Here is a 111,063-nt window from a genome sequence, read left to right as displayed (position 1 = left end):
CGGCATGGCGCTTCAGTCCTGCCCTGGGCGGGCATTGGCAGGCTGTACGTGGCCCATCCAGTAGCGCTCGACGTTGCCCAGGTGCTGGTTGAGCACGTCCAGCGCCTTGCCCGTGTCTCCCTGCGCGATGGCGTTGCGCAGCGCCGTGTGCTGGGTGATGGACCGCTTGGCATTGCCGGGCTCGCTGAAATACTGCTCGCGCCGCGCCCGTGACGCCAGCCAGAAGGAGTTGGCTGCGCGCTGTATCAGCCGGTTGCCGCTGGCGGCACACAGCGCCATGTGGAATTGGGCGTCCTGCTCGCTGAGCGATTGCCCGGCGGCATGGCGCGCCCGCGATGCGGTGAGGATCAGGTCCAGGTGGTCCATGTCCTGCTCCGTGCGGCGCTGGCAGGCCAGGGTGACGGCCTGGATTTCGAGCATGGAGCGGAACTGGTTGAGATCGAGTACGTCGGCGGCCGACACCGGCATGCCCAGGTCCGACTCCAGCACCACCATGTCGAGCGAGGCTTCTGTGGCGATGTCCTTGAGGTAGATGCCCGATTGGGGGCGCCGCTCGAGCACGCGCATCGCCTCCAGCGTAGCCAATGCCTCGCGAAGGATGCCGCGGCTGACCTGGAAGCGCTCGGCCAGTTCACGCTCCGAAGGAATACGTTCGCCCGGCTGGTAGCCGCGTTCGCGGATGAACGGAAGGATGCGGGCGAGGACTTGCTGGGTTTCCATGGATCGGCGTTAATTTGGTCTAACCAATTTGGTTGAACCAATTTTGAGGCCGAGATATGCTTTTCTGACTACGGGTTATCCCGGCCACGTTGCGTGCAGTGCTGATCGAGGTAGATGGGGTGGCGCCCGGCGCAGCGGAGCGATTCCCTGGAGGGCACTTGGCCTGGAAATTCGCCCGATGGACGAGGGTGCTTCAGGCGCAGGCGACCTGGTTGCGCCCCGTGCGCTTGGCTTCGTAGAGCGCGCGGTCTGCCATGTCCACCAGCATGGCGCTGTAGGCATTGAATGCTCCGTCGCTTGCGCAGGCCATGCCGATGCTGACGGTCACGCCCACGGGGCCGGTCCGCTCGTTGCCATGCACGAGGTCCTGCACCGTCTGCCGGATGGACTCGGCCAGTTCCCGCGCACCCTGGGCGTCTGTGCCGGGCAGCAGCACGGCGAACTCTTCGCCGCCGTAGCGTGCCACCAGGCTGCCCGTGCGCTGCACCCGCTGCGCCAGCACGCTGCCGACACGCTTGAGCACCTCGTCGCCGAACGGATGCCCGTGCGTGTCATTGAGGTGCTTGAAGTGGTCCACATCCATCATGAGCAGCGCCAGCGTCGTGCCCGCGCGTTGCGCGCGGCGCCATTCCGCCTCGAGCACCTCGTCGAACCGGCGCCGGTTGGCCAGCCCGGTCAGCGCATCCGTCACGGCCAGCGACTCCAGGCGCGAGGTCAGCAGCCGAAGCTCTTCCTGCTGCCGCCGCGATTCCGTCACATCCATGTGCGAGAAGAAGCTGCAGCCGTTGGCCTGGGTGCCGCGCAGCTCGACAATGCGCACCCAGCGGTCGTGCGGCAACGCCAGCTCGTAGGGGGCGCCGGAAAAGCGCTGCCGCTCCTTCAATGCCGCGAGGCCGGCGGTGTAGCGTGCCGTCGGCTCTTCGCCGAGCCATGCACCCGCATAGATGTCGCCGAAGTGGCGCCGTGCCAGGTCCGCGATGCCGGACAAGCCGTAGAGGACGAGGAAAGCGTGGTTGGCCCAAATGGCCAGGTCGTGCTCATCGACCATCAACACGCCGTCCGCCAGGCTCTCCAGCGCCGTCGCCGCGTCAGGAGAGATGGATGCCGGCAAAGGCGCCACCTGGGGATTGAGCCGGTCCTGCATGCCCGTGAGCAAGGGCTGTGTCTTGCGCCACAAGCGCACGCGGCCGTGGCCTCCGAGCGGCAGGGACGCCACCCGTACCCGGTAGCCATGGTGATCGAACTCGTAGGAGCGCTGCTGGCTGCGGTGCCGCAGAACGCCGTCATCGATGTAGCGCTCCATCGACGGCAGTTCCTCCTCGCTCAGCCTTTGCCGGTAGAACCGCCGCAGGTTCTCCCGGTAGTGCTCGCCAGGGTAGACGTGCCCCGCGTGTTCGGGGAAGAACTGCAGGAAGGTATCGTTCCAGAGGAGCGTCCGGTCTTCTTCGTCGAAGACGCACAGGGCGACTTCGAGTTGGTCGAGCGCCGTAGCCAGAGTGCGCAAAGCGGCTTCGTCGGATGTGTTCACGGCGGAGTTCCACGGGATTGAGCGCTGTCTTCCGAAGCAAGGAGCGCGAGCGATGGGCACTGGTTGGATTTCGGTGAGCTATTGTGCGCTACGGCGCATCCACATCAGATCCGCTTCATCTTCATGTCTTAGGCTTGCCACATGCGCATCCTCCTGATCGAAGACGACCCTTCCCTGGGCAGTTCCCTGCAGTCATGGCTGCAGATGGATGGCTACGCGGTGGACTGGCTGCAGCGTGGCGACCAGGCGGCCACTGCGCTGGCCACCCATGCATACCAATGCGTGCTGCTGGACAGGGGACTCCCTGGCCTTGACGGCGATGCCGTGCTCAAAGCCCTGCGCGGCGCCGGTGCGTCCCAGGCGCAGTTGCCGGTGATCGTGATCACGGCGCGCGATACGTTGGCCGACCGCGTGCAGGGCCTGGACTTGGGTGCGGACGACTACCTGGTCAAGCCTTTCGACCTGGAGGAGTTGTCGGCCCGGGTGCGTGCGGCCCTGCGGAGGGGCGCGGCGCAGCAGGCACCGCAATTGCGCCATGGTGCGGTAGCCCTCGATCCGGCAGCCAAAAGGGTAACGCTGGACGGGGCTCCCGTCACGCTGACCGCGCGCGAATTTGCCGTTCTGCAGGCCTTGATGCGCCATCCCACCCACATCCTGAGCCGCGCACAACTGGAAGAAGCCTTGTACGGCTGGGGCGAGGAGGTAGAAAGCAACGCCATCGAGGTGCACGTCTACAACCTGCGCAAGAAGCTGGGCAACCGCTTCATCGTGACGGTGCGCAACCAAGGCTACGGATTGGCGCCCGCATGAAGTTCTTGCGATGGCTGCCGGAGGGCCTTCGGCCAAGCACTCAGCGCAGCGCACCGCCGGGCAGCAGCTGGTCGTTGCGGCGGCGCCTGTTGCTGGCGGTGATGGGTACCAGCATCGGCCTGTGGCTGGTCAGCCTGGCCATCGTTGTCAGTGTGGCCTGGTCTGCCACTGGAGACGTTCTCGACGATGCATTGGAAGAAGGCTCGCGCCTCGTGCTGCAGCTGGCGCGCCAGGGCGAAGGGGCCGCAGGCGCATCCCGGGAGCCGCGGATGGAACATGGCGAGGTGTTGAAGCTGCGCATGTACTACCAGCTCGTGGCACCCGATGGCAGCGTGCTGCTGCGCGGGGAAGACACTCCCGAGAAGGCATTCGTGCCCCATGCCCGGCACAAGGAAAAAACCTCGGTCTGGGTCGAGGGAGAACTCTGGCGCGTGTACGTGCGTCCCGGTCCGCGCGGCATCACCGCCCAGGTGGCGCAGCCGATGGAGGAACGTCTGGAGATGCTGGAAGACATGGCCGAAGACTTGGCCTGGCCCGCGCTGACGCTGCTGGCGTTGCTGGGCTTGCTGAGCTGGGCATTGATCCGGCGTCTGTTGCGGCCGCTGGAGGACGCGGCGATGCGCATCGATGCCAAGTCACCGCACGATCTGGCGCCTGTGCAGGCACACAATCCGCCGCGCGAGCTGCAGCCTATTCTGGATGCGCTGAATGCGCTGCTGGCGCGCCTGGCTACGGCGCTGGATGGCGAGCGGCGTTTCACGGCAGACGCTGCGCACGAGCTGCGCACGCCGCTGGCCGCATTGCGCATGCGTGTGCAGCTCATCGAGCGCGAGTTGAAGCTGCCCACGACCCATCTGCAGCAGCTGCGAGCCGATCTGGACCGCTGCACGGCACTGGTGGAAAGCCTGCTGGCACTGGCCCGCCTGGAGCCTCAGGCCGAGGGCCTGGTGCGTGAAGCCGTGGACCTGAATGCCTTGCTCGATGGCTTGAGTCTGCCGCCGAACGTCCGGGTGGAACGGTCCCTGGCCGTACCCCGCCTGCGGGCAGCGCCCGCCTTGCTGAACAGTGCGCTGCGCAACCTGATCGACAACGCCGCGCGCTATGGCCGCGTAGGGGGCCGGGTGCGTGTCGAAACCATGCAGTTGCCGCACGGCGGTATACGCCTGGCCGTGCGCGACGACGGCATGGGTGTGCCGTCCGAGCAGCGGGCGCGCCTGGGCGAGCGGTTCTTCCGGGTGCTGGGCACCGGCCAGACTGGCAACGGCCTGGGCCTGTCCATCGTGGCGCGCATCGCGGCGCTGCATGGAGCGACTCTGCATTTCGAAGAAGGGCTGGAGGGGCGGGGACTCGGCGCGGTGCTCGACTTCCCCGCGGACTGAAAGCACATCAGATTGCCTTCAGGTTCGCGCTTTCCAATGGTGTTGTTCCGCAACCGGCGGAGCTTCTTGCAACCACGGAAAAAAGGAGTTGAACCATGCGCTACATCGCTTCCACACTGGCGGCTGCCGCCGCAATGGCCCTGGGCGCTACCGTCGCCATTGCCCAGCCCTCGGGCTACACGGGTCCCAGCAACGCCCCCAAGGCCGTCGCTCCAGGCACTTACACAGGCCCCAGCAACGTGCCGCTGATGACGGTCAAGCAACTGCTCGACACGGGCCGGGACGACCAGGTCGCCCGCCTGCAGGGGCGCATCGTATCGTTCGAGGGTGATGAACGCTACATCTTCGAAGATGCCACCGGCCGTATCACCGTGGAGATCGACAACGAGGACTTCCCGCCAGGGCAGACCGTAAGCGCCGAGCAGCGCGTGGAACTCGTGGGTGAACTCGACAAGGGCCTGCGCAAGACCGAGTTCGAGGTGGACCGCGTTACTCTGCTGCCCTGAGCCCGTGGCGGCCACGAATCGGCTGGCCGTCCATTTCGAGGAGGAACCTGATGAGCACCGAAGAAATCCGCGCTATCCTTACCGTTTGCCTGCTGGCCTCGTATGCGGATGGCGCCAAGCATGACCGCGAGCGCGAGCAGATCCGCCAGGTGGCGCAAGGCCTGGCGCAGGACCAGCAGGTCAACTTGCCAAGCTTGTACCAGGACGTGCTGGTGCGCCGCGTCCAGCTGGCCGACGTGCTTTCGCAACTGGCCAGCGCAGAGGCACGCCTGCTAGCCTATGAAATGGCCGTGTGCGTATGCGAGGCCGACGGCCAAGTCAGCGCGCAGGAGCAGGCCTTTCTTGTCCAGCTGAGCGAAGCCCTGGGGCAAGAGCCTACGGCGTTTGCTGCCCAGGCCGAGGCATTGGCCAGCGCTCCCTTGCAGACTGCCGCCGCAGCCACGCCGGAGATGGAGCAGGCAGGCCTGCCTGCTCCGCATCCTGCTGCCGTCGATGCGCTGCCTGGCACCACGGCACAGCGCCGCACCGGTACGTTGCCTGCCGCCGACATGGACCGCAAGATCCTCCATGCGGCGATTCTCAACGGTGCCATCGAATTGCTGCCTGAGAACCTGTCCACGCTGGCCATCATTCCGCTGCAGATGCGGATGGTTTACCAAATCGGCCAGAGCTACGGCTACGAGCTGGACCGCGGCCACATCAAGGACCTGTTGGCGGCCCTGGGCGTAGGGCTGACCTCCCAGTACCTGGAAGAGGCCGGGCGCAAACTGCTCGGCGGCCTGCTGGGCAAGGCGGGCAAGGGTCTGTTGGGTGGACTGGGGCGCCAGGCCGTAAGCAGTGGCATGAGCTTCGCTGCCACCTACGCGCTGGGCCATGTAGCCAACCAGTATTACGCGGGTGGACGCACGCTGGGCACGCAAATGCTGCGTGATGCCTACGAGCACGTCATGGCCGATGGTCGTCAGCTGCAGGTGCAATACCTGCCGCAAATGCAGGAGATGGCGCGGGGGTTGAATACCGCGAAGATCATGCAGATGGTGCGGGGCGGTTGATTCGGTCCCGGTCGAAACAGGGCGAATCCTCCGTTTGAATAGCAATCGCCCCGTCCGGCTTTGTGCCGGACGGGGCGATTTTTCTTCAGGAAACGATCTGTCAGAACCTGTCGAGTTTGCGTCCAAAGCGAAGTTTGCGTATTGGCGTTTCTCCTCGTCGGATGTGCTCCGAAGTGCCCAGCCCTGCATGGCATGATTTGTGTCAAGCATCTCAAGAATGCGAGTGGCGAAACAATGACCAGGGAGCGACATGAACCGTTTCAAGATTTCCACTCGCCTCGTGTGGCTCATCGGCGCCTTGTCCATATTGATGATGGCCATCGGTGGTTTCGGCATCTACGGCATGCGGCAGGCCAATGCCGGGTTCAAGTCGATCTACGAAGACCGCATGCTCGCGCTGGGCGAATTGCTGGAGGTGCAGCGGCAATTGCTGCGTAACCGTGGCGCGGTCTCGCGGGCCATCGCGCTCAATGATCCCGAGGAAACCCGCAAGGCGGCCCAGCAAATCAGCGACAACGCGGCCGTTCTCGACAAGTCCTGGACTGCGTTCATGGCAACCGAGCATTCCCAGGAAGAGGTGCGCTATGCCGAGGACTTCGAGCGCCGGCGCGATCAATTCCGCGCAGGATTCCTGATGCCGGCCCAGACCGCCCTGCGCCAAGGAGACCTTGACACCGCGCTGGCAATGCTGCGCGAAAAGGACGAGGCCCTCTATGCCCCGTTGCGGGAGGACATCGTCAAGCTGACCGATTTCCAGGTCGAGAACGGCAAGGCCGAATACATGCACTCCCAGGCCAGTTCCAACATGATCCAGACCCTGGCGATCGGCCTGATCGTGCTGGGCGTGGCCTTCGGTGCGCTGTTCGGGCTGGCTCTGATCCGGGGCATCACCACCTCGCTGCGGCAAGCCGTGGAAACCGCCGACGCCGCAGCCGAAGGCGACCTGTCGCATGCGATCGACGTGCACGGCCAGGACGAGGTGGCGAGGCTGCTGGAGTCGCTCGCCAAGATGCAGGACGGCCTGCGCAAGGTGGTGCGCTCGGTGCACAGCAGTTCCGAGAGCGTGGCTTCCGCCAGCGCCCAGATCGCACAGGGCAACCAGGACCTTTCCTCGCGCACTGAAAGCCAGGCAAGCGCCCTGGAGGAAACCGCTGCCTCCATGGAGCAACTCAACGCCACGGTCCGCCAGAATGCCGACAACGCACAGCAGGCCAACCAGCTCGCGCAGAGTGCCTCGACCATCGCCGAGCGTGGCGGCGAGGTCGTCTCGCAGGTCGTGGGCACGATCAACGACATCAGCGCATCGAGCAAGAAGATCGCCGACATCATCGGCGTGATCGACTCCATTGCCTTCCAGACCAACATCCTCGCGCTGAATGCCGCTGTCGAGGCTGCGCGTGCGGGCGAGCAGGGGCGTGGCTTCGCTGTGGTGGCATCCGAAGTGCGCATCCTGGCCGGGCGCTCGGCCGAGGCTGCCAAGGAGATCAAGACCCTGATCCTCGACAGCGTCGGTCGTGTGGAACAGGGCAGCGCGCTGGCCGCCCAAGCGGGCGAGACCATGGACGAGGTCGTCGGCTCCATTCGCCGCGTCACCGACATCATGGGCGAGATCAGTGCCGCCAGCCATGAGCAAAGCTCCGGCGTGGCCCAGGTAGGCGAGGCGGTGACTCAGATGGACCAGGCCACCCAGCAAAACGCAGCGCTGGTCGAGGAGATGTCTGCAGCAGCATCCAGCTTGCGCAGCCAGGCGCAGGAACTGGTGCGGACTGTCGGCGTCTTCAAGCTGGATACCGCGCTGCGCGCGTCGCCGCCCGCCTTGCCTCGTCAGGATGCGGTAGTTGGCGCGCTACCGGCCTGAACATGAGAGGGCTGGGGTACGCCTCGGCTGTTCGGTTTGCTACAGGGACGTGGCCCTTTGATGTGGTATCGGTGAGATGATTTGAATACTTGAACTTCTCATCCGGTTGTGATGAGGGTTTCTACATGATTGGTTATCTCGGTGCAGCTAAGTTACTAGATGAATTCAGCCATTTTTTTCTCGTCAGGGAGCCCAGTTTAAAAGCATCGTATTAAAGTGGCTGGTTTCATGCTGCCGCTTTGTAAAATACGGGTCGAGTATGAGATGCATTTCGTAGCGGGACATGTTTATGCGTCAGGCGGATCCACACACAGAATTCTGACGACTATGCGCCGTCACACCCAGCGGCAGGATCTTCCGAATTCTCAACTTCTGGCCAAGCGCGTCTTGGCCACAAGAGCATCTGGATACCAGTGCGAGGACGTTGAACCAACTTGCCCACGAAACCTGGGAACACCTGCCGTTATGTTTGACGCATGTATTGCATCGAACAGTTGAATCCGCGGCGATGATATTGCTGTTTCAATGCCGAGGATCAACGATTTATGCTCGCAACGAGAATGAGTGGTCGATGGGCGAAGGGGTGCTCCGAGCTCAGGGTTAAGGGTTTGCTGAAGCGGCTGCTGAATTGCTGGGAACCGGCCAATTCACTGCATCAACCCCATTGAGCTTTGGCTTGGCGAAAAAAAAGCCTTGGAATAAATTGACTCCCGCTGCACGAAGCCAGCTCCATTCATTGAAAGATCCCACTCCTTCGGCTACTATTGAAATACCTAATGAAGAACAGCACTCCACGATTGCCTTGACAATGGCTTGACGGGGGCCATCAGTATGGATGTTTGTCACAATCTGGCGGTCAATCTTTAACTTCTCCGGCTGAAATTTGGCCAACATCGCCAGTCCTGCGTAGCCCGCGCCAAAGTCGTCAATTGCTACGCTAATGCCAGCGCTGCGCAGTTTTTTTAAAGCAGCGTAAAAATCGTTGAAATGAGAGATCGCTTCCTCTTCTGTTATTTCAATGATTAATTGCTGAGGCTTTAGTCCTTGCTCTTTAATTTGCTCCACCAGCCAATCCACAGAATATTCGTTATTTGTCAGTGATGCTGGTAAAAGATTGATGGACAGGTTTGTGTGGCCCACGCCTATGGCTGCAGCGAGTTCAAAGGCATGTCGCTTAGTCTTGAGATCGTAGATGTGAAGATGATCTGGCCGTAACGTATTGAATAGCTCCTGAGGCGTTCCGCCGCTGGGGCTGCGTACTAATGCCTCCAAGGAGGAGATCAGACCTGTGGAAGTATCAACAATAGGCTGAAGGGCGAATTGGCAAAATTTGGATGAATAGATTTCAGGCCCCGCCTGGGCAAAGGGCGTTGGCCGCAATTCAAATGTCCATTCCGCTTGATCGTACGCTTCGGTGGCATGATCGAGCCATCGGCCAGAGGCAAAAGCTACCATCAGCTTAAAGGCGCGGGTCTACTGCAGGAAGGTCTGCGTCTCGAACAAGACGAGTGATCATTGCCTCGGCTGTCTCATCGCTCTGAGATTGGACCTTTAACAACTGCATGCCCCAATGTGGGAATTTACGGGCAGGGGCATAGTCGTCAAGTAGTTTGATGATGTGATGATGCCGTGAGTCTTCGAGTATCCTAAGAAAAAGAGTTTGTACTGCTTCCTCCGGCCCTTCCAGGTATTGAAAAAAATAGATCCCGTCAAAGAGAAGCATGCCGGTGATAGACATCGACTCGTTGCGTACTCGGGCGTTTTTCTCGAGTGCGATCAATTGTTCCGAAGAAAGGAAAATGCGGCTCCGGCTTCGGTAGACTAGTGCCGAGACCGCTTCCGCTGTGTGTGCATTTGTCATATGCACTCTAGCTTAATTTAGAAAGGGTTGTGCGTCAGGTGGAGCAGCATTCGACACAATGCTCATCAGGTTTTTACGCTCCGTTTAGGGTTGTGAATTCAACCAGTCGATGCAACACAATGATTGCACTTGGCACAAGAAGCACTGCATGAAGCAACACCCTTGGATCTACTACACCGAAGGCGATGGTGTCGGGATCCTTGGAGCAGGGGCGATACTCTGCGCCAGCTCGACAAGCTGTTCGATCGGCCACATACCTCCATTCAGAACATCCTGGCAGCAACCGGAGGAGTCCGTCTGCCGGCTCGCCATCGATCTGATTAGCACTGCCCCTCGCTGAACGCGAGGAGACCACGCAGGCTTCGGCTGCGAGCGAGTCTGGCCTGATCGGTTTAGTCGAGCCAGTTTTTCCTGAGAAGACGGTGGATTGCACGAACTCTGGTCCGTTGTCCGAACCTCAGGTCGGCCACGATCTGCTTGAGCTTGCAGTTTTCTTCTTCGAGCTGGCGCAGCCGGCGCCACTCCGAGGGGCCCACACCCGCGTACTTCTTGCGCCGCACCTCTTCGACACGGGTGTCCAACTCCGCCTGCTTCAACGCAAGGCGATCTGAGCCTTAGTGACCTTGCTTCTTCACGACATGCTCCTGGCCCGATGCGGGCCTTCATCATGCCGGTCGTTCTGTTACTGAACGGTTCGAAATCATGGGACAGGGTCAATCTCACCTGCGCCGATCCTGCCAGCTGTCCACCAACCGGGTCCATGCCGCCATGCGATCGCCAGCCGACGTGCCAGCCGTTCCGGAGTTGCTGGCCACCAGTTGGTCGATCGCTGCCTCTTGATCCTGGCTGAACTCTTGCGGGAACATCGGTACGACGGTGACGATGCAGTCCCCGGTTTTTGCCTCGTTCGCCCACGGCAGGCCGGCGTTTTTGATGCGGTAGTTCAGGTGGCCTCGCCGCAGCTTCATCTGTTGCAGCCCGCGGGGCGTTGGAACCTCGATCCAGCGATTGGCCATCCATGCAAAACCATCGACGGGCAGCTCGCACTTCAAGGTCCCATCGGCTTCAGCCGTGAAGAACTCGTGCGGCTGCAGCTCTATGCGTACGCGCAGCCCCAGCTTGTACTGGCGTTGACTGCCTTGCACCAGGGCTGTGACATCGAGCAGGTCGCCAGCACGTGCGCCAGGCACGACCTGCACCCGGCAGCGGTACTTGCTCGCCGGTGCCTGACCGCTAGCCGCGCAGGCAGTACAGCTTTGGCGCGTCTTCCCCTGCCCCTGGCAGGCTGCGCATTCGACCGTGGGCGAGACCCAGGCGAACCAGAGATTCGGCCGGATGTGGCCGGTGCCACTGCATTCGCTGCACTCGGTAGCCTGCAGTTGCAGGCCGCCGCCGTTGCACTCGGCGCAGTCTTCGACCACCTCGCCCCGAACTTCCCTGACGCAACCGGTCACCACCTCCTCGAGCGTGAGGCTGATGGTGTGCTCGACGGTGGATTCCGCACCGGGGGCAGGATCCTCGGCTTCAGGCTCCGGTTCGTCCCGGGCGTTGCGGATCATTTCCAGTGCCCGATTGATACGCTGAATCTTTCGCAGGGCATGCGGGCTGTTGTTGCGATCCGGGTGCCAGCGTGCAGACAGGCGGCGCCACGCGACCTTCACTTCGGCATCGCTGGAGCCCGGTGCCAGGCCAAGTTCGTGGTAAGGGTCGTCAAGGTCCATGAGCTCAATGGCGCAAGCTATGTTGCAGTGCAGCATGGTAGCAGGCGCAGCTTGCCGACCAGATTCTCGGGCTGGGCGCGCTGGTCTGGTTTTCCTCTGCGCACCGGCATGCCCGCTCCCGGAGATGTCTGCTTTCGGGGCTCTTCTGTTGAAGTGCCCGGCGCTGGCAGAGAAATCGACCTCCTAGACTGCCCCGGATCGAAGTTCTCACGTGAAGGAAGAGGTAAGGCCCCCGAAAACATGGCTCAAGGCAGAGGTAGGGAATTTTTCGGCAGAATAGGTCGCAAGCGGTCGCAGAAGCTTGCCATGGCCGCTGCCGCTCCAGGCATGGAGGCATCGCCTAGATTGGCTAGAAGGTCGACAGCATCCACGGCGAAGTCACATCGCAACACGCCCCCAGGCATCGCCTCGGTCCCTACGTTCGCTGCCTGGAGATAGCGATTGCGTCTGGACCAGCCGTGGAGCGCAGCGACAATGCACCATGGAACAAGAGACCCGCATCAGGCTGCTCACCGGTGGTCTTTGGCCTTCAAGGACGGCGCTGGGGGCCAAGCGATCTTGCGATCGTTGCCAGAGAATTGCTGTGCGAAACCACTGATGGCCAAGCCCCTGACCCCGATCCTTCGCACGCTTCCCAACGGCGTCCGGCTACTAGTTATCTCCATGCCACACGTGCAGAGCGCGAGCGTGGGCGTGTTCCTGCGCGTCGGCTCCCGTGACGAGACGCCTGCGACCAACGGCATCAGCCATGTTCTGGAGCACATGGCCTTCAAGGGCACCACCTCACGCTCTCTGCAGACCATCAACCTGGATGCTGAGCGGCTGGGCGCGGAGGTCAATGCCTATACCGGCAAGGACATCACCGGCTACTTTATGACCGGCCTGGGACAGCATGCGACGCAGTTGCTCGCCATGACGGCCGACATCGTGCTCCACAGCACCTTTCCCGAAATCGAACTGCAGCGCGAGCTGGGGGTGATCCGCCAGGAGGCCATCGAGTACGACGAGGACCCGGAGGACAGTTCCAGCGATCTGCTGGACCGCGCTCTCTGGGGCGCCGATCCCATGGGCATGCCCGTGATCGGCACGGTCGAGAACATCGAGGGATTCACCCGCGACGATCTGGTTCGCCATGTGCAGCAGCACTACGTGGCGGGCAAGACCGTCGTGGCAGCCGCCGGCCAGTTCGATGTAGATGCCTGGATGGCGCTCGCGGAGGACCTCTTTGGGGCAATGCCTGCATCGGAAGACCTCTTAGGGGTACATCCACCGGTGCCCGCAGCGCATATTGGTCAAGCCGTGGCCCGGCGCTTCACGCAGGTGTCGCAGGTATTCCTCCACATCGCCTATCCGCTGACGCCTGCGGGGCCAGACGGTATGTCGCCGCAACGCTGGCGTTTGGCTGCTGCGCTCGCGGCCAACCTGTTCGGCGGCGGGATGTCCTCGCCTCTGGTCGATACGGTTCGCGAGCAACTCGGTCTGGCATACACGGCAGATGCCACGCTCGACAGCGGAGACGCTTGGCTGAACTTCGTGGTGCATGCCGTGACCACCCCGGACAAGGTCCAGGCGCTGGTTCAGGTCACGGGTGAACTGCTGCATGCCCAGGCCGCCATCATCGACCCGGTCCACCTGGAGCGGGCGAAGAACCAGCTAACCGTCTCCCGCGTGCGCGCCAGTGAACGACCCTTTGCCACGATGGAGCGCGCCGTCGAGGAGCTTTTTGCCAGCGGCACCGTGACGCCGCTGGCCGAGGTGATCGCCCTGATCCACGACATTCGTTCGGAAGAAGTTCAGGGCGTCTTTGCGCGAATGCTAGCCCATCTGCCTGCGCTGTCGATCACGGGCAAGGGCGTCAGCGCCCCATCTGCGCGGAAGCTGGCGGCCTCGCTGGCAGCCACCGTGAGAGCGCTGGACTGCTGAGGGACGCATTTCAGGCCCGGCGACACCTGAGCCTGTCGCCTCCCGTAAGCCCTCTCCTTTGTTCACAGCCCCTTGCGCCTCACTGTTCCTCGCTGCTGCTGCGCCTTCTTCTTCGCTTGCGGCCTTGCCAGAGCCTTCTGTTTCAGGAGGCTCGGATCCCGCGTCGCACCGGCTGGATCGCTGAAGGAGCGCTTGTTGCCGCAGGGGCTTTGGTTTGTTCAAAGCGGCCAGCATCCTTGCAAAAAACCAGTGCCAGTGGCTACATGATGGCTACATCAGATGAAAAAGAAAAACCCCGCGATCTTTTGGATAACGGGGTTTCTTTTGCTGACTTGGTGCCGGAGACATGAATCGAACACGCGACCTTCTCATTACGAATGAGCTGCTCTACCGACTGAGCTACACCGGCGAAGACTTAAATTATATACCGGAATGATAGCTGGTCACGCGCTCGACCTCGTTTTTCGAGCCCAGGATTACGCTCACGCGCTCGTGCAGCTGGGTGGGCTGGATGTCGAGGATGCGCTGTTTGCCGTTGGTGGCGGCGCCGCCGGCTTGCTCGACCAGCCAGCCCATGGGGTTGGCCTCGTACATCAGGCGCAGCTTGCCGGGCTTGTTCGGCTCGCGCTTGTCCCAGGGGTACATGAAGATGCCGCCGCGCATGAGGATGCGGTGCACGTCGGCCACCATGCTGGCGATCCAGCGCATGTTGAAGTCCTTGCCGCGCGGGCCCTCCTTGCCGGCCAGGCACTCCTGGATGTAGCGCTTGACCGGCTCGTCCCAGTGGCGCATGTTGCTCATGTTGATCGCGAATTCCTTGGTGTCCTCCGGAATGCGGATGTTCTCGCGCGTGAGCACGAAGGAGCCTTGCTCGCGGTCGAGCGTGAACATGGCCACGCCGTCGCCCACGGTGAGCACCAGCGTGGTTTGCGGGCCGTAGATGCAGTAGCCGGCCGCCACCTGCTGGTGGCCGGGCTGCAGGAAGTCGGCCTCGGCCACGGGTTCGGCGGTGTTGGGGTCGTCGTGGTGCTTGCGCAGCACCGAGAAGATGGTGCCGATGGAGACGTTGACGTCGATGTTGGACGAGCCGTCCAGCGGGTCGAACATGAGCAGGTATTCGCCCTGGGGGAAGCGGTTGGGCACGACGTAGATGCCGTCCATTTCCTCCGAGGCCATCGCGGCCAGGTGGCCGCCCCATTCGTTGGCTTCGATCAGCACCTCGTTGGCGATGATGTCGAGCTTCTTCTGCACCTCGCCCTGCACGTTCTCGGTGCCGGCCGTGCCCATCACTTCGCCCAGGTCACCCTTGTTCACGGCCAGGGCGATGCGCTTGCAGGCGCGCGCCACCACTTCGAGCAGCAGGCGCAGCTGCGGCGGGATGCGGCCGTCGACGCGCTGCTGTTCGACGAGGTAGCGGGTGAGGCTGATGCGTTCGGTCATGTCAAAAGGCTCCTTCAATCGGCGAGGGCGCGGGTGACGACCTCGCGCACGTCGTTGGATAGGTCGGGCTTGGCGGCCACGCGGGCGATGGCCTCGCGCGCTGCCGTGCGGTAGGGCTCGGCGAGCTTGCTCCAGCGGTCGAGCGCACGCGCCAGGCGCGACGCGACTTGCGGGTTCAGGCTGTCGAGCTCCAGCACGCGGTCAGCCCAGAACACGTAGCCTGCCGCGTCGGCGCGGTGGAAGCCGCCGGGGTTGGCGCTGCAATAGCTGAAGATCACGCTGCGCGCGCGGTTGGGGTTCTTCAGGTTGAAGTCGGGATGCTTCATGAGCTGGCGCACGGCGGGCAGCACGTCGCCGCCGTGGTCGGGGCGGCTGGCCTGCAGGGCGAACCACTTGTCGATGACCAGCGCGTCGTCCTTGAAGATCTGGTGGAAGCGCGCGAGCGCGGGCGCCGCGAGTTCGTGGCCGCTGGTGACGAGGGCCGAGAGCGCGTTGAAGCGGTCGGTCATGTTGCCCGCATCCTTGAAGCGCTGGTAGGTCTTGCCGGGCCACACGGCGTCGCCGCTTTCGCGCGCGGCCAGGCAGAGCATGGCGAGTGCGCTGCCCGCGAGCGCGCGGCGGCCGCTGCTCACGGCGTCGGGGCGGTAGGCGCCGCAGTCCTGGTGCGTTTCCCAGGCCCATTCCCAGTCGCCGCGCAGCGCGGTGGCGAGCTCCATGCGCAGCGCCTCGCGCACGGCATGGATGCGCTGGGGATCGACCATGTCGAGTTGCTCGGCGATGTAGCTTTCCGAGGGCAGGGTGAGCACCAGGTCCTTGAACGCCGCGTCGAGCTGCGGGTGGCGCAGCACGTCGCGCATGGCCTGCACGAACGCGGGTTGCAATAGATTTTGGCCGCCAGCGCTTGTCTGGTATGCGCTGGAAGCTATTGCATTAATAGCAATGCGCAGCATCAGACGCTGGCTGGCCTCCCAGCGGTTGAAGGCATCGGTGTCGTGCGCGAGCAGAGTGAGCAACTGCTCATCGGTGTAGTCGTACTCCAGGGTGACGGGCGCGCTGAAGCCGCGCAGCAGCGAGGGCACGGGCTGGCTGGGTACGTTGACGAAGGTGAGCGTCATGCTTGGCTCGGTCAGCACCACGGTGCGGTCTGCGGCGCCCGCGGCCGCTTCGCCCTGCAGTTGCAGGGGCAGGGCGGCGCCGTCGGCACCGAGCAGGCCCAGCGCCACGGGGATGACGAAGGGCTGCTTCTCCGGCTGGCCCGGCGTGGCGGGGCAGCTTTGCGAGAGGGTGAGCGAGTAGGTCTGCGCGGCGGCGTCGTAGCGACCCTCGGCCTTCACGCGCGGCGTGCCGGCCTGGCTGTACCAGCGCTTGAACTGGTCGAGGCGCTGCGCCAACTCGCTGCCGGGGTTCGCATCGGCGATGGCCTGCGCGAAGTCGTCGCAGGTGACGGCATGGCCGTCATGGCGCTCGAAGTAGAGCTTCATGCCCTTGGCGAAACCGTCGCGGCCCACGAGGTTGTGCTGCATGCGCACGACTTCCGAGCCCTTTTCGTAGATGGTGACGGTATAGAAGTTGTTGATCTCGACGTAGCTGTCGGGCCGCACGGGGTGGGCCATGGGGCCGGCGTCTTCGGGGAACTGCACGGTGCGCAGCACGCGCACGTCCTCGATGCGCTTTACGGCGCGCGCCGAGGGGCTGCCCGCCATGTCCTGGCTGAACTCCTGGTCGCGGAAGACGGTGAGGCCTTCCTTGAGCGAGAGCTGGAACCAGTCGCGGCAGGTGACACGATTGCCCGTCCAGTTATGGAAGTACTCGTGGCCGACCACGCTCTCGATGTTGGCGAAGTCCACGTCGGTGGCGGTCGCCTGGCTGGCCAGCACGTACTTGGTGTTGAAGACGTTCAGGCCCTTGTTCTCCATCGCGCCCATGTTGAAGTCGCTGGTGGCGACGATCATGAAGCGGTCGAGGTCCAGGCTCAGGCCGAAGCGCGCCTCGTCCCAGGCGATGCTCGCCATGAGCGAGTTCATCGCGTGCTCGGTCTTTTCCAGGTCGCCGGGGCGCACATAGACCTGCAGCAGATGGTCGCGGCCTGCGCGGCTTCGGATCTGCTGCTCGCGCGCGACCAGCTTGCCCGCCACCAGCGCGAACAGGTAGCTGGGCTTCTTGTGCGGGTCGTGCCACTTGGCGAAGTGGCGGCCGTCTTCCAGGTCGCCGCTCTCGACGAGGTTGCCGTTGGAGAGCAGCACAGGATACGCCGCCTTGTCGGCGCGCAGGGTGACGGTATAGCTCGCCATCACGTCGGGCCGGTCGAGGAAGTAGGTGATGCGGCGGAAGCCCTCGGCCTCGCACTGGGTGAAGAAGGTGTCTCCGCTCACGTACAGGCCCGAGAGCTGCGTGTTCTTGGCGGGGGCGCAGGTGGTGAAGATCTCCAGAGCGAAGGGTTCTTCGCCTTCGGGCAGGTTCTCCAGCACGAGCTGGTTGCCCTCCATCTTGAACGAGGTGCCGGCGCCGTCGACCAGCACGCGGGCCAGGTTCAGCTCCTCGCCGTGCAGGCGCAGCGGCTGGGGCGCCACGGCCGGATTGCGGCGCAGGCGCATCCTGTTCAGCACGCGGGTCTTGGCCGGGTCCAGGTCGAACGCGAGATCCACCGTGTCGATCCAGAACGCGGGCGGCGCGTAGTCCAGACGGTGGATGGCGGTGGCTTGTCCTTCTTTCATCATGATTCCTTCGGGCGCTTACACGCCCTGCTTGAGCGAGGCTTCGATGAACACGTCCAGGTCGCCGTCCAGCACCTTCTGCGTGGCGGAGACTTCGACGTTGGTGCGCAGGTCCTTGATGCGGCTGTTGTCCAGCACGTAGCTGCGGATCTGGTGGCCCCAGCCCACGTCGGTCTTGGTGTCTTCGAGCTTTTGCTGCTCTTCCATGCGCTTTTGCATCTCGTGCTCGTAGAGCTTGGAGCGCAGGCGCTGCCAGGCCACGTCGCGGTTGCTGTGCTGGCTGCGGCCATCCTGGCATTGCACCACGATGCCCGTGGGAATGTGCGTCAGGCGCACGGCCGAATCGGTCTTGTTGATGTGCTGGCCGCCCGCGCCGCTGGCGCGGTAGGTGTCGGTGCGAACGTCGGAGGGGTTGATGTCGATCTGGATCGAGTCGTCGATCTCGGGATAGACGAACAGCGACGCGAACGAGGTGTGGCGCCCGCCCGAGGAGTCGAACGGGCTCTTGCGCACCAGGCGGTGCACGCCGGTCTCGGTGCGCAGCAGGCCGTAGGCGTATTCGCCCTCGATGTGGATCGTGGCGCTCTTGATGCCGGCCACGTCGCCGGGCGTCTCTTCGTCCACGGTGGCTTTGAAGCCCTTGCGCTCGGCGTACTTGAGGTACTGGCGCAGCAGCATGCCGGCCCAGTCGCAGGCCTCGGTGCCGCCGGCGCCGGCCTGGATGTCGACGTAGCAGTTCAGCGGATCGGCCTCCTTGCTGAACATGCGGCGGAACTCCAGCTCCTCGATGAGCGGGCGCAGCTTGTCGGTCTCGGCCTCGATGGTGACCAGGCCTGCCTCGTCGCCTTCCTCCTTGCTCATCTCGTAGAGCTCGGCGTTGTCGGCCAGTTCGGCGGTGAGCTTCTCCAGCGTGAGCACCACGCCGTCCAGAAGCTTCTTTTCCTTGCCCAGCTCCTGCGCCTTCTTGGGGTCGTTCCAGACGTTCGGGTCTTCCAGAGAGGCGTTTACCGTGCGCAGGCGTTCGTACTTGGCATCGTAGTCAAAGATACCTCCGTAACTCTTGCGTCCGGGTGGACAGGTCTTCGAGGGTGGTGCCGATGAGGTTGATGTGTTCTGCGTCCATGGTTGCGGTGTCCTGTGTGTCTTGTTGGGGAGTAACCCGCGATTTTCTCATGGGACGCGCATTGCGCCGCCCGGCCTCACCCCGCCCGCAGCAGGCCTTGCCGTTCGATGAAGTCCACCACCGCATCCAGGCCGTGCTGCGTCTTCAGGTTGGTCATCACGAAAGGCTTGAGCCCCTTGGGCGTGGTGCGCATGCGCGTGGTGTCGGCGTGCATCACCTCCAGGCTGGCACCCACGTGTGGCGCCAGGTCGGTCTTGTTGATGACGAACAGGTCGCTCTTGGTGATGCCGGGGCCGCCCTTGCGCGGGATCTTCTCGCCCGCAGCCACGTCGATCACGTAGATCGTGAGGTCGGAGAGCTCCGGGCTGAACGTGGCTGCGAGGTTGTCGCCGCCCGATTCGATGAAGACGATGTCGGCATCGGGGAACTGGGCCAGCATGCGGTCGATGGCCTCCAGGTTGATGGAGGCATCTTCGCGGATCGCCGTGTGCGGGCAGCCGCCCGTCTCCACGCCCAGGATGCGCTCGGGCGGCAGCGCGCCGCTGATGGTGAGCAGGCGCTGGTCTTCCTTGGTGTAGATGTCGTTGGTGATGGCGACCAGGTCCCATCGGTCGCGCATCGCCTTGCAGAGCATCTCCAGGATGGTGGTCTTGCCCGAGCCGACGGGCCCGCCGATGCCCACGCGCAGCGGGGGCAGCTTCTTGGTGCGGTGGGGGATGTGGTGCAGTGCGGTGGTCATGATCTGAAGAGGCGTGAGTATTGGTGTTCATGCCGGGCCGAGAGGATGGCCAGCATGGGCGAAAAGGCTTGCCGTGCGGCGTCCGGCAGGGCCAGGGCGTGCTCCACGGCGGCGGGGATCTCCTGGCTCAGCCGTGCCAGGATGCGCTGGCCGCTGCTCTGGCCCAGCGGCACGGCCTTGATGGCGGCCTGCACCATGTTCTCGGCCCAGCCGAAGGCGTAGGCCAGCAGGGCACCCTGCGGCGCGGCGCCGGTGCAATGTGCGGCGTAGGAAAAGGCGATGGGGTAGGCCGCATCGTGCGCGGCCAGCCAGGCGATGGTGTCTTGCCGCCTGGCATCGCCCGCATGGCGGTTGCGCAGCCAGTCGACGAGCGAGCGGCCCATCTGCTCGGCCTGCAGGCGCAGCTCGCTGCTTTCGCGCGTGGTGCGCACCCAGGCGTTGAGGGCTGCGATGCGCTCCAGGTCATGCGCGGCCCAGGCATGCAGGGCCTGCGCGATGGCGGCCATGTCGCCGCGCGTCTGGGCGAGCTGCAATTGCTGCACCAGCCAGTCGCCCGCTTCCTGCTCCGTCGCGGCCAGCCCGGCATGGACGGCCGCCTCCAGCCCTTCGGAGTAGGAAAAGCCGCCGATGGGCAGCGCGGGCGAGGCCAGCCACATCAGCTGCAGCAGGCTGCCGGGCGAGAGGGGCTCAGTGGTCATGCGCGTGGCCGTGACCATGGCTGTGGCCATGTCCGTGATGGCTGTGGCCGTCGTTGGTCACATGCCCTCCGTAGGCGCCGCCCTCGGGTTCGAAGGGCAAGTCGGCTGCCTCCACCATCATGTGCATGGCACGCAGCATGTCGGCCAGCACGTGGTCGGGCTCGATCTTCAGGTGGTCGGGCTGCAGCTCGATGGGCACGTGGCGGTTGCCCAGGTGGTAGGCGGCGCGCATCAGGTCGAATGGCGAGCCGTGCTGCGCGCATGCCGTGATGCGCAGCACTTTCTGCTTTGCCGCAAGCACGCGGATCAGGCTGCCGTCCTCGGCAACCAGCACGTCGCCGCCGCGCACGGCCTGGCCGCGTGGCAGGAAGATGGCGAGCTGGCGGCCCTGGCTGTCTGTCGCGGAAAAGCGGCTTTTCTGGCGCACGTCCCAGTCGAGTTCCACGGTGGCGGCGCGCTTGAGGAGGGCGGGAGAAAGGCCCTGGCCCTGGGCCAGGAGTTTGTTGGCGGTGAGCATGGCGTGGTTCGTGCTTGGATGATCGGCCTATGGTGACTGAAAAATCTTCTTCATGGCTGCCCTGCGGAGCGGCCTGGGTGGCCGTCTATGGCACCTTGCGCGCGGGCGGCGTCAACGACATCGCGCGCCTGCGGCCCGGCATCGCGCTCGTGGGCAGCACGGTGCTGACGGGCACGCTGCACGACCTGGGCTGGTATCCGGGCCTGTGCCTTGCCGGCATGCAGCCGGTGCAGGCCGAGGTGTATGCGCTCGACCCCGCGCTGGAGCAGCAGCTCGACCGCATCGAAGGGCTGTGGCCCGAGGACGTGGGCGAATACGCCAAGCGGCTGCTGACCCTGCCCGTTGCGCTGACGCAGGGCGGCACGCAGGAGATGCCGGTGCTGGTCTATGAGGCCCTGCCGCCTGCCGTGCGCGGTGCGCCGGTGATCGCGGCGAGCGACTGGCTGGCGTGGTTCGCGCAGACGGGTCGGAGTGCGCCAGGCGGGACATTTCAGCTCAGGAGCCATATGTAGCCTTGTGATATCAAAAACAATAGCTGCTCGCGCTTGGTGCATAAGCGCTGGAGTCCGATTTCATTCATGAACCGGAAAGGCCAGCAGGTATTCGTAGCTGAGGCTCGTCGTGCGTGCATCGCCCGCCACGGGTGCGCGGCGGATCGCCAGCAACTGGTTGATGCCCGCCACCGGCGTCACTGTGGCCATGCCGTCGGCTGCGGTCGTGACGGGCGCGCCTTTCTCGCCGAGTGAGATGCGGATGCCCTCGGCCGGCTTGCCGTCCAGCAGCGCCTGCACGCGCAACGGCTGGCCCGCATGCGGCGTCTGGTGGGCGAGCGGCACGATTTCGAACGGCTGGCCCAGCGGCTTCTGTGCGAACGCGCCCCAGGTGATGATGGTCTTGTGGTACTTGATCGCATGCACGCCGCTAGTGGCGCCGGGGTTCTCGTTCATGGGCTTCTCGACCATGGGGCCGCTGCTCACGCTACTGAAGTAGCCGTTGTCGAAATGCACGGCCAGCATCGCGGCCTGGCGCTCGGGCCGCACGCGCACGCCGCCTTCGCGCGGCTCGATCTTCACGGGGATGCTGCGCCCGCGCTGGTCGAAGGCCTGCACGCTCTTGAGCTTTTCGGGACGGAAGGTTTCGAGCACGCCTTCGTGCCCGCCGAACTGCACGACGTAGCCGCCGCCCGCATCGGGCTCCAGCCAGACGTTGTGGGCCTGCGCGGGCAAGGACAGGGCGGCAGCGCATGCAAGCGCGAGGATGAGCGAGAAGAAACGCATGGTGAAGATTCCTGTGGGTCAGAACTGCGCCTGCACGCCGATACGGAACGTGCGCGGCACGCCGGGGGCAAAGACCTGGGTGCCGCCGCCCATGACGGACGATGAGGAGGCATACACCTTGTCCTTGAGGTTGGCGACGGTGGCGTAAAGCCGATAGCCGGTGCCGGGCACGGTGTAGTTCACGCCCGCGTCCCAGATGGCATAGCCGCCGTAGTTCACGCTGTTGTCGGCGTTGACCGCATAGCGACCCACGCGGCGCCAGGTGAGCGAGCCTTCCCAGCCCGCCACGGGGCGCCATGTGGCGCTGACCGTGGTGGTGGTGCGCGGCACGCCGGCCACCTGCTTGCCGAGCATGGAGGGGTCAGCGTTCTGCGTGACGCGCGAATGCGCGCTGCCCCAGGCCAGCGACAGGTCGAGCTGGCGCGTGGCGGCCCAGAGGGCGCAGGCCTCCACGCCCGTGCGGCGCGTGGAGCCGTAGTTCTCGTAGATGCCGGGCGCCACGGCGCGGATTTCACCGGACGACAGCAGCTGGTACGCGGCCACGTCCAGCGTCAGGCCCGCGATGGGCTGGATCTGCGCGCCGACTTCGGTCTGTCGAAAGACGTTGGGGTTGAGCGAGCGCGCGCCCAGCGCATATTTGGCGAATTCGTCGGGCAGCGCGAAGCCTTCCGACCAACTCGCGCGCGCCAGAACGCGGGGCAGCAGCTGCGAGCGCACTCCTATCTTGGGGCTGGCGTGTGACATGCGCGCCAGCGGGCCGCAGTCGGCGTCGCCAGTCTCGGGGCCCAGGGGGCGGCAGTTGCCGGTGAAGCGATCCCAGCGCAGGCCGAAGGAGGGCTGGAACAGCGGGTGGATGGGCGCATCCACCTCGGTGAAGGCCGACAGGCTGTTGAGCCGCGCGCGCCGGTCGAGCCCTGGCGGTGCGGTGCGCACGCGGTTGTCCTCGCCGTCATAGAACTGGTAGTCCGTGGCTTCGCGGAAGGTTTCTATGCCCGCCACCCAGTTAATCGGCGTGAACGCCGTGGCGTGGCGGCCATTGAGGCTGGTGCCCGCGCCGTAGACCGTGCGGTCATACGTTTCCTCGCGCTGGCGCCAGGCGGTGGGGCTCACGGGGCGGCTGAACCAGCGCGTGAAGTCCTGCCGCGTGGTGTAGGCGAAGGTGAGCCATTTGAGTTCCGGCGCGATGGCGTACTGCACGTCGGCGCGCAGCGTTGCGAAGTGCTTTTTCGATCCGTCCAGCATGGCCTGTGGCTCCTTGCCGTAGGGGTCGGTGGCAAAGCGCGCCGCCGTCACGTAGCCGGGCGAATCGCCGTCGCCCTGGTGCAGGCGGCCCGAGAGCGCGATCTCCAGCGCGGGCGTGACGGTCTTGCTCCAGCGCGCGGCCAGCGTGGTGCGCTCCACGCTCGATTGGGTGCGGAAGCCATCGGAGCGGTAGTGCTGCGCGGCGAGATTGAGCGTCTGCCCCTCACCGGGCTTGAGGCCCAGCGCGGCCTGCGCATCCAGCGTGCTGTGCGATGCGATGCTCGCATCCACTTCCTTGTACTCGCCGCCCTTGCGCGTCTCGATCGCCAGCAGCCCCGCGCGGTTGAAGTTGCCATACAGAGCGGATACCGGCCCCTTGTAGGCGGTGAAGCGCTCGATCTCCAGCGGCACGATGACGTTCAGATCGACGTAACCGTCGGCATGCGACATGGCCTCGTTGAGCGGAATGCCGTCCAGCACCACGCCCACGTCCCCGCCATGCCCGCCGCCGCCAAAGCCCCGCATCACGATGGCGTTGCCCACGCCCGAGAGCTGGTAGTCCTGCACGTTCATGCCGGGCACCTGGCGCAGCAGATCCTCGGGGCGGGTGGCGTGGGCGTTCTGGATGTCCTGCGTTTCCAGCGTGGTGGTGGAGTACGCGGCCGCGCCGCCGCGCGCGGATTCGCCCTTGACCTCTACCGTATCCAGCACGTGCGTCTGGGCCTGGGCGGTCTGTGTGAGGCCCAGCAGGCAGGCGGCGGCGATGGGGTGCAGTGAGCGGCGAAGAGGCAAGCGCATGAATGGTCGTGGGGCGGAAAAGGCGTATGAAGAATCAAGCAAACTTCATACCCAACCCGCCGATGACCCGCAGCCGAATCCCGGTACGCTTGCGGCCATGCAACGCCTGAGCATTTCCATCGACGACGATCTGGCCGCGGACTTCGAATCCCTGATCCAGTCCCGCAGCTACAGCAACCGGTCGGAGGCTTTCCGCGACCTTGTGCGCCGCGAACTGCGCCAGGAGCGCCTGACCGCGCGGCCGGATGCGCCTTGCGTTGCCTCATTGAGCTACCTGTACGACCACCACGACCGCACGACCACGCTGCGGCTGCTCGATATTCAGCACGACCACCATGTGCTGACGCTGGCTTCCACGCACGTGCATCTGGAGCACGATCTCTGCCTGGAAACGCTGATCCTGCGTGGGCCTGCCAGCGCGGTGAGCGACCTGGCCAACGCCATCCTGGCCGAGCGGGGCGTGAAGGACGGGCAACTGCATCTGATGGTCTGATGCGCCGGGCTGCGTTTATGGGTTAATATAACGAACGTTATAACTACCGTTGCGAGCTTTCCCATGTCCGCACTCAAACTCACCCAGATCGGCAACTCCGTGGGCGTGATCCTGCCCAAGGAGGTGTTGGCACGGCTCAAGCTCGCCAAGGGCGACACGGTGTTCTTGACCGATGCGGCCAACGGTGGGGTGACGCTCACGCCCTATGACCCGTCGCTGGAAGACCAGCTCGCGCTGGGGCGCGAGTTCATGCGCGAATACCGCGACACCTTTCACCAATTGGCCAAATGAGCGAGTGGCGCTGGATCAGCCGCGAAGCCCTGTTTCTGCTGCATGACGAAAGCTTGGCCGAGCATGGCGGCGCGCCGGGGTTGCGGGACGAGGGGCTGCTGGACTCGGCGCTGGCGCGGCCTCAGCACCTGGTGGCCTACGGCTCGCCCGATCTGGCCGACCTGGCCGCTGCCTATGGCGTGGGGCTGGCGAAGAACCATGCCTTCGTCGATGGAAACAAGCGCGCGGCCTTTCTGGCGGTGGGCTTGTTCTTGCTGCTCAACGGCCAGCGGCTGAGCGCTACGCAGGTCGAAGCCACGCTCACCATGCTGGACGTGGCGGCGGGCCAGTTGAAGGAATCCGCCTTCGCGCAATGGCTGCGCGAGCACATGCGGCCGCGCTGAATTCAAAACAGAAAGTACCGTTGCGCCATCGGCAGGCTGGTCGCCGCCTCGCACACCAGCAGCTCGCCGTCCGCACGCACCGTATAGGTCTGCGCATCGACCTCCATGTGCGGCGCTAGGCCGTTGTGCACCATGTGGCCCTTCTTCACGCCGCGCATGTTCTTCGCCGCCGCAAGGCGCTTGGACAGACCGTAACGCTGGCCCACCTCCCCATCCAGCGCTGCCTGCGAAACAAAGGTGAGCGAGCTGCGCGCATTGTTGCCGCCGAACGCACCGAACATGGGCCGGTAGTGCACGGGCTGGGGCGTGGGGATGCTGGCGTTGGGGTCGCCCATCGCGGCCATCGCAATGCTGCCGCCCTTGAGGATGCAGGCGGACTTGACGCCGAAGAACGCGGGTTTCCATATCACGATGTCGGCCCACTTGCCCGCTTCCAGGCTGCCGACCTCGTGGCTGATGCCGTGGGCGATGGCGGGGTTGATCGTGTACTTGGCGACGTAGCGCCTGGCGCGGAAGTTGTCGTTGCGCGCCGAATCCTCGGGCAGCGTGCCGCGCTGCGCCTTCATCTTGTGCGCCGTCTGCCAGGTGCGGATGATGACCTCGCCCACGCGGCCCATGGCCTGGCTGTCGCTGCTCATCATGCTGATGGCGCCCATGTCGTGCAGGATGTCCTCAGCGGCGATGGTTTCCTTGCGGATGCGGCTCTCGGCGAAGGCCAGATCCTCGGCGATGGCCGGGTCGAGGTGGTGGCAGACCATGAGCATGTCCACGTGCTCGTCCAGCGTGTTGCGCGTGAAGGGCATGGTGGGGTTGGTGGAGGAGGGCAGGAAGTGGGTCTCGCCCACCACCTTCAGGATGTCGGGCGCATGCCCGCCGCCCGCGCCCTCGGTGTGGAAGGCGCAGAGCGTGCGGCCCTTGGTCGCTGCGATGGTGTCTTCCACGAAGCCCGATTCGTTGAGCGTGTCGGAATGGATCGCCACCTGCACGTCCTCCAGCTCCGCCACGTCCAGGCAGTTGCTGATCGCGCTGGGCGTGGTGCCCCAGTCCTCGTGCAGCTTCAGCCCGATCACGCCCGCGTGGATCTGCTCGTGCAGCGCGCCGGGCAGGCTGGCGTTGCCCTTGCCGAGGAAGCCCAGGTTCATCGGGAAGGCATCGGCCGCCTGCAGCATGCGCTCGATGTGCCATGGCCCTGGCGTGCAGGTGGTGGCAAACGTCCCGGTGGCCGGGCCGGTGCCACCGCCGATCATGGTGGTGACGCCGCTGGCCAGCGCCTCCTCGATCTGCTGCGGGCAGATGAAGTGGATGTGGCAGTCGATGCCGCCTGCGGTGACGATGTGGCCCTCGCAACTGATGATCTCGGTGCCGGGGCCGATGACAATTTGAACGCCCGGCTGCGTGTCGGGGTTGCCGGCCTTGCCGATGGCGGCGATGCGCCCGTCCTTCAGGCCGATGTCGGCCTTGACGATGCCCCAGTGGTCGAGGATCAGCGCGTTGGTCAGCACCGTATCGACGGCCCCTTCGGCGCGCGTGCGCTGCGACTGCGCCATGCCGTCGCGGATGGTCTTGCCGCCGCCGAACTTCACTTCCTCGCCATAGCCGCCAGCGGCCAGGGTGAAGTCGCGTTCCACCTCGATGACGAGGCCCGTGTCGGCCAGCCGCACGCGGTCGCCCACGGTGGGGCCATAGGTTTCGGCGTAGGCGCGCCGGTCGATGCTTGCCATTTATAAGCCTCCTGCCGGGCCGCCCCAAAGGAGGCTTGCGCCCCCTTGGGGGGCAGCGATTACACGAAGTGAAGAGCGTGGGGGCGTCATAGTTTTCCCTGCACCAGTCCGCGAAAGCCGAACACGCGGCGCGCGCCGGAAAAATCGATGAGTTCCACCGTGCGCTGCTGGCCCGGCTCGAAGCGCACGGCCATGCCGCTCGCGATGTTCAGGCGCATGCCGCGCGCGGCGGCGCGGTCGAATTCCAGGCCCGCGTTCGTCTCGGCGAAGTGGTAGTGCGAGCCGACCTGGATCGGCCGGTCACTCGCGTTCTTCACCACCAGCGCGAGCGTGCGGCGGCCGGGGTTGAGCGCGTGCGCGCCGTCGTCTGGGATGAGTTCACCGGGGATCATGTCAAGCCAATCGCGTCAGCATGAACACACCCAGCAGCGCCGTGGCCGCGCCGCCAGCGCGGGCGATCCACTGGTGGCGCTGCATCACGGCGTGGCCCAGCAGCATGCCCGCGACGTGCAGTACGGCCGAGCCCGCCGCCATGCCTGCCAGTGCGGCGAAGGCCGCCGCGCCGCCATCGCCCGCCAGTTCGTAGCCATGCGCCGCGCCGTGGAAGAACGCGAACACGCCGGCCAGGGCAGCGGCTGCGCCCCAGGGCATGCGCTTGTGGACGGCCACCAGCAGGCCGAGCACCAGCACCGAGGCGGCGATCATTGGCTCCACCCCAGGCACCCACAGGCCACTGAAGCCTGCCAACGCACCCAGCACCAGCAGCGCAACGAACGCAGCGGGCGCGCGCCACGCGGGCCGCACGGCCAGTGCGCTCCACGCGCCCACGGCCAGCATTGCGGCGAGGTGGTCGAGGCCCGTGAACGGGTGCATGAGCCCTTGGGCGAAGCTGTCCGCCAGGCCATGCGAGTGCGGATGCCCGCCCACGTGGGCCATCGCGGCGAAGGGCAGGGCAGTGAGGGAGATAGTAAGTATCTTTTTCATAGCTGTTTGCGCTTGGTGGATAAGGGCTGGAGGCCTAAAAGGCTTCAGATGATGGGCTCGTGCACGGTCACCAGCTTGGTGCCGTCGGGGAAGGTGGCTTCGATCTGGATGTCCGGGATCATCTCGGGCACGCCCTCCATCACGTCGGCGCGCGTGAGCACGGTGCGGCCCGCGCTCATCAGCTCGGCCACGGTGCGCCCGTCGCGCGCGCCTTCCATCACGAAGGCGCTGATGAGGGCTACGGCCTCGGGGTAGTTGAGCTTGAGCCCGCGCGCGCGGCGGCGCTCGGCCAGCAGCGCGGCGGTGAAGATCAGCAGCTTGTCTTTTTCACGAGGAGTTAATTCCATTTCACGTCGCTCAATGCTGGGGTTGCTAGCTCGTGCGGCCTGTCGGCCGAACACGAGGTGTCAGTTCCAGGCGCAGGGACATGCAAAAACGGTGCCCGCGCAGCGCCGTCATGGTGCATGGGATGCGTGCGGTTTTGGTGCGTCGATGCCCGCGTTGGTGCCTTGGCCCCCTTTTGCGCACTGCGATTGGGATCGGGCGCGGTGGCACGGCGCTTGCAAGACGAGGCCAGTCCCGCCTTTTTCCAGATGGCGGCCTTTTCCCAATCGACAGCCAAGGATCGCATCGTGATGAACCCGCGCCGTTTCACCCTCCAGACCCTCGCCGCCGCCGCGGCCATCGCCAGCCTGCCGCTCGCCGCGCATGCGGCGGACACCATCAAGGTGGGCGTGCTTCACGCGCTCTCCGGCACGATGGCGATCTCGGAAACCGCGCTGAAGGACATGGCGCTGATGACCATCGAGGACATCAACGCCAAGGGCGGCGTGCTCGGCAAGAAGCTGGAGCCCGTGGTGATCGACACGGCCTCCAACTGGCCGCTGGCGGCCGAGAAGGCCAAGCAGCTCATCGGACAGGACAAGGTGGCCGTCACCTTCGGCTGCTGGACTAGCGTGTGCCGCAAGTCGGTGCTGCCTGTCTATGAGGAGAACAACGCGCTGCTGTTCTACCCCGTGCAGTACGAGGGCGAGGAGCTGTCGAAGAACGTGTTCTACACCGGCGCCGCGCCCAACCAGCAGGCCATTCCCGCCGTGGAATACCTGATGAGCGAGGACGGCGGCGGCGCGAAGCGCTGGGTGCTGCTGGGCACCGACTACGTGTACCCGCGCACGGCCAACAAGATCCTGCGCGCCTTCCTGAAGGCCAAGGGCGTGGCCGACAAGGACATCATGGAGACCTATACGCCCTTCGGCCACTCTGACTACCAGACCATCGTGGCCGATATCAAGAAGTTCGCCGCGGGCGGCAAGACGGCTGTTGTCTCCACCATCAACGGCGACTCCAACGTGCCCTTCTACAAGGAGCTGGGCAACGCGGGCCTGAAGGCCACCGACGTGCCCGTAGTCGCCTTCAGCGTGGGCGAGGAAGAGTTGCGCGGCCTCGACCCCAAGCCGCTCGTGGGCCACCTGGCCGCGTGGAACTACTTCATGAGCGTGAAGAACCCCACGAACGATGCCTGGATGAAGCAGTGGGCCGCCTACGCCAAGGCCAAGAAGCTGCCGGGCCAATCCACCAAGCCGCTGACCAACGACCCGATGGAGGCCACCTACGTCGGCATCCACATGTGGAAGCAGGCGGTGGAAAAGGCCAAGAGCACCGACCCCGACAAGGTGATCCCCGCGATGGCCGGCCAGACCTTCAAGGCGCCCAGCGGCTTCACGCTGACCATGGACGCCAAGAACCACCACCTGCACAAGCCGGTGCTGATCGGCGAGATCAAGGCCGACGGCCAGTTCAACGTCGTTTGGAAGACCAAGGCGCCCGTGAAGGCGCAGCCCTGGAGCCCGTACATCGAAGGCAACGACAAGAAGAAGGACGAGCCTGAAAAGAAGTAACTCCTGAGTCTCCTCGCCCTGGTGGGCAGCCTTCGGCGCGGCGCGCACAGTCGCGCGCCGCGCCGTTTTTTTGAGGTTCGTATGTCGAGACAACTGTTGTTGCGAACGCTGCTGCTGGTGGCATGCATAGGCGGCACGCACCTGGCCCACGCGCTCACGCCCGAGGCCGCGCTGGCGATGGCCACGGGCGACAGCGCCAGCCGCATCGCCGCCATGCAGACGGCCGTGGCCGAGCAGCCCGATGCGCGCACCGCCGCATTCCTGCGCGCGCTGGCCGATGGCGAGGTGGTCGTTGCTGGCGACCGCGCTTTGATCGCCCGCGACGGCCAGGCGCAAGACCCGGCGACCGGGCAGGGCGTGCCGCTGCCCGAGGGCGCGGAGGACGTGTCCAACAACAACCGCATGCGCTCCGCCATCGGCGCCGCGCTGGCCGCGCTCGACCTGTTCGCACCCGATGCGGAGCGGCGCCTGCAGGCCGCGCAGGCCATGCGCCAGGGTGCGACGGCCGAGCGCCTGCCGCTCATCGACAAGGCGCTGGCGCAGGAGAGCGATGCGCGCGTGAAGCGGGCGCTGGAGCAGATCCGCGCCGGCGTGCAGTTGAGCAGCGGCGACGCTATGGGCCGCATGGCCTCCATCGCCACGCTGCTGGAAGATGCCAGCCCCGCCACGCGCCTGCTGCTCAGCGAGCGGCTGGCGCAGGAGAGCGACGAGAAAGTGCAGGCCGCATTGCGCCGCGCGCTCGCGCAGGTGGACGACCAGCTCGCCTGGGGCGAGCGCCTGGGCGTGGCCTTCACGGGCGTCAGCCTGGGCAGCATCCTGCTGCTGGTCGCCCTGGGCCTCGCGATCACCTACGGGCTCATGGGCGTCATCAACATGGCGCACGGCGAGCTGATGATGATCGGCGCCTACGCCACCTACCTGGTGCAGGGCCTGTTCCAGAAGTATTTGCCCGGCGCGTTCGATGCCTACCTGATCGTGGCCGTGCCCGCGGCCTTCCTCGCATCGGCACTCGTCGGCGCCATCCTGGAGCGCGGCGTGCTGCGCTTCCTCTACGGCCGCCCGCTGGAGACGCTGCTGGCCACCTGGGGCATCTCGCTGATCCTGATGCAGCTCGTGCGCACCGTGTTCGGTGCGCAGAACGTCGCGGTGGAAAACCCGTCGTGGATGAGCGGCGGCTGGCAGGCGCTGCCCAACCTCACGCTGCCCTACAACCGGCTTGTCATCATTGCCTTCGCGTTCGCCGTGCTGGCGCTGGTGGCCTGGGTGATTGCACGCACGCGCATGGGCTTGTTCGTGCGCGGCGTGACGCAGAACCGGCCCATCGCCTCGTGCATGGGCGTGAACACGGCGCGGGTGGACACCATGGCCTTCGCCCTGGGCAGCGGCATTGCCGGGCTGGCGGGCTGCGCTCTCAGCCAGGTGGGCAACGTGGGGCCCGACTTGGGCCAGAGCTACATCGTCGACTCGTTCATGGTCGTGGTGCTGGGCGGAGTGGGCCAGCTCGCGGGCACCGTGTACGCGGCGCTGGGGCTGGGCGTGCTGGGCAAGTTCCTCGAAGGCTGGACGGGCGCGGTGCTCGCCAAGATCGCCGTGCTGGTGTTCATCATCGCCTTCATCCAGAAGCGGCCGCAAGGCATCTTCGCGATGAAGGGCCGCAGCGCGGAGGCATGACATGCAAGCCATGACGACTCAACACATTCCCGCCGTGCAACTCCCTGGCCGCAAGCCGCTGCTCACCCGCAAGGGCTGGGGCGCGTTCTTCGCCGCGCTGCTGCTGGTGTGCGCGCTCGCGCCCGTGCTCAATCTTTGGGTGCCGCAGGGCAGCGCCTTCCACCTGTCGGACTACGCGGTGGCGCTTACGGCCAAGATCATGTGCTATGCCATCGTGGCGCTCGCGATGGATCTGATCTGGGGCTACACCGGCATCCTGTCGCTGGGCCACGGCCTGTTCTTCGCGCTCGGCGGCTACGTGATGGGCATGCACCTGATGCGCGACGCTGCGGGGCCTGATGGCTTGCCCGCCTTCATGGTCTTCCTCGACTGGAAGGAAATGCCGTGGCACTGGGCGCTGTCGGGCAGCTTCGCCGCCACGCTGATCCTCATCGTGGCCGTGCCGGGGCTGGTGGCCTTCGTGTTCGGCTGGTTCGCGTTCCGCTCGCGCATCAAGGGCGTGTACTTCTCCATCATTACGCAGGCGCTCACCTACGCGGCCATGCTGCTGTTCTTCCGCAACGAGACGGGCTTCGGCGGCAACAACGGCTTTACCGACTTCAAGCGCATCGCGGGCTTCGCCATCGCCACGCAGGAAACGCGCATGGCCCTGTTCGTCATCACGGGCTGCACGCTGCTGGGCTTCTACCTGCTGGCGCGCTGGCTGGTGGTAGCCAAGTTCGGCCGCGTCTTGCAAGCCATCCGCGACGCGGAAAGCCGCGTGATGTTCTCGGGCTACTCGCCGCTGCCCTACAAGCTCACCATCTGGGTCATCAGCGCCATGATGTGCGGCGTGGCCGGGGCGCTCTACGTGCCGCAGGTGGGCATCATCAACCCCGGCGAGATGAGCCCTGCCGCCTCGATCGAAATGGCCGTGTGGGCGGCGGTCGGCGGGCGCGCCACGCTCATCGGCCCCATCGCGGGCGCGTTCATCGTCAACGGCGCCAAGAGCTGGCTCACCGTGGTGGCGCCGGAGTTCTGGCTGTACTTCCTGGGCGCGCTGTTCATCGCCGTGACGCTGTTCCTGCCGAATGGTGTGGTCGGCCTGCTGCGCCGCAAGAAAGGAGGCAAGGCATGACACCCGATCTGATGGAAGCGGGCGCGCAGCGCTTCGAGCGCGCGGCCCCCGCACCGGCTGCCGCTGCATCGGGCGGCCGCAGCCCCGGCTACGCGCGCCCGGCCGTCCCCGGCGAGGTGGACGTGACCCACGGCCGCATCCTGTACCTGGAGGACGTGCACGTCAGCTTCGACGGCTTCAAGGCCATCAACGGCCTTCAACTGGACATCGCCCCCGGCGAGCTGCGCTGCATCATCGGCCCCAACGGCGCGGGCAAGACCACGATGATGGACATCATCACCGGCAAGACGCGGCCCGACAAAGGCACGGTGTTCTTCGGCTCGACCATCGACCTGCTGCGCCACAACGAGCCGCAGATCGCGCAGCTTGGCATCGGCCGCAAGTTCCAGAAGCCCACTGTGTTCGAGCATCTCAGCGTGTTCGAGAACCTCGAATTGGCGCTGAAGACGCACAAGGGCGTGAAGCACTCGATGTTCTTCCGGCTGGACAGCGCGCAAAGCGGCCGGCTGGCCGAAGTGCTGCACACCATCCACCTCGCGGGCAGCGAGGCGCGCCTGGCGGGCGAGCTGAGCCATGGCCAGAAGCAATGGCTGGAGATCGGCATGCTGCTCATGCAGCAGCCGAAGCTGCTGTTGCTCGACGAGCCCGTCGCCGGCATGACCGACGAGGAAACCGCGCGCACGGCCGAGCTGTTCCTCTCGCTCAAGGGCAGTCACTCGCTGATGGTGGTGGAGCACGACATGCATTTCATCCGCGCCATCAGCGAGAAGGTCACCGTGCTGTGCGATGGCGCTGTGCTGGCCGAAGGCACGCTCGACCAGGTGCAGGCCGACGAGCGCGTGATCGAAGTCTATCTGGGGCGCTGATTCAAAAACGATAGCTGCTTGCGCTTGTGCATCAAGCGCTGGAGGCAAAAAACATGCTCAAAGTCCAAGACCTGCACCAATACTACGGCGGCTCGCACATCCTGCGCGGTGTCAGCCTCACGGCCGAGGCCAGCAAGGTCACCGTGCTGCTGGGCCGCAACGGCGTGGGCAAGACCACGCTGCTCAAGTGCCTGATGGGCCTGGTGCCGATCCGGCAAGGCGCCATCGAGTGGAACGGCCTGGCGCTGCCCGGCCGCGCGACCTACGAGCGCGTGCGTGCCGGCATCGGCTTCGTGCCGCAGGGGCGCGAGATCTTCGCCCGCCTCAGCGTGGAGGACAACCTGCGCATGGGCCTGGCCTACAAGAGCGCGGGCACGCCCATCCCGGCCGATCTGTACGAGCTGTTCCCGGTCCTCAAGCAGATGCTGCACCGGCGCGGCGGCGACCTCTCGGGCGGGCAGCAGCAGCAGCTCGCCATCGCCCGCGCGCTCGCGCCGGGACCGAAACTGCTGATCCTCGACGAGCCCACCGAGGGCATCCAGCCCAGCATCATCAAGGAGATCGGCCGCGTGATAAGCATGCTCGCCAAGGAGCGCGGCATGGCCATCCTGCTGTGCGAGCAGTACTACGACTTCGCCGAGGAACTGGCCGATGCCTATCTGGTGATGGAGCGCGGCGAGGTCATCGCGCACGGGCCGGGCAGCGAGATGCGCGAGAAGAACATCCGCAGCCTGGTGGCGATCTGAACACGCTCTGAGCGCTACATCGCCCAGATGCGTGGCGCCGCCGCGGACAGGCCCCAGAGCCGCTCGCGCCACGCGCCGCGCACCTGGCGCCACAGCTGCATGAGCGGCTCCACCACGGGCGCGAGGCCGCGCAGCACCAGCATGTGGTCGCTGGGGGCGGTCACTCCGCAGAGGTGGCCTTGCGGATGCGCGTCGAGCAGCGCGCGCGCGGCGTCCAGCAACGCCTCGCGCTCCTCGCGCGCCAGCGGCGTGCCGCAGGCCAGCAGCAGCGTGGCGAGGCAGCGGTGGCCCGCCAGGCCCAGTGCGCCGTCCATCAGCAGCGTGTCCTGTGCGTCCATCGTGCCGCGCTCCAGCCACCGGCCTGCCCATTCCTGGTGCTGCACGAGGCGCCCGCGTGTGAACGGCGCACCGGCATGGGGCAGGCCGAAGGCCGTCACATCCCAGGCGATGAGCGCGGCGCCCTCGGACAGGGCGAAGTCGAGGCGATTGTGCGCATCGCAGCCGTCGTAGGCCAGCGTTTCCAGCGGCAGCCACTCCAGCCGCGCACCGGCGTCCAGCACCAATTGCGTGCGCTGTGCGGCGGGCTGGCCGTTGCTGCGGTAGAAGCGCGTGGCGCCGGGCGTGGTCACCAGCGCGTGCGCGCCTTCGCCCACGTGCGCGCTGATCTCCAGCACGTCGCCGCCCACTAGGCCGCCGGGCGGGTGCACCAGCACGTTGTGGCAGATGCCCGCGCCCTCGGGGTAGAGGCTGCGCAGTACGCGCAGCGGGCCGTCGTGGCGAAAGTGCAGGACGGTGCCGTCCGTGTCTGCGCGGGAGTAGGCCAGGGAAAGTCGGGCATGCCAGGTCATGGTGCAGGAGTGTGCACGGGGCATGCCAGCTTGTTTTTTAATAGCTGCCAGCGCTTATCTGGTAAGCGCTAGCGTCTGTTTTGATGGTCAATTCGACGGTGGGAAAGACCCTTGCAGCGCCACACACCAGGTGACGGCCAGGTACGGATCGCGCGTGGGCACCTCCTGATTGGAGCCGGAGGGGGCCATGGCCAGCGCGGTGTTGGCGGGGCCTTCCACATACAGGCCCGCGTTCTGTGCCTGGGCCAGCAGGTCGCCCGCGGCGGGCGCGGAGCGGCTGGCCGGGACGGTGGTGGCGGTCAGCGTGTGCGCGTGCGGGGGCATTTGTGCGGCGATGAGGGTGGTGGTTTCCTGCCCGCCCTGCTGCCCCCGCGGGTGGGTGGGGTTCTGGCCCAGCGGCGCGCGCCCGCGCATGTCGGGCAGCTGGACGTTGGTCGTGCCGTTGCCGCCATAGTTGATGCCCATCAACGCATACAAGGCCTGGTTTGGCGCAATCGCCAACGTCTGCCCGGCGGCCGGTACCCAGTTTTTGGGGCAGTAATTAAAGGCGAAGGCGCGCATCTCGCTGACAAAGGGCTCTTGGGCCTGCGCGCCGCCACAGGCCGCCAGCGCTGCACCGGCCAAGGCGGCGACGCGCAGGCGACGCGAAATGCTATAAAAAATGCAGCTTCTTGCGCAATCTGCTTGAGCGCTGGAAGGGTTTTTCATGTGTTTTAGTTCTGTGACGGAAAGAGGCCCTCAGTGGCAATGCACCACTGCATGGCCAGGTAGGGGCTGCGTACATCAAAGGGCTGGGCGGCGCCTGCGGCGCCGATGGACGACAGGGGGACACCCGTGCCCGCGCTGGCGTAGGCTCCACCGTTTTGCACCGTGGCGGGCACGCGGCCCGCTGCGGGCGTGGCGTGGGTGGCGGGTTCGGTGCTGGCGGGCAGGCCGTGGCTGTGGGCGGGCATCTGAGCGGTGGTCAGCGCCACGGTCTCGACGCCTCCTTGTGCGCCAAGAGGTTTGTTCGGCAGGCCGGGGCCCTGGCCCGTGCCCACGGCGGCGCGCCCGCGCAGGTCGGGCAGGGCAAAGGTGGTCTGGCCATCGCCGCCATAGGTCGCGCCCAGCAGGGCGTACAGCACTTGGTATTGGGCAATGCTCATCAGCCGCCCGTCGGCCGGCAGCCAGTATTGAGGGCAAAACGAGCCGCCAAACAGCATCAGCTCGCCCACATAGGCTACGCTGCTGGAGGCCCGGGCGGCGGGGGCAGCCCACACGGCGGCGCACACGGCGGCACACAGCGCGGCACGCCGCATGGCAGATGGCGCAGTGGAGCGGCGCCGGGGCGGGCGGGGGGACGGGAAGGATGCGCAATGGTTCATGGGTATGGAGGAAATGCGCCATTGGCGGCAATGCACCAGATGACGGACAGGTAGGGGCTGATGGTGGGGACGGGCTGGCCCGAGCCTGCCGGGTAGCTGTTGCCCAGCGCTACTTGCGAGCCGCTGCCGCCAGGGGCATACACCCCGGCGTTCTGCGCCTGGGCCAGCATGCGGCTGGGGTCGGGCGTGGCATGGGTAGCGGCGGCGGCGGTGGCGCCGTGTTGGTGCGCGGGCAGGTTCGAGGTGAGGAGCGTGACGGTGGCGCTGCCGCCTGCCTCGGCCCGGTCGAGCGGCGTGAGCCCAGGACCCGCGCCCGCGCCCACTGGCACGCGGGCCCGCAGGTCGGGCAGGGCAAAGGTGCTGGTGCCGTTGCCGCCATAGGCGTTACCCAGGATGCTGAATAGGGAGGGGTATTGCTGGATGGCCAGCACCTGCCCCTCGGCGGGCAGCCAATTCAGGGGGCAGGTTGAGCCGCCGGGCTTGCCTGCCATGGGCATGAGCGCGCCGACGAAGGGATCGGTTGCCTCGGCCCGGACCTGCGTGCAGGCCGCCAGCAGTGCCAGGGCGCAGGCGGCATGGCGCAGTGGGAGTGTGGAGGAGTGTTTGGTGCGTGCCATGGTCAGCGCGCCAACAAGAAGCAGATGCGGGCGACGGACTCGGTGGCTTCCAGCCAGCCTCGGGTCAGCACCAGGCTGCTGGGCGGGCTGCCGCTGTCGGTCACGGCCAGCGCGCGGCCGGTGGTGGTGCGCGCGTCCACCAGCAGCGTGTAGATGCCCGCGCCCGGCGCGGGATTGAAGCTGACGGTGTAGGTGCTGCCCGCTGGAGCCACGGTATAGCCCGTGCCGCTGATGAGGGTGCCGTTGCCGTCAAAGCAACCGTGCCGCGCCTCGGTCATGCCGGCCATGCCCCCGCCTGCGCCCGGCGCGCCTGCATCGCCGGTGTCGCCCTTGGGGCCTTGCAGGCCGTTGCAGATGTAGCGCACCTGGGGCGTTGCGCCTTCCACGCCCGCCTCCACCTTCTGGCCGCCAGCGGCACAGTTGGCGCCTGCGGGCTCGGCCGTCACGGTCAGCACGGCGCTCTTGCCGTCGGTGCCTGGTGCGCCGGGTGCGCCTGGTGCACCGGGTGCGCCGTTGGTGCCGGGATCGCCCTTGGGGCCCTGCGCGCCCGTGAAGGCAGCGCTGTCGCAGGGCAGCAGCGCGCCGCTGGCGTCATGGCATACGGGCGTGCCGGTGGCGGGGGTGCCGCCGGGCAGCAGTGGCAGTTGCACCGCGCCCGTGGGCTGCACGGCCAGGGCGGGCGTGCCGGTGGGGGTCTGGATGACCACGGCGCCGCCGGCGGAGGGGGTGAAGGTCATGTCCTGCGCGAAGGCCGAGGCGGCAGCCCAGGCCAGGGCGGCGGCGGTGAGGGTGGTGGTGTGGTTCATGGTGTCGGGGCAGGGTTAAAAGGGACGGCGCAGACGGCGTGCGCCCAGCAGTGCGGCCAGGATCGAGAGGGCGGCCAGGGCCCATTCGCCCAGCGTGGGAATGGCTTGCGCCCCCCCGGGGCCTGGCGCTGCCAGCAGCATGGGGGCGAACGGGTCGCTGATATAACCGGGGCGCGCGTCGCCATCGCCGTCGCCGCCGTCGGCCAGGGTGTAGCGCACGGTGTCGCCGCTCACCTGCAGCCCGGGTGGCGTGAACCAGCCCGTGCGCCGCGCGGCGCCCGTGCCATGGGGGCCGTATTTCTGCATGACCAGGCCCTGCAGGCTGCGCGGCGGGTAGGTCACGCTTACCTGCATCACCACGCCCGGGCAGCCCTGTGCCTCGAAGCGCAGCGCGCCCAGAGGGAACTGGGCGTTGGCCGGGGTGTCAGGCGGGATCACGCGGTCGATGGCGAGGTGTGTCACAGCGCAGCCAGGCGGCAGCGCGGTAGCCGTGGTGCCGTCCACGTCCAGGGCGGCAAGGCCCACCTGGGCCGTGGCGGGGGCGCCGCCGCCCGGCGCGGGCGGGATGGCCACCGGCTGCGGCGCGGGCGGGGCGGTGGCGGGCAGCAGCTGCCCCAGGGCGCCCACGGCCGGGCAGCCGGGGCCGCCGTCCTTGCGCTCCACGCGGCCGGTGGTGAGGGTGACGCTGCCGTCGGCCGCCCACTGCTGCGCCAGCTCCACGCGGCCCGCGCCCACGGCCAGCAGCGCGCCGGCATGGGTGCGCACGTCGCGCGCAGCCAGCAGGGCGCCGCCGTCCAGTTGCAGCGCGCCGCCGTTGGAGACGCTGGCGCAGCCCAGGCTGACGGTGCCGCCGCCCAGCTGGGCCGCGCCGCCCGCGGGAATCTCCCAGCCGGCGTGCGCGCCGGGGCCGGCCAGCGCCAGCGCCGCCAGGGCCGCAAGGGGTTTCAGGAAAGGGTGCATGGTATGCGTTTGCTCATGAATTAATAGCTTTTTGCGCTTGATTGGCGAGCGCTGCAGGCCAATTTGGCTTGAAGACCGCGCCGCCCCGCCAGCGCGCCCAGCAAGGCCAGCGGCATGAGCAGCAGCCCCCAGCCGGAGAGCGCGGGCACGGGCTGCGCGGCGGGCGGGGGCGCGGCCAGGGTGGTGAACAGCGCGCCGGTGCCCAGCGGGGCGATGCCGCTGCCGTTGTAGGGCAGCACGCTGCACTCGTAGCGGCTGCCGGGATCGAGCCCGTGCAAGGTGATGGGGCTGCCGGCGCCCAGCGCGATCAGGTAGCGCGCGGGTGCCGGGGCCACCAGGGGCGGCGGTGGCGGGACGAACGAGTCGATGCAGACGGCCGCGTAGCCGCCGATAGCGGCGCCGGGCGCCGCGGGCGGGGTGAAGTCCAGGCGCAGGCTGGTGGGCGCGGGGGTGGCCTGCAGCCCGGTCACGGCGTCGGCGGCGGTGGGGGCGGGCCCGGACAGGCCGTCCGGCACGATGACGACGGGGGGCGCGGCCGCGCCGAGGGAGCTGGGCCCGCCCTGGCTGAATTCCAGCTCGCAGGTGTAGGGCGCGCCGGGCGCCAGCCCCGTGACGGCGGGCGGGTTGGTGCCCGAGAGCGTGGCGCCGCCGGCCAGGGGGCGGCAGCGGCCGGTTTGCTGGGGGGCTGGCGGGAATGCGGCCGCGATGGAGAACAGCACCACGGAGTTGCCCGTGAGGATGGCACTCGTCATGCCCAGCGGTAGCAAGGTGGGGGGCGTGCCCTGTGCCTGCACTGCGCCGCCCAGGCACAGCAGGGCCAGGGAGAGCAGCACGGTGCGGCGGTGGCGAGGCAGGGCGTAGGCTGGCGGCACGAAAACTCCTTTTTTGATAGCTGCTTGCGCTTGCTGGACAAGCGCTGGGTGCCATCGATGCCTCCAATCGCCTGCGGTAGTGAGGAATCGTAGGGGGTCGTTCTTTTTTGCAACATCACTGAAATTGGGTAATTTGCGGGCATGCGTGCAAATTCACCAATTTCAGGGATGCGCGAGCAGGGCGGGGTGACCTACGATGGCGCTCTCCTGTTGCCCGCTGTTACGCTGCCGCGCCATGAACGATCCTTCCGCCTCCGCCGAACCTGCCTTGCCCGCGCCCGTGCTGGTGGTGGAGGACGAGCCGCTCCTGCAGCAGCGCCTGCGTGGCGTGCTGCTGGGGCTGGGCTATGCGGCGGATGCGCTGGTGTTCGCCGCCACGCTGGCCGAGGCGCGCGCGTGCCTGGCCGAGCAGCCGGTGGCGCTGGCGCTGGTGGACCTGCAACTGCCCGACGGCAACGGGCGCACGCTGATCGGCGAGTTGCGTGCGCAGGACCCGGGGCTGGGCATCCTGGTGGTGTCGGCGTGGAGTTCGGAGGACGCGATTCTGGGCGCGCTGCGCGCCGGGGCCACGGGCTACGTGCTCAAGGAGCGCGACGACGTGGAGGTGCAGCTGTCCATCCGCAGCGTGCTGCGCGGGGGGGCGCCGATCGACCCGTTCATCGCGCGGCGCATCCTGGAGCTGCTGCCCGCGCCCCAGCCCGCGCCCGGCCCTGGCGCGCAGGGGCTGGAGGAGGCGCTGAGCGAGCGCGAGGGCGAGATATTGCGGCTGGTGGCCGACGGCCTCTCCAATCGCGAGATCGCCGAGCAGCTCTTCCTGTCGCGCTACACGGTGGAGAGCCACGTCAAGCGCGTGTACCGCAAGCTGGCGGTGTCCTCGCGCACGGGTGCGGTGCGCGAGGCGCGTTCACGGGGCTGGCTGGGGTGAGTGTGCGATGACGTATTTCATGCGTTTACCCGAGGAGGGAGCGCTGCCCGTACCGGTGCTGGTGGTGGAGGACGAGCCGCTGCTGCAGCGGCGCATCAAGGCGATCCTGGGCAGCCTGGGCTACACCGATTCGCTGGTGTTCGCGGGCTCGCTGGCGCAGGCGCGCGCCTGCCTGGCCGCGCAGCCGCCGCGGCTGGCGCTGGTGGACGTGCAGCTGCCCGACGGCAGCGGACTGGAGCTGATCCGCGAGATCCGCGCGGGCGATGCGGACGTGGGCATCCTGGTCGTCTCGGCGTGGGGCACGCACGAATCCATCCTGGGCGCGCTGCGCGCAGGGGCCACGGGCTACGTGCTCAAGGAGCGCGACGACGTGGAGGTGTCGCTGTCCATCCGCAGCGTGCTGCGCGGCGGCGCGCCGATCGACCCGTTCATCGCACGCCAGCTGCTGCGCGAATTGCCGGAGGCGGCGCCCGGCGCAGGCGCCCCCGACGCAGGGACGCAGCAGGAGGGCGGCCCCGCGCTCGACGGCCGCGAGCGGCAGATCCTGCGTCTGGTGGGCGACGGCCTGTCCAACCGCGAGATCGCCGAACAGGTGCTGCTCTCGCGCGGCATGGTGGAGGGCGTGATCCGCGCCATCTACCGCAAGCTGGCGGTGTCCACGCGCGTGGGCGCGGTGCGCACGGCGCAGGCGCGGGGGCTGCTGGATTGATGCGCTGGCTGTGGTTGGCGGCCGTGCTGGCGCTGTGCCTGCCGGGCCGGGCGCTGGCCGCCAATGCGCAAGAGGGCTGCGCGCCGCGCGTGCTGTCTGTGCAGGCCGCGCGCGCTGTGGATGATGCGCGGCCCGCGCAAGGCTGGGAAGACGTCACGTTGCCCGATGTCTGGACCCAGCGCTGGCCCGGCCACGGCGGCGCGGTCTGGTACCGCATCGACTGGGAGCGCGGATGCGCGGGCGCTGCGCCCTCCGGCGATCCGGTGGGGCTGGGCATCGACGGCATGAGCATGGCGGGCGAGGTGTACGCGGGCGGCGACCTGCTGTGGCGCGACGCCTCGCTGGCCGAGCCGCTGTCGCGCAGCTGGAACACGCCGCGCTGGTGGCTGCTGCCTGAGGCGGGCGGGCACGAGGGAGTGAACACCGTGTGGGTGCGCGTGGTGGGCGTGGCGGCGCTGTCGCCGGGGCTGGGCCACGTGCGCATCGGCCCGGCGGCGCAGGTGGGCCAGGCGCAGGCGGCGCGGCAGTGGCGCCAGCGCACGGTGTACGTGTTCTCGGCCGGGCTGTCGGCGGCGGTGGGGTGCCTCTTCGGCGTGGTGTGGTGCCTGCGCCGGGCGGAGCGCGCTTTCGGCTGGTACGCGCTGATGTCGCTCGCGTGGACGGTGTATCTGTTCACGCTGCTGGCCACCAGCCCGTGGCCCTTCGGCGGGACGCTGGCGCTGTCGCGGCTCAACATCGTCGCCTTCGTGCTGTACGTGCTGTGCTTCTGCCTGTTCACCTGGCGCTTCGGCGGGCAGCACCTGCCCCGGCTGGAGCGGGTGCTGCGCTGGCTGGCCCTGCTGGCCGCGGCGGCCGTGCTGCTGGCGCCGCAGGCCGCGGCGGCGCCGGTGTTCCTGGCGGCGTGGCTGGGCTTCGTGGCGGTGTTCTTTGCCAACTGCCTGCAGTTCCAGTGGCATGCGTGGCGGCCCCGCCCCGGCGGGCGTGATGTGCAGCACATGCTGCTGGCGCTGTGCTGGCTGGTGTTCGTGGTGGTGGGCGTGCACGACCTGCTGCTGGTGATGCAGCATTGGCGCGCGGAGCAGTCCTGGTCGTCGGTGGCCGGCCCCGTCACCACGGTGGTCATGGCGCTGCTGCTGGGCGGGCGGCTGGCGGGCAGCATGCGGCGCATCGAGCGCTTCAACCACGAGCTGGAAGAGAGCGTGGCCCACGCCCGCGCCGAACTGGCGCAGGCCCTGGCGCGCGAGCATGCGCAGGCGCTGGACAACGCCAAGTTGCAGGAGCGCATGCAGATCGCTCACGATCTGCACGACGGCCTGGGCGGCAGTCTGGTGCGCGGCATGGCGCTGCTGGAGCAGGCGCGCGAGCCGCTGCCCAACGCGCGCGTGCTGTCCCTGCTGAAGGTGCTGCGCGACGACCTGCGCCAGGTGATCGACCACGGATCGAGCGCGGGTGCAGCTGCGCCCGCCACGCCCGTGCAGTGGGCCGCGCCGCTGCGCCACCGTTTCACACGCATCCTCGACGAGATGGGGGTGGCCAGCGAATGGCGCATCGCCCCGCGGTGGCGCGAGGGTGGCGAGCGGCCCAGCGCGCTGCAGTGCCTGGGGCTGACGCGGCTCGTGGAGGAAGCCCTGTCCAACATCATCAAGCACAGCCAGGCGTTGCAGGTGCGCGTGGAGTGCGCCCAGCCCCTGCCCGGCGTGTTCGCTGTGCGCGTGGAGGACGACGGCGTGGGCTTCGACGTGCAGGCCGTGCAGTGCGCGGGCCTGTCCGTGGGCATGCGCAGCATGGCTGCGCGCGCCGAGCGCATGGGCGCCACGTTCAAGGTGGAGTCGGGGCCGGGCGGCACGGTGGTGAGCGTGGTCCTGCTGCTGCCCGAGGCGGCAAGGGCGGCGGCATGAGGCTGTGGCTGCTGCTCGCGTGGATGCTGCTGGCAGCGCGGCCGGCCTGGGCGGATGCGCCGGACGCCTGTGCCCCGCGCATCCTCGCGGTGCAGGCGGCGAAGGCCGAGGGCGAGGCCGGCCGGCCCGCGCAGGGCTGGGAAAGCGTGACGCTGCCCGAAGTGTGGACGCGCCGCTGGCCGAACCATGGCGGCGCGGTCTGGTACCGCATCGACTGGGAGCGCGGGTGTGCTGGCGATGCGCCTGTCGCGCTGGGCATCGACGGCGTCAGCGTGGCCGGCGAGGTGTTCAGCAACGGCGACCTGCTGTGGCGCGACGCCTCGCTGGCCGAGCCCCTCTCGCGCAGCTGGAACGTGCCGCGCTGGTGGCTGCTGCCCGCGTCCGGCCTGCATCCCGGCGTGAACACGGTGTGGGTCCGTGCCGTGGGGCCGTCGGCCCTCTCGCCCGGCCTGGGCGCGGTGCGCATCGGCGATGCGGGCATGGTGGCCGAGCAGTATGCGCAGAGCCTGTGGCGCCAGCGCACCGTGTATTTCATCAACGCCGTGCTGTGCGCCATGGCGGGCGCGCTGTTCCTGCTGGTGTGGGCGCTGCGCCGCAATGCGCGCGGGGGCGGCGCCTATGGCTGGTTCGGGCTCATGGCGCTGGCGTGGCTGGCCTACCTCACCACCTTCCTCGCCGAAACGCAGTGGCCCTGGCCCGATTCGCTGACGCGCGGACGCTTCGGCATGGTGGCTCTGGTCTGCTACGTGCTGTGCGCGTGCCTGTTCACCTTCCGCTTCGGCGGGCAGCGGCTGCCGCGCGTGGAGCGTGCGCTGTGGGCGCTGGCGGCACTGGGCGTGGGCGCGGTGGTGCTGGCGCCGCGCGCGGCGGCGGGGCCCTGGTTCGGCGCGGTGTGGCAGGGAGCGATGGCGGTGTTCCTGGCCAACTGCGTGCAGTTCCAATGGCATGCCTGGCGACCGCGGGCCGGTGGGCGCCGCGTGTCGCACCGGCTGCTGGCGCTGTGCTGGCTGGTGTTCGTGCTGGTGGCGCTGAACGACCTGTTCTCGGTGCTGGACCGCTGGGAGGTGGCGCGCAACTGGGCGGCGCTCTCGGGCCTGCTGGTCATCGCGCTGGTGATGCTGCTGCTGGGCGGGCAGCTGGCGCAGCAGATGCGCAAGGTGGAGCGCTTCAGCCGCGCGCTGGAAGAGGGCGTGGCCCGCGCGCGGGCCGAGCTGGCGCAGGCATCGGCGCGCGAGCACACCCGTGCGCTGGAGAACGCCAAGCTGCAGGAACGCATGCAGCTCGCGCACGACCTGCACGACGGCCTGGGCGCGGGCCTGGTGCGTGGCATGGCGCTGCTGGAGCAGGCGCGCGAGCCGCTGTCCAACGAGCGCACGCTGTCGCTGCTCAAGAGCCTGCGCGACGACCTGCGCCAGGTGATCGACCACGGGTCGAGCGCCGGCGCTGCCGTGCCGGAAACCCCCGTGCAGTGGGCCGCGCCGCTGCGCCACCGCTTCACGCGCATCCTCGACGAGATGGAGGTGCCGTCCGAATGGCGCATCGCCACGCAGTGGCAGGGCACGCTGGAGGAGGGCGGGCGCCCCAGCGCGCTGCAGTGCCTGCTGCTCACGCGGCTGGTGGAAGAGGCGCTGTCCAACGTCATCAAGCACAGCCAGGCCCGCCGCGTGTGCGTGGAATGCGCCCAGCCTTTGCCCGGCATGTTCGCGGTGCGCGTGGAGGACGACGGCGTGGGCTTCGACGTGCAGGCCGTGCAGCGCGCGGGCCAGTCCGTGGGCATGCGCAGCATGGCCGCGCGCGCCGAGCGCATGGGCGCCGCGTTCACAGTGGAGTCGCGCCCTGGCGCCACGGTGGTGAGCGTGGTGTTGCTATTGAAGCAATAGCTGCTTGCGCTTGGCTGGCAGCCGTTGAGGGCGGTTCCGTCATTGACGGAAATTGTGAGACTTCGTTCATGGCGCGGGTGGCGCTTCTTCGGTACAAGGCTGCGGTCTGCCCATCTGCCGAGTGCAGATGCGAACCAACCGGCCTCTTGCCGGGCCGCCATTCCGAGGAATCCATGCCAACCCACTCTCTTTTGTCCAGGCCCGCCCTGGCGGCACTGCTGGCCGTCGCCTGCGCGCCCGCCGTGGCGCAGGTTACATCGCTGGAGCTCACGGTCGATACCAAGAGCAATCTGTTCTTCGCGGGACGTTCGGTCACGCCCCTAACGTCCCACTGCGCTCAAAGCGGCGTGGGTGCCAGCTACCGCAGCGACGGCAAGCTGCCTCCCCACCTGGCCCTCGGTCCGGGTATCCATGCGATGCAGTTGCGGGCGACCTCCACGGAGGGCGTGGCCTACAGTGGCTCCGCGCCTCCGTCCGACGGACTCTATTCATCTCCCGACGGCACGACGACCTCCCATCCCGGCAACGTGACCGATCCCACCGGCGCCTTCAATGGCTTGGCCTTCGCTAGCCGCCTTGGCATCCTGGGAGCCGCTTTCCTCGACGGCAGCGAACCCGTTGCCACGGGCACTGCCAAGCCCGTGCAGACCTTCACGGCTGCCACCATGAACGCCGCCAGCCCCGCCTATGCGCTGGGGGATGCCTTCTTCATGGGCGACGGCACGCTCTCCGACCGCATGGGCGCGGGAGTGGCCGGCGGTGTTTCCCTTACGGATGGCGAGCAGCGCCAGAGCTTCATCGTGCCACCGGGCGCCACGCGCATGTTCTTCGGCTTCACCGACTCCTACGCCGTCAGCGGGCCCTACCGCTGCTTCACGGACAACTGGGGCGAGGTCTACGTCAAGCTGATGCTCACCACCAGCGACGACGCGGGCCATGTGCAGGCGGGCGTGGGCGGCACGGCCATCGCCAACGTGCGCGGCAACGACTACGTGGATGGCGGTATGTCCAACGCCACCGTGGCAGCCATAGGCACGTGGCCGCCGGGCATCGCGCTGGACCCGGCCACCGGCGCCGTGACGGTTGCGCCCGGCGTGGCCGCAGCCGCCTATGACATGGACTACGAACTGTGCGACACGCGCACCATGCCGGCCAGCTGCTCGCCCGCGAAGGTGCAGGTGGTGGTCACGTCTGCGGTGGCCAAGCCCATCGAACCCACCGACAACGCGGTGGCCGCCTCGAAGACCGGCGCGACGGCCACTGTCGATCTGCTGGCCAACGACAGTTTCGACGGCAGCGCCGCCACGCCCGGCAACACCGATGTGGGCCCCCAGGGCGTGTGGCCTCCGGGCATCACGCTCGACCCGGCCACCGGCGTGGCCACGGTGGACCCGGCCGTCGCCGCCGCGGGCAACTACGGCCTGAGCTACCGCCTGTGCGAGAAGGGCAGCACCACCAACTGCAAGAACGCCAAGCTCACCGTCTCGGTGGTGAGCGGCGCCGTGAACCCGATCACGGCCACGCCCGACGCCGCCACGGTGCCTCCCGGTGGGTCGGGCGAGGTGATCGCCAGCCTGCGCGGCAACGACACGCTCGGCGGCGGCAGTGCCACCACGGGCAACACCGGCATCACGCCCCTGGGCTGGCCGGCCGCGTTCACGCTGACGCCGGGCGGTGGCGTGTCCGTTGCGCCCGGCACGCTGCCGGGCACCTATGTGCTGCCCTACCGGTTGTGCGAGACGGCGGCGCCGGGCAACTGCGTGGAGACTTCCGCCACGGTCACGCTGAGCGCGCCTGCCGGAGCGGCCGCCATTCCCACCCTGGGCGAATGGGGCCTGCTGCTGACCAGCGCCGCGCTGGCCGCCATGGCCCTGCCGGGCCTGCGCCGCCGCCAGGGCTGAACGGGCACCGCGCCCGGCGCAGCAAGCCGCTCAAGCGGTTTGCTGTGCTTTTGATGGCTGCTGGCGCTCGTCCAGTAAGCGTTACAGGCGGTTTTCATTCAGAAAGAAAATCCTCGATCAGTGCCGCCACCGCCTGCGGCTGGTCGTGGTGCAGCATGTGGCCGGCGTCCTGCACCACGGCCGTGCGCGCGTTGCGCACGTGGGCCAGGCGTTCGCGGTATTCGGCCAGCGTGTAGCACCCCTTCCACCAGCGCGACAGGCTGTCGTCGCTGGCCTCGACCGACAGCACGGGCGCGGTGATGGAGGCATGAAGCGCCAGCGCCTCGTCCACGCGGTAGAGCTGGGCGCTGGCGACTTTGTGCGCGGCCTCGCCCAGGATGTGCCAGCGCCCGTCGCGGCCTTCGCGGGCCCAGTGGCGGGCCAGCCAGGTGGCCTTGTCGCCGGCCAGGCGAGGGTTGGTCTTCATGAGGCGCAGGGCCACGCCGTCGGCGCTGTCGTAGTGCGTCAGCTCCATCTCGCCGCGCTCCCACTGGCGGATCTGGTCCATCCACTGGGCGTAGCGGCCCGGCGCCTGCGCGGGCCGCGTGGCGGGCAGGCCGAAGCCCTCCAGGTTCACCAGCCGGCGGATGCGCGCGGGCCGCGCGCCGGCATACATCATGGCCACGTTGCCGCCCATGCTGTGGCCCACCAGGTCCACGCTGCGGCCGGCGGCGTAGTGGTCCAGCAGCTGGTCGAGGTCGGCAAGATAGTCAGCGAAGTGGTAGCTGTCGCACGGGGAGGGCGGCAGCGACAGGCCGAAGCCGCGCCAGTCGGGCGCGATGATCTGCCGCCCCTGGGCGAAGGCCGCGCCGAAGGCGTCCACCACGAACTGGTAGGACGCGCCCACGTCCATCCAGCCGTGCAGCAGCACGAGCGGGGCGGCGTCGGAGCGGGCCTCGCCCCAGAGGCGCACGTGGTAGTTGAGCGTGCGGATGCGGATGGATTCGGTGCGGGCAGGGCGTTGGACTTGGTACATGAGGGCGGATTATTTCGCGGCTGCGCGCCGGCCGCAGTCGCACAGGCGCATGGGTACAAACCCGATGCCGCACCGCGCTGATGCGCGGCATCAGAAACAATGATTGGCAGGCGCTCCGCCAGAGCCCTACAGTGGCAAGCCACACCTACTACGACAAGGAGACAACCATGCAACGCAGCCCTTTCAAGGCGACTGTGGCGGCCGCCCTGGCCGCTGCCTGCATCGGCGCGCAGGCGGGCACGGTCACGGTGCTGACCTCGTTCCCCAAGGAACTCACGACGGCCTACCAAAAGGCGTTCGAGGCAGCCAACCCCGGCATCAAGATCGAGATCCTGAACAAGAACACCACCGCGTCCGTGGCCTACGTGCGCGAGCTGCCCGAGGGCCAGCGGCCCGACGTGATGTGGGCCAGCGCGCCCGATGCGTTCGAGGTGCTCTCGCGCTACAAGCTGCTGCAGCCCGCGCCCGAGACGGTGAACAAGAGCGCGCCCGCGAAGATCGGCAACTACCCGCTCAACGACCCGCAGGGCATGTACTACGGCCAGGCGCTGGCGGGCTACGGGATGATGTGGAACACGCGCTACCTGCAGGCGCACAGGCTGCCGGCCCCCAAGGAGTGGAGCGACCTCACCCGGCCCGAATACTTCGGCCACGTGGCGATCTCCTCGCCCTCGCGTTCGGGCACCACGCAGCTCACGGTGGAGACCATCCTGCAGGGCGAGGGCTGGGAGAAGGGCTGGGGCCAGATGCTGCAGATGATGGGCAACGCCGCCGCCGTCACCGACCGCAGCTTCGCCGTGCCCGATGGCGTGAACAACGGCCAGTACGGCATCGGCATCGTGATCGACTTCTTCGGCCTCGCGGGCAAGTACTCGGGCTTCCCCGTGGACTTCGCCTATCCGGCCATGACGGCCGTGGTGCCCGCCAACATCGCGCTGATCGCCGGCGCCAAGAACGCTGACGAGGCCAAGAAGTTCATGGCCTTCACCATGTCCGCGCCGGGCCAGCAGCTGCTGTTCGACCCGAAGATCAGCCGCCTGCCGATCCTGCCCTACAGCATGCTCAAGGCGCCCGCGGGCTACCCCGTGCCGCAGGAAGTGGCCGCGCGCGCCAAGGTGCAGTTCGACTCGCAGCTGTCCGAGTCGCGCTACCCGGTGGTCATCAGCCTGTTCGACCAGATGGTGACTTTCCGCCTCAAGGAACTGCAGGCCGCCACCAAGTCCATCCACGAGGCGGCCAAGGCCCTCAAGGCCAAGCCCAACGCCAAGGGCAGCGAGCTGCTGGCGCAGGCGCGCAGCCTGGCGTACACGCCGCTGGTGGGCGAGGCCAACGTGAAGAACGAGGAGTTCCTGGAGCTGTTCCGCAAGAGCCGCCGCGACGTCGCCGTCTCCAAGCAGCTCACCGGCATGGAGCAGATGTGGGCCGACAAGGCACGCGCCAACTACGAGCGCGCACGCCAGCTGGCCGACGAAGCGCGCGGCCTCGCCAGGTAAGCGCAGGCCATGCAGGCAACCACCACGCGGCCAGGCCTGGCGCGGCGCGGCCTGGCGTGGCCCGGCCTGGCCGGGCCGGGGCCGTGGATCGCCTTCGGGCTGATCCTGGCCTTTCTGCTGTGCTTTCTGATCGTGCCCGTGGGCACGGTGATCTACACGGCCTTCGTCAACGAGGCGGGGGGGCTCACGCTCGGGCACTTCGGCAACTTCTTCGGCCAGGGGGTGTTCCGCGAGTCGTTCTTCAACAGCCTCATCGTGTCGCTGGCCAGCGTGTTCTTCGCCAGCCTGATCGCGGTGCCGCTGGCTTACCTCACGGTGCGCTTCGAGTTCCGCGGCGCGCTCCTGATCCAGACGCTGGGCGTGCTGCCGCTCATCATGCCGCCCTTCGTGGGCGCCGTGGCGCTGCAGCTCATCTTCGGGCGCAGCGGGTCGGTGAACCTGCTGCTGAACGACTGGTTCGGCTTCACCATTCCCATCATGGACGGCCTCGTGGGCGTGACCTTCGTGGAGAGCATCCACTACTTCCCGTTCATCCTGCTGAACCTCGTGGCGGCCATGCGCAACATCGACGGGGCGATGGAGGAGTCGGCCCTGAACCTGGGGGCGCGGGGCTGGCGGCTCTTTCGGCGCGTGATCTTCCCGCTGGCCATGCCGGGCTACCTCGCCGGCGCGGCGCTGGTGTTCGTGAAGGTGTTCGACGACCTGGGCACGCCGCTGGTCATGGGCGTGACCAACATGCTCGCGCCGCAGGCCTACCTGCGCATCACGTCCATGGGCATCGAGGACCCGCTGGGCTACGTGATCAGCGTGATCATGATCGTGTTCTCCATCCTCGCGCTGTGGCTGGCCGCGCGCGTCATGAAGGGCAAGGACTACGCCACCATGCAAAAGGGCGGCAACGCGCTGCAGAAGCGCCGCCTTTCCGCCTGGGAGTCGGTGCTGGCCTACGGCTGGATCCTGTTCGTGCTGGCCGTCACGCTGGCGCCGCACATCGGCATCCTGCTGATGTCGTTCTCCAAGGTCTGGAGCTTCTCGGTGCTGCCCGACGCCTACACGCTGGAGCACTACGCCACCGTGTTCAGCGATGCAGGCGGCATGATCGGCAACACGCTGCTCTACTGCGTGCTGGCCGCCGGGCTGGACGTGGTGATCGGCACCGCCATCGCCTACCTGATCCTGCGCACGCAACTGCCCGCGCGGCAGTGGCTGGACTACCTGGCCTCGGCGGCGCTGGCGATCCCGGGGCTGGTGCTGGCCATCGGCTACCTGCGCCTGTTCAAGGGCGTCAACTTGCCGTTCACCGATACGCCGCTGGTCGGTACCTGGGTGCTCATCATGCTGGCCTATGCGGTGCGGCGCCTGCCGTATGCGCTGCGCTCGTGCATGGCTGCTTTGCAGCAGGTGCACGTTTCGCTGGAGGAGGCGGCGCAGAGCCTGGGCGCCACGCGCATGTCCACCATCCGGCGCGTGATGGTGCCGCTGATGGCGGGCGGCATCCTGGCGGGCTTCGTCACCAGCTTCATCACGGCGGCGGTGGAGCTGTCGGCTACGCTGCTGCTGACCTCCAGCGAAAGGCAGGCGCCGATGAGCTACGGCATCTACCTCTACATGCAGAGCATCGCGGGCCGCGGTCCGGGGGCCGCCCTGGGCGTGCTGGCCGTGGTGGTGGTGGGCCTGGGCACGTATTTCTCGCACCGCTTCGTGGAGCGTTCGCGCTCCACCGTGGCATCGTCCTCGAAGGAATGAAACCATGAACAAGGCATCCCTCGAATGCCGGCACATCAGCCTGGCCTACGGCGCCACGCCGGTGCTGCGCGACGTGAACCTGAAGATCGAGCCGGGCGAGTTCTTCGCGCTGCTCGGCCCCTCGGGCTCGGGCAAGTCCACGCTGCTGCGGCTCATCGCGGGCTTCAACCGCCACCAGAGCGGCGAGCTGCTGATCGACGGGCAGGACATCACCGGCGTGCCCCCGCACGCGCGCAACGTGGGCATGGTGTTCCAGAACTACGCGCTGTGGCCGCACATGACGGTGTGGGACAACGTGGCCTTCGGCCTGGTGGAGCGGCGCGAGACGAAGGACGCCATCCGCCGCAAGGTGGGCGCGGCGCTGGAGCTGGTCGGCCTGTCCGACTATGCGCAGCGCCGCCCGGCGCAGCTCTCGGGCGGGCAGCAGCAGCGCGTGGCGCTGGCACGCACCATCGTCATCGAGCCCAAGCTGCTGCTGCTGGACGAGCCCCTCTCCAACCTCGACAAGCAACTGCGTGTGCAGATGCGCGAGGAGCTGAAGAACCTCCAGCGCAAGCTGGGCCTGACCACCATCTTCGTCACCCACGACCAGGAGGAGGCCATGACCACGGCCGACCGCATGGCGGTGCTCGATAAGGGCATCCTGCAACAGGTGGGCTCCGCTGCCGGGCTGTACGACTTTCCGCAGAACCGCTTCGTGGCGGGCTTCGTGGGCACGGCCAACCTGCTGGAGGGCGAGGTCACGGCGCTCTCGGGCGAGACGCTCACCTTCCACGCGCGCGGCCTGGGGCCGCTCACGCTGCCGCGCCCGGCCGAGCCCCCGGCCGTCGGCGCGGCGGCGCTTGCCTTCCGGCCGCACCAGGTGAGCATCTGCGTGCGCGACGAGCAGGGCGACGCCTCGCGCGTGTGGCTCGACGGACAGGTGGAGAGCGCCGAATTCCTCGGCGAGTTCTCGCGCTACCGCGTGCGCGTGGGCGAGGTGGCGCTGGTCACCGACCAGCCGCACTACGCGGGCATCGCCATGTTCCCGCCCGGCGCGCAGGTGCGCTTAGGGGTAGAGCCCACGCAGCTGCGCTACCTCGACCGTTGAGCGCGTTACGCTCGGCGGCATGGAGATCTACCAGGTACGCGCCTTCGTCACCGCCGCCAAGCTCGGCAACGTGACGCGCACGGCCGAGGCGCTGCACCTCACGCAACCTGCGATCACCGCGCAGATCAAGGCGCTGGAGGAAGAGCTGGGCGTGGCCCTGTTCGACCGCCGCCCGGGCCGCATCAGCCTCACGCGCGCGGGCGAGGCGCTGCTGGCCGAGGCCGAGGAGGTGCTCACCGCCGCGGGCCGCCTGCAAGGCCGCGCGCGCGAGCTGCAGGGCGAAGTGACGGGCAGCTTCGCCATCGGCACCGTGGCCGACCCGGATGCCCTGCGTCTGGGCTCGCTGCTCGGCGGCCTGGTGCGCACGCTGCCGCTGCTGGAGATCAAGACGCGCGGCGGCGCGGCCGAGGAGCTGCGCGAGCAGGTGGCGGCCGGCCTGCTGCAGGCCACGTTCTACATCGGCCCGCACATCCCGCGCGAGGTGGCGGGCCTGGCGCTGCAGACGCAGCACTACCGCATCGCCGGCCCCGCGGCCCTGCGCGCGCAGCTGCTGCACGCGGGCTGGCGCGACATCGCGGCCCTGCCATGGATCGGCGCGCCCGCGCAGCACCACGTGCAGACGCTGCTCAAGGACGTGTTCGCGCGCCAGGGCCTCGCGCCGCGCCAGGTGATCGAATCCGACGAGCCCGCGCTGCCCCTGGTGCGCGCGGGCGTGGGCCTGGCCCTGCTGCGCGAGGACGTAGCCCTGCCCGCCAGCGAGCAGGGCGAGGTCGTGGTCTGGCCCCATGCCCGCGTGGGCGCGCAGCTCGGCTTCATCTACCCGCGCGCGGCCGAGCACGACCCGGCCACCGTCGCAGCGCTGTCTGTGCTGCGCGGCGTGTGGGGACTGCCGTGACGCGATGAGCGCGCGATGTGCCGAATCCGTACACTCGCGCGCATGAATACCGTCCCCCTCGGCCAAAGCGATCTGCACGTTTCCCCCATCTGCCTGGGCACCATGACCTTCGGCGAGCAAGTCGATGAGCCGCACGCCCACGCCATCCTCGACCGCGCCGTGGAGCGCGGCGTGAACTTCCTCGACACGGCCGAGATGTACGCCGTGCCCGCACGCGCCGAGACCTATGGCGCCACCGAAACCATCATCGGCCGGTGGCTCAGCGCGCGCCCCGGCATGCGCGCGCGGATCGTGCTCGCCACCAAGGTGGCCGGCCCCTCGCGCGGCATGCCGTGGATCCGCGAAGGCAAAGGGATGACGGCGGCCGACATCGCGGCCTCGTGCGACGCTAGCCTGCGGCGCCTGCAGACCGACGTGATCGACCTCTACCAGATCCACTGGCCCGAGCGGCACGTGCCCGCGTTCGGCAACCTCTACTACGACCCGGCCAAGGAAGTCAGCACCACGCCGATCCGCGAGCAGCTGGAGGCGCTGGCCGGCCTGGTGAAGGCGGGCAAGGTGCGCTATGTCGGCCTCTCGAACGAGACGCCCTACGGCGTGCACGAGTTCGTGCGCCTGGCCGAAGCCCACGGCCTGCCGCGCGTCGCTGCGGTGCAGAATCCGTACTGCCTGCTCAACCGCAGCTGGGAAAACGCGATGGACGAAACCTGCCACCGCTTGAATGTCTCGCTGCTGGCCTATTCGCCCGTGGGCTTCGGCCTGCTCACCGGCAAGTACGACCGGCACGCGCCCACCGACCCCGGCGCGCCGCAGGAGGCGCGCATCGCGCGCTACGAATCGGTGCGCAAGCAGCGCTGGGGCCGCCCCGAGGCGCTGGCTGCCGCGCGCCGCTATAACCAGCTCGCGCGCGACCACGGCCTGTCGCCCACGCAGATGGCGCTGGCCTTCTGTTACCAGAACTGGCGCGTGGCCAGCACCATCATCGGCGTGACCTCGCTCGCGCAATTGGACGAAGACCTCGACGCCTGGAGCACGAAGCTCTCGCCCGAACTGCTGGCCGCGATCGACGCGGTGCGCTGGGAGATGCGCGATCCGGCGCAGTGAGTCGAAGGGAAAAAATAGGCTCTAGCGCCCGTCCATCCAGCGCGGGCAGCTATTGTTTTTGAAGAATGGCAAAGAAAGACAAGACTGCGCACGTCAGCGAAACCCCCGCCACGCAGATGCTGCGCGCCCACGGCGTGGAGTTCAGCGAGCACCCTTACGACTATGTGGAGCATGGCGGCACGGGGGAGTCCGCGCGGCAGCTCGGGCTCGACGAGCACACGGTGGTCAAGACGCTGGTGATGCAGGACCAGGACGCCAAGCCGCTCATCGTGCTCATGCACGGCGACTGCAAGGTCTCCACCAAGAACCTCGCGCGGCAGATCGGCGCCAAGAGCGTGGAGCCCTGCAAGCCCGAGGTGGCCAACCGCCACAGCGGCTACCTGGTGGGCGGCACTTCGCCCTTCGGCACGCGCAAGCAGATGCCGGTGTTCATCGAGGAGAGCATCCTGCAGCTGCCTCGCATCGCCATCAACGGCGGGCGGCGGGGCTTCCTGGTGCAGCTCGATCCGCAGGCGTGCGTGCGGCTGCTGGGAGCGCGGCCGGTGCAGTGCGCGCTGGCAGAATAGGCCGCCGCAAAAGAACAACCGAGGATCTGCCTTGACCGCCGTGTATTCCCTTCTCGCCACCGTGGCCGCCTACCTGCTGGGCTCCCTGTCGTTCGCCGTTATCGTGAGCCGCGTGATGGGGCTGTCCGATCCGCGCACCTACGGCAGCAAGAATCCCGGCGCCACCAACGTGCTGCGATCCGGCTCCAAGGCGGCCGCGGCCGTCACGCTGCTGTTCGACGCGGCCAAGGGCTGGCTGCCGGTGGCGCTGGTGCGCTGGTTCGGCGCACCCTACGGGCTGGAGGAGGGCACGATGGCCCTGGTGGGCCTGGCCGCCTTCCTGGGCCACCTGTGGCCGGTGTTCTTCCGCTTCCAGGGCGGCAAGGGCGTGGCGACGGCGCTGGGCGTGCTGCTGGGCATCAGCGGCTGGCTGGGGCTGGCCACGCTGCTCACCTGGGTCATCATCGCCGTGTTCTTCCGCTACTCGTCGCTGGCCTCGCTGGTGGCGGCCGTGTTCGCGCCGTTCTTCTACGTGCTCGGCGGCGGCGTGGCCTGGTACACCGATGCGCGCGTGGGCCTGGCCATCGCCGTGATGTCCGGCCTGCTGGCCTGGCGGCACAAGGAGAACATCAAGCGGCTGATGCAGGGCAAGGAGTCGCGCCTGGGCGCCAGGAAAAAGGCCTAGGGCCTAGAGCGTGTTTGCGCGGTGCGCGGCATACAGGCCGATGCGCACCATGGTGCGGTGGCTCAGTTCCACCGTGACCGCCGAACGCGCCAGCGCCGACTGGATGCGCGGCCGGCCGCGCACCGTGTGGTAGAGCGCCGGGGTGCCCAGCGCTTCGCCCTTGGCGTCGAGCAGGCTGGCCACCAGCGGAAAGTTGGCTTTCTCGCTCCGGCGCAGCACCACGGCGGTTTCGCCGTTGTCCAGGCGCACGAAGGTGCCGGGCGGGCACAGGCCCACGGTGCGCACCAGCGTGAGGCTCACTTCGTCACGCTGCTCGTCGTCCTGGCCCACGATGGCGCGCACCGAGTCGGTGGCGCTCTTGCCCGCGCGCGACTTGCGCGGGCTGATCATGGCGGCGTAGCGGTCGATGGTGCCGAGGATGCGGTTGAGCCGCTCCTGCGCGGGCAGGGAGGCGAGCGGCGCGCTCTCGGGCAGCGGCGCGTGGTGCTGCGCCACCACGTCCAGCCAGAGATCGTCGGTGACATGCAGCTCCTCCAGCATGTCCATGCCGGCCTGCGGATGGCGGGCCACGTCCTGCTGCTGCTGCGCCGTGAGCGGCTCGCGCTGCGCGGCCAGTTCGTCCTGCAGCGCCGTCATGCCGATGTTCATGGTGAACGCCGCGCGCACCAGGCTGTCGCGCTCGTGCGGCGGCAGCGCCAGCTCCTGCGCCAGGATGTGGCACAGCGTGCCGCAGACCAGCGCGTGTGAGGCGCTGTAGCCCACCGTGGAGGTGGTGGCGAGCTGGAACATGAGGTACAGCGCGGCGTCGATGTCGTGCGCCACCAGGTCCTGCAGCCAGCGGTCGCACTGGCGCACCTTGGCCGTGAAGTCCTGCGCCTGCGCAGGCCGCGCCAGCAGCATGGACAGGGCCGACTCCAGGTCCGACCACTGGCCGAGCAGGTCCTCGTATTCGCTGTCGGGCGGCTCGGCGCCATGGGGCTGGGGCAGGGCGGACATGGTTTTCAGGGGCGTTGCTGCAGCACCATCTCGTCGCCAGCGCGGCTCATCTCGAAGGCGCGCAGGAAGCTGTTGCCCAGCAGCACGTAGGGCATGGGCTGTGGCGTGACGATGGCGTCCACGCCGCGCAGCTCCAGCGTGCCGGCGCGCACGGAGTCGAGCCGCACGCGCCAGCCCTGGGCCGTGCCGTTGGCGGTGCTCATGAGCACGGGCTGGCCGTTCTCGGCCTTCAGGCCCATGCGCTGCGCTTCGGGCAGGCCGATGGCGACCGTGGAGGCGCCGGTGTCCACCATGTACTGCATGACGCGCCCGTTGATGAATCCGGTGTTGACGAAGTGCCCGCGCGCATCGGCCTTGAGCACCAGGCGCTGGCCCGCGCCCGGCGTGGCCACGCTCACCGGCGCCTCGCCCAGGCGCAGCGTGCGGCGGCCGCCGTCCACGTCCACCACCGCCTCGCCCTGGCTCACGGAGACCACGCGCACGCCCTGGTGCGCCTCGCCCGCCGCGACGGCGCGCGGCGTGCCGCCATCGACCACCAGCAGCGCCTTGCTGCCCAGGATGCCCGCCAGCGCCACGTTCTGCGCATGCGCCGCCATCGCTGCCAGCGAGAGCATTGCGGCGAGGAAGGGCGCGCGCATGGAACCCGCCGGGCGCTAGTCGCGGAAGTTGTCGAAGGTCAGCGGCAGGTCGGCCACTTCCTTGCGGATCAGCGCCATGGCGGCCTGCAGGTCGTCGCGCTTGGCGCCGGTGACGCGCACCTTGTCCTCCTGGATGGCGGCCTGCAGCTTGAGCTTGCTTTCCTTGATGAGCTTCTGGATCTTCTTGGCCTGCTCGCTGTCGATGCCGTTCTTGACCTTCACCAGCTGCTTGAGCTTGTCGCCGCCGATCTTCTGGGGCTTTTGCACGTCGAGGAAGCGCACGTCCACGCTGCGCTTGGTGAGCTTGCCCCGCAGGATTTCCTCGACCTGCTGCAGCTGGAACTCGGCGTCGCCGAACAGGGTGATTTCCTTGTCCTTCAGCTCCACGGCGGCGGAGGTGCCCTTGAAGTCGAAGCGCGTGCCGATCTCCTTGGCGGTGTTCTCCACGGCGTTCTTCACTTCGACGAAGTTGGCTTCACAGACGGTATCAAAAGACGGCATGGCGGAACTCTCGGCTACTCGGTACAAACCCGCGCTCCGCGAAGGCGGGGTGCGACAATCCGGCCGATGTTAGTCGAGAAAAACGTCTCCCTGCAGCACAGCAACACCTTCGGCATCGCCGCGCGCGCCCACACGCTGGTGCGCGTGCGCTCGGAGCAGGACGTGCACGACGTGCTGGCCGACCACCGGCTGGTCCGCCAGCCCCTGTTCGTGCTGGGCGGGGGCAGCAACATCGTGCTGACGGGCGACGTCAAGCCCGTGGTGCTCAAGATGGAGATCAAGGGCCTGCGCCTGCTGGAGGAAACCGACCGGGGCTGGGTCGTCGAGGCCGGCGCCGGCGAGGTCTGGCACGAGGCCGTGGCCTGGACGCTGGCGCAGGGCTACCCCGGCCTGGAGAACATGGCGCTGATCCCCGGCACCGTGGGCGCGGCGCCCGTGCAGAACATCGGCGCCTACGGCGTGGAGCTGCAGGACCGCTTCCATTCGCTCGACGCGATCGACCTGGCCACGGGCCGCGCCTTCACGCTCGACGCGGCGCAGTGCGCCTTCGGCTACCGCGACTCGGTCTTCAAGCACGCGGCGCCGCAGGCGCCGCACGAGGGCAGCGGCTTGCCGCGCGGCATGGGCCTGGCCGGGCGCGCGGTCATCACCCGCGTACGCCTGTGGCTGTCCAAGGAATGGCGCCCCGAGCTGGGCTACCTCGACCTGGAGAGGAAACGCGCGGAAGCCGGCACCGAGCACCCCACGGCCCGGCAGATCTTCGACTGGGTGTGCGAGATCCGCCGCGCCAAGCTGCCCGACCCGGCCGTGGTGGGCAACGCCGGCAGCTTCTTTAAGAACCCCACGGTGACGCCCGAGCAGTGCCAGGACATCATCGCGCGCGACCCCAAGGTCGTGCACTATCCGCTGCCGGACGGCACCATCAAGCTGGCCGCGGGCTGGCTCATCGACGCCTGTGGCTGGAAGGGCAAGACGGTGGGCAAGGCCGGCGTCTACGAGAAGCAGGCGCTGGTGCTGGTCAACCGCGGCACGCGCAGCGACAGCGTGACCGGCGGCGAGGTCATGACGCTGGCCAAGGCCATCCAGACCAGCGTGTACGAGCGCTTCGGCATCCGGCTGGAACCGGAGCCGGTGGTGGTGTAGGCCGCCGGCCGCTTTCCTTTTGATAGCTTCCTGCGCTTGCTGGGAAAGCGCTGGAGGGCGATTTGGCATGCGATCCTCATGTCCGCGATAATGCAAACAGTTCTCATTTTCTGTTTGCCCGCATGACCGCCAGCCTCGCCACCCGCCCCCGCCTGCACGCCGCGCTGCGCATCGCCGCCGCCGTGCTGGGCGGCTACGCCTTCACCTGGGGCTTCATCGCCCTGGGGATGTCCGGCCTGTTCGCGCTGGGCATGCCTTTCCACGACGCCGAGCACCTCGTCAGCATCCTGGGCATGCTGGTGTACCTGACGGCTTTCCTGTGGGCCTTCGCGGCCCGCAGCCTGGCCCGCGTGTGGATCGTGCTCGCGGGCGGCGGCGCGTTCATGGCGGCGGCAGCCTCGGTGCTGCAAGGCGTGCTGGCGTGAAGGAGGCCGCGATGTTCCCGAATTTCCGCCTGGCCATGGCCTGGCTGCACACCTGGTTCGGTCTGGCGCTGGGCTTCGTGCTCATGGCCTGCTTCTTCTTCGGCGCGCTGTCGGTGTTCGACCGCGAGATCGACCGCTGGGCGATTCCGCAGTCGCGCTTCGCGCCGCAGCCCATGCCCTCGTTCGACAAGCTGCTGCGGCCGGTGTTCGAGGACATGCAGCCCAGTAAGCAGAGCCTGGACTTCATGCGCGACCGCGTCAACGGCGCGCTGCCCGAGCGTTTCGACACTGTGCGCCGCTGGGGCGCCTACACCACGCACCGCGACCCGGTGCTGGGCCTGTTCGCGGGCTACGAGGTGCCCAACGCCAAGGACCCGGAGCAGGGCGTCTGGGGCAACCGCACCATCGACCCGCGCAGCGGCGCGGCGCTGCCGGACGACCGGCTCAAGATCGGCAGCCAGTTCTTCTACCCGCTGCACTACAGCCTGAACCTGCGCTGGGCGGGCCTGGGCACCTGGATCGTGGGCTTCGCGGCGCTGGTGATGCTGGCGGCGCTGGTCAGCGGCGTGGTCATGCACCGTAAGATCTTCCGCGAGTTCTTCACCTTCCGCCCGAAGAAGGCCGCGCAGCGCAGCACGCTCGACCTGCACAACATGACCGGCGTGCTGGCGCTGCCGTTCCACTTCTTCTTCGCCTTCACCGGGCTGGTGATCTTCGCGGGCATCTACTTCCCGGTGTCGCACACCCAGCTGGAGCCGCTGCACGAGCTGCACGAAAAGCTCGAAGCCGAGGAAACCGGCCTGCCGCACGACCGTGCCGGCGTGGCCGCGCCGCTGGCCTCGGTGGACGCCATGGTGGCCGAGGCCCAGCGCCGCTGGGCCGCCAGGGGCATGGCGGGCGAGGTGGGCTTCCTGGGGTTGCAGCACGTGGGCGATGCCAACGGCTACGTCAGCATCTACCGCGCGGGCACCGACCGCATCGCGCTGGTGGGCGACGGCATCCACTTCCAGGCCAGCACCGGCGAGGTGCTGCGCGAGGACCCGCCGCCCACCGCGGTGGACAGCGTCAACACCTTCCTCACCGGCCTGCACCTGCAGCACTTCCGCCACTGGCTGCTGCGCTGGCTGTACGTGCTGGGCGGGCTGATGGGCTGCGTGTGCATCGCCACGGGCTTCATCTTCTTCGTGGAAAAGCGCAAGAAGCAGCATGCCAGGCAGGGCAGCCAGGGCGCGCGCGTGGTCGATGCGCTGGCCGTGACCACCGTCACCGGCATGCTGCTGGCCTCGCTCACCCTCCTGATCGCCAACCGGCTGCTGCCCGACGTGTTGCCCGCTGGCTGGCCGCGGGGCTTGCAGAACAGGGGCGACATGGAGCAGTACCTGTTCTGGGCCGGCTGGGTGGCGGCCATGGCACATGCCTTCGTGCGCAGCGCTCCGGTGGCGCAGGGCCGCCAGAACCCGGCGTGGCACGAGCAGTGCTGGGCCGTGGCCGCCATGGCCGTGACCGCCGTGCTGCTCAACTGGGTGACCACCGGCGACCACCTGCTCAAGACCCTGGGCGCGGGCTACTGGCCGGTGGCGGGCGTGGACCTGTTCATCCTGGCGGGCGGCGCCCTGGCCGCGTGGGCCGCGCGCCGGCTCAGGCAGCGCGCACAGGCTGCGCCCGCCGCCCCCGGCCTGGCCGCAGCGGAGGCTGCCCATGCATGACGCACTGCTGCTGACCGCCGCCGTGGCCTGCGCCGTGGCGGGCATGGGCTGGCTGGCCCTGGCCATGGACGTGCATTGGGAGCAGGTGCGCGGCGCCGACGCGCCCCGCCCCGCCCAGACGATGCGCCTGCGTGCGCTGGGCACGCTGGGCCTGCTCGGCGCGCTGGGCCTGTGCCTGGCGGTGGACCATGCGTCGATGGCCTCGCTGGTGTGGGTCATGGCCCTGGCCTTCGCCGCGCTGGCGGTGGGCCTGGCGCTGGCCTGGCGCCCGCGCTGGCTGCGCGTGCTGGCCTGGGCCGGCGGGGCCGGGTAGGGCTCCTGTTTTCATAGCTGCCAGCGCTTGCCCAGAAAGCGCTGGAGCCCTGAAACGCTCAAGGAATCACCAGGCCATCTCGCCCTTGTTCACCTTGGCGCCCAGGTCGAGCGAGGCGCTTTCGCCCAGCTGCGGGTAGGCCGCGCGCAGGGCCTGGATGACGCCCGCGCTGTCTTGCGACTGCTGCAGCGCCGCCTCGAACCTGACCAGGTAGCCGCGCGTGAAGTCGATCACCCCGGCGTCGGTCGCCGTGCCGGCGGCCATGTGGCCCGGCACCACCACGCGCGGCTGCAGGGCCTTCATGTCGTCGAGCTGGGCGATCCAGGCCTGGCGCTCGGCGGGCTTTTGCGTGTCGGCCGTCCACACGTGCATGTTGCCGAACAGCGCCACGTTGCCCACGATGGCGTGCAGCGACGGCACCCACACGTACGGGCGGTGCGCCAGCGGCCCGGTGGTGCCGCGCAGCTCCACGGCCTGGCCGTCCACGGTGAGCGTGGTGCCCGCCAGGGCCTCGGGCAGCACCGGCCGCGCGGGGGCGTTCACGCCCATCTTGGGGCCCCAGAACGCGAGCTTGCCGGCCATCTTGGCCTGGATCTTCTCGCGCACGGCGGGCGTGGCCACCACCTTGGCCTGCGGGAACAGGGCCTGGAGCGTCTCGGCGCCGAAGTAGTAGTCGGGGTCGGCGTTGCTCACCAGGATGGTGGTAAGCGTCTTGCCGCTGTCGAGCACGTTGGCGGCGATGCGGTAGGCGTCGGCGCGCGTGAAGCCGGTGTCGATCACCAGCGCCTCCTTCTCGCCGCTCAGCAGCACGGAGTTGACGTGGAAGCTGTTCGCGTCGGCGTTGTAGACCGTGAGCCGCAGCGGCCCGGCGGCGTGGGCGGCGCCGAAGGCCAGGGCGAGCGTGGTGGAGAGCAGGGTGGTGCGCAAAGTCATGGAGAAGTCCGGTTGAAAAAAACGATGGACAGGACTTTATTGCTTGAAACGAAACAGATAAACGGCTCAGAATGTGCTTGATTGTTTCTTGATTCGCGCAAATACCATGGACCGCCTCACCGCCATGCGCGTCTTCGCCGATGTGGCGCAGACCGGCAGCTTCACCGCCACCAGCGAGCGCCTGGCCCTGTCGCGCGCCATGGTCACGCGCTACGTGGCCGCCATGGAGCAGTGGCTGGGCGCGCGCCTGCTGCAGCGCACCACGCGCCGCGTGACGCTGACCGACGCGGGCGAGCAGTGCCTGCGCCGCTGCCTGCAGATGCTGGCCATTGCCCAGGAGGTGGAGGAAGCCACCGCCCCCGCCGGCGGCGCGCTGCGCGGGCAGCTGCGGCTGACCTGCAGCATGTCCTTCGGCTACGCGCAGCTTGCGGCGGCGCTGGGCGACTTCCTGGCGCTGCACCCGCAGCTCCACGTGGACCTGAACGTGAGCGAGGGCGCGGTGAACTTGGTGGCCGAGCGCATCGACCTGGCTATCCGCATCAGCGCCGACCCCGACCCGGCCCTGATCGCGCGGCCGCTGGCCGAGTGCGAATCGGTGCTGGTGGCCGCGCCCGCCTACCTGGCGCGCATGGGGCGCCCGGCGCAGCCGGCCGACCTGGCGGCGCACCGCTGCCTGGGCCACGCCAACTTCGGCCGCAGCGAATGGCGCTTCACCCACGCGCAGGCCGGCGCGCAGGCGGTGAGCGTGCCCACGCGCTTCACGGCCAACGACGCCGTGGTGCTGATGGCGGCGGCGCAGGCCGGCGCGGGCATCGCGCTGCAGCCCACCTACCTGGTGCGGCCGCTGCTGCAGGCGGGCGCGCTGGAGGCGCTGCTGCCCGGCTGGGCGCCGCCGCAGCTCACGGTGTACGCGCTGTACCCGTCGCGCCGCCACCTGGCCCCGGCGGTGCGCGCGCTGCTGGACTTCCTGGTGCAGCGCTTCGCGGGCGCGCCCTGGTAGGCGCACCAAAAATGAGAGCTGCCCGCGCTTGCCCAGCAAGCGCTGCAGCCCGATTTGGCTGAAAGAATCAGCCTGGCGTGTGTCCGCCCGGCGGCGTGCGGAAGGCCACCATCAGCCGGTTCCAGCCGTTGATGGCGACGATGGCCAGCGACAGCTCGACGATCTCCGCCTCGGTGAACTGCGCGCGCACTTCGTCGTACACGCTGTCGGGCACCTGCGACTGCTCCACGCGCGTGAGCGCCTCGGTCCAGGCCAGGGCCGCGCACTCGCGCGCGTCGAACGCGCCGCTCTCGCGCCAGGCGTTGAGCAGGTGCAGGCGCCGGTCGCTCTCGCCGTGCTCGCGCGCCACGCGGGCGTGCAGGTCGAGGCAGAAGGCGCAGCCGTTGATCTGCGAGGCGCGCATCTTCACGAGTTCGTGCAGCTGCACCGGCAGGCTGCCGGCGTTCACGTGCTTCTGCAGGCCGTACATGGCCGCGTAGGCCGCGGCGTGGTGGCGCGGCAGGTCGATGCGCTGGGCATGGGACATGGTGTTCTCCTGGGGGTGAAAAAAAAGGGGGCCGGGCTGCGTGCGCGGCCGGTGAGTGCGCGCCTTACAGGCCGCGCAGCTTGTCGGGGTTGAGCACCGAGTACACGGCGCGGATGCGCACGCCGTCGGTCTCGAAGGCCATCACCGAGCGCACGCCGCCCGCGTCGCGCAGCAGCAGGCCCGGCGCGCCGTTGACCTGCATGGGCTCGATCTGGTGGCCGTGCAGGTACACGCGCCACACGGCCGCGGCCAGGCGCGCGAGCGCGCGCGGGCCGCGCAGCACCTTGCTGGCCGCGCGCACCTTGCCGCCGCCGTCGGCGGTCCATTGCGCGTCCTCGGCGAAGAGGGCCAGCAGGGCGGCATGGTCCTGCGTGCGCATGGCCTGCACGAAGCGCGCGATGAGCGCGCGCGCCGCCTCGGGCGTGGCCGTGAAGCGGGCCTTGCGCTGGCGCACCTGGGTGCGCGCGCGGTGCACGAGCTGGCGGCACGCGGCCTCGCTCCTGCCCAGCACGGTGGCCACCTCGGCGTAGTCGCTGTCGAACACGTCGTGCAGCAGGAAGGCCGCGCGCTCGTCGGGCGTGAGGCGCTCCAGCACCACCAGCAGCGCCACCGACAGGTCGCTGGCCAGCTCGGCGCGCGCGTCGGCGGGCGGCGCCGCGTCGGGCGCGATCCAGGGCTCGGGCAGCCAGGGGCCGTCGTAGGCCGCGCGCTCGGTGCGCGCGGCGCGCAGGCGGTCCAGGCACAGCCGCGTGACGGTGGTCACCAGCCAGGCCTCGGCCGTGTGCACGCGTTCGGCCGGCGTGGCCTGCCAGCGCAGCCAGGCGTCCTGCAGCACGTCGTCGGCATCGGCGCGGCTGCCCAGCATGCGGTAGGCCACGCCGGCCAGGCGCGGGCGGTGCTGCTGGAAGACGGCGGTGTGCGGGTCCGGCGGGATGGCGGGGGAGGAGAGCGTTGTCATGCGCATGCCCATAAGACGGCTGGCGCGCGCATTGTGTGACAGCCGGCCGCGGCCGGCTGCCGGATCAGCCCGCGGCGGGCAGCGTCATGTAGCCCATCCACGGCCAGTAGGTCAGAGCGAACACCACCAGCAGCGCCGTGGCCGCCGCGGTGAGCACGAGGCCGGTGCGGATGTAGTCCTTGATGTCGAACGTGTCCGTGCCGTAGGCCAGCATGCCCTGGGGCGAGTTCACCGGCAGGATGAAGCCGAAGCTCACCACGAACTGCAGCAGCATCGTCATGCCGATGGGGTTGATGCCCGGCGTCTGCACCGCCTGCAGCACGCTGATGATGATCGGGATCATGGTCGAGGCCAGCCCCGTGGCGCTGGCGAAGCCCAGGTGGATCACGATCAGGAACAGCGACAGCAGCATGAAGATGGCAAAGGCCGTGGCGTTGGCCAGTCCGAGGTGTTCGACGATCAGGCGTGCCAGCCAGGGCGCGGCCTCGGTCTTGAGCAGGGCCGAGCCCATGGCGATGCCCACCGCGAACAGCAGCACCGTGCCCCAGGGGAAGCCCTTCTGCGACTCCTTCCAGTCCATGACGCCGATGCGCGGCACCAGCATCAGCGCGATCGCCACGATGGTGGAGGAGGTGGTATCCACGTCGTGCAGCACGCCCTCGGTGGCCCAGAAGCCCAGCAGCACCACGGTGATGGCCAGCAGCTTCCACTGCTTGGGCGTGGTCGGGCCCAGGGCGTCGAGCTGCTGGCGGATGGCTTCGCGCCCGCCCGCGATGTAGTCCATCTCGGGCCTGAGCATGCGCGTCATGATGAAGTAGAGCAGCACCGTGAGCACGGCCGAGAACGGCGCGCCGGCCACGAACCACTCGCCCCAGGTGATGGTCTGGCCGAACTGCTTCTCGATGAAGCCCACGGCCACCATGTTCTGCGCGGCGGCGGTCTTGATGCCCACGTTCCACACGCTGGCCGTCTGCGCGGCGGTGATGACCACCAGCGCCGCGAACTTGCTGCGCCGGTCGGCGCCGAAGGCGGTGAGGAAGCCCAGCATGATGGGCATGAGGCAGGCCACGCGCGCCGTGGCGCTGGGCACGATGAACGAGAGCAGGAAGCCCACGAGAATGGCGCCCATGGCCACGTGCTTGGCCCGCGCGGGCACGTGGGCCAGCACCTGCAGCGCGATGCGCCGGTCGAGCTGCGTGGCCGTCATGGCCGAGGCGATGAAGCACGCCGCCGCCACCAGCACCACCGCGCTGTTGCTGAAGCCCGAGAGCGCGTAGGGCAGGGCGGCGCGGGTGCCCATCACCGTGCCCGCGGCCTCCTGGCCGGGCGCGGGGCTGAGGGCCAGCAGCACGATCATCAGCGCGCCGATCACCACGGCCGAGACGGCGTAGTCCAGCGCCTCGGTCATCCAGAGAATCACCGCGAACGCCAGGATGCCCAGCATCACCTGCCCCGCGTGGGGCAGGCCCGGCAGCGGCGGCATGAACGACACGGCGAGCAGCACGGCGATGGCTGCCCACAGGCCCGCGCGCCGGGTGAAGGAGGGAGCGGGCGGCGCCGCGGCGGTGGGAGGGGTCGCAGTCATTCGGAACCTTTCGAAGAACGCATGCGACCATTGTGGGACGGGAGCGGGCCGACGGGCACGCGGCGATCGCTTTGTCATGACTTGCATCAAGCCGGAAGGCGGGCTGGAGGGCGAGTGCAGCGGGGGCGTACAATCCGCACCTTTCGCCAATCCATGGGTTCCCTCGCCCCCATGAGGAACCTCTGCAACACCTGTGGCGCCGCACACATTGCGGACTCGGGCGGTCTGCGTCGTTGCAAATCCTCGCCATAGCTACGGCTATGGCTGCGGTTTGCGCCTAGCAGCCTATCCCGATCCGCAGCGCGTGCTTTCCGCTCCAGGTGCTGCAAAGGCTCCATTCAAAAAGGACAGCCATGACGCCCGTTCAGGCGCCGCCCTCACGCGTGCCGCTCTACCTCTCCCTCCTGGTGGCGTTCCACATCGCCATCGTCATCGCCAGCAACTACCTCGTGCAGTTGCCGATCAACCTGCTGGGCTTCCACAGCACCTGGGGCGCGTTCAGCTTCCCGTTCATCTTCCTGGCGACCGACCTCACGGTGCGGCTGATCGGCAAGCAGCCCGCGCGGCGCGTCATCACGCGCGCCATGCTGCCGGCGCTGGTGGCGTCCTATGTCGTGGGCGTGCTGTTCCACGAAGGGCGCTTCAACGGCTGGGGCTCCTTGAGCGACTTCAATACCTTCGTCTTCCGCATCGCGTTCGCCAGCTTCGCGGCCTACGTGCTGGGGCAGTTGCTCGACATCCAGGTGTTCGACCGCATCCGCCAGCAAAGCCGCGCCTGGTGGCTGGCGCCCGCGGCGGCCTCGGTGTTCGGCCAGGCGCTGGACACGGCCGCGTTCTTCTCCATCGCCTTCTGGCGCAGCACCGACCCGTTCATGGCCGCGAACTGGGGCGAGATCGCCGTGGTGGACTACGTCATCAAGCTGGCCGTGAGCCTGCTGCTGTTCGTACCCGCCTATGGCGTGATGCTGGCTGCCATCGTGCGTGCCATGCGCACGCCTGCACCCGCAGCGGCGTGACCCGGCGCGCGCTCGTCCTGTTCTCCGGAGGGCAGGACTCTGCCACCTGCCTGGCCTGGGCGCTGAAGCGCTATGCGCATGTGGAGACATTGGGCTTTGACTACGGCCAGCGCCACCGCGTCGAGCTGGACTGCCGCGCCCGGCTGCGGGAGGGGCTGCTGGGCATGGCGTGGCCGGGGCAGTTGGGCGACGACCACCTGCTGACCGTGGACGTGCTCGGCCAGCTGGGCACGAGTGCCATGACCGACGACGTGGCAATCGCCATGCAGGCTGACGGCCTGCCCAACACCTTCGTGCCGGGGCGCAACCTGCTGTTCTTCACACTGGCCGCCGCGCTCGCCTATCGGCGCGGGCTGGATGTGCTGGTGGGCGGCATGTCGCAGACCGATTACTCGGGCTACCCCGACTGCCGCGACAACACCCTCAAGGCCCTGCAGGTCGCTTTGAGCCTGGGGATAGACCGCCCGCTGACGCTGGAAACGCCGCTGATGTGGCTGGACAAGGCGGCCACCTGGGCGCTGGCGCACGAACTGGGCGGCGATGCGCTGGTGGAGCTGATCCGCCGCGATTCGCACACCTGCTACCTCGGCGAGCGCGGGCAGCTGTACCCCTGGGGTTACGGCTGCGGCGCATGCCCGGCCTGCGAGCTGCGCGCCCGGGGCTGGGCGCAATGGCAGCTCACACGCTGCGCATCAGCCCGCCATCCACGCGGATATTCTGCCCCGTGATGTAGGCCGCGCCGTCGGACGCGAGGAAGGCCACCGTCGCCCCGATCTCGTCGGCCCGGCCATAGCGCTGCAGGGGCACCGACTGGCGCCGCTCCTCGGTCTGCGGCAGGCTGTCGATCCAGCCGGGCAGCACGTTGTTCATGCGGATGTTGTGGCGGCCGTACTCGTCGCAGAAGATCTTGGTGAACGCCGCCAGCCCGGAGCGCGCCATGGCCGAGGTGGGGAACAGCGCCGCGGGCTCGAACGCCCAGGCCGACGAGATGTTGACGATGGCGCCGCCGCCCTGGCTTTGCATGATGGGCGCCACCAGCCGCGTGGCGCGCACCACGTTGAGGAAGTAGACCTCCAGGCCCTTGATCCAGTCCTCGTCGCTGATCTCCAGCAGCTTGCCCTTGGGGCCGTGGCCCGCGCCGTTGACCAGCACGTCGATGCGGCCCCAGCGTTGCATCGCGGCGTCCACCAGCTTGCGCAGGTCGGCCACGTTCTGGTTGGAGCCGGTCACGCCCACGCCGCCCAGCTCGCGGGCCAGCGCCTCGCCCTTGCCCGACGACGACAGGATGCCGAGGGCGAAGCCCGCCTCGTGCAGCTTCCTCGCCGCAGCGGCGCCCATGCCGCTGCCGCCTGCCACCACGATGGCCACGCGTTGTTGTCCGTTCATTGCAATTGCTTCCTTATTGATAGCTGTCAGCGCTTGGTGGATAAGCGCTAGAGGATTGTTTTATGTAAATCCCTTGCCTCCAGCGGCGTCATGCCGTACCGCCGCTTGAACATGCGGTTGAAGGTGGGAGGGTCGGCAAAGCCGCAGCGGTGGGCGATTTCGGCGATCTGCAGGTGGGCCATCTGGCCGCCGGTGAGCAGCGCATGGGCCCGTTCGATGCGCGTGGACCAGATGGCGGCGGCCACGCTGCCGCCCTGGGCCGCGAACACGCGGTACAGCGTGGCGCGGGAGCAGCCCACCAGCGCGGCCACACGCTCGGGCGCGAGCTGAGGGTCGTGGCATTCGCGGTGGATGGCGAGCAGCGCGGCGTGGTGCAGGCCGCCGGTGGCCATGCGCTCGTCGTGCGGGTGCAGGCCCATCTCGGTTTGCAGTCCGGCCAGGGCCATGTCCACCGCGGCGCGCACGGCGGCGGCGCGCTGCGGGGGCGTGAGCCACTGCATCTGCGCGGACAAGAGCCGCAGGTGCGAGCCCAGCAGCATCGCCAGCCCGCGCCGGGGCAGGCGCCGCCCGGCGAGCAGGGACACGTCGCCGCCCAGCGCCTGCTCCAGCCGCTGGCGCGAGCAGATCAGGCTGATGTCGTGGTGCCGGGGGCGCAGGATTTCCATGGGCTGCGCGTAGTCGGTGACGAACACGTCGCCGCCGCGCAGCACGTGGTCGCCCCGGTGCACCAAGCGCGTGGGCCGGGCGGAAGCCAGCAGGCTGATGCTCACGTCGTCGCAGCCGTCGCGGCGGATGCGCTGGCGGTCGCGCCGGGCGCTCACGGCGTCGGAGATGTGCTGCACCAGGTCGGCCCCTGGCCCGGCGACATGGATCAGCCGGGCGTGGAAGCGCTGCGGGCCACTGGCGTTGGCATGAGCGGGCGCGTCCAGCAGCTCCATGCGGCGCAGCACGCCGTCGCGCCAATAGGGCAGGGCGTGGCGCGGGGCCAGGCCGTCGGTGCTGCGGGTTTCGATGCGGGCGCTGTCGGCGGCACCGTCGCGCAGCACGATCTCCAGCGGAGACGCCAGGTCAACGGTGCCATGTGCTGCTTGAGACGCCAAACCTACCACCTCCAGTGCGGCGCATTCTACAAACGGCGCATGAACTTGCTGTGTGTTTCAACCGTGCGTTTTCTGCGCGCATGGCTCCTCATTCTGTGCGCCCTGGCGGGCCTGGCCCATGGGCAAAGCCTGGACGCAGGCTTCAACGCCGACGTCAACGGCGAGGTGCGCGCTGTGGCCGTGCTGCCCAGTGGGCAGATCGCGCTGGGCGGCAATTTCAGCACGGTGGCGGGTCAGAGCCGCCAGGCCCTGGCGCGGCTGCACAACGATGGCACGTTGGACGCCGCTTTCACCGCTGCCGCCGACACCGCCGTCTGGGCCGTGGCCGCTCAGGCTGACGGCAAGCTGCTGCTGGGCGGCGGCTTTGCCCAGGTGGGCGGCCTGCCGCACTCCGGCATCGGGCGCATCAACGCCGACGGCACGGTGGACGGCACCTTCAACCCCGAGGTGCGCAATGGCACCGGCCACGGCGTCGTGAAGGCGATGGCGGTTCAGCCCGACGGCAAGATCCTCGTGGGAGGGCAGATCTACACCGTCAACGGTGTGGCGCGCACGGCCCTGGCGCGGCTGAACGCCGACGGCACGCTGGACGCAGCCTTTGCCCCCAGCCTCACCCGCGCGCCCGCCGGCATCCCCCCTCAGGTGCTGGCGCTGGCCGTGCTGCCCAGCGGCAAGATTTTGCTGGGCGGCCAGTTCGACACGGTAGGTGGCCAGCCCCGCACCAATTTGGCGCGGCTGAACGCCGATGGCTCGCTGGACACGGGCTTCGTGCAAGACGCAAACGACGCCGTGCATGCCCTGGCCGTACAGGCGGACGGTGCCGCCATGGTGGGCGGCGCGTTCACGCAACTGGGCGGGCAGCCGCGCAACAGCGTCGCGCGGCTGAATGCCGACGGCACGCTGGACGCGGGCTTCGCCCCCGGCACCGACGGCGTCGTGCGGGCCTTGGCGGTGCAGCCCGACGGAAAAGTCCTGGTCGGCGGCCTGTTCTCCACCCTGGGCGGCCAGCCGCGCGCCAACATCGCCCGACTGCACGCCAGCGGCGCGCCGGACACGGCCTTTGCCGCCAGCGCCAACAGCATGGTGAGGGGCATCGCGCTGGGTGCGGGCGGGCAGATCGTGCTGGGCGGCAACTTCACCCTGGTGAACGGCACGGCGCGCGCCGGCGCCGCCCGGCTGCATGCCGACGGCACGCTGGATGTGGCACCCACGGCCAGCCTGGACAACACCGCGCTGGCCCTGGCCGCGCAGCCCGATGGCAAGCTGCTGGTGGGCGGTAACTTCACCGGCCGCCTGGCGCGCCTGAACGCCGACGGATCGCGTGATACCGGTTTTACCCACACCACCAGCGGCACTGTCTATGCGCTGGCCATGCAGCCCGACGGCAAGGCGCTGGTGGCGGGCAACTTCAACGACCTCGGCCCCGGCCTCGCCCGGCTGAACCCCGACGGCAGCGTGGACACCGCCTTTGCCGCCAACCTGGGCGCGGGGGCCGATGGCGGCATCTACGCCCTGGCCCTGCTGCCCGGCGGCGACATCGTGCTGGCGGGCGCGTTCTCCAACTGGAACGGGGCTACCTCTGTGCGCCTGGTGCGCCTGCGACCCGACGGCACGCGCAACGTGGCTTGGAACCCTCCGGTGCCAAGCAACGCCGTGCAGACCGTGGCCGTGCAGGCGGATGGCAAGCTGCTGGTGGGCGGCTGGTTCACCCTCCACCTGATGCGGCTGGAGGACGACGGCAGCGTGGACGCCAGCTTCAACCCCGCCCCCAACCAGCAGGTGACCACCCTGGCCGTGCAGGCGGACGGCAAGATCCTCGTCGGCGGCTACTTCGGCCAGATCGCCGGGGCCATGCCGCCCAACGCGCGCCCCTACCTGGCGCGGCTGAACAGCGACGGCACGCTGGACAGCGCCTTCGACGCGGGCGCCGACTGGGCCGTCTGGAGCCTGGCCGTGCAGGCGGACGGCAAGATCATCGTGGGCGGAGAGTTCACCGCGCTGGGCGGCCAGGCCGCGGGCAAGATCGGCCGCATCCACGCCGATGGGTCGCGCGACCTGGACTTCGGCGCCTCCGCCAACCTGAACGTCTATGCCCTGGCCCTGCTGCCGGGCGGCCACGTGGTGGCGGGCGGGGCGTTCTCCGACTTCAACGGCCAGCCGCGCCTGTCCATTGCGCGCCTGAGCCAGCCCATCGCCCCGCAGCAAACCCTGGCCGCCACCCCCACGCGCGACGGCCTGCGCTGGCTGCGCGCCGCCACCGCGCCCGAGGTGGCGCAGGTGCGCCTGGCCTACGCCACGCAGGAAGACGCGCCCGAATCCGCCTGGACGGATGTGGGCGCCGCCACGCGCACGCCCGGCGGCTGGGCGCTGGACGGCCTGGCCCTGCCGCACGGCCAGCGCCTGTGGGTGCGCGCGCAGGGGCTGGCGCCGGGCGGCTACGGCAACGGATCGGCATCGCTGGTGCAGCAAACTGCCATGCTCTACCTGGCCGCCGCACCGGATGCGCCCGCCGCGCCCACGGCCGTGGCGGGCGACGCGCAGGCCACGGTGAGCTGGGCCGCACCCGCCGACAATGGCAGCCCCATCACCGCCTACACCGTGCACGCCGTGCAGGACGCCAGCAAGACCTGCGCGCCCGCGCTGCCCGGCCCGCTGCAGTGCACTGTGGCGGGGCTGGTCAACGGCACGGCCTATACCTTCACCGTCGTGGCCACCAACGCGTTCGGCGACAGCGTGGCCAGCGATGGGTCCAGCGCTGTCACACCGCTGGGAGCGCAGGCCATCACGGGCTTTGCCGACCCCGGCGCGCAAACCCTGGGCACTACGCTGGCGCTGGCCGCGACCGCTACGTCCACCCTGCCGGTGGCCTACAGCGCCAGCGGCGTGTGCAGCGTGGCAGGCGCCATCGTCAGCTTCAGCGGCACGGGCAACTGCACGCTGACCGCCACCCAGCCCGGCGATGCGCAATGGGCTGCCGCCGCGCCGCAGCAGATCAGCTTTGCCGTCAACCCCGCCACTGTGACGGGCGGCCCCGGCCCGGTGACGGTGGACGTGAGCGGCCCGGCGGGCTGCAGCATCACGCCCGGCAGCCTGCAAATCACTGCTGCGCCCACGCCGCTGCCGCCGGGCGCCACGGCGCCGCTGGGCGCGCTGCGCTTCACCGCCACGGGCTGCGCGGGTGCCACCGTCACCGTCAGCGCCACCTACCCGGCGGGCAGCCTGGCAGGCCTGGCGCCGTACAAGCACGGCCCCGGCGGCTGGTTCGCCCTGGGTGCGGTCAGCGGCGACACGGTGACTTTCAGCGTGGCCGACGACGGCCCGGGCGATGGCAACAACACCGCCACGGGCGTGATCGAGGACCCGCACGCCATGCTGCTGCTGGCGGCGCCTTCACAGGCGCAGGCCATCCCCACGCTGTCGCAATGGGGCCTGTTGCTGCTGCCGGCGCTGCTGGGTTGGCTGGTTTTCAGAGAGAAAAAGCCTTCTGGCGCTTAGGACTTGAAAACGCCCTTGTGCAGCCTGTGCTGCGCGCTACCAAATCAAGAGCAAATAGACACACCCCATGGCATGCGCACTCTTTCCCCGCCGACTCGCCACGGCCTGGTTGGTTACGCTGACCCTCTGCGCAGGCCATGCCGCCGCGCAAACCATTACCTTCGCTCCGGCGAGCGCCGCCACGCCTGTACCTGTCGACCACCCGCTGGCCCTGCTGCTGGCCGCCGCCCTGCCGCTGGGCACGGGTCTGTGGATCCTGCGAACGCGAATGCGCTCCGTGCTGTTGCGCGGCCTGATTCTGGCGGGGACGGCGGGAGCGGCGGCAGCGGCGTTCACGGGCCATCCGCTGATGGCCTGGGCGCAGCAGGCGCCCAGCGGCATTCCGCCGCTCAGGATCACCATCGTTGACGGGCAGCCGGTGCTGGTTCCGGCCGTCGGCGTCGATGCGGACGGCGCTCCCGTCTCGCAGTACGGCTACGTGCCTCCCACGGGCTTCCAGCCCAAGCCCGTCATCAACCAAAGTGGCGTGACCCTGCGCGTCGTCGGCATCACGCCGCCTTCGTCACTAGACGCCTGCTTCTCCAACAACATGGTGCCGCGCCAGTTGATGCCGCCGCCCCTGCCGCCAGGCACCCCAGCCTGCACCACGGGCACGGTGCTGCTCGACAACGCCACTTGCGCGGTGCAAGTGACCCAGTTGTGCCAGGACGCGGCCGTCAATGCGCACCTGGCCACGCTGAATCATCCCAATGCGGTGACGCTGCAAAGCCCCGCAAGCCAGCTCATCACGATCACCAACCCGGGGCCGGTGCGGGTCAGCGGCGTGACCATTCCGCCCAACGGCACCTTCTCGTTCAATGTGGTGGGGCAGTGCGACGTCATTCCCGCAGGCGGCTCCTGCCAACTGCGGCTGGTCCCCGGTGCGGCAGCCCACGTGCCTGAGATGCTGGTCATCGGCGCGGGCAATGCGTTCGCCGTGCAGTTCCCCGTGACCACGCTGGCACCGTGACGAGCGTGGCGGCTGGCAATGATGAAATCAAAAAAGATAGCTGCCAGCGCTTGATGGATAAGCGCTAAAGGCTGTTTTTGCTTGGATTTCAGGCGCCACTGAAAGACTTCTTGTCGGGCACGTCGCGCGGGACATCGCGGCTGGCTACGGTATGGAAGGTCATGCCTGCCTCAAAAACAAAACCGCCCGGCGGTGATGCCGGGCGGTTGCTTCTGCTTTGATAGCTGCTTGCGCTTGTGTATCAAGCGCTGGCGGCCCATGGGGATTGAAGGTTACTTCTTGGTGCCGTCTTCCAGTTGCGCCAGTGCCGCATTGCCGCCCAGCGACAGCAGCCCGGCCTTGGAGTACACGCCCAGCTTGCCGCGCGTGTCCACGATGTCGAGGTTGCGCATGGTCAGCTGGCCGATGCGGTCCAGCGGCGAGAACGGCGCGTCTTCCACCTTCTCCATCGACAGCCGCTCGGGCGCGTAGGTCAGGTTGGGGCTTTCGGTGTTCAGGATCGAATAGTCGTTGCCGCGGCGCAGTTCCAGCACCACCGTGCCGGTCACGGCACGGGCCACCCAGCGCTGGGCCGTCTCGCGCAGCATGATGGCCTGCGGGTCGAACCAGCGGCCCTGGTAGAGCAGGCGGCCGAGCTTCAGGCCGTTCATGCGGTACTGCTCGATGGTGTCCTCGTTGTGAATGCCGCTCACCAGGCGCTCGTAGGCGATGTGCAGCAGCGCCAGGCCGGGGGCTTCGTAGATGCCGCGGCTCTTGGCCTCGATGATGCGGTTCTCGATCTGGTCGCACATCCCCAGGCCATGGCGGCCGCCGATGCGGTTGGCTTCCAGGAACAGCTCCACCGGGTCGCTGAATTCCACGCCGTTCAAGGCCACGGGCTGGCCTTCCTCGAAGCGCACGGAGACTTCCTCCGCCTTCACTGCCACGTCGTCCTTCCAGAACGCCACGCCCATGATGGGGTTCACGATGCGGATGCCGCTGTTGAGGAACTCCAGGTCCTTGGCCTCGTGCGTGGCGCCGAGCATGTTGCTGTCGGTGCTGTAGGCCTTCTCGGCGCTCATCTTGTAGCCGAAGCCTTCCTTGGTCATGAAGGCCGACATCTCGGCGCGGCCGCCCAGCTCGTCGATGAAGAGCTGGTCGAGCCAGGGCTTGTAGATCTTGAGCGAGGGGTTGGTCAGCAGGCCGTAGCGGTAGAAGCGCTCGATGTCGTTGCCCTTGAAGGTGGAGCCGTCGCCCCAGATGTGGACGTCGTCTTCCTTCATGGCGGCCACCAGCATGGTGCCGGTGACGGCGCGACCCAGCGGGGTGGTGTTGAAGTAGGTGGCGCCGGCGGTGCGCACGTGGAAGGCGCCGGCCTGCAGCGCGGCGATGCCTTCGTGGGCGAGCTGCGTGCGGCAGTCGATCAGGCGGGCCTTCTCGGCGCCGTATTCCATCGCCTTGGCGGGGATGGCGTCGTAGTCGGGCTCGTCGGGCTGGCCCAGGTTGGCGGTGTAGGCGTAGGGCAGGGCGCCCTTGTTCTTCATCCAGCGCAGCGCGGCGCTGGTGTCGAGGCCGCCCGAGAAGGCGATGCCGACTTTTTGCCCCTTGGGCAGGTTTTGCAGGATGGTGGCCATGGTGCGGATCAGCCGTAGTGGCAGATGTAGTGGTAGGCGTCGGTGACGCGGATGTCGAACTTCGAGTTGCCGGGCACGCTGAACTGGTCGCCGGGGCCGGACTTCACCCAGGTGTCGGAGCCGGCGAGCTTGTATTCACACGAGCCGCCCACGCATTCCATGACCTCGGGCGCGCCCGTGCCGAAGGTCAGCGTCGCGGGCAGCACCACGCCCACCGATTTCCGGGTGCCGTCGGGGTAGGTGATGCCGTGGCTCACGCACTTGCCGTCGAAATACACGTTGGCCTGGGTGGTGACGGAGACGCCGTCGATTTTCTCGGTGGTCATGGATGGGGCAATGGACTGAAAGGACAAACCCGCAATTCTATGGCGTGAAAAAAGGAGCCCTGGGGGCTCCTTCGCGGGTGGGCGCGTGGTCAACGCCAGTAGTGCGGGTGGCGCGGCGGACGGTACGGGTAGCCGTAGGCGTCGCGGTACTCGATCACGGTGACGGGCGGTTGCGACACATAGGCGGGCGGGCCGGGCTGGGTGGACACCACCACGCCGGGCTGTGGGTAGCCGCTGTCGCCATACGAGGAGTAGGTGGCCGGGGGCGGGGCCTGCACTGCGGGTTGCACGGACAGGGGGATCCAGTTGCCCGGGTCGCTTTGCGTGCGGGTCGTGTATTGCCGGCCGGCGTATTCGTACACCACGTCGTAGCCGACCACGCGGTTGTCGTAATAGGTTTCCGTGGTGCAGCGCTGCACGTTCTGGTAGCCGGGGCGGCCGCCTTCGACCTGGTTGCCCAGCAGTGCGCCGCCGACCACGCCCAGCGCCGTGGCCGCCGCGCGGCCGCCGCCGCCGCCGATGGCATTGCCCGCCGCGCCGCCGGCGATGGCGCCCAGCACGGCGCCCGCACCCGTGGTGGGCCGCGCGCCGCTGTAGACGGTTTCATTGCCGCACACCTGCTGGGGAATCGCCACCTGCTGCGTGATGGGCGTGGCGGACAGCACGCGCCCCTGTTCCTGCTGTGCCTGGGCCGCCAGCGCAGTGGCGGCCAGGGCGGTGAAAACGAGGGTTTTGTTCATGGCGGAAATCGGCTCCTTTCGGTTGGCATACAACGCGCCAAGCCGGGAATAAGTTTCAGGTCCGCGCATGAATGCGCCGGGGCCGGCCCGTAAATCTGCGTAAAGAGTCGTATGCCTTTATTTGGAGGCGCCGGCCAGCCGTTCGTTCCACGCATCGGCGTCGAAGCCCACGGTGACGGCGCCGTCGCCCCATTCGACCACGGGGCGCTTGATGACGGAGGCATGCTCCACCATCAGCGCCGCGGCGCTGGCGGCATCCTGCGCGCGGACCTGCACGGCAGGGTCGAGCTTGCGCCAGGTCGTGCCCTGGCGGTTGAGCAGTTTCTCCCAGCCCACGGCGGCCATCCAGGCGGGCAGGCGCTCGGCGGGCACGCCCTGCTTCTTGAAGTCGTGGAACTGGACGGGTGCGCCGCGCTCCGAGAGCCAGGCGCGGGCCTTCTTCACGGTGTCGCAATTGGGGATGCCGTACAGGGTGATGGTGGAAATGTTCATGGGCGACAATTCTGCGCTCTATGCAATCCCTCCCCCAGACCCTGGAAGGCTGGCTCGCCCATTGCGAGCGGCTGCACCCCAAGAACATCGACATGGGCCTGGCCCGCGTGGGCGAGGTCGCGCGCCGCATGGGCCTGGCCTTCGGCTGCCCCGTGATCACCGTGGCGGGCACCAACGGCAAGGGTTCCACCTGCGCCATGCTGGAGGCCGTGGCGCTGCAGGCGGGCTACCGCACGGGTGTCTACACCTCGCCGCACCTGGTGCATTTCGAGGAGCGCTGCCGCATCCACGGCGAGACCGTCGCCGCTGCGGACCTGGTAGCGCACTTCGCAGCGGTGGAAAGCGCCAGGACCCAGAATGGCGACGAAGTCTCGCTGAGCTATTTCGAATTCACCACGCTGGCCATCCTGCGGCTGATGAGCCAGTCGCGGCTGGACGTGGCGATCCTGGAGGTAGGCCTGGGCGGCCGCCTGGACGCGACCAACGTCATCGACACCGACTGCGCCATCATCACCAGCGTGGACATCGACCACGTCGAGTTCCTCGGCACCGACCGCGAGACCATCGGCCGCGAGAAGGCCGGCATCATGCGCACGGGCCGCCCGGTGGTGGTGAGCGACCCCGTACCGCCGCAGAGCGTCATCGACCACGCGCGCGAGATCGGCGCCGACTTGTGGCGCTTCGGGCAGGACTTCAACTTCTCCGGCGACAAGCAGCAGTGGGCCTGGGCCGGACGCGGGCGGCGCTACGCGGGGCTGGCCTATCCGGCGCTGCGCGGGGCCAACCAGCTCGTCAACGCCTCGGGCGTGCTCGCCGCGTTCGAGGCACTGCGCGAGCGCCTGCCCATCACCGCGCAGGCGGTGCGTGCGGGCCTGGCGCTGGTGGAGCTGCCGGGGCGCTTCCAGATCGTGCCGGGCCAGCCCACGCTGGTGCTGGACGTGGCGCACAACCCGCACTCGGTGGCGGCGCTCACCGCCAACCTCGATGCAATGGGCTACTTCCCGACCACGCACGCCGTCTTCGGCGCCATGGCCGACAAGGACCTCGCTCCCATGCTCGCCAAGGTCGGGCCGCTGATCGACCGCTGGTACTTCACCGACCTGCCCACGCCGCGCGCGGAAAGCGCGGCCAGCCTGCAGCAGAAATGGAACGCGCTGCAGATGGTCGCGGGCGGGCGTCGGCCCGTCGCCACCAGCCTGCACGCCAGCCCGCAGAAGGCGCTGGCCGCGGCCGTGGAGGCAGCGGACCCGGCTGATAGAATCGTGGTCTTTGGCTCGTTCTACACGGTGGGCGGCGTGCTCGAAAACGGGGTACCCCGCCTGCAGGCCAAACATCTGGGCGCATAGCGAGTCCCCTGTCCATGGCATTTTTCAAGTTTCGTTGGCCCGGCAAGCAAGCGCCCCAGGGCGACAACGGCAAGCCCGCCAAGCGTTCCCGCACCTCCTCCCAGGCCGAAAGCATCGAAGAGATGCGCCGGCGCGCACGCCATCGCCTCATCGGCGCCGCCGTGCTGGTGCTGGCCGGCGTGGTGGGCTTCCCGCTGCTGTTCGATACGCAGCCACGCCCCATCCCGGTGAACGTGGCCATCGACATTCCCGACCGCAACAAGGTGGCTCCCCTGGTGGTGCCGCATCCCGGCACCGCCGCGCCGGCCACCCCGGCCGAACCGGCGGGCGCCGGCCTGGACGCGGGCGAGGAGGTGGTCGCCAGCAGCCCGCGCAGCACGCCCGCGCCGCAGCTGGCGCCCCCGCGTGCTTCCGAACCCAAGCCGTCGGCTGCGCCCGCACCGAAGCCTGAGCCTAAACCCGAGCCGAAGCCCGAACCCCGGCAGGAGCCCAAGCAGCCTCCCAAGCCCGAGCCCAAGGCGGAACCCAAGCCCGCGCGCACGGACGACGCGGAGCGCGCCCGCGCACTGCTGGAGGGGCGGTCCGCCACGGCCGCCGCCAAGCCCGATGCGGGCGATCCGGGCCGCTTCATCGTGCAGGTGGGCGCGTTCGCCGATGCCGACAAGGCGCGCGAGGTGCGCGACAAGCTGGAGCGCTCGGGCCTCAAGACCTATACGCAGGTGGTGGACACCAAGGACGGCAAGCGCACCCGCGTGCGCGTGGGCCCGTTCGGCAGCCGCGCGGAGGCCGACAAGGCGGCCGAGCGCGTCAAGGGTGCCGGCCTGGCGGGCGCGGTGCTGGCGCTGTGAACCGCGCCAGCGGCGGATGACGGCCCATGGCGGCGCTGGACTGGATCTTCGTGGTGGTGCTTGCCGCATCGCTGCTGATCGGCGCATGGCGCGGGCTGGTGTTCGAGCTGCTGTCGCTGGCGGGATGGGTGGCGGCGTTCTTCGCGGCGCAGTGGTTCGCCGATGACATGGGGGCGCTGCTGCCCATGGGGGAGGCGGACGCCACCTGGCGCCACGTGGCGGGCTTCGCGGTGGTCTTCGTTGCCGCGGTGTTCGCCTGCGGCCTGCTGGCCTGGGTGACCAAGAAGCTGGTCGAGGCCGTGGGGCTGCGCCCCGCCGACCGCGCGCTGGGCGCGCTGTTCGGCGTGCTGCGCGGCGTGGTGCTGCTGCTGGCCGTGGCGCTGGTGGCCGGCTGGACGCCGGTGGCGCAGGCGCCGTGGTGGAGACAATCGCAGGGTGCGCCGCTGTTGGAGGCGGCGCTCAAGGGGCTCGCGCCCGCCCTGCCTGAGGAATTGGGAAGGCATCTGCCTTCGTGATGGCATGTTGGCGGGAGGCTCCCGCCCATCGAATGGAACTGCAACTATGTGTGGAATCGTCGGCGTGGTCAGCGCCAGTCCCGTCAATCAGCTGATCTATGACGCCTTGCTGCTGCTGCAGCACCGGGGGCAGGACGCCGCGGGCATCGTCACCCAGGACGGCCGCAAGTTCTTCATGCACAAGGCCAAGGGCATGGTGCGCGACGTGTTCCGCACGCGCAACATGCGTGCGCTGCCGGGCCCGATGGGCCTGGGCCAGGTGCGCTATCCCACGGCGGGCAACGCGTCGAGCGAGGAAGAGGCGCAGCCCTTCTACGTGAATGCGCCCTTCGGCATCGTGATGGTGCACAACGGCAACCTCACCAACGCCAAGCAACTGCGCCGCGAGCTGGCCGACACCGACCACCGCCACACCAATACCGAGAGCGACTCCGAGGTGCTGCTCAACGTGCTGGCGCACGAGCTGGCCCGCGCCAGCAGCGGCGCGCCGCTGCGCTCGGAGGACGTGTTCGCCGCCGTGCGCGCGGTGCACAAGCGCATCAAGGGCTCGTACGCGGTGATCGCGCTGATCGCGGGCTACGGCCTGCTGGCCTTCCGCGACCCGTTCGGCATCCGCCCGCTGTGCATGGGCAAGGGGGCCGACGGCACGGTGATGCTGGCCAGCGAGTCCGTGGCGCTGGAGGGCACGCTGCACCGCCTGGAGCGCGACATCGCCCCGGGCGAGGCGGTGTTCGTGCACACGGACGGCCGCGTCGAGACGCAGCAGTGCGCCGAGACGCCGCGGCTCAACCCCTGCGTGTTCGAATACGTCTATCTGGCCCGCCCCGATTCGGTGATGGACGGCATCTCCGTCTACCAGGCGCGCCTGAACATGGGCGAGACGCTGGCCAAGCGGGTGATCTCCACCGTGCCGCCGGGCGAGATCGACGCCATCATCCCCATCCCCGAGTCCAGCCGCCCCAGCGCCATGCAGCTTGCGCAGCTGCTGGGCATCCCGTACCGCGAAGGGTTCGTGAAGAACCGCTACGTGGGCCGCACCTTCATCATGCCGGGGCAGGGCGTGCGCAAGAAATCCGTGCGCCAGAAGCTCAATGCCATCGGCAGCGAGTTCAAGGGCCGCCGCGTGCTGCTGGTGGACGACTCCATCGTGCGCGGCACCACGTCCAAGGAGATCGTGCAGATGGCGCGCGACGCGGGCGCGGTGAAGGTCTATCTGGCATCGGCCGCGCCGCCGGTGCGCCACCCCAACGTCTACGGCATCGACATGCCCACGCGCGGCGAGCTGGTGGCGCACGGCCGCACGGTGGAAGAGATCCGCCAGGTGATCGGCGCCGACGCGCTGATCTACCAGGACGTGCAGGCCATGAAGCAGGCCGTGGGCAAGATCAACCCGCGTGTGGAGGGCTTCGAGGCCTCGTGCTTCGACGGCGTCTACATCACCGGCGACATCTCCGACGAGGAGGTGACGGCGCTCAACGAGGGCCGCCAGCGGGGCGGCGAGGAAGAGGGCGACGACACCTCGCGCCTGTCGCTGCCGAACGCGCAGGAAGCGTGAAAATAAAAAAGTGAGCTGCCGGCGCTTGGTACGCAAGGGTTTCAGTATGAAAAATGCTTGAAACCCTTACCTGTAAAGCGCCAGCAGCTCCTGTTTTCTTCAAACCAGGAACCTCATCGTGAGCCATCTTCCCCCCGGCCTGCGCCCCGAAACGCTCGCCATCCGCGCTGCCATTGCACCCAGCCAGTACGGCGAGAACTCCGAAACGATGTACCTCACCACGGGCTTCGTGCAGCCGGACGCCGCCACGTCGGCCGAGCGCTTCGCCAGCGGCGAGGGCTACACCTACGCGCGCACGTCCAACCCCACCGTCACCAGCTTCGAGCAGCGCCTGGCCGCGCTCGAAGGCGCCGAGGCCGCCATCGGCACGGCCAGCGGCATGGCGGCCATCCTGCTGATGATCATGGGCCTGCTCAAGGCGGGCGACCACGTCGTCCTGTCGCGCTCCATGTTCGGCTCCACGCTCAACCTGTTCGCCAAGGAATTCGGCAAGTTCGGCGTGGAAACCACGTTCTGCTCGCAGACCGACGTTCATGAGTGGCGCGCCGCCGTGCGTCCCAACACCCGGCTGCTGTTCGCCGAAACGCCCACCAACCCGCTCACCGAAGTCTGCGACATCGCTGCCCTGGCCGACATCGCCCGCAAGGCCGGCGCCCTGCTGGCGGTGGACAACGCCTTCGCCACACCCATCCTGCAAAAGCCCCTGGCGCTGGGTGCGGACATCGTCATGCACTCCGGTACCAAGTACCTGGACGGGCAGGGCCGCGTCATGGCCGGCGCGCTGTGCGCCAGCAGCCAGCTCGTCACCGAGAAGTTCGCGCCCGTGGTACGCACGGCGGGCATGGTGCTGTCGCCCTTCAATGCCTGGGTGGTGCTCAAGGGCCTCGAAACCCTCAGCGTGCGCGTGAAGGCGCACTGCGAGAACACCCTGGCCATCGCCCGCTGGCTCGAAGCCCAGCCCCAGGTGGCGCGCGTGTTCTACCCCGGCCTGCCGTCGCACCCGCAGCATGAGCTGGCCATGCGCCAGCAGGGCGGGTTGGGCGGCGGCGTGGTGGCCTTCGAGCTGGCCGGCGATACGCTCGAGGCCGCGCGCGCCAAGGCGTTCCACGTGCTCGACAGCTGCCGTCTGCTCTCGCTCGCCACTAACCTGGGCGACACCAAGTCCATCATCAGCCACCCGGCGACCACCTCGCACGGCCGCTTGACCGAAGCGCAGCGGCAGGCCGCGGGCATCAGCCAGGGCGTCATCCGGCTGGCCGTGGGGCTGGAGCATCCCGAAGACATCCAGGACGACCTTTTGCGTGGTCTTCACAGCCTGACTGCCTGAACAACCTATGACGAAGAAAGTACGCACCCGTTTCGCCCCGTCCCCCACGGGCTTCATCCACCTGGGCAACATCCGCTCGGCCCTCTACCCTTGGGCCTTCGCGCGCGCCACCGGCGGCGACTTCATCCTGCGCATCGAGGACACCGACCTGGAGCGCTCCACGCAAGCCTCGGTCGACGTCATCCTGGAGGGCATGGCCTGGCTGCAGCTCGACCACGACGAAGGTCCGTACTACCAGATGCAGCGCATGGACCGCTACAAGGAAGTGCTGGCGCAATTGCAGGCCTCCGGCCACGTCTATCCCTGCTACATGAGCGTGGAAGAACTCGACGCCCTGCGCGAGCGCCAGATGGCAGCCAAGGAAAAGCCCCGCTACGACGGCACCTGGCGCCCCGAACCGGGCAAGCAGCTGCCCCCCATCCCCGAAGGCGTGAAGCCCGTGCTGCGCTTCAAGACGCCCAAGGACGGCGTCGTCGGCTGGGACGACAAGTGCAAGGGCCGCATCGAATTCCAGAACAGCGAGCTTGACGACCTGGTGATCGCCCGCCCCGACGGCACGCCCACGTACAACTTCTGCGTCTGCGTGGACGACATGGACATGGCCATCACCCACGTCATTCGCGGCGACGACCACGTCAACAACACCCCGCGCCAGATCCACATCTTCGAGGCGCTGGGCGCCCAGGTGCCTGTCTTCGCCCACCTGCCCACCGTGCTCAACGAGCAGGGCGAGAAAATGAGCAAGCGCAACGGCGCCAAGGCCGTGACGCAGTACCGCGACGAGGGCTACCTGCCCGACGCCATGGTCAACTACCTCGCCCGCCTGGGCTGGAGCCACGGCGACGACGAGATCTTCGGCCGCGCGCAGTTCCTGGAATGGTTCGACCTCGACCATCTGGGCCGCAGCGCTGGCCAGTTCGACGAGGCCAAGCTGCGCTGGGTCAACGCCCAGCACCTCAAGGCCATGGACGACGCGCAGCTCGCCGGCATGCTCACGCCCTTCCTCGCGGGCGTGGCGACCGACGAGCGCCTGCCGCGCATCTGCGCGCTGTTCAAGGACCGCTGCGAAACGCTGGTCGATCTGGCGAACTGGGTGCGCGTCTTCTATGTGGACGCCGTGGAGCGCAACGCAGACGACTACGCCAAGCACGTCACCGAGGCCGCCGCGCCGCTGCTCGATGCCTTCGCTGCCGCCATCGGCAACGTGGAGTGGAGCAAGGAAGCCATCGCCGCCGCCATCAAGGACGTGCTGAAGGCGCAGGGCGCCAAGATGCCGCAGCTCGCCATGCCCGTGCGCGTGCTCACCACGGGCACGGCGCACACGCCATCGGTGGATGCAGTGCTCGAGCTGCTTGGTCGCGAAAAAATCCTGGCAAGATTGAAAAACCGCTAAAAACCTGTCTATAATTTGAGGCTCAGGTGATGACGACGATTATGCAAATAAACGCCGGAATCAACGGGGGTATAGCTCAGCTGGGAGAGCGCTTGCATGGCATGCAAGAGGTCAGCGGTTCGATCCCGCTTACCTCCACCACCTGAAACAATCTAGGTTTTGACCCTATCGTCTAGAGGCCTAGGACATCACCCTTTCACGGTGAGTACCGGGGTTCGAATCCCCGTAGGGTCGCCAAGTTTTGTGGCACTTGGCTCCGCAAGGAGCAAAAGTCACACCACGCGGAGTGGTAGTTCAGTTGGTTAGAATACCGGCCTGTCACGCCGGGGGTCGCGGGTTCGAGTCCCGTCCACTCCGCCACCTCTTGGGGGTATAGCTCAGCTGGGAGAGCGCTTGCATGGCATGCAAGAGGTCAGCGGTTCGATCCCGCTTACCTCCACCAAGATTGTCGGTTTGCAGTTTCTAGGTTTTGACCCTATCGTCTAGAGGCCTAGGACATCACCCTTTCACGGTGAGTACCGGGGTTCGAATCCCCGTAGGGTCGCCAAGTTTTGTGGCACTTGGCTCCGCAAGGAGCAAAAGTCACACCACGCGGAGTGGTAGTTCAGTTGGTTAGAATACCGGCCTGTCACGCCGGGGGTCGCGGGTTCGAGTCCCGTCCACTCCGCCATAAACAAAAGCCTAAGTAGTTGATCTACTTAGGCTTTTTTCTTTTCTGCGCCTGCGTCGGCGCGTCCTATAGCCAATTTATAGCCAATGGATGGGTGGCTCTGGCCCCCACATTCATCGCTAAGTCAGTTGCAAGTGCTGACAAAACAGCCGTCGATGCGCCTCCTAACGCAAGGTTGAAGGGCAACCCGGAGAGACCGGCGGCTGGCATCCTCGAGACCACACAGGGCTGCGCAGCGCAGCGCGCGAAAACCGGGGACTGCGAAGGACAGCGCTATGCGCCCGTCAGGCAGGCAGCAGAGCCCATCTGTGTCTCGCTGTCTCACGAGGCACATCAGAAGCGGAACTTCGGCACTGACTTCTTGCTGCACGCGATACAAAACGCACATGCAGTAACGCCTTTGCGGGGAGAGGGCTGGCTTCGCTAACCGATCGCAGGTGCGAAGCGCCATTCTTTTTCAATCTGACGAAAGACCTGCGCGGTCTGAGGCATGGAGCCGCGATAGGCTGCTGGCTTGGTCGCGTCCGCGTGCCGTAGCAAGCGCCAGATGATCTGGTGTCAGACCTTAACGGTCTAACGACACGCTGCGTCATCTACTACGCATGGTTCAGACAAGTTTCGTCTTTCCCCGATGCAGGAACCATCGGACAACTTTATCGACCGAGCTTTCCTGTTACCCACAGGATAGATCTCGCAGCTTAGCGCAGTTCGAGAGCTTGGTGTTGGTGGTCATGAGCCAGAGAGTCGCGCGCGGGTGTCCTGGAGAGGTGACCACAGGTGAGTTCTCCACCATTTGCGATCCACCCCGATCGCATTGCCCCCCTTGCGGTGCGGCCCTAGCGCGATTCCAGCCGAAGCCCCCAAAAGACTTGAACCGCTCAAGGAGGTTGCTCATGCAGGAGTTGCACTCGCCCGGCTTACGGGCCCGCGTTTTCTACAGTCCGCTGGAAGCGGCCATCGCCTGGGCAGGGCTCATGGCAGTCGAGGGGCAGATCCTCGCTGTGGCCCGAGGCACGAACAGACTGCCAGCGGATGCCGATGTGTCGCAGTGGCCGCAGCTGAGGCTTTGCACTGACCGCATTTTCGACGCGTTGGTGCATTTCGAGCTGCCTTTCGGCAAGGCGGGTATGACCAGCAATGACCCAGGACTGCTGGATGACCCTGGGCTCACCATTCGCCACGTCGATCTCAAGGTCTGGATGAACCACTTCTATCCCGACCAACGGCCGTCCTTTCTGTTCGATGCCTTCGAGCGGCACCTCCATCCGGCCATCAGCGTCGACGCGGTGCAGGCCCTTCTCATGGACAGGGAGGCGCTGAAGGTGCAGCTGTCTGATCGCATACAAGCCTGGGACGCCCTCTACGAGCAGTTTCAGACGCTGTCGCAGGAGCATCAGGCCAGGCGTGCTCAGGAGAAGCAGGCAGGGATACCCGGCCCTCGCAGCGAAACCACCTATCTGAACATCGTTGGCGGACTGCTGACGCTGTTGCTGGGCAAATCGCCCAGCGGTGTTCCGTACTCCTCCTTCGAGACCCTGGAGGCGGTCGTCACAGCCTTGGTGGCGCACTACGGGGAGAAGCCGGGCATCAGCGAGCGCACGTTGTGGGCCAAGTTGTCGGCGGCCAAGCGACACCTGGCCTCATGAAGGTTCCCTGCAATTGCAGACGCGCGCTCTGCCGTTGCGGTGACGCGAGGCAGTTCGGGCTATTGAATGGGCAGCACTTCCACAGAGCGACCCCTTGGGTCAAGGAGTGCCCAGTATGTCTTTTCAGGCCCAAAGCCCGGCAGTACCGGTCGAGCATCGCATCCTGCGCCGCGCTGAAGTCGAAGCCAAGACCGGCTTCAAGCGTGCGCACATCTACAACCTGATGAAGGAGGGCAAGTTTCCCAAGGCTATGCGTCTTGGGGTGCGTGCCGTTGGTTGGGATTCCGTCGAGATCGAGCAGTGGATCACCGATCGCCGCAATGAGCGGCGCTGATGGTTTTTTCCACTGATTGCGGAGAAACGCCATGCAGGTTGTATCCATCATCTCGACCAAGGGCGGCGTCGGCAAGACCACCACGGCCGCCAACCTGGGCGGGCTCGCCGCCGATGCGGGGCTGCGCGTGCTGCTGCTCGATCTCGACGTGCAGCCCACCTTGTCCTCGTACTACGAGCTGGCCCACCGCGCGCCTGGCGGCATCTATGAATTGCTGGCCTTCAACGAGCGCGACCTCGGCCAGCTCGTGTCCCGCACGATCATTACGGGCCTGGACCTGGTGCTGTCCAACGACCACCGGGGCGAGTTGAACACTTTGCTGCTGCACGCGCCGGATGGGCGACTGCGGCTGCGGCACCTGCTGCCGGCACTGGCTCCCCTCTACGACCTGGTGCTGATCGACACCCAGGGGGCACGTTCGGTGACGCTGGAGATGGCGGTGCTCGCCTCCGATATCGCGCTGTCACCCGTGACCCCGGAAATCCTCGCCGCCCGCGAGCTGCGGCGCGGCACCATGCAATTGCTGGAGGACATCGCGCCGTACCGCCACCTCGGCATCGAGCCGCCACCGCTGCATCTGCTCATCAACCGCGTCCACCCGGTGTCGGCGAACGCCCGGCTGATCCAGCAGGCCTTGCGCGACCTGTTCCAAGACCACGCCGGCATCCGCGTGCTGGCCACCGACGTGCCGGCCATCGAAGCCTATCCACGCGCCGCGACGCGCGGTTTGCCGGTCCATCGGGTCGAATACCGCCAGCCGCCGGGCAGAGTCGCCCCCGCCGCGCTCGACACCATGCGCGGCCTCGCTGGCGAACTATTCCCGCAATGGCAGCACCGATTTGCCACGGTGTCCGGCCGCCCGCCATTCGCTCTTGATACCGGGAGGTCCCATGGCGAACGCACATGAACTGGCCCGAGGTCACAAGCGGTTGCGCGCTCTGATCGAGTTCGCCGTCGGCGAGGGCTGGCACGTCAAGCGCACACCGGGCGGCCACCTCAAATTCACCAAGGCCGGCTGCGCCGCGATCTACACCAGTTCGACCGCCAGCGACCACCGGGCGGCCCTCAATGCCCGGGCGCAGATCCGCCGCGCCGAGCGCGAGGCCCGGTCCGAAGCGCAGGGAGGCCGCCATGGCTGAGATGACCTCCCAGCAGATGGCCGGCAAGCTGCTCGCGGCCGGGTTCGAGCGCAGCGGCCCGTCCACCTCGGCCTTGAGCGACCCCATCGCCGACACGCCCATGGTCGTGACCCTGGACCAGTTGCGTCCCTACGACCACGATCCCAGGAAGAAGCGCAACCCGGCCTACGAGGACATCAAAGCGTCCATCCGGGAGCGCGGCCTTGACGCGGCGCCGGCGATCACCCGGCGCCCGGGCGAGGACCACTACATCATCCGCAACGGCGGCAACACACGCCTGGCGATCCTGCGCGAACTGTGGTCGGAGACCAAGGACGAGCGGTTCTTCCGCATATCGTGCCTCTTCCGGCCGTGGCCCAGCCGGGGCGAAGTCGTCATGCTGACCGGCCACCTGGCCGAGAACGAATTGCGCGGCGGCCTCACCTTCATCGAGCGCGCCCTCGGCGTCGAGAAGGCGCGCGAGTTCTACGAGCAGGAAAGCGGCGCCGCGCTGAGCCAGTCCGAGCTGGCCCGCCGCCTCGCCGCCGATGGTTTCCCGGTTCAGCAGTCGCACATCAGCCGCATGAACGACGCGGTGCGCTACCTCCTGCCGGCGATCCCGACCGTGCTCTACGGCGGGCTCGGCCGCCACCAGGTCGAACGTCTGTCGGTCATGCGCAAAGCCTGCCTGCTCGCGTGGGAGCGCTACGTCAAGGGCCGCCCACTGGTCCAGGACTTCGTCGAGTTCTTCCAGGAAGTTTTGTCGCAGTTCGATGTGCAGGCCGAGGAGTTCTCCGCGCAGCGCGTGCAGGACGAGCTGATCGGTCAGATGGCCGAGCTGCTGGGCGTCGATTACGACGTTCTGGCGCTGGACATGACGGAATCCGAGAGCCGCCAGCGCGCTCTGGTCAGCGATCCGACGCCACTCTCGACACCGCCCGCCTTGCCGGAGCCGGGGGCTATCGCGCGCCCACCTGCCAACGCCGCGCCGCCCATCTCAGGGCCTGCACCGGCAGCGCAGCCTGCAGGCCCTGCGTCTCCCACCTCAACGCGCGAGAGCGACGCGGATACCGACGAGGCGGGCACGGCCAATCCGGCAGCGGACGGCCACCTGCTTCAGGAGCACATCGTCTCGCCGGCGCCGACGACCGAACGGCTCCAGTCCATCCAGCGCATGGTCGCCGACCAGTTGGGCGATGCGCTGCCGCCTGACTTCTCGGCGAACGTCCTGCAGTCCATCCCCGTGCAGGCCGGCGGGCTCTATCCGATCTCCGATGTCTGGTACATCGACGCGAGCCTGGACACGCCCGAGCGCCTGCGCATCCATGTCGCGCAGTTCGCCCGCGAGATCGCGGGCGAGGCCCGCCTGGACGAGTGCATCGATGATCGTCCAGACGGCATCGGTTTCGCCTGCCGTGCCTACGCCCAGAACCCGGGGCCTCTGGGCCGTGCCGTCCTGGCGCTGCTGGCATGCCTGGCCGGGCAGCAGCCTCCCGACGTCGGCCTGGACAGCGGGCAAGTCGTGATCGACCTGCCGGCGCTGCTGCACGGCCAGGGCGATGCAATCCAGCGGTTAAGCGACACCGCGCTGGTCAAGCTGTTCCGGCTGCTGCGGCTCGCCCGCCGTCTGCTAGACCTGGAAACCGGCGCCGCGGATGCCGGATCTTGAGCACGGGAGACCAGTGTGTCCGCACCACATCCACTCAACCAGGCCGTCATCGCCCAGGCCCTTTATGACCTGCGCAATGGGCAACTGCGCCGCTGCAAGCTGATGGGGTTCGGCGAGGAGGAACTGGACGCCCTCAAGCATCCCGCGCTGATCAGCATACTGGCCAACGCCAACGTCTCGTGGTGCTCCGTGACGGTCAACCGCGAAGTGCTCCGGCGTCTGCTCGGGCAGGCGCAGGATGTGGAGAAGGAAATAGCCACGGTTGATCGCATGCTCAGGCTGGGAGCGAGCACCGAAATGGTGAGCCGCATCTACGGCCTGACCCACCAGGAAGTGGCGCTTCGCCGTGAAATCCTCGGTCTGCCCAAGCGCAAGGGTCGCCATCCCGTGCTGGACGAGAAGCAGGACACGGAGCTGTGGCGGCAATGGAAGGCCGTGACCAGCAGCAGGAACGTCGATCTCGAAGACGAAACCTCCATCCTCGATGCCGCCATGGACTTGGCCGAAGGCATGTCGCTGCCGCTGTCGGTGGTCTGGGCCTCGATCAAGAGCTGGGTGGATCAGGGATTGAGTTGACCATGGCCGTGGACGACACCGCACCACGTCGTGGCCCCATCGCACTCGCAGACCTGTTCGACGCAGCGCTGAAAGACCTGGTGCCCAAGCCCAACGCCGACGCGCCCCCGCCCACACCCACGTCCACGCCTGTCGCCATGCCCACGGCCCCGGCGTCTGGCGATGCCTTCCTGTTCAGCGGCAATCGGCACGAGACCGTACCACGGCGGCTGTTCCTCGACCGTCGCCTGACGCCGTTGGAGCGCAACGCCTGGCAGGTCTTCCGGCTGATGCTCAACGACGATGGCGTGACGGCGTTCCCGACGTATGAACAGCTTCGGCACTGGCTGGCGTCGATGCCCTGCGCCGGGCAGGCCTCGCACGAAACCGTGGCGCGAGCCCTGACGCTGCTGCGCCTCACCCGATGGTTGAGCCTGGTGCGGCGCCGCCGCGACCCCAAGACCGGCCGCATCCTCGGCAACCTCTATGTCCTGCACGACGAGCCGCTGACGCCCTTTGAAGCGATGCAGCTCGACGCCGATTACCTGGCGCTGGTCAGCCAGTCCCTCGGCCACTCGGCCAAGGCCGTGCAGATGGTCGGCCTGAACACGCTCAAGGAAATCGCGGAAGACCCGCTGCTGTCCGGCCGCACGCTGCCGTCACGGCTGCAGATCCTGGCCGAACGCCTCGCCAGCCAAGGCATCACGGCGACCGAAAGTTGTCCACAAGGGGACACCGCTCACGAATCCGAAGAAGGGGCGACAAGCCTTCTTCGGAATCCTGACGACCCCACTTCGGAATCCGAAGCAGGGCGGAAACCCGCGCCAGACGCCTCTCTTCGGAATCCGAAGCAGGCCCGTACAGTACGTAGTAGTCGTATGAATGAAGTACGTACTACCGCGCAGGCACAGGCGCAGGCGCGCGCGCTGGGCGACCTCCAATGGCCCAAGCGCTTCGCGGAACTGAAGGCAGAGCAGCAGACAGGTGCGCGGGTGGCATTGCAGCAGGTCGATGCAGCGCTGAGGCAGGCCGTGCTGGACGAATGGGCCACGCGATGCAGCAGTCACGGCATCCGCAATCCAGCGGGGTATCTGTTCGGCATCATCCAGCGGGCCATCCATGGCGAATTCAACGCCTGGGCCAAGAAAGACGCGCCATCAACACCCGTTCCGCCCAATGAGCAGCCACCACCAGCAGCGCCACCATCCCAGCCGCAGGGCAAGCCTGTGCCGCCAGAAGTCGCCAGGCAGCACATCGAGCGGCTGCGCAAGCTGCTCGCCCGCAAGTGAGCGGGCCTGCAAGGCGGTGAAGTGGATGCCGGTGGCTTCCAGTAGAGCTATCCCCTGGGGATAGTTCCACTGACGGCTACGCCGTCGAGCCGCTGCACGCCAAGCACAGATCGCCTGCCGCGTGATCGGCCTTGTCCGCGCTGGCCCGGGCGTGCAATGTTCCTTGGCGCTCCATGGAGCTATCCCCAGGGGATAGCTCGCGCCGCATGCACCCGCCGCGCCTTGAACCGGGGACGGGCGGGTTTCGGTTTGTTGACTGACTGCCTTCCGCTGCTTGCGGATGCTGGCCGCTCTTTCCAACAACGAGCGGGCACCATGGCAACCAACGAACCACTGCAACTGAATCTCGGCTCCTTGCGCAGCGCGATGTCGCTGACGCTGCACACGCACCACGCCTCGCGCATCTGGCACGGCCGCGCCGCCGCCGAGGGGCGACCGGGCATCGTCGGTCTGAACGGCTACATCGCCGTCATGAACAAGATGAAGCGCGGCTCCGAACAGGATGACCCGTATTCGGACTGGTGGATGCTGCGCATCGAGGACAAGCTCGACCAGACCAAGGCCACGCTGCAATCGCTGCGCGAACAGGTCGACCAGGCACTGGCCGGCGTCCCCGCCGCACTGAGCCTGGGCGAGAACCTGAATGTCCAGCCCGTCAAGCTGCCCCTGTTCGTGAACGCTCAACTGGGCTTCGCCGCCGTCTATCTCCTGGCCGACTATGACGACATTGCCCGCAAGCTGATCTTGGCCCATCACACCGCGCTCATCGACCGCAGCACTTTGGAGCGTTGGCTCAACGACGGGGCGCACGCGCTGCGCAGCCTGTTCAGCCTGGCACAGCAGTACCGCTATTCAGGATGCACGCGCGATGACTTTGCCTCGAAGAACGCCGCAGCGCGGGCGGCGCTGGAGAAGTTTGGTGAACTGCCGCAGGAGGTGCTGGAAGGCACGCGCCGTTCGAGTTTCGCGCCGCCGATCGTGCGCCGCGGCCTGCAGCAGCGCAGTGACGATCCTGCCGCGGTCGCATCCCCCAGCGACGAGGCCCCCAGCACCGAAGCCCCCGAAGCGCGGGCCGACGAGGACGCGCAGGCATGAGCGACCCGAACTGCGACACCCGCTACTTCCGTTCCCTGCAACAGACAGCCTTCATGAAGCTGGAACAGGCCGCCTCTCTAAAAGGCCTTTTGAAGCCTTTTAAGGGTAAGGGGGACTTGGAGGTCTGGGCCAGCCAGTGTTTCGGCATGCGCGACGAGTTGATTGGCTTGGCGCAGCGTCAGGTGCTGCCACAGGCCGTTGGGCATCCCTTCCACCTGCTGCCCATCGAACTGGCCCAGCAGACCACTGGCGCAGGCACGGCGTTTCTTCGCTGGCGCAAGCATGACCGCTCGGCCATGGGCGTCGCCTTGTGGCAAGAGCTGATGGCGAGCACCAGCACGCCGGTCAACCTGCTGGCCGACCTGCATGCGATCGAGCTTCAGCGCATCACGTTGAACATGCAGATCAGCCTGTTGCACACCTTGGGCAGGCAGGCCCAGGAATGCGCCATCAAGGCGGCCGAAGCGGAGGACGCCTACCTGCGCCGGATGGCCCAGATGGCGAGCCGGCGCTCGCCGGGGAAGGACGCATCGCCATGATGCCGGCATCCATGCGCCGCTGGCTCGACAAGACCCACGCCGGCGACTGCCAGGCGCTTCTCCAGCGCATGCACTCGGATGGCGTTCGGGTGCAGACCTGCATCACCAGTCCGCCGTATTTCGGGCTGCGCGCCTACCTGCCTGCGGACCATCCCGACAAGCACCTGGAGATCGGCGCGCAAGGCACGCCGGAACAGTACATCGAGCGGCTGGTTCACGTGTTCCGCGCCGTGCGCGATGTGCTGGCCGACAACGGCACGCTGTGGATCGTGATCGGCGACAGCTATGCGGCCCGCCGCACCTACCAGGCCGCCAGCACCAAGGGCGGCGCCAAGCATGGCGCCGCGCAGGCCGCCGTCGGCGCCATCTGGCCGGGGGGCGACGTGAAGGCCAAGGACTTGCTGGGCATCCCGTGGATGCTCGCATTCGCGCTGCGCCGCGATGGCTGGTATCTGCGCCAGGACCTGATCTGGCACAAGCCCAACACCATGCCCGAGAGCGTGGCCGACCGCTGCACCCGCTCGCACGAGCACATCCTTTTGCTGTCGAAGCGCTCGCGCTACTACTTCGACCACGCCGCCATCCGCGAGCCCTCGGTCGATCCACGGGGGCCCGGCAATGTCCGGCCTGTACGCCAGCCACCGGGCGAGCGCATCACCAGCGCCAATGCCAACCTGCGCGGCAGCCTCCACAAGATCGGCGTCCGCACCATGCGCAACAAGCGCGATGTTTGGACCGTGGGCACCCGTCCCTTCAAGGGCAGCCACTTCGCGGTGTTTCCCGAACGTCTGATCGTCCCTTGCGTCCTGGCGGGCTCGCGCCTCGGCGACACGGTGCTCGACCCCTTCATCGGCAGCGGCACCACCGGAGCCGTCGCCTTGCGGCTTCAGCGGCATTTCATCGGCTGCGAACTGGTTCGGTCGTTCATCGACCAGCAGCACCTGCATTGACGGCCGTCGACGCAGGTTTTCACCCACCCCAAAGGAGATTGCACCATGAGCACACACTTCATCGGCGAAGGCAATATCGGCTCGCTTCCGGAGTACCGGGAGTTCCCGAGCGGCAACGACGAGCCCAGCCGCCTGCTCCGCCTGAACGTCTATTTCGACAATCCCATTCCCAAGAAGGATGGCACCTTCGAGGATCGCGGCGGCTTCTGGGCCCCCGTCGAAATCTGGCACAAGGACACGGAGCGCTGGCAGAGCCTGTATCAAAAGGGCATGCGCGTACTGGTCGTCGGCCGGATGGAACGCGAACCCTGGACGGACAACGAGGATCAGCCGCGCGAGACCTGGCAGATCAACGCGCGCAGCGTCGGCATCCTCCCTTTCCGCATCGAGTCCGTGACCCTCAGTCCCAGGCAGCAGGAGGCCGCGCAGGACACGCAGCCGAAACCCCAGGCCGCCCAGGAACCGACCGCGCCGAAGGAGCCCAAGCGCAGGAAGTGACCCGGCATGGGGCGGCGGCAGTCGTCCGTCGCCCCCAATGCCCTCGCGAGCTATCCCCAGGGGATAGCTCCACCAACGTCCGCTGGCTTCCATGCGCTCCCAAAAATCGCGGCTCCCGACCCGCACACCCCGGCCGCACGCCACTCCCGCCCCGCCATTCCATCCCGTGAAAGCGGTCGCCGCCGCGTGCAGCTTGTTTGCTGCTGGTGCGTGCCATGCCCGACATCCTGCTCAGGAACCTGATGAGCAACGAGATGTGGATGGACGAACATATGCGGCTGTTCTTGTGCGAGAAGCCCTCCCAGGGCAAAGACATTGGCCGGATTCTCGGCGCGACGCAGCGCAGTGAAGGCTGTCTCAGCGGCTCCGGCGTCACCGTCACTTGGTGTATCGGCCATCTCGTAGAAGCGGCAGCGCCCGAGGTCTATGACGCGGCGCTCAAGCGCTGGTCGCTGGAGCAGTTGCCCATCGTTCCACAGCAGTGGCAGGTCGAGGTCAAACCCAAGACCGCCACGCAATTCAAGGTCGTCAAGGCGTTGCTGGCGAAGGCGTCCCATCTTGTGATCGCCACCGATGCAGACCGCGAAGGCGAGCTGATCGCCCGCGAAATCATCGAACTCTGTGGCTACCGCGGCCCCATCGAGCGGCTATGGCTGTCGGCGCTCAACGATGCGTCGATCCGCACCGCGCTCGGCAAGCTGCGGCCGTCCTCCGACACGCTGCCGATGTACTACTCGGCCCTAGCGCGCTCGCGCGCCGACTGGCTGGTGGGCATGAACCTCAGCCGGTTGTTCACCGTGCTGGGCCGGCAGGCCGGCTACGAGGGCGTGCTGTCCGTCGGCCGCGTCCAGACGCCGACCCTGAAGCTCGTCGTGGACCGCGACCGCGAGATCGCGGCCTTCAAGTCGGTGCCGTTCTGGGCCATCGACGTGTCCCTGTCCGCGGGCGGTCAGGCTTTCAGCGCGCAGTGGGTTCCGCCAGATGGCTGCACCGACGATGCCGGCCGCTGCCTGCAGCAGCCAGTCGCCCAGCAGGCCGCGCAGCAGATCCGCGCTGCGGGCAGCGCCCAGGTCGTATTGGTCGAGACCGAGCGCGTGCGCGAAGGTCCGCCGCTGCTGTTCGACCTGGGAACGCTTCAGGAGGTTTGTTCCAAGCAGCTTGGGCTGGACGTGCAGGAGACCCTGGAGATTGCCCAGGCCCTGTACGAAACGCACAAGGCCACGACGTACCCGCGTTCGGATTCCGGCTACCTTCCCGAAAGCATGTTCGCGGAAGTGCCGACTGTCCTGGACAGCTTGCTCAAGACCGATCCCTCGCTGCGCCCCATCATGGGCAAGCTCGACCGCTCGCAGCGCTCGCGCGCCTGGAACGATGGCAAGGTTACTGCCCACCACGGCATCATCCCTACGCTCGAACCGGCGAACCTCTCTGCGATGAGCGAGAAGGAACTGGCGGTGTACCGGCTGATCCGGGCGCACTACCTCGCGCAGTTCCTTCCTCACCACGAGTTCGACCGCACTGTCGCCGAGCTGTCCTGCGGCCAGCAGAAGCTGGCGGCCACCGGAAAGCAGGTGGCCGCCCAGGGTTGGCGCCTGGTGCTGGCCGAGCCGCAAGCGGACGAGGACGGGGAAGCCGCGGCGCGCAGCCAGGTGCTCCCCGCGCTGCGCGAGGGCATGGCATGCCAAGTGGCCGAGGCCGAGATCAAGGCGCTCAAGACGATGCCGCCCAAGCCTTACACGCAGGGCGAACTGGTCAAGTCGATGAAAGGCGTTGCGCGCTTCGTGACCGACCCGCGCTTGAAACAGAAGTTGAAGGACACGACAGGCATCGGCACCGAAGCCACGCGCGCCAACATCATCACCGGCCTGCTGACGCGGGGCTATCTCGTGAAGAAAGGACGCTCCATTCGCGCATCGGATGCGGCGTTCACGCTGATCGACGCCGTGCCCGCGGCGATTGCCGACCCCGGAACCACCGCCGTGTGGGAGCAGGCGCTCGACATGATCGAGGCCGGACAGCTTACGCTGGACACCTTCATCGGCAAGCAGGCCGCCTGGATTTCGCAACTGATCGCGCAGTACGGCAGCACCTCGCTGTCCATCAATGTTCCCCAGGGTCCCGCTTGCCCGCAGTGCGGCGCACCCACGCGCCAGCGCACCGGCAAGAGCGGCCCCTTCTGGTCGTGCAGTCGCTACCCCGACTGCAAAGGCACGCTGCCGGTCGAAACTGGCACGTCCAAGCGCGGTGCCTCGCGCCCGCGCAGTAGCGGCCGCAAGGGCTCCTGACCGACCCCGCTCCCCGAGAGCCGTGCCCGCCATCGGCGGCGTGGCCCATGTCCCGCACGCCCTGCGGGATGCCCAGCGCGCAACGCCTTCTCTTGTCCGTGTGCGCGTCCCGCCCGGCCGCCCCCGGCCGCGGGGCCTGAAGGTAGCTTCTCCGCGAACCGTGTCCGGGGTTTCCCGGCGCGTTCTGCTGATCTGCATTTTTCCGCCTCTGCGAAGGGTCCCCCGATGGCTTGCCAGGTTGCGAGCCACCCGGAGACCCTTCGTGGTCAGCGGTATTCGATGCCGTGCCCAACGGCGAAAAACTGGGCTCCTTTTGTGCGCGGATGTGCGCCAGAAGATGCCGGCGCCAACCACGATATGCGCCGGGTGCGATTGCTTGATGAGCAGCCGGTTCTAGCGACGACCGGGCCTGCCAATCAGCCCACGGGTGGTTCCGTCCTCCCGAGCCGGAGGCCGCAAGGCCTTCGGCGCCTTTCTCCTGCCGATCAACGTCCCGGCCCGGCCGCACGGTTCAGGGCCACACGAACAGGAGACCCGCCATGAACCCGCAACCTCGCACCCCACGCGGTGCGCCCCTGGCCGCGCCGCTGCTTTACGGCAGCGTGTGCAGCGGCATCGAGGCCGTGAGCCTCGCCTGGCAACCCCTCGGCCTTGAAGCCGCGTGGTTCGCCGAGATCGAGCCGTTCCCGAGCGCCGTGCTCGCCCACCATTACCCCCACGTGCCCAACCTGGGCGACATGACCGCGATCGCCCGCCAAGTGCGCGCCGGCACCGTGCCGGCGCCCGACATCCTCGTCGGCGGCACGCCGTGCCAGTCGTTCAGCGTGGCCGGCGCGCGTCGCGGACTGGGCGACCCACGCGGCGCCTTGACCCTTGCTTATGTGGAGTTAGCCGATGCCATCGATCAAACCCGTCGCCAAGACCGCCGCCCGCCTGCCACGCTCGTCTGGGAAAACGTCCCGGGCATTCTCAGCGACCGGAGCAATGCCTTTGGCCACTTTCTGGGTTCATTGGCCGGAGAAAGCCGTGCGCTCCAGCCGCCAGGGGATCGGTGGGCGCACGCTGGTTGTGTGTCTGGACCCCGCCGGCGCATCGCCTGGCGCGTGCTCGACGCTCAATATTTCGGCGTCGCCCAACGCCGCAAGCGCGTGTTTCTTGTGGCAAGTGGTGGAGATGACCTCGATCCCGCAGAAGTACTTTTTGAGCGCGCGGGCCTGCTCGGGGATTCTTCGCCGGGCTGCTCGCCGTGGCAAGACGCTTCCCGCACTGCTGGACATGGCACTGCAGCAGCAGGCGGCTACGCCGGACTGAAGCAGCCCTATGGCAAGGTCACCATGACGTTCGGGTTCGGCGGTGGCAACACCGCAGGTCCCGTGGATGTCGCCGCCTGCCTGATCGCCGCGCCCGGCCCGAAGAACGACTTCGAGGTCGAAACCTTCCTCGCGCAGTCCTTCGTAGGCCATATCAGCCACACGCTCAGCACCGCCAATGGAGGCAAGGGCAGCAGCGAAGACGGCACCGGCAAGGGTGTTCCGATCATCGCCTTCACCGCCCAGGGCAGCGGCGCTGATGCGATGGAGAACCAAGCACCGACGCTGCGCGCTGGTGGACACCGCAACAGCCACGCGAATGCGGGTGTGGTGCCCGCCGTCGCTTTCGCACAAAACTCCCGTGGCGAACTGCGGCTGGAATCGGGTCACGGCCAACTTTCCGGGACCCTCTCCACGGGCGGCGGCAAGCCAGGCCAAGGCCGGCCCATGGTGCTCGGCGTCGCACTGCGTGGACGCGACGAAGGGCTGGCCTTCGAGTTGGGTGGCGGTGTGGCAGCTGCGTTACGCACCTGCGGCGGCGGGGCGGACAAGCCCCACGTGCTTGCCCCTGGCTTCGAGGGACATTTCCGCTACGACTGGAATAACCCGGGCCCCGGCGACTGGGCGCAGTGGCGCGTGCGGCGGCTGATGCCCGTGGAATGCGAGCGCCTGCAAGGCATGCCGGACGACTACACGCTGATCCCGTACCGCGGCAAGCCTGCGGCGGACGCTCCGCGCTACAAGGCCCTCGGCAATTCGATGGCCGTCCCGTGCGTGGCCTGGGTGGGCCGGCGTCTGTTGCAGTGCCTGCACAAGACGGCCGCCGCCGATCCGGATTGATCCACGACTCCAGCGGTGGCCGACGCCATCCTTTCCCGTGCACAGCCGAAGCATCGGCAACTGCCAGCAGCCCCGGTCGTTCAGGCTGCGCCGCGGTCTCCCCGCGCCGACCTCCTTGCCCGCATCGCATCGTGCCGCGGACACGCGCCTGCTCAGGGCGTAGGTGCTGCTTCTCCATCGGGCTTCAGCCCATTCCCTTCCCGACAGGCAACTACCGACCGACGCCGCATTGCGGCGCGCTCCGGCATGCGCCGCCATGTCTCCGCGCCTTCCCGGCGCACTACTTCATCCAAGGAACCGCACCATGACTACCATCCGTCTTCAGACGAACCAGAACCGCCTGATCGCTACCTTGCGGCATGCGTTCACCCAGGCCTCGATGCTGGGCGAACTGCTGCAGAACGCCAGGCGTGCCAAAGCCCGCCATGTGCACATCACTGCCGAGGACGACACGCTCACCGTCAGCGACGATGGCGAGGGCATCGCCGACCTCCAGACCCTCATCTGCATTGCCGAATCCGGCTGGGACGAGGACCTCAAGGCCCGAGAGAATCCCTTTGGCATTGGCGTGCTCTCCACGCTGTACTTCGCACGCAGCCTGCGCGTGCATTCGCTGGACAAGGCGTTCCGCGCCACCACCGCCGCGATCATCAACGGTGACGACGTGGAAGTGATTTCCGCGCCGGCGCGCATCGGCACCGAGATCCGCCTATGCGGTGTCGAGCCGCCCTACAAAGGCCCGACACTGACCGAGTGGATCGCCCAGCAACTGGTGCGGCTGTGTGAAGCCTTCCCCGTTCGGGTGACATTCAACGGTACGGAGTTCGACCGCCCGCTTGCACGGCCAGGCCTGGCCTGGCGGGACACGCCTGTCGGCCAAGTACTCATCGACCTGAACGGCGTGCCGTCCCAGTACCGCTGCTATCTCCAAGGGCTTCCCATCGGAGGACGTCCATCGTCGCAATACCACCAGATCGTGGTATTGCGCGACGACATGATCGCCCGCCTCCCGGATCGCCAACATCTGCTCCATGAGGAACAAGACGGCAAGCGCATCGAGGCTGCGGTCGCGCAGGCTTTCCGCCAGGAATTGGTAGAAGCCAAGGAGCGCCTGTCCGGGCCGGAGTTCCTGGTGCTGTACGCATCCATGTGCCTGTCGTCATCCAACGCCGACCTGCTCAACGATATTCCTTTCGCACCGCGCAGTTGGTTCCGCGACTGGGCCAGTGAGCCGCCAGGCTTTCGCACTCAGTGGGCCCGGTTCTGGGATCGTCAACAGGCCGAGGGCATTGCCGCCCGGGAGGCGCTTCAGGAAGCCGGCGTGTGGTCCATTGACGCCGAAGACGACGAGGATGTGCCGACCGCCGAGGTCTATCTGGCGGCCAGACAGGCATTCCTGCTGGAAGAGCACCGTCTCGATGGTGACCACTGGCTGATCGGATTGACCAGTTTCCTGGACCCAGCGCAGATCGGCATCCACCATGGGCCAATTCTCCATACGGAAGAAGGCCTGTCACTCAATGGCGACTACCTCTGCCTCACTCTGGTCGATACGCTGGCCGTCAGCTTTGGTAACGACGCTCACGAGCACTCGGTGGCCGCCATCCGCAGTCAGGGGACGCTCTACGTGACCCGCCACGCCGACGACGTCACCAGGCTCATCTCCGACTATGTCTTCGATGACCGCTACGACGAAGGACGCGAGGATGAGGATGCGCAGGCCATCGCCACGTTCATCGCGGTCGGCTGCTCGGACTCGCCGGCCCGCGTAATCGGAGAACTGCTGCCGTCTTCCTGGCGGTACACCAAGCAGCCCAAGCTCGTTGGTGCCACCGTGTGCCTGCGCTTCGACGACGAGGGCAAGCTGGCCAGCGTGGAGTGATCCAGTCCTTCAGCTCCCTTCGGGGAGTTTTTTTCGCCAATCCGGGGGCGACGAATCCCGATTGCCGGATGACGTGCACGCGCGCCAAGCCGATGCTTTCGGCATGTGTCGCTGCCGTAGCAGCACCATGCCCGCAGCCAGGGTGTCAAGGCTGCCGTGGGATCCACCCGCGCCACCCGCCAGTTCGCCTCGGCATCTTTCCAGCGAACGCTGCCCACTTCGGCACCGATGCCACCTTTCTCCAACCCACGGGATGGCCGCAACGTCCCGCCTGGGGATCGGGGCGCCGCCCGGCAGACATTCAGGATCTCCCATGCAACCCATCACCAAGCAAGACCGCATCACGCTCAAGAACCTCAAGGTGGCCGACTTCGCCAGCGAGGAGACGATGTGCTTCACCGCCACCGTCGTGTTCGACGGCACGCCCATCGCCGAGGCCCACAACGACGGACACGGCGGCTCGACGCTCGTCCGCGCAAGGGAGGGGCAGGCTGCGCATCTGGCCCAGGCCGAGGCCTTCGCCAAGGGCCTGCCGCCTGCGCCGCTCCATCTCGGCAAGGAGGGTGACGAGCCTCACTACATCGACATGACGCTCGACTTCCTGGTCGATGAACTGGCCGATGCCATGCACGAAGACCGCAAGGTGCGCGCCGCGTTCAACCGGGACATCGGCAACAAGGTGCTGTTCATCAAGGACGGCAAGCTGTTGTTCATCAAGGGCATCAAACTGAAGGCCATCGCCGACCGCAAAGCGTACTTCACATCGCTGCGGGCCAGGCAGGGCCAGCCTATCGTCATCCTCGCCGAGCTTCCTCCCGAGCAGGCATTCGACCTGTGGAAGCAGCATGTCATGGTAGATAAACCCGACTGACCCGGCGCCGACGCACCATCCCGACTACCCCGCACTTGATGCGGGGTTTTTCTTCTCTGCGCCCATGAATCGGGGCTGCGCTGGATGCGGTTTTCCCACTGACGCGGCGCGGCCTCCGCGCGAAGCTGCCCGCATGTTCGCTGATGATTCGTCAGCACATGCCAGCAGCCAGGGTTCCAGGCTGCCGCGGGTCACTCCCGCGTTGCCCGCCAGTCCGCTCAGCATCGTCCTGCGGACGAGCGTCCTCGCGACGCCGATGCACCTTCGTCAACCCCAGCGGGAGCTGCCATCCCGCCCGGGCGTGGTCGCCTCGCATCTTCCAAGGAGTCCGACCATGCCACGCGCCTCTTTCGGCGAACTCGCCTTGTTCTGCACCGGCAAGCAATTGCCGCTCGAAGTCCTGAATAGCGCCGCCGGTCACTACATCGGCACGCGCAATGCCGAAGGCCCCGTCTCGCGGGAATCCCGCGAGTACTTCCGCAGCTTCGCTGCCGCGGAACGCGCCCTCGCAAGAGGCGGCTGGTCTCAGCTCGCCATCCCTTGATCCGCTCTGCAAGGAGTCTCTCATGAGCCAACTTCCCCTGGAAGTTGCCGAGGAGATCGCACGGGAGCAGCGGCACTTCGCTGCTGCTCCCGATGCTTTCTTTGAAGCATGGAAACGCGGTGTGCGGATCGCCGGCCCCCGGTGGTTTGGTGACGGCACCCAGCAGGGCTTTGAACAGGCCTGCGACAAGTGGGCGCTGTGCCCCGACGTGACGCGCATCAGCAAGGCCCTGGGCTACCTGAGCCCCGGGGAGCGCATGTTCCTCGCCGCGATGGTGAGCTTCTACAACGCGCGCAGGAGCGCCTCGCTGCTGCGCCGCTGCGGGTTTCAAGGCCTGGCCGACCTGAGCGGTCTCGATCTTGCCCGCCGCCAGGTCATCGCGAACCTGGTGCTGCACTACAACGGCTGGTGAGGCCCCTGCGGGCCACGCCGCCATTCATCTCCACCCGAACGAGGGCCACGCGCCCTCCGGGGTTCGTGTCCTTCTGACTTTTCTGAAGGAGCGACACATGTCCCCCCAACCCAGCTTCGCCGTCGTGCTCGAAGGCGGCCTTGTGCAATCCCTCCTGGTTCAGGACTGGCCGCCGTACCGCCCACTGCCGCAGATTGCGATCGTGGACTACGACACCGAAGACGCCGACCCTTCCGAGATCACGCGCTTTGCCATTGGCTCAAAGCAAGAGGAAGCCGTCTGCCGGGCGGACGCGCCCACGCGCTACGAATCCTTACCCGACGCGCTCTCGCCCAGGGCAGTCCTTGCCGCACTGGGCGCAGCCGCTGAGGCCGAACCTGCGGAGTCCCCGCTGGCGATCGCCCAGGCGGTGCGCAAGAGCATTCTCGAACTGGATGCCCAGCTCAACGATGCCGAGCAGGCACCCACGGGTGACGACTACAACCACCTGTATGTCCTTGCCAACTGCGGCCTGATCGAGGTGCTGAAAGCCATGGGCGATTTCAGTGAGTTCGGCAAATAGGCCGACGTATTTCCATTTCCCCCTCGCGGATGTCCTGTCCGCATGGGCTGGCTTCGCTCATCTATCCAGAGGAGCCTATATGGCCAACAACTACTACGAAGGCACCGGCGTGCTCCTGCTCGACCGGGTGACTCCCGTCATCAAGGCGTTGTTCGGCGCCTTCGCGCTGGACGAGAACTACCCCGGCGAGGGGCAGGCCTACATCGCCCACATGGCCGACGCCGATACCCCTACGTGGAGGCGTGTGCTGGACGGACTGGAAGGGCTTGCCGCTCAACTGTCCATCCCCATGCCCGACGACGAAGGGTTGTCGATTCCCCCGCTGCTTGAACTGATGGCTTCGTATTTCGGGGTCGACGAGAACGACGAACTGGGCAACCTGATCGAACACCACGTTTTCGAGGGCACAGCCGACCTTGATGCGTTGTTCCTGATCGCCTCCAGCTTCGACGATGGCCATCACCTGACCGCCATCCAGTACGAAGGGTGCTGGCATTGCTGCAAACCGCGACTCTTCGAGTTCGGCGGCGACGGCTGCTACCTGAGCCGGGAAGTCCAGATCTTCAGAGCGTCATCGCAGGCCCTGCAACTCGGCGAACAACTGCGCAAAGCGATTCTGGCCGCCGACATCGACGAGGCCTCGGCCTTGTTCGCGCTGGAGGCTGGCGGCCTGCTCGCCGGCATCAATGACGAGCAATTCCGCATGAATGTGCGTCACCGTGTTGCCGAGCGGCTGGCCCAAGTGCCAGCGATCGGTGCCGCCTGACGCTCTTTCCATCTTCACCCACCGGGGTTTCATTCCCCGGTCGGGAGTGGCCTCGGTATTCTCTATCCAGGAGCAATCCATGTCCGAGTCCAACAACCCCTTCATCCGCGGTTATCGGAATCTGCGCATCGTTCGCACGCTGCTCATCACCTGCGAGGACGATTCGCCGCCCGTGTGGCGGCCGCTGCATCCCAGCCAGGCGCATCTGCCTGACGATCAGGTGGCGCAGTTCCCATGCCTTGTCGGCGCCGATTTCGCGCTGATCACGGAGGGCCAGGAAGTGCCCGCCGATCTGGAAGCACTGTGCCGCGCCGACGGCATCGTGCGCTCGGTGGTCTATGCCATCGAAGGCGAGGACTTCGACGGCCAGCGCGGCCATGTCGGAGACACCTACTCCGAGGAGTCCTCACGGGAGGTTATTCAACGGCTGAGCTTCGAGACCGGCATCTACAGCCGGTGCTGGGAAATCAGCCGCGATCACATCTCCATCGAGAGCTGGCACTACCTCGCCAACCTGGCAGACCTTGCCACGCCGGAGGCGTTTCTGTTCATTGCCTTCCGGGTGCCGTACTGCCCGGCGATAGGCGTCAAGCTGATCGCTACGCCCTGGACGGACATGCACTTGGAGCAGGTCGAAGGCATCCGCGCGGAGCAACTGCGGCAAGAGCATCGGAACAAGGGCATGCCGGATGACCTGGCGAACATCCTTGAACTGGCAGGCCAGGCCGACGTACGCATCCTGATCCTCGATGCGGATGCACCGCCGCTGCCGGGGCTGCCGCTGACCGACACGTAGTCGCCGCGCGCCGCCGCAGATCCTTTTCTTCCATTCCCCGTGCCAGCCGGCCTCCTGTCAGGAGGCCGGCTGCTCTCTTTCACAGGAGCAATTCCATGTTCCCCGACCTCATCTCCCCCGCATGCGACTTCGAGCACCAGCTTGGAGCCTGCGTGAACTCCATGACCCAGGACGACGCCATCGGCCAGATCCTGGTATTCGAGCGCGTGCACGGCACGCTGCAAATGCGCCATATCGCCAGCGCCGACCTGGTGGACACCGACATCGACGACTACGAAATGGTCGTCTTCGACGGTGGCAACACCGGCGGCGACTCGTGGAAGCACGTCTTCTTCCCGCGTCAGCGCGAGCACTACTTCGTGTACGAAGCCTGACCCATCCATCCCCTTGCGAGGGGCTTTTTCTCGCCCGCAGCGCGGGAAACCGGGTGCGGCGCAGTGCCGTTTCATGGGGGCGGTAGCCCGACGCTGGGGCCATCCTTTGCGTCATGTTCGTCGGCGTTGCCGACACATGCCCAGGCAGCCGCGACCTTCGAGGCTGCACGCACGGGAAACCGCGCTGGTCGTTTCTTCCTACGGACGCGCCGCGTCCATCCACCCACAAGGGATCTCTCCCTTGTGGGCGGGGAATCCCTTGTTCTTCCTCAAGGAGATTCCCATGGACCGTTCCCTCATCAAATCCATGATGCCTTCGCTTGTCGCAGGCCATGTGCCCCGCAACGTGCGCACCTACAGCTACCGCGTGTACGACGGCTTGCCGCAACCCTCGTCACTGGGATTCGCGTTCGATCCCCAGCCCTTCGACGGCAAGGTAATCGCGGCCAACGACGACGCCATCGTCGTCAAGCTCAAGCCCAGTGAGTTCGCGGTGCTCGATCCTCACCTGGTGACTACCGTTCCCAGCGAAGGCGCCAAGGTGCATGTCCAACCGTATGCCCGCCGCCGCTTTGACGGCCTGCGCGCGGACACCCCGGAAGTAATCACCGAGAAGACCGCGGACGGTGTTCCCTACACCATCACCAGGCACATCCTCGGCTCCGCACCGGCCAAGCTACCCATTCCCGAGCCGCAGTGCATGGAACTGGGGCAGCTCATCCAGCAGTTGGAGGAAATGCCGGCACCCGACGGGTTCCGTCGCATCACCCACATGCTGGTCGATGCGGGCGCCCGCGACTTCACCTGCGTCGATCCCACGCCGTCCAAGATCATCGAAACGCCTCCGGCGATCAGCTTCACGGTCTCGACCGCGAAGTTCGAGGGTCGGGTGACGATCCTGTACGACCGCGCTGGCGACACCTACGTGGTGGAACTGCATCGCGACGGTGAACTGGTCGATCGGCACGACGAGGTGTATTTCGACATGCTCGGTGACGTGCTGGAACGGCTCATCGACGACGGGCGCTGGCGTCTGATCGACGTGAGCGTGATCGACGCCAAGGCCACCCGGCGACGCCAGGCGGTTGCAGCATGACGTCCGAGGCAAATGACTGCTGGGTGGTGTATTCGCCCAACGAGTCGGCCACCAGCGACAGCGCCGGTTTCTGGTCCAACGAGTTCGGCTGGGTCCAGTTCGACCAAGCGACGCGCTTCTCGCTCGAAGAAGCCTTGTACGCAGAGATTCCGGTCGCAGTCGGTCGGGATGCGCGCTTCGTCCCGTGGCAGGAAGCCCGGCAGCACTACGGCTGAGTCCGCAGCCTACCGGCGACTTGCCCCGCAGGCCTTCCATCCGTTCGGGTGGAGGGCCTTTTCCTTCAGGAGGTCTTAACCACATCACTTTGACTCAACGTCTGGCCCGCGTCCCGTTCACGTCTCCAGCGTGCGGCCCAGGGGCATCGAGAACTGCGCGAGCAGGCCCCTGCCATCGCGAGGTGCCAGCGACAGCTCGCCACCGAACCGCGCGGCGATCGCGCGCACGATCGAAATGCCCAGGCCCGCGCCGTCCTTGCAGTTGCGTCCCTGGTCGCCGCGCCAGAAACGCCTGCCGATCTGGGAGGCCTGCTCGCTGCTCAGGCCGGGCCCCCGGTCGGCGACGGCGATGCGCACCCTAGAGGCTGCGTGGTCGAACAACACGTCCACTTCAATTGCTTCGCTGCCTGCCGAATAGCGGATCGCGTTATCCACTAGGTTGCGGATCGAGGTTTCCACCATCGACCTGGGAATCGGCGTTGCGCCGTCTTCGCCGTCAACGGAAAGCTTCAGGCGGTCGTGCCCAACGGCATCCAGTTGCCGGACCACGGTGTTGACCGCTGCCAGCACGGAAATGCAGCTGTCGTCGGGATCGACCGCGGCTTCGGTGCGCGCGAGAACCATCATCTGGTCAAGCGTGCGGCGCAGGCGTTTCACCCCTTGCTCTGCACTGTTCAGCGACGCATGCGCTTCCTCGCCTTCAGTCAGCCGTACCACCTGCAGGTGGGTGTCGATGACAGTCAGCGGCGTGCGCAGTTCGTGCGCGGCTGCATCGGTGAACGCCCGCTGGCTGGACAGCGCCCGTGAAAGCCGCCCCAGCAGGCCATTCATGGCATCCAGCATCGGGCGCATTTCCGCAGGTGAGTGCTCCACCTCGATCGGGGTGACGTCGTCCGTGCGCTTGGCGCGCAACTGCCGGCACAGGGCCTTCAGCGGCGCTAGTCCCCGACCGATGCCAATCCACAAGGCGAGAAGTCCGCCGACGCTGGCTATCAGGAACGGCACGCCGGCCGCACGCAGCAGTTCGTTGATCAGAACATCCCTCTGGTCCATGCGGTCGGCGGTCGCGATCTGGTAGCCGTTCGCGTGCAGGACATAGACACGCCACTGGTCTCCCTGCACCTCGCGCGTGCTGAAACCTGCCGGCAACGCCTCAAATTCGGAGTGCGGCCCATTGGTGGTTTGTGCCAGCACCTCGCCACGTAGCAAGCGTATCTCACACGCAATGCCTTCCTTGCCAGTAACGCGGACGGCTTCTGCCAAGTCTGCACCCGCGGCGCTCGGAGACAGCGCAGCGCGTTCGAGCAGGCCTGAGACCATGCGCGCGGACATAGCGAGCCGCCCGTCGAGGGTCCGGTCCAGATTCGCGTGGACGCTGCGCATCATGAGACCTGCTGCGGCTACCCATAGCACCATCAGAGCGACCCCCGCAATGAGGACGGCGCGAAGTCGCAGGCTCATGGCACCAATCTCCATCCCAGTCGATAGCCGAGCCCACGCGCTGTCTCGATCGCCTCGGCCCCAAGCTTGCGGCGGATGTTGTGGATGTGTACGTTGAGTGCGTTGCTGCTGATTTCTTCACCCAAGCCGTACAGGCGATCATTGAGTGCATCTGAAGAAACCCATCGGCCATCGGCATTGGCCAAGTGCGCCAGAAGATCCACCTCCCTGCGGGACAGCGTGACCGAGTTGTCCTCGAACCAGGCGAGGCCGCTCGCTGGTTCTACGCGCAGCGGACCGGCCGTGATGACCTGCGTAGCACGCCCCAATGTGCGCCTGACCAGCGCATGCAGGCGCGCCGCCAGTTCCCGCAGATCAAAAGGCTTGACCATGTAGTCGTCAGCCCCTTTATGCAACCCATTCAACTTGTGCTCGATAGCATCGCGCGCCGTGAGGATCAATACGGGCAACTGGGGCTCGACGGCCCGTATGCTGGCCAGAAGATCCATGCCGTCCTGATCGGGCAGTCCGAGGTCGAGCACGAGCGCGTGATAGCTCTCTTCGGCATGGATTGACTGCGCCTCTTGTGCCGTGCCGACGTGAGCAACAGCGATGCCATGCTGCCGCAGCCCTGCAACAATTCCCCTGCCGATCAATTCATCGTCTTCTACCAGCAATACCCGCATATTCGGTGCGCCTCGCGCAATCTAGATCCCTCATTGTTAAGGCAAATCCAGGGTGAAATCCGATATTGCAGGAATGTCCATACTCGCGCTGTATCGCTTTAGTTTCACTTAATCGGGTCAATTCATCATCCAGGATCAACCTAGCTGGAGGATTTGGAGTTGTCCTTGTATCGGCGCGTTTTCGCGGCATTCCTGTTGGGCTGCCTGACCCTGGGCAGTGCCTTGGCGAGCAACAGCCTGCTTCCTTGGGCCCGCAGCGAGGTTCAGTTTCTGGACGTGGCCGACGTGTTCAAGCTGGAGGCCGTGCAGCCACATGACGACGCACTGTCCGTGCAGGCGCACGTTGCGGAGGGCTACTATGTCTATCGCCATTCGCTCAAGCTGGTGGATGGGCAAGGCCGTGAAACCAGCACCACGCTTCCGCCCGGAGCATCCAAGCACGATGAATTCTTCGGCGACACGGAGATCTACAAGGGCGATGCGCTGCGACTGCATTTCCCGGCAGCGACAGCGGGTCCTGTGACCCTGCACTGGCAAGGATGCGCCGAAGCCGGCATCTGCTATCCACCGCAGACGGTCAAGCTGGACCTCCCGGCGGCGGGTAGCCCGACGGCGGCTGCAGCGTCACCCCAGCCCACGGTGAGCCCAGCGGCCGCCACGCCCGCTGGCGGCAATGTGGCCGCGGGCGGCATCGCCGAGGATCAAGTCGCGGCGCAGCGGCTGGCCACGCTGGGGCCTGTCTGGGGCACCTTGCTGTTCTTCGGCTTCGGCCTGCTGCTCGCGTTCACGCCCTGCACGCTGCCGATGATTCCCATCGTCTCCACCATGGTGGTGGGCAGCCGGGCCAAACCCAGGCGCGCGCTTGTCCTTTCGTTGTCCTACGTCGTGGCGATGGCCGGCACCTACGCGGCCGTGGGCGTAGCGGCGGGCCTGGCCGGTGCCAATCTCCAGGCCACCCTGCAGTCTCCCTGGCTACTGGGGGCCTTCGCGGCCCTGTTTCTGATCCTAGCCAGTTCGCTGTTCGGCCAGTTCGATCTGCGGCTGCCCTCGGCCCTGATGAACCGCGTCGAATCCGCCGGCAGAGAGCGTTCGGGAGGCAGCATCCCGGGTGCCGCAGCGCTGGGTTTCCTCTCGGCGCTTCTGGTCGGCCCGTGCATGACCGCTCCGCTGGCGGGCGCGCTGCTGTACATCGGGCAGACCGGCAGCGCCGTCTACGGCGGCCTGGCATTGTTCGCGCTGGGCCTGGGCATGGGGCTGCCCCTGCTGGCCATCGCCGTCTTCGGCGCCCGGGTGCTGCCGCGTCCCGGCGCCTGGATGGACAGGGTCCGCGTCGCGTTCGGCTACGTCATGGTCGGCATGGCGGTCATGATGCTGGCGCGCTTTCTGCCCGCCACGGTGAACCTGGTGCTTTGGGGTACCTGGGTTCTGTCGATCGCGGTCGGGCTGGTCGCGTGGGGCCAAGCCGTCGCGGCGCGTCACCGGCTGGCGTGGACGCTGCGCTCTGGCGCCGCCTTCGCTGGCCTCTGGGCCGTCCTGATGCTGGTCGGCGCGGCATCGGGTGGCGAATCCGCGCTGCAGCCGCTCACGCACCTTCGCAGCGCATCCGCGGCGACAGCGCCTTCACCGTCCAAGGTCACCTACGTCCAAGCGAAATCGACCGGGGACGTGGACAGGCTCCTGGCACTGGCGGCATCGCGTGACCAATGGACCTTGATCGACTTCTATGCCGACTGGTGCGTGAGCTGCCATGTGATCGAGCGCGAGGTGTTCGGCGATCCCGTCGTTGCGGCCCGGCTCGCCCGCATGCAGGTGGTGCGTCCCGACGTGACGCGCAACGATGCGACGGACCAGGCGCTGCTCAGGCGCTGGGGGGTCATGGGCCCACCCACGATGCTCCTCGTTGGGCCTGACGGGGCAGAGCGGCGGGACTTGCGCATGGTGGGTGAGATCGACGCCCGCGCCTTCCTCGGCCGTCTGGATTCGGCGGGGGCGACGTGATCGGCATCGGACCCTATTCCTTCTCCGTCATCGCGGTCCTCGCGGCGGTGATCGTTGCCTGGATCGTGGCTCGCGTTTTCGCCAGGCGGCGACCCGACATCACCCCGAAGGCGGTGGATGGACTCATCCTCGATGCAGTCCTTTGGGGCGCGGTGGCCGCTCGCCTGGGATACATCGCCCAGTGGTGGGACGAGTATGCGGCAGCACCGCTGTCCATGCTCTCTATCGGCGATGGCGGCTTCACCTGGTGGATTGGCGTGCTGGCGGCGCTCGCACTGATCTTGTGGAAGACCCGTGCCGCCCGGGCGC

At 67.5% G+C, this 111,063-nt stretch carries 108 protein-coding genes, 7 tRNA genes and 1 pseudogene (2 of these 116 cut by a window edge); 73 read left to right on the top strand and 43 right to left on the bottom strand.

Annotated features, from left to right (window positions below; genetic code table 11):
• From AVS7_RS22085 to AVS7_RS22075, 3 genes are all read right to left on the bottom strand, one after another.
• On the bottom strand, nucleotides 1–6 hold the beginning of the coding sequence (locus tag AVS7_RS22085) for a D-isomer specific 2-hydroxyacid dehydrogenase family protein (protein WP_020230224.1). Its footprint begins 984 nt before the window's first position; the window shows 6 of its 990 coding nt (coding positions 1–6); the start codon lies at nucleotides 4–6; its stop codon lies beyond the left edge, outside the window.
• 6 nt (nucleotides 7–12) lie between these two features.
• On the bottom strand, nucleotides 13–720 hold the full coding sequence (locus tag AVS7_RS22080) for a FadR/GntR family transcriptional regulator (RefSeq protein ID WP_020230223.1): 708 nt from the start codon (nucleotides 718–720) through the stop codon (nucleotides 13–15).
• A gap of 193 nt (nucleotides 721–913) precedes the next feature.
• Entirely contained in the window at nucleotides 914–2,248 is a 1,335-nt protein-coding gene (locus AVS7_RS22075) for a diguanylate cyclase (RefSeq protein ID WP_020230222.1), read from the bottom strand.
• Nucleotides 2,249–2,389: 141 nt separating this feature from the next.
• Here AVS7_RS22075 and AVS7_RS22070 point away from each other — a divergent pair, with 141 nt between their 5' ends.
• The 5 genes from AVS7_RS22070 (at nucleotide 2,390) to AVS7_RS22050 (ending at nucleotide 7,853) form a co-directional block, all read left to right on the top strand.
• Nucleotides 2,390–3,058 carry a response regulator transcription factor gene (locus AVS7_RS22070; protein WP_020230221.1) on the top strand — a complete coding sequence of 223 codons (669 nt, stop codon included), beginning with the start codon at nucleotides 2,390–2,392 and terminating at the stop codon, nucleotides 3,056–3,058.
• 101 nt (nucleotides 3,059–3,159) lie between these two features.
• Nucleotides 3,160–4,437, top strand: a complete 1,278-nt coding sequence (locus AVS7_RS22065; protein ID WP_234450047.1) for a sensor histidine kinase — start codon at nucleotides 3,160–3,162, stop codon at nucleotides 4,435–4,437.
• 95 nt (nucleotides 4,438–4,532) lie between these two features.
• Nucleotides 4,533–4,943 (top strand): YgiW/YdeI family stress tolerance OB fold protein, encoded by a 411-nt coding sequence (locus AVS7_RS22060; RefSeq protein ID WP_020230219.1) that lies wholly within the window; start codon nucleotides 4,533–4,535, stop codon nucleotides 4,941–4,943.
• Nucleotides 4,944–4,993: 50 nt separating this feature from the next.
• Entirely contained in the window at nucleotides 4,994–5,995 is a 1,002-nt protein-coding gene (locus AVS7_RS22055; RefSeq protein WP_020230218.1) for a YcjF family protein, read from the top strand.
• A 250-nt stretch (nucleotides 5,996–6,245) separates the two neighbouring features.
• Nucleotides 6,246–7,853 carry a methyl-accepting chemotaxis protein gene (locus AVS7_RS22050; RefSeq protein WP_020230217.1) on the top strand — a complete coding sequence of 536 codons (1,608 nt, stop codon included), beginning with the start codon at nucleotides 6,246–6,248 and terminating at the stop codon, nucleotides 7,851–7,853.
• 600 nt (nucleotides 7,854–8,453) lie between these two features.
• On the opposite strand, the gene AVS7_RS24160 is transcribed toward AVS7_RS22050, so the two are convergent.
• The 4 genes and pseudogenes from AVS7_RS24160 to AVS7_RS22040 all read right to left on the bottom strand — a co-directional run bounded on the left by AVS7_RS24160 (nucleotide 8,454) and on the right by AVS7_RS22040 (nucleotide 11,435).
• A complete protein-coding gene (locus tag AVS7_RS24160; protein ID WP_024002090.1) occupies nucleotides 8,454–9,308 on the bottom strand; it encodes an EAL domain-containing protein in 855 nt (284 codons plus the stop codon).
• A 4-nt stretch (nucleotides 9,309–9,312) separates the two neighbouring features.
• Nucleotides 9,313–9,714: a BLUF domain-containing protein gene (locus tag AVS7_RS24155; protein WP_082176614.1), complete on the bottom strand. Its 402-nt coding sequence runs from the start codon at nucleotides 9,712–9,714 to the stop codon at nucleotides 9,313–9,315.
• A 458-nt stretch (nucleotides 9,715–10,172) separates the two neighbouring features.
• Nucleotides 10,173–10,321, bottom strand: a pseudogene (locus AVS7_RS22045) (IS3 family transposase); the annotation flags it as partial.
• A gap of 112 nt (nucleotides 10,322–10,433) precedes the next feature.
• Complete coding sequence (locus AVS7_RS22040) at nucleotides 10,434–11,435, bottom strand: DnaJ C-terminal domain-containing protein (RefSeq protein ID WP_020230215.1); 1,002 nt, start codon at nucleotides 11,433–11,435, stop codon at nucleotides 10,434–10,436.
• Between the two features lie 597 nt (nucleotides 11,436–12,032).
• Between AVS7_RS22040 and AVS7_RS22035 the strand changes: the two genes are divergently transcribed.
• Nucleotides 12,033–13,358, top strand: a complete 1,326-nt coding sequence (locus tag AVS7_RS22035; RefSeq protein WP_020230214.1) for a pitrilysin family protein — start codon at nucleotides 12,033–12,035, stop codon at nucleotides 13,356–13,358.
• Nucleotides 13,359–13,691: 333 nt separating this feature from the next.
• On the opposite strand, the gene AVS7_RS22030 is transcribed toward AVS7_RS22035, so the two are convergent.
• The 7 genes from AVS7_RS22030 to ureE all read right to left on the bottom strand — a co-directional run bounded on the left by AVS7_RS22030 (nucleotide 13,692) and on the right by ureE (nucleotide 20,589).
• Nucleotides 13,692–13,767, bottom strand: a tRNA-Thr gene (locus AVS7_RS22030).
• 11 nt (nucleotides 13,768–13,778) lie between these two features.
• Nucleotides 13,779–14,798, bottom strand: coding sequence for a class 1 fructose-bisphosphatase (locus AVS7_RS22025; RefSeq protein ID WP_020230213.1), 1,020 nt, complete (start codon nucleotides 14,796–14,798; stop codon nucleotides 13,779–13,781).
• A 14-nt stretch (nucleotides 14,799–14,812) separates the two neighbouring features.
• On the bottom strand, nucleotides 14,813–17,512 hold the full coding sequence (gene pepN, locus AVS7_RS22020; RefSeq protein WP_020230212.1) for an aminopeptidase N: 2,700 nt from the start codon (nucleotides 17,510–17,512) through the stop codon (nucleotides 14,813–14,815).
• Between the two features lie 18 nt (nucleotides 17,513–17,530).
• A protein-coding gene (gene prfB / locus AVS7_RS22015) for a peptide chain release factor 2 (RefSeq protein WP_144425164.1) occupies nucleotides 17,531–18,635 on the bottom strand; the annotation gives its coding sequence in 2 pieces (ribosomal slippage) (nucleotides 17,531–18,553 and nucleotides 18,555–18,635; 1,104 coding nt in all).
• Nucleotides 18,636–18,711: 76 nt separating this feature from the next.
• The gene (ureG, locus tag AVS7_RS22010) at nucleotides 18,712–19,374 is read right to left on the bottom strand and encodes an urease accessory protein UreG (protein ID WP_020230209.1); all 663 of its coding nucleotides are present in this window, start codon (nucleotides 19,372–19,374) and stop codon (nucleotides 18,712–18,714) included.
• Nucleotides 19,371–20,102, bottom strand: coding sequence for an urease accessory protein UreF (locus AVS7_RS22005; RefSeq protein WP_369799129.1), 732 nt, complete (start codon nucleotides 20,100–20,102; stop codon nucleotides 19,371–19,373). Before AVS7_RS22005 ends, ureG begins: the two co-directional genes overlap by 4 nt.
• Complete coding sequence (gene ureE, locus AVS7_RS22000) at nucleotides 20,062–20,589, bottom strand: urease accessory protein UreE (protein ID WP_020230207.1); 528 nt, start codon at nucleotides 20,587–20,589, stop codon at nucleotides 20,062–20,064. Before ureE ends, AVS7_RS22005 begins: the two co-directional genes overlap by 41 nt.
• A gap of 29 nt (nucleotides 20,590–20,618) precedes the next feature.
• Between ureE and AVS7_RS21995 the strand changes: the two genes are divergently transcribed.
• Nucleotides 20,619–21,101, top strand: coding sequence for a gamma-glutamylcyclotransferase (locus AVS7_RS21995; protein WP_049696993.1), 483 nt, complete (start codon nucleotides 20,619–20,621; stop codon nucleotides 21,099–21,101).
• A 60-nt stretch (nucleotides 21,102–21,161) separates the two neighbouring features.
• Here the strand turns inward: AVS7_RS21995 and AVS7_RS21990 are convergent, their stop codons facing one another.
• Both AVS7_RS21990 and AVS7_RS21985 read right to left on the bottom strand, forming a co-directional pair.
• A complete protein-coding gene (locus AVS7_RS21990) occupies nucleotides 21,162–21,866 on the bottom strand; it encodes a DUF4198 domain-containing protein (protein ID WP_020230205.1) in 705 nt (234 codons plus the stop codon).
• An 18-nt stretch (nucleotides 21,867–21,884) separates the two neighbouring features.
• A complete protein-coding gene (locus AVS7_RS21985; RefSeq protein ID WP_020230204.1) occupies nucleotides 21,885–23,906 on the bottom strand; it encodes a TonB-dependent receptor in 2,022 nt (673 codons plus the stop codon).
• Between the two features lie 97 nt (nucleotides 23,907–24,003).
• Here AVS7_RS21985 and nikR point away from each other — a divergent pair, with 97 nt between their 5' ends.
• From nikR to AVS7_RS21970, 3 genes are all read left to right on the top strand, one after another.
• Entirely contained in the window at nucleotides 24,004–24,399 is a 396-nt protein-coding gene (gene nikR, locus AVS7_RS21980; RefSeq protein WP_020230203.1) for a nickel-responsive transcriptional regulator NikR, read from the top strand.
• Nucleotides 24,400–24,462: 63 nt separating this feature from the next.
• A complete protein-coding gene (locus AVS7_RS21975) occupies nucleotides 24,463–24,690 on the top strand; it encodes an AbrB/MazE/SpoVT family DNA-binding domain-containing protein (protein WP_020230202.1) in 228 nt (75 codons plus the stop codon).
• Nucleotides 24,687–25,073 (top strand): type II toxin-antitoxin system death-on-curing family toxin, encoded by a 387-nt coding sequence (locus AVS7_RS21970; protein ID WP_020230201.1) that lies wholly within the window; start codon nucleotides 24,687–24,689, stop codon nucleotides 25,071–25,073. Before AVS7_RS21975 ends, AVS7_RS21970 begins: the two co-directional genes overlap by 4 nt.
• Before the next feature lie 2 nt (nucleotides 25,074–25,075).
• Here the strand turns inward: AVS7_RS21970 and ureC are convergent, their stop codons facing one another.
• From ureC to AVS7_RS21950, 4 genes are all read right to left on the bottom strand, one after another.
• Entirely contained in the window at nucleotides 25,076–26,794 is a 1,719-nt protein-coding gene (gene ureC, locus AVS7_RS21965; protein ID WP_020230200.1) for an urease subunit alpha, read from the bottom strand.
• 86 nt (nucleotides 26,795–26,880) lie between these two features.
• Entirely contained in the window at nucleotides 26,881–27,186 is a 306-nt protein-coding gene (locus AVS7_RS21960) for an urease subunit beta (protein ID WP_020230199.1), read from the bottom strand.
• Nucleotide 27,187: 1 nt separating this feature from the next.
• Nucleotides 27,188–27,778 carry a HupE/UreJ family protein gene (locus tag AVS7_RS21955; protein ID WP_024002085.1) on the bottom strand — a complete coding sequence of 197 codons (591 nt, stop codon included), beginning with the start codon at nucleotides 27,776–27,778 and terminating at the stop codon, nucleotides 27,188–27,190.
• A 44-nt stretch (nucleotides 27,779–27,822) separates the two neighbouring features.
• On the bottom strand, nucleotides 27,823–28,125 hold the full coding sequence (locus AVS7_RS21950) for an urease subunit gamma (protein ID WP_020230197.1): 303 nt from the start codon (nucleotides 28,123–28,125) through the stop codon (nucleotides 27,823–27,825).
• 288 nt (nucleotides 28,126–28,413) lie between these two features.
• On the opposite strand from AVS7_RS21950, the gene urtA reads away from it, so the two are divergent.
• The 5 genes from urtA (at nucleotide 28,414) to urtE (ending at nucleotide 34,076) form a co-directional block, all read left to right on the top strand.
• Entirely contained in the window at nucleotides 28,414–29,676 is a 1,263-nt protein-coding gene (gene urtA / locus AVS7_RS21945; RefSeq protein WP_034691424.1) for an urea ABC transporter substrate-binding protein, read from the top strand.
• 81 nt (nucleotides 29,677–29,757) lie between these two features.
• The gene (urtB, locus tag AVS7_RS21940) at nucleotides 29,758–31,347 is read left to right on the top strand and encodes an urea ABC transporter permease subunit UrtB (protein ID WP_034691353.1); all 1,590 of its coding nucleotides are present in this window, start codon (nucleotides 29,758–29,760) and stop codon (nucleotides 31,345–31,347) included.
• Nucleotides 31,348–31,357: 10 nt separating this feature from the next.
• Nucleotides 31,358–32,464: an urea ABC transporter permease subunit UrtC gene (urtC, locus tag AVS7_RS21935; RefSeq protein WP_034691422.1), complete on the top strand. Its 1,107-nt coding sequence runs from the start codon at nucleotides 31,358–31,360 to the stop codon at nucleotides 32,462–32,464.
• Nucleotides 32,461–33,330, top strand: coding sequence for an urea ABC transporter ATP-binding protein UrtD (gene urtD / locus AVS7_RS21930; protein ID WP_020230193.1), 870 nt, complete (start codon nucleotides 32,461–32,463; stop codon nucleotides 33,328–33,330). The genes urtC and urtD overlap by 4 nt, the downstream gene beginning before the upstream one ends.
• 53 nt (nucleotides 33,331–33,383) lie before the next feature.
• A complete protein-coding gene (urtE, locus tag AVS7_RS21925) occupies nucleotides 33,384–34,076 on the top strand; it encodes an urea ABC transporter ATP-binding subunit UrtE (RefSeq protein ID WP_020230192.1) in 693 nt (230 codons plus the stop codon).
• Nucleotides 34,077–34,090: 14 nt separating this feature from the next.
• Here urtE and AVS7_RS21920 read toward each other — a convergent pair whose 3' ends face one another.
• The 7 genes from AVS7_RS21920 to AVS7_RS21890 all read right to left on the bottom strand — a co-directional run bounded on the left by AVS7_RS21920 (nucleotide 34,091) and on the right by AVS7_RS21890 (nucleotide 39,543).
• On the bottom strand, nucleotides 34,091–34,924 hold the full coding sequence (locus AVS7_RS21920) for an urease accessory protein UreD (RefSeq protein WP_020230191.1): 834 nt from the start codon (nucleotides 34,922–34,924) through the stop codon (nucleotides 34,091–34,093).
• An 87-nt stretch (nucleotides 34,925–35,011) separates the two neighbouring features.
• Nucleotides 35,012–35,632 (bottom strand): phage tail protein, encoded by a 621-nt coding sequence (locus tag AVS7_RS24145; RefSeq protein ID WP_082176613.1) that lies wholly within the window; start codon nucleotides 35,630–35,632, stop codon nucleotides 35,012–35,014.
• 5 nt (nucleotides 35,633–35,637) lie between these two features.
• On the bottom strand, nucleotides 35,638–36,222 hold the full coding sequence (locus AVS7_RS21910) for a phage tail protein (protein WP_020230189.1): 585 nt from the start codon (nucleotides 36,220–36,222) through the stop codon (nucleotides 35,638–35,640).
• A 62-nt stretch (nucleotides 36,223–36,284) separates the two neighbouring features.
• Nucleotides 36,285–36,905, bottom strand: coding sequence for a phage tail protein (locus AVS7_RS21905; protein ID WP_020230188.1), 621 nt, complete (start codon nucleotides 36,903–36,905; stop codon nucleotides 36,285–36,287).
• Between the two features lie 2 nt (nucleotides 36,906–36,907).
• Nucleotides 36,908–37,711, bottom strand: coding sequence for a hypothetical protein (locus tag AVS7_RS24965; protein ID WP_020230187.1), 804 nt, complete (start codon nucleotides 37,709–37,711; stop codon nucleotides 36,908–36,910).
• 15 nt (nucleotides 37,712–37,726) lie between these two features.
• The gene (locus tag AVS7_RS21895) at nucleotides 37,727–38,671 is read right to left on the bottom strand and encodes an IPTL-CTERM sorting domain-containing protein (RefSeq protein ID WP_020230186.1); all 945 of its coding nucleotides are present in this window, start codon (nucleotides 38,669–38,671) and stop codon (nucleotides 37,727–37,729) included.
• A 20-nt stretch (nucleotides 38,672–38,691) separates the two neighbouring features.
• A complete protein-coding gene (locus tag AVS7_RS21890) occupies nucleotides 38,692–39,543 on the bottom strand; it encodes a hypothetical protein (protein ID WP_024002079.1) in 852 nt (283 codons plus the stop codon).
• A 235-nt stretch (nucleotides 39,544–39,778) separates the two neighbouring features.
• Here AVS7_RS21890 and AVS7_RS21885 point away from each other — a divergent pair, with 235 nt between their 5' ends.
• The 5 genes from AVS7_RS21885 (at nucleotide 39,779) to AVS7_RS21865 (ending at nucleotide 46,856) form a co-directional block, all read left to right on the top strand.
• Nucleotides 39,779–40,468: a response regulator transcription factor gene (locus AVS7_RS21885; RefSeq protein ID WP_020230185.1), complete on the top strand. Its 690-nt coding sequence runs from the start codon at nucleotides 39,779–39,781 to the stop codon at nucleotides 40,466–40,468.
• 19 nt (nucleotides 40,469–40,487) lie between these two features.
• Nucleotides 40,488–41,177 (top strand): response regulator transcription factor, encoded by a 690-nt coding sequence (locus tag AVS7_RS21880; protein WP_034691350.1) that lies wholly within the window; start codon nucleotides 40,488–40,490, stop codon nucleotides 41,175–41,177.
• A complete protein-coding gene (locus AVS7_RS21875; RefSeq protein ID WP_020230183.1) occupies nucleotides 41,177–43,075 on the top strand; it encodes an ATP-binding protein in 1,899 nt (632 codons plus the stop codon). Before AVS7_RS21880 ends, AVS7_RS21875 begins: the two co-directional genes overlap by 1 nt.
• Nucleotides 43,072–44,955: an ATP-binding protein gene (locus AVS7_RS21870; protein WP_020230182.1), complete on the top strand. Its 1,884-nt coding sequence runs from the start codon at nucleotides 43,072–43,074 to the stop codon at nucleotides 44,953–44,955. The genes AVS7_RS21875 and AVS7_RS21870 overlap by 4 nt, the downstream gene beginning before the upstream one ends.
• 173 nt (nucleotides 44,956–45,128) lie before the next feature.
• Nucleotides 45,129–46,856, top strand: coding sequence for an IPTL-CTERM sorting domain-containing protein (locus AVS7_RS21865; protein WP_024002076.1), 1,728 nt, complete (start codon nucleotides 45,129–45,131; stop codon nucleotides 46,854–46,856).
• Nucleotides 46,857–46,950: 94 nt separating this feature from the next.
• Here AVS7_RS21865 and AVS7_RS21860 read toward each other — a convergent pair whose 3' ends face one another.
• A complete protein-coding gene (locus AVS7_RS21860) occupies nucleotides 46,951–47,871 on the bottom strand; it encodes an alpha/beta fold hydrolase (protein ID WP_020230180.1) in 921 nt (306 codons plus the stop codon).
• Nucleotides 47,872–48,038: 167 nt separating this feature from the next.
• Between AVS7_RS21860 and AVS7_RS21855 the strand changes: the two genes are divergently transcribed.
• The 7 genes from AVS7_RS21855 (at nucleotide 48,039) to plsY (ending at nucleotide 55,429) form a co-directional block, all read left to right on the top strand.
• Nucleotides 48,039–49,364, top strand: coding sequence for an ABC transporter substrate-binding protein (locus tag AVS7_RS21855; protein WP_020230179.1), 1,326 nt, complete (start codon nucleotides 48,039–48,041; stop codon nucleotides 49,362–49,364).
• Nucleotides 49,365–49,373: 9 nt separating this feature from the next.
• Nucleotides 49,374–51,110 (top strand): iron ABC transporter permease, encoded by a 1,737-nt coding sequence (locus tag AVS7_RS21850; RefSeq protein WP_020230178.1) that lies wholly within the window; start codon nucleotides 49,374–49,376, stop codon nucleotides 51,108–51,110.
• Between the two features lie 4 nt (nucleotides 51,111–51,114).
• Complete coding sequence (locus AVS7_RS21845) at nucleotides 51,115–52,200, top strand: ABC transporter ATP-binding protein (protein WP_020230177.1); 1,086 nt, start codon at nucleotides 51,115–51,117, stop codon at nucleotides 52,198–52,200.
• A 19-nt stretch (nucleotides 52,201–52,219) separates the two neighbouring features.
• On the top strand, nucleotides 52,220–53,095 hold the full coding sequence (locus AVS7_RS21840) for a LysR family transcriptional regulator (RefSeq protein WP_020230176.1): 876 nt from the start codon (nucleotides 52,220–52,222) through the stop codon (nucleotides 53,093–53,095).
• Nucleotides 53,096–53,137: 42 nt separating this feature from the next.
• Entirely contained in the window at nucleotides 53,138–54,199 is a 1,062-nt protein-coding gene (locus AVS7_RS21835; protein ID WP_020230175.1) for an aldo/keto reductase, read from the top strand.
• Between the two features lie 65 nt (nucleotides 54,200–54,264).
• The gene (gene ybaK, locus AVS7_RS21830) at nucleotides 54,265–54,765 is read left to right on the top strand and encodes a Cys-tRNA(Pro) deacylase (protein WP_020230174.1); all 501 of its coding nucleotides are present in this window, start codon (nucleotides 54,265–54,267) and stop codon (nucleotides 54,763–54,765) included.
• A gap of 31 nt (nucleotides 54,766–54,796) precedes the next feature.
• A complete protein-coding gene (gene plsY, locus AVS7_RS21825) occupies nucleotides 54,797–55,429 on the top strand; it encodes a glycerol-3-phosphate 1-O-acyltransferase PlsY (protein ID WP_020230173.1) in 633 nt (210 codons plus the stop codon).
• Nucleotides 55,430–55,432: 3 nt separating this feature from the next.
• On the opposite strand, the gene AVS7_RS21820 is transcribed toward plsY, so the two are convergent.
• From AVS7_RS21820 to AVS7_RS21810, 3 genes are read right to left on the bottom strand one after another with little or no spacing between them, the layout of a single operon-like run.
• Entirely contained in the window at nucleotides 55,433–56,425 is a 993-nt protein-coding gene (locus AVS7_RS21820) for an HD-GYP domain-containing protein (protein WP_020230172.1), read from the bottom strand.
• Between the two features lie 5 nt (nucleotides 56,426–56,430).
• Nucleotides 56,431–57,063, bottom strand: a complete 633-nt coding sequence (locus tag AVS7_RS21815) for a TIGR02281 family clan AA aspartic protease (RefSeq protein ID WP_024002074.1) — start codon at nucleotides 57,061–57,063, stop codon at nucleotides 56,431–56,433.
• Between the two features lie 15 nt (nucleotides 57,064–57,078).
• Entirely contained in the window at nucleotides 57,079–57,564 is a 486-nt protein-coding gene (locus tag AVS7_RS21810; protein WP_024002072.1) for a YajQ family cyclic di-GMP-binding protein, read from the bottom strand.
• A gap of 66 nt (nucleotides 57,565–57,630) precedes the next feature.
• Between AVS7_RS21810 and murB the strand changes: the two genes are divergently transcribed.
• The 4 genes from murB to AVS7_RS21790 all read left to right on the top strand — a co-directional run bounded on the left by murB (nucleotide 57,631) and on the right by AVS7_RS21790 (nucleotide 61,151).
• Complete coding sequence (gene murB / locus AVS7_RS21805) at nucleotides 57,631–58,707, top strand: UDP-N-acetylmuramate dehydrogenase (protein ID WP_020230169.1); 1,077 nt, start codon at nucleotides 57,631–57,633, stop codon at nucleotides 58,705–58,707.
• A gap of 122 nt (nucleotides 58,708–58,829) precedes the next feature.
• Nucleotides 58,830–59,132, top strand: coding sequence for a hypothetical protein (locus tag AVS7_RS21800; protein ID WP_020230168.1), 303 nt, complete (start codon nucleotides 58,830–58,832; stop codon nucleotides 59,130–59,132).
• Nucleotides 59,133–59,143: 11 nt separating this feature from the next.
• Nucleotides 59,144–60,838: a PepSY domain-containing protein gene (locus tag AVS7_RS21795; RefSeq protein WP_020230167.1), complete on the top strand. Its 1,695-nt coding sequence runs from the start codon at nucleotides 59,144–59,146 to the stop codon at nucleotides 60,836–60,838.
• Nucleotides 60,831–61,151: a DUF3325 family protein gene (locus tag AVS7_RS21790; protein ID WP_020230166.1), complete on the top strand. Its 321-nt coding sequence runs from the start codon at nucleotides 60,831–60,833 to the stop codon at nucleotides 61,149–61,151. Before AVS7_RS21795 ends, AVS7_RS21790 begins: the two co-directional genes overlap by 8 nt.
• A 66-nt stretch (nucleotides 61,152–61,217) precedes the next feature.
• On the opposite strand, the gene AVS7_RS21785 is transcribed toward AVS7_RS21790, so the two are convergent.
• Nucleotides 61,218–62,084, bottom strand: coding sequence for an MBL fold metallo-hydrolase (locus AVS7_RS21785; RefSeq protein ID WP_024002071.1), 867 nt, complete (start codon nucleotides 62,082–62,084; stop codon nucleotides 61,218–61,220).
• Between the two features lie 106 nt (nucleotides 62,085–62,190).
• On the opposite strand from AVS7_RS21785, the gene AVS7_RS21780 reads away from it, so the two are divergent.
• Nucleotides 62,191–63,084, top strand: coding sequence for a LysR family transcriptional regulator (locus AVS7_RS21780; protein ID WP_020230164.1), 894 nt, complete (start codon nucleotides 62,191–62,193; stop codon nucleotides 63,082–63,084).
• Nucleotides 63,085–63,151: 67 nt separating this feature from the next.
• On the opposite strand, the gene AVS7_RS21775 is transcribed toward AVS7_RS21780, so the two are convergent.
• The 3 genes from AVS7_RS21775 to AVS7_RS21765 form a co-directional block, all read right to left on the bottom strand.
• Entirely contained in the window at nucleotides 63,152–63,610 is a 459-nt protein-coding gene (locus tag AVS7_RS21775) for a carboxymuconolactone decarboxylase family protein (protein ID WP_020230163.1), read from the bottom strand.
• Between the two features lie 64 nt (nucleotides 63,611–63,674).
• Entirely contained in the window at nucleotides 63,675–64,568 is an 894-nt protein-coding gene (sigJ, locus tag AVS7_RS21770) for an RNA polymerase sigma factor SigJ (protein ID WP_034691401.1), read from the bottom strand.
• A 64-nt stretch (nucleotides 64,569–64,632) separates the two neighbouring features.
• Nucleotides 64,633–66,153 carry a DASS family sodium-coupled anion symporter gene (locus AVS7_RS21765; protein ID WP_020230161.1) on the bottom strand — a complete coding sequence of 507 codons (1,521 nt, stop codon included), beginning with the start codon at nucleotides 66,151–66,153 and terminating at the stop codon, nucleotides 64,633–64,635.
• Nucleotides 66,154–66,506: 353 nt separating this feature from the next.
• Here AVS7_RS21765 and AVS7_RS21760 point away from each other — a divergent pair, with 353 nt between their 5' ends.
• Entirely contained in the window at nucleotides 66,507–67,169 is a 663-nt protein-coding gene (locus AVS7_RS21760) for a 7-cyano-7-deazaguanine/7-aminomethyl-7-deazaguanine transporter (RefSeq protein ID WP_020230160.1), read from the top strand.
• Nucleotides 67,166–67,897 carry a 7-cyano-7-deazaguanine synthase QueC gene (queC, locus tag AVS7_RS21755; RefSeq protein WP_020230159.1) on the top strand — a complete coding sequence of 244 codons (732 nt, stop codon included), beginning with the start codon at nucleotides 67,166–67,168 and terminating at the stop codon, nucleotides 67,895–67,897. Before AVS7_RS21760 ends, queC begins: the two co-directional genes overlap by 4 nt.
• Here queC and AVS7_RS21750 read toward each other — a convergent pair.
• Together AVS7_RS21750 and AVS7_RS24785 are read right to left on the bottom strand one after the other, a co-directional pair.
• Nucleotides 67,848–68,555: an SDR family oxidoreductase gene (locus tag AVS7_RS21750; protein ID WP_020230158.1), complete on the bottom strand. Its 708-nt coding sequence runs from the start codon at nucleotides 68,553–68,555 to the stop codon at nucleotides 67,848–67,850. The genes queC and AVS7_RS21750 overlap by 50 nt on opposite strands.
• 47 nt (nucleotides 68,556–68,602) lie before the next feature.
• Nucleotides 68,603–69,655 (bottom strand): AraC family transcriptional regulator, encoded by a 1,053-nt coding sequence (locus tag AVS7_RS24785; RefSeq protein ID WP_024002070.1) that lies wholly within the window; start codon nucleotides 69,653–69,655, stop codon nucleotides 68,603–68,605.
• Nucleotides 69,656–69,694: 39 nt separating this feature from the next.
• On the opposite strand from AVS7_RS24785, the gene AVS7_RS21740 reads away from it, so the two are divergent.
• Both AVS7_RS21740 and AVS7_RS21735 read left to right on the top strand, forming a co-directional pair.
• On the top strand, nucleotides 69,695–73,150 hold the full coding sequence (locus AVS7_RS21740) for an IPTL-CTERM sorting domain-containing protein (protein WP_024002069.1): 3,456 nt from the start codon (nucleotides 69,695–69,697) through the stop codon (nucleotides 73,148–73,150).
• 67 nt (nucleotides 73,151–73,217) lie between these two features.
• The gene (locus AVS7_RS21735; RefSeq protein ID WP_024002068.1) at nucleotides 73,218–74,159 is read left to right on the top strand and encodes a midcut-by-XrtH protein; all 942 of its coding nucleotides are present in this window, start codon (nucleotides 73,218–73,220) and stop codon (nucleotides 74,157–74,159) included.
• Between the two features lie 272 nt (nucleotides 74,160–74,431).
• Here AVS7_RS21735 and argG read toward each other — a convergent pair whose 3' ends face one another.
• From argG to AVS7_RS21715, 4 genes are all read right to left on the bottom strand, one after another.
• Complete coding sequence (gene argG, locus AVS7_RS21730) at nucleotides 74,432–75,772, bottom strand: argininosuccinate synthase (protein ID WP_020230154.1); 1,341 nt, start codon at nucleotides 75,770–75,772, stop codon at nucleotides 74,432–74,434.
• A gap of 8 nt (nucleotides 75,773–75,780) precedes the next feature.
• Complete coding sequence (locus AVS7_RS21725) at nucleotides 75,781–76,098, bottom strand: pyrimidine/purine nucleoside phosphorylase (protein ID WP_020230153.1); 318 nt, start codon at nucleotides 76,096–76,098, stop codon at nucleotides 75,781–75,783.
• 89 nt (nucleotides 76,099–76,187) lie between these two features.
• Nucleotides 76,188–76,838 carry a glycine zipper 2TM domain-containing protein gene (locus AVS7_RS21720; protein WP_020230152.1) on the bottom strand — a complete coding sequence of 217 codons (651 nt, stop codon included), beginning with the start codon at nucleotides 76,836–76,838 and terminating at the stop codon, nucleotides 76,188–76,190.
• A gap of 117 nt (nucleotides 76,839–76,955) precedes the next feature.
• The gene (locus AVS7_RS21715; protein WP_020230151.1) at nucleotides 76,956–77,330 is read right to left on the bottom strand and encodes an ArsC family reductase; all 375 of its coding nucleotides are present in this window, start codon (nucleotides 77,328–77,330) and stop codon (nucleotides 76,956–76,958) included.
• A 20-nt stretch (nucleotides 77,331–77,350) separates the two neighbouring features.
• On the opposite strand from AVS7_RS21715, the gene folC reads away from it, so the two are divergent.
• The 35 genes from folC (at nucleotide 77,351) to AVS7_RS21540 (ending at nucleotide 106,630) form a co-directional block, all read left to right on the top strand.
• Nucleotides 77,351–78,676, top strand: coding sequence for a bifunctional tetrahydrofolate synthase/dihydrofolate synthase (gene folC, locus AVS7_RS21710; RefSeq protein ID WP_020230150.1), 1,326 nt, complete (start codon nucleotides 77,351–77,353; stop codon nucleotides 78,674–78,676).
• A 14-nt stretch (nucleotides 78,677–78,690) separates the two neighbouring features.
• Nucleotides 78,691–79,524, top strand: coding sequence for an SPOR domain-containing protein (locus AVS7_RS21705; protein ID WP_020230149.1), 834 nt, complete (start codon nucleotides 78,691–78,693; stop codon nucleotides 79,522–79,524).
• 26 nt (nucleotides 79,525–79,550) lie between these two features.
• A complete protein-coding gene (locus tag AVS7_RS21700) occupies nucleotides 79,551–80,039 on the top strand; it encodes a CvpA family protein (protein ID WP_020230148.1) in 489 nt (162 codons plus the stop codon).
• 46 nt (nucleotides 80,040–80,085) lie between these two features.
• Nucleotides 80,086–81,594 (top strand): amidophosphoribosyltransferase, encoded by a 1,509-nt coding sequence (gene purF / locus AVS7_RS21695; RefSeq protein ID WP_020230147.1) that lies wholly within the window; start codon nucleotides 80,086–80,088, stop codon nucleotides 81,592–81,594.
• Between the two features lie 118 nt (nucleotides 81,595–81,712).
• Nucleotides 81,713–82,921 (top strand): O-succinylhomoserine sulfhydrylase, encoded by a 1,209-nt coding sequence (locus AVS7_RS21690; protein WP_020230146.1) that lies wholly within the window; start codon nucleotides 81,713–81,715, stop codon nucleotides 82,919–82,921.
• Nucleotides 82,922–82,928: 7 nt separating this feature from the next.
• Nucleotides 82,929–84,314: a glutamate--tRNA ligase gene (gltX, locus tag AVS7_RS21685; protein ID WP_020230145.1), complete on the top strand. Its 1,386-nt coding sequence runs from the start codon at nucleotides 82,929–82,931 to the stop codon at nucleotides 84,312–84,314.
• Nucleotides 84,315–84,379: 65 nt separating this feature from the next.
• A tRNA-Ala gene (locus AVS7_RS21680) sits at nucleotides 84,380–84,455 on the top strand.
• A gap of 20 nt (nucleotides 84,456–84,475) precedes the next feature.
• A tRNA-Glu gene (locus AVS7_RS21675) sits at nucleotides 84,476–84,551 on the top strand.
• A 46-nt stretch (nucleotides 84,552–84,597) separates the two neighbouring features.
• Nucleotides 84,598–84,674: transfer RNA gene (locus tag AVS7_RS21670), tRNA-Asp, on the top strand.
• Nucleotides 84,675–84,680: 6 nt separating this feature from the next.
• Nucleotides 84,681–84,756, top strand: a tRNA-Ala gene (locus tag AVS7_RS21665).
• Between the two features lie 29 nt (nucleotides 84,757–84,785).
• A tRNA-Glu gene (locus tag AVS7_RS21660) sits at nucleotides 84,786–84,861 on the top strand.
• 46 nt (nucleotides 84,862–84,907) lie between these two features.
• Nucleotides 84,908–84,984 (top strand) — tRNA-Asp (locus AVS7_RS21655).
• An 893-nt stretch (nucleotides 84,985–85,877) separates the two neighbouring features.
• Entirely contained in the window at nucleotides 85,878–86,630 is a 753-nt protein-coding gene (locus AVS7_RS21650; RefSeq protein ID WP_020230144.1) for a hypothetical protein, read from the top strand.
• Nucleotides 86,631–86,745: 115 nt separating this feature from the next.
• A complete protein-coding gene (locus AVS7_RS21645) occupies nucleotides 86,746–86,964 on the top strand; it encodes an AlpA family transcriptional regulator (protein WP_020230143.1) in 219 nt (72 codons plus the stop codon).
• A gap of 31 nt (nucleotides 86,965–86,995) precedes the next feature.
• Nucleotides 86,996–87,871 carry a ParA family protein gene (locus AVS7_RS21640; protein ID WP_020230142.1) on the top strand — a complete coding sequence of 292 codons (876 nt, stop codon included), beginning with the start codon at nucleotides 86,996–86,998 and terminating at the stop codon, nucleotides 87,869–87,871.
• On the top strand, nucleotides 87,855–88,103 hold the full coding sequence (locus tag AVS7_RS21635; protein WP_024002065.1) for a hypothetical protein: 249 nt from the start codon (nucleotides 87,855–87,857) through the stop codon (nucleotides 88,101–88,103). The genes AVS7_RS21640 and AVS7_RS21635 overlap by 17 nt, the downstream gene beginning before the upstream one ends.
• On the top strand, nucleotides 88,096–89,751 hold the full coding sequence (locus AVS7_RS21630; protein WP_020230140.1) for a ParB family protein: 1,656 nt from the start codon (nucleotides 88,096–88,098) through the stop codon (nucleotides 89,749–89,751). Before AVS7_RS21635 ends, AVS7_RS21630 begins: the two co-directional genes overlap by 8 nt.
• A gap of 15 nt (nucleotides 89,752–89,766) precedes the next feature.
• Nucleotides 89,767–90,327 carry a DUF2857 domain-containing protein gene (locus AVS7_RS21625; RefSeq protein ID WP_020230139.1) on the top strand — a complete coding sequence of 187 codons (561 nt, stop codon included), beginning with the start codon at nucleotides 89,767–89,769 and terminating at the stop codon, nucleotides 90,325–90,327.
• 2 nt (nucleotides 90,328–90,329) lie between these two features.
• Entirely contained in the window at nucleotides 90,330–91,595 is a 1,266-nt protein-coding gene (locus AVS7_RS21620; RefSeq protein WP_020230138.1) for an STY4528 family pathogenicity island replication protein, read from the top strand.
• A 315-nt stretch (nucleotides 91,596–91,910) separates the two neighbouring features.
• The gene (locus AVS7_RS21615) at nucleotides 91,911–92,690 is read left to right on the top strand and encodes a PFL_4669 family integrating conjugative element protein (RefSeq protein ID WP_024002064.1); all 780 of its coding nucleotides are present in this window, start codon (nucleotides 91,911–91,913) and stop codon (nucleotides 92,688–92,690) included.
• Complete coding sequence (locus AVS7_RS21610) at nucleotides 92,687–93,229, top strand: DUF3158 family protein (RefSeq protein ID WP_020230136.1); 543 nt, start codon at nucleotides 92,687–92,689, stop codon at nucleotides 93,227–93,229. The genes AVS7_RS21615 and AVS7_RS21610 overlap by 4 nt, the downstream gene beginning before the upstream one ends.
• Nucleotides 93,226–94,179, top strand: a complete 954-nt coding sequence (locus AVS7_RS21605) for a site-specific DNA-methyltransferase (RefSeq protein WP_020230135.1) — start codon at nucleotides 93,226–93,228, stop codon at nucleotides 94,177–94,179. The genes AVS7_RS21610 and AVS7_RS21605 overlap by 4 nt, the downstream gene beginning before the upstream one ends.
• 45 nt (nucleotides 94,180–94,224) lie before the next feature.
• The gene (locus AVS7_RS21600; RefSeq protein ID WP_020230134.1) at nucleotides 94,225–94,677 is read left to right on the top strand and encodes a single-stranded DNA-binding protein; all 453 of its coding nucleotides are present in this window, start codon (nucleotides 94,225–94,227) and stop codon (nucleotides 94,675–94,677) included.
• 272 nt (nucleotides 94,678–94,949) lie between these two features.
• A complete protein-coding gene (locus AVS7_RS21595; protein WP_034691397.1) occupies nucleotides 94,950–96,962 on the top strand; it encodes a DNA topoisomerase III in 2,013 nt (670 codons plus the stop codon).
• Between the two features lie 539 nt (nucleotides 96,963–97,501).
• Nucleotides 97,502–99,112 (top strand): DNA cytosine methyltransferase, encoded by a 1,611-nt coding sequence (locus AVS7_RS21590; protein ID WP_020230132.1) that lies wholly within the window; start codon nucleotides 97,502–97,504, stop codon nucleotides 99,110–99,112.
• A gap of 304 nt (nucleotides 99,113–99,416) precedes the next feature.
• Nucleotides 99,417–100,994, top strand: a complete 1,578-nt coding sequence (locus AVS7_RS21585; RefSeq protein WP_020230131.1) for an ATP-binding protein — start codon at nucleotides 99,417–99,419, stop codon at nucleotides 100,992–100,994.
• A 313-nt stretch (nucleotides 100,995–101,307) separates the two neighbouring features.
• Complete coding sequence (locus tag AVS7_RS21580) at nucleotides 101,308–101,865, top strand: hypothetical protein (protein WP_020230130.1); 558 nt, start codon at nucleotides 101,308–101,310, stop codon at nucleotides 101,863–101,865.
• A 334-nt stretch (nucleotides 101,866–102,199) separates the two neighbouring features.
• The gene (locus AVS7_RS21575; protein ID WP_020230129.1) at nucleotides 102,200–102,409 is read left to right on the top strand and encodes a hypothetical protein; all 210 of its coding nucleotides are present in this window, start codon (nucleotides 102,200–102,202) and stop codon (nucleotides 102,407–102,409) included.
• 22 nt (nucleotides 102,410–102,431) lie between these two features.
• Nucleotides 102,432–102,821 carry a hypothetical protein gene (locus tag AVS7_RS21570; RefSeq protein ID WP_020230128.1) on the top strand — a complete coding sequence of 130 codons (390 nt, stop codon included), beginning with the start codon at nucleotides 102,432–102,434 and terminating at the stop codon, nucleotides 102,819–102,821.
• Between the two features lie 97 nt (nucleotides 102,822–102,918).
• Entirely contained in the window at nucleotides 102,919–103,383 is a 465-nt protein-coding gene (locus tag AVS7_RS21565) for a hypothetical protein (RefSeq protein WP_020230127.1), read from the top strand.
• 79 nt (nucleotides 103,384–103,462) lie between these two features.
• A complete protein-coding gene (locus AVS7_RS21560; protein WP_020230126.1) occupies nucleotides 103,463–104,149 on the top strand; it encodes a hypothetical protein in 687 nt (228 codons plus the stop codon).
• Between the two features lie 79 nt (nucleotides 104,150–104,228).
• The gene (locus AVS7_RS21555; RefSeq protein WP_020230125.1) at nucleotides 104,229–104,945 is read left to right on the top strand and encodes a hypothetical protein; all 717 of its coding nucleotides are present in this window, start codon (nucleotides 104,229–104,231) and stop codon (nucleotides 104,943–104,945) included.
• 95 nt (nucleotides 104,946–105,040) lie between these two features.
• Entirely contained in the window at nucleotides 105,041–105,319 is a 279-nt protein-coding gene (locus AVS7_RS21550) for a hypothetical protein (RefSeq protein ID WP_020230124.1), read from the top strand.
• A gap of 283 nt (nucleotides 105,320–105,602) precedes the next feature.
• Nucleotides 105,603–106,415, top strand: coding sequence for a hypothetical protein (locus tag AVS7_RS21545; RefSeq protein WP_020230123.1), 813 nt, complete (start codon nucleotides 105,603–105,605; stop codon nucleotides 106,413–106,415).
• Nucleotides 106,412–106,630: a hypothetical protein gene (locus AVS7_RS21540; RefSeq protein ID WP_020230122.1), complete on the top strand. Its 219-nt coding sequence runs from the start codon at nucleotides 106,412–106,414 to the stop codon at nucleotides 106,628–106,630. Before AVS7_RS21545 ends, AVS7_RS21540 begins: the two co-directional genes overlap by 4 nt.
• Nucleotides 106,631–106,747: 117 nt before the next feature.
• Here AVS7_RS21540 and AVS7_RS21535 read toward each other — a convergent pair whose 3' ends face one another.
• Nucleotides 106,748–108,091 carry an ATP-binding protein gene (locus AVS7_RS21535; RefSeq protein ID WP_020230121.1) on the bottom strand — a complete coding sequence of 448 codons (1,344 nt, stop codon included), beginning with the start codon at nucleotides 108,089–108,091 and terminating at the stop codon, nucleotides 106,748–106,750.
• Nucleotides 108,088–108,756 (bottom strand): response regulator transcription factor, encoded by a 669-nt coding sequence (locus AVS7_RS21530; protein WP_020230120.1) that lies wholly within the window; start codon nucleotides 108,754–108,756, stop codon nucleotides 108,088–108,090. Before AVS7_RS21530 ends, AVS7_RS21535 begins: the two co-directional genes overlap by 4 nt.
• A 159-nt stretch (nucleotides 108,757–108,915) precedes the next feature.
• On the opposite strand from AVS7_RS21530, the gene dsbD reads away from it, so the two are divergent.
• The gene (gene dsbD, locus AVS7_RS21525) at nucleotides 108,916–110,754 is read left to right on the top strand and encodes a protein-disulfide reductase DsbD (protein WP_034691347.1); all 1,839 of its coding nucleotides are present in this window, start codon (nucleotides 108,916–108,918) and stop codon (nucleotides 110,752–110,754) included.
• Nucleotides 110,751–111,063, top strand: partial view of a TlpA disulfide reductase family protein gene (locus tag AVS7_RS21520; RefSeq protein WP_020230118.1) — the start only. Its footprint extends 527 nt past the window's final position; 313 of the gene's 840 nt are visible here — the first part of the coding sequence; the start codon lies at nucleotides 110,751–110,753; the stop codon falls past the right edge of the window. Before dsbD ends, AVS7_RS21520 begins: the two co-directional genes overlap by 4 nt.

It is taken from the genome of Acidovorax sp. MR-S7, from assembly GCF_000400995.2.
In the GTDB taxonomy this organism is placed as follows: Bacteria; Pseudomonadota; Gammaproteobacteria; order Burkholderiales; family Burkholderiaceae_C; genus MR-S7.
Note: the sequence above shows the minus strand (reverse complement) of the source record. Positions and strands in the feature narration are given on the sequence as shown.

Coding starts and splice junctions, on each gene's coding strand:
- AVS7_RS22080 (WP_020230223.1), bottom strand. CDS start 720: ATGGAAACCCAGCAAGTCCTCGCCCGCATCCTTCCGTTCATCCGCGAA.
- AVS7_RS22070 (WP_020230221.1), top strand. CDS start 2,390: ATGCGCATCCTCCTGATCGAAGACGACCCTTCCCTGGGCAGTTCCCTG.
- AVS7_RS22065 (WP_234450047.1), top strand. CDS start 3,160: ATGGGTACCAGCATCGGCCTGTGGCTGGTCAGCCTGGCCATCGTTGTC.
- AVS7_RS22060 (WP_020230219.1), top strand. CDS start 4,533: ATGCGCTACATCGCTTCCACACTGGCGGCTGCCGCCGCAATGGCCCTG.
- AVS7_RS22055 (WP_020230218.1), top strand. CDS start 4,994: ATGAGCACCGAAGAAATCCGCGCTATCCTTACCGTTTGCCTGCTGGCC.
- AVS7_RS22050 (WP_020230217.1), top strand. CDS start 6,246: ATGAACCGTTTCAAGATTTCCACTCGCCTCGTGTGGCTCATCGGCGCC.
- AVS7_RS24160 (WP_024002090.1), bottom strand. CDS start 9,308: ATGGTAGCTTTTGCCTCTGGCCGATGGCTCGATCATGCCACCGAAGCG.
- AVS7_RS24155 (WP_082176614.1), bottom strand. CDS start 9,714: ATGACAAATGCACACACAGCGGAAGCGGTCTCGGCACTAGTCTACCGA.
- AVS7_RS22040 (WP_020230215.1), bottom strand. CDS start 11,435: ATGGACCTTGACGACCCTTACCACGAACTTGGCCTGGCACCGGGCTCC.
- AVS7_RS22035 (WP_020230214.1), top strand. CDS start 12,033: ATGGCCAAGCCCCTGACCCCGATCCTTCGCACGCTTCCCAACGGCGTC.
- AVS7_RS22025 (WP_020230213.1), bottom strand. CDS start 14,798: ATGACCGAACGCATCAGCCTCACCCGCTACCTCGTCGAACAGCAGCGC.
- pepN (WP_020230212.1), bottom strand. CDS start 17,512: ATGAAAGAAGGACAAGCCACCGCCATCCACCGTCTGGACTACGCGCCG.
- ureG (WP_020230209.1), bottom strand. CDS start 19,374: ATGACCACCGCACTGCACCACATCCCCCACCGCACCAAGAAGCTGCCC.
- AVS7_RS22005 (WP_369799129.1), bottom strand. CDS start 20,102: ATGGCCACAGCCATGGTCACGGCCACGCGCATGACCACTGAGCCCCTC.
- ureE (WP_020230207.1), bottom strand. CDS start 20,589: ATGCTCACCGCCAACAAACTCCTGGCCCAGGGCCAGGGCCTTTCTCCC.
- AVS7_RS21995 (WP_049696993.1), top strand. CDS start 20,619: ATGGTGACTGAAAAATCTTCTTCATGGCTGCCCTGCGGAGCGGCCTGG.
- AVS7_RS21990 (WP_020230205.1), bottom strand. CDS start 21,866: ATGCGTTTCTTCTCGCTCATCCTCGCGCTTGCATGCGCTGCCGCCCTG.
- AVS7_RS21985 (WP_020230204.1), bottom strand. CDS start 23,906: ATGCGCTTGCCTCTTCGCCGCTCACTGCACCCCATCGCCGCCGCCTGC.
- nikR (WP_020230203.1), top strand. CDS start 24,004: ATGCAACGCCTGAGCATTTCCATCGACGACGATCTGGCCGCGGACTTC.
- AVS7_RS21975 (WP_020230202.1), top strand. CDS start 24,463: ATGTCCGCACTCAAACTCACCCAGATCGGCAACTCCGTGGGCGTGATC.
- AVS7_RS21970 (WP_020230201.1), top strand. CDS start 24,687: ATGAGCGAGTGGCGCTGGATCAGCCGCGAAGCCCTGTTTCTGCTGCAT.
- ureC (WP_020230200.1), bottom strand. CDS start 26,794: ATGGCAAGCATCGACCGGCGCGCCTACGCCGAAACCTATGGCCCCACC.
- AVS7_RS21960 (WP_020230199.1), bottom strand. CDS start 27,186: ATGATCCCCGGTGAACTCATCCCAGACGACGGCGCGCACGCGCTCAAC.
- AVS7_RS21955 (WP_024002085.1), bottom strand. CDS start 27,778: ATGAAAAAGATACTTACTATCTCCCTCACTGCCCTGCCCTTCGCCGCG.
- AVS7_RS21950 (WP_020230197.1), bottom strand. CDS start 28,125: ATGGAATTAACTCCTCGTGAAAAAGACAAGCTGCTGATCTTCACCGCC.
- urtA (WP_034691424.1), top strand. CDS start 28,414: ATGAACCCGCGCCGTTTCACCCTCCAGACCCTCGCCGCCGCCGCGGCC.
- urtB (WP_034691353.1), top strand. CDS start 29,758: ATGTCGAGACAACTGTTGTTGCGAACGCTGCTGCTGGTGGCATGCATA.
- urtC (WP_034691422.1), top strand. CDS start 31,358: ATGACGACTCAACACATTCCCGCCGTGCAACTCCCTGGCCGCAAGCCG.
- urtD (WP_020230193.1), top strand. CDS start 32,461: ATGACACCCGATCTGATGGAAGCGGGCGCGCAGCGCTTCGAGCGCGCG.
- urtE (WP_020230192.1), top strand. CDS start 33,384: ATGCTCAAAGTCCAAGACCTGCACCAATACTACGGCGGCTCGCACATC.
- AVS7_RS21920 (WP_020230191.1), bottom strand. CDS start 34,924: ATGACCTGGCATGCCCGACTTTCCCTGGCCTACTCCCGCGCAGACACG.
- AVS7_RS24145 (WP_082176613.1), bottom strand. CDS start 35,632: ATGAAAAACCCTTCCAGCGCTCAAGCAGATTGCGCAAGAAGCTGCATT.
- AVS7_RS21910 (WP_020230189.1), bottom strand. CDS start 36,222: ATGCGGCGTGCCGCGCTGTGTGCCGCCGTGTGCGCCGCCGTGTGGGCT.
- AVS7_RS21905 (WP_020230188.1), bottom strand. CDS start 36,905: ATGGCACGCACCAAACACTCCTCCACACTCCCACTGCGCCATGCCGCC.
- AVS7_RS24965 (WP_020230187.1), bottom strand. CDS start 37,711: ATGAACCACACCACCACCCTCACCGCCGCCGCCCTGGCCTGGGCTGCC.
- AVS7_RS21895 (WP_020230186.1), bottom strand. CDS start 38,671: ATGCACCCTTTCCTGAAACCCCTTGCGGCCCTGGCGGCGCTGGCGCTG.
- AVS7_RS21885 (WP_020230185.1), top strand. CDS start 39,779: ATGAACGATCCTTCCGCCTCCGCCGAACCTGCCTTGCCCGCGCCCGTG.
- AVS7_RS21880 (WP_034691350.1), top strand. CDS start 40,488: ATGCGTTTACCCGAGGAGGGAGCGCTGCCCGTACCGGTGCTGGTGGTG.
- AVS7_RS21875 (WP_020230183.1), top strand. CDS start 41,177: ATGCGCTGGCTGTGGTTGGCGGCCGTGCTGGCGCTGTGCCTGCCGGGC.
- AVS7_RS21870 (WP_020230182.1), top strand. CDS start 43,072: ATGAGGCTGTGGCTGCTGCTCGCGTGGATGCTGCTGGCAGCGCGGCCG.
- AVS7_RS21865 (WP_024002076.1), top strand. CDS start 45,129: ATGCCAACCCACTCTCTTTTGTCCAGGCCCGCCCTGGCGGCACTGCTG.
- AVS7_RS21860 (WP_020230180.1), bottom strand. CDS start 47,871: ATGTACCAAGTCCAACGCCCTGCCCGCACCGAATCCATCCGCATCCGC.
- AVS7_RS21855 (WP_020230179.1), top strand. CDS start 48,039: ATGCAACGCAGCCCTTTCAAGGCGACTGTGGCGGCCGCCCTGGCCGCT.
- AVS7_RS21850 (WP_020230178.1), top strand. CDS start 49,374: ATGCAGGCAACCACCACGCGGCCAGGCCTGGCGCGGCGCGGCCTGGCG.
- AVS7_RS21845 (WP_020230177.1), top strand. CDS start 51,115: ATGAACAAGGCATCCCTCGAATGCCGGCACATCAGCCTGGCCTACGGC.
- AVS7_RS21840 (WP_020230176.1), top strand. CDS start 52,220: ATGGAGATCTACCAGGTACGCGCCTTCGTCACCGCCGCCAAGCTCGGC.
- AVS7_RS21835 (WP_020230175.1), top strand. CDS start 53,138: ATGAATACCGTCCCCCTCGGCCAAAGCGATCTGCACGTTTCCCCCATC.
- ybaK (WP_020230174.1), top strand. CDS start 54,265: ATGGCAAAGAAAGACAAGACTGCGCACGTCAGCGAAACCCCCGCCACG.
- AVS7_RS21820 (WP_020230172.1), bottom strand. CDS start 56,425: ATGTCCGCCCTGCCCCAGCCCCATGGCGCCGAGCCGCCCGACAGCGAA.
- AVS7_RS21815 (WP_024002074.1), bottom strand. CDS start 57,063: ATGCGCGCGCCCTTCCTCGCCGCAATGCTCTCGCTGGCAGCGATGGCG.
- AVS7_RS21810 (WP_024002072.1), bottom strand. CDS start 57,564: ATGCCGTCTTTTGATACCGTCTGTGAAGCCAACTTCGTCGAAGTGAAG.
- murB (WP_020230169.1), top strand. CDS start 57,631: ATGTTAGTCGAGAAAAACGTCTCCCTGCAGCACAGCAACACCTTCGGC.
- AVS7_RS21800 (WP_020230168.1), top strand. CDS start 58,830: ATGACCGCCAGCCTCGCCACCCGCCCCCGCCTGCACGCCGCGCTGCGC.
- AVS7_RS21795 (WP_020230167.1), top strand. CDS start 59,144: ATGTTCCCGAATTTCCGCCTGGCCATGGCCTGGCTGCACACCTGGTTC.
- AVS7_RS21790 (WP_020230166.1), top strand. CDS start 60,831: ATGCATGACGCACTGCTGCTGACCGCCGCCGTGGCCTGCGCCGTGGCG.
- AVS7_RS21785 (WP_024002071.1), bottom strand. CDS start 62,084: ATGACTTTGCGCACCACCCTGCTCTCCACCACGCTCGCCCTGGCCTTC.
- AVS7_RS21780 (WP_020230164.1), top strand. CDS start 62,191: ATGGACCGCCTCACCGCCATGCGCGTCTTCGCCGATGTGGCGCAGACC.
- AVS7_RS21775 (WP_020230163.1), bottom strand. CDS start 63,610: ATGTCCCATGCCCAGCGCATCGACCTGCCGCGCCACCACGCCGCGGCC.
- sigJ (WP_034691401.1), bottom strand. CDS start 64,568: ATGACAACGCTCTCCTCCCCCGCCATCCCGCCGGACCCGCACACCGCC.
- AVS7_RS21765 (WP_020230161.1), bottom strand. CDS start 66,153: ATGACTGCGACCCCTCCCACCGCCGCGGCGCCGCCCGCTCCCTCCTTC.
- AVS7_RS21760 (WP_020230160.1), top strand. CDS start 66,507: ATGACGCCCGTTCAGGCGCCGCCCTCACGCGTGCCGCTCTACCTCTCC.
- AVS7_RS21750 (WP_020230158.1), bottom strand. CDS start 68,555: ATGAACGGACAACAACGCGTGGCCATCGTGGTGGCAGGCGGCAGCGGC.
- AVS7_RS21740 (WP_024002069.1), top strand. CDS start 69,695: ATGAACTTGCTGTGTGTTTCAACCGTGCGTTTTCTGCGCGCATGGCTC.
- AVS7_RS21735 (WP_024002068.1), top strand. CDS start 73,218: ATGGCATGCGCACTCTTTCCCCGCCGACTCGCCACGGCCTGGTTGGTT.
- argG (WP_020230154.1), bottom strand. CDS start 75,772: ATGGCCACCATCCTGCAAAACCTGCCCAAGGGGCAAAAAGTCGGCATC.
- AVS7_RS21725 (WP_020230153.1), bottom strand. CDS start 76,098: ATGACCACCGAGAAAATCGACGGCGTCTCCGTCACCACCCAGGCCAAC.
- AVS7_RS21720 (WP_020230152.1), bottom strand. CDS start 76,838: ATGAACAAAACCCTCGTTTTCACCGCCCTGGCCGCCACTGCGCTGGCG.
- AVS7_RS21715 (WP_020230151.1), bottom strand. CDS start 77,330: ATGAACATTTCCACCATCACCCTGTACGGCATCCCCAATTGCGACACC.
- folC (WP_020230150.1), top strand. CDS start 77,351: ATGCAATCCCTCCCCCAGACCCTGGAAGGCTGGCTCGCCCATTGCGAG.
- AVS7_RS21705 (WP_020230149.1), top strand. CDS start 78,691: ATGGCATTTTTCAAGTTTCGTTGGCCCGGCAAGCAAGCGCCCCAGGGC.
- AVS7_RS21700 (WP_020230148.1), top strand. CDS start 79,551: ATGGCGGCGCTGGACTGGATCTTCGTGGTGGTGCTTGCCGCATCGCTG.
- purF (WP_020230147.1), top strand. CDS start 80,086: ATGTGTGGAATCGTCGGCGTGGTCAGCGCCAGTCCCGTCAATCAGCTG.
- gltX (WP_020230145.1), top strand. CDS start 82,929: ATGACGAAGAAAGTACGCACCCGTTTCGCCCCGTCCCCCACGGGCTTC.
- AVS7_RS21650 (WP_020230144.1), top strand. CDS start 85,878: ATGCAGGAGTTGCACTCGCCCGGCTTACGGGCCCGCGTTTTCTACAGT.
- AVS7_RS21645 (WP_020230143.1), top strand. CDS start 86,746: ATGTCTTTTCAGGCCCAAAGCCCGGCAGTACCGGTCGAGCATCGCATC.
- AVS7_RS21640 (WP_020230142.1), top strand. CDS start 86,996: ATGCAGGTTGTATCCATCATCTCGACCAAGGGCGGCGTCGGCAAGACC.
- AVS7_RS21635 (WP_024002065.1), top strand. CDS start 87,855: ATGGCGAACGCACATGAACTGGCCCGAGGTCACAAGCGGTTGCGCGCT.
- AVS7_RS21630 (WP_020230140.1), top strand. CDS start 88,096: ATGGCTGAGATGACCTCCCAGCAGATGGCCGGCAAGCTGCTCGCGGCC.
- AVS7_RS21620 (WP_020230138.1), top strand. CDS start 90,330: ATGGCCGTGGACGACACCGCACCACGTCGTGGCCCCATCGCACTCGCA.
- AVS7_RS21615 (WP_024002064.1), top strand. CDS start 91,911: ATGGCAACCAACGAACCACTGCAACTGAATCTCGGCTCCTTGCGCAGC.
- AVS7_RS21610 (WP_020230136.1), top strand. CDS start 92,687: ATGAGCGACCCGAACTGCGACACCCGCTACTTCCGTTCCCTGCAACAG.
- AVS7_RS21605 (WP_020230135.1), top strand. CDS start 93,226: ATGATGCCGGCATCCATGCGCCGCTGGCTCGACAAGACCCACGCCGGC.
- AVS7_RS21600 (WP_020230134.1), top strand. CDS start 94,225: ATGAGCACACACTTCATCGGCGAAGGCAATATCGGCTCGCTTCCGGAG.
- AVS7_RS21595 (WP_034691397.1), top strand. CDS start 94,950: ATGCGGCTGTTCTTGTGCGAGAAGCCCTCCCAGGGCAAAGACATTGGC.
- AVS7_RS21590 (WP_020230132.1), top strand. CDS start 97,502: ATGAACCCGCAACCTCGCACCCCACGCGGTGCGCCCCTGGCCGCGCCG.
- AVS7_RS21585 (WP_020230131.1), top strand. CDS start 99,417: ATGACTACCATCCGTCTTCAGACGAACCAGAACCGCCTGATCGCTACC.
- AVS7_RS21580 (WP_020230130.1), top strand. CDS start 101,308: ATGCAACCCATCACCAAGCAAGACCGCATCACGCTCAAGAACCTCAAG.
- AVS7_RS21575 (WP_020230129.1), top strand. CDS start 102,200: ATGCCACGCGCCTCTTTCGGCGAACTCGCCTTGTTCTGCACCGGCAAG.
- AVS7_RS21570 (WP_020230128.1), top strand. CDS start 102,432: ATGAGCCAACTTCCCCTGGAAGTTGCCGAGGAGATCGCACGGGAGCAG.
- AVS7_RS21565 (WP_020230127.1), top strand. CDS start 102,919: ATGTCCCCCCAACCCAGCTTCGCCGTCGTGCTCGAAGGCGGCCTTGTG.
- AVS7_RS21560 (WP_020230126.1), top strand. CDS start 103,463: ATGGCCAACAACTACTACGAAGGCACCGGCGTGCTCCTGCTCGACCGG.
- AVS7_RS21555 (WP_020230125.1), top strand. CDS start 104,229: ATGTCCGAGTCCAACAACCCCTTCATCCGCGGTTATCGGAATCTGCGC.
- AVS7_RS21550 (WP_020230124.1), top strand. CDS start 105,041: ATGTTCCCCGACCTCATCTCCCCCGCATGCGACTTCGAGCACCAGCTT.
- AVS7_RS21545 (WP_020230123.1), top strand. CDS start 105,603: ATGGACCGTTCCCTCATCAAATCCATGATGCCTTCGCTTGTCGCAGGC.
- AVS7_RS21540 (WP_020230122.1), top strand. CDS start 106,412: ATGACGTCCGAGGCAAATGACTGCTGGGTGGTGTATTCGCCCAACGAG.
- AVS7_RS21535 (WP_020230121.1), bottom strand. CDS start 108,091: ATGAGCCTGCGACTTCGCGCCGTCCTCATTGCGGGGGTCGCTCTGATG.
- AVS7_RS21530 (WP_020230120.1), bottom strand. CDS start 108,756: ATGCGGGTATTGCTGGTAGAAGACGATGAATTGATCGGCAGGGGAATT.